96 protein-coding genes, 1 tRNA gene and 1 pseudogene (2 of these 98 only partly in view) are annotated in these 115,343 nt (G+C 58.7%); 47 read left to right on the top strand and 51 right to left on the bottom strand.

Annotated features, from left to right (window positions below):
* Window positions 1-1,536, bottom strand: partial view of a dihydroxyacetone kinase operon transcriptional regulator DhaR gene (gene dhaR / locus ACOWVD_RS14645; RefSeq protein WP_049241511.1) — the 5' portion only. 414 nt of this gene lie to the left of the window's left edge; 1,536 of the gene's 1,950 nt are visible here — the first part of the coding sequence; the start codon lies at window positions 1,534-1,536; its stop codon lies off the left edge, out of view.
* 150 nt (window positions 1,537-1,686) lie between these two features.
* Window positions 1,687-3,186, bottom strand: coding sequence for a multidrug efflux transporter outer membrane subunit HasF (gene hasF, locus ACOWVD_RS14640; RefSeq protein WP_049241513.1), 1,500 nt, complete (start codon window positions 3,184-3,186; stop codon window positions 1,687-1,689).
* A gap of 347 nt (window positions 3,187-3,533) precedes the next feature.
* On the opposite strand from hasF, the gene nudF reads away from it, so the two are divergent.
* The 6 genes from nudF (at window position 3,534) to ACOWVD_RS14610 (ending at window position 8,951) form a co-directional block, all read left to right on the top strand.
* Window positions 3,534-4,166, top strand: coding sequence for an ADP-ribose diphosphatase (gene nudF / locus ACOWVD_RS14635; protein ID WP_004937242.1), 633 nt, complete (start codon window positions 3,534-3,536; stop codon window positions 4,164-4,166).
* The gene (locus ACOWVD_RS14630; RefSeq protein ID WP_004937244.1) at window positions 4,166-4,591 is read left to right on the top strand and encodes a DUF1249 family protein; all 426 of its coding nucleotides are present in this window, start codon (window positions 4,166-4,168) and stop codon (window positions 4,589-4,591) included. The genes nudF and ACOWVD_RS14630 overlap by 1 nt, the downstream gene beginning before the upstream one ends.
* A gap of 27 nt (window positions 4,592-4,618) precedes the next feature.
* Window positions 4,619-5,446: a 3',5'-cyclic-AMP phosphodiesterase gene (gene cpdA, locus ACOWVD_RS14625; RefSeq protein ID WP_004937250.1), complete on the top strand. Its 828-nt coding sequence runs from the start codon at window positions 4,619-4,621 to the stop codon at window positions 5,444-5,446.
* Window positions 5,446-6,030 (top strand): esterase YqiA, encoded by a 585-nt coding sequence (gene yqiA, locus ACOWVD_RS14620; protein ID WP_015379081.1) that lies wholly within the window; start codon window positions 5,446-5,448, stop codon window positions 6,028-6,030. Before cpdA ends, yqiA begins: the two co-directional genes overlap by 1 nt.
* Before the next feature lie 46 nt (window positions 6,031-6,076).
* Complete coding sequence (parE, locus tag ACOWVD_RS14615; RefSeq protein WP_004937254.1) at window positions 6,077-7,972, top strand: DNA topoisomerase IV subunit B; 1,896 nt, start codon at window positions 6,077-6,079, stop codon at window positions 7,970-7,972.
* A gap of 82 nt (window positions 7,973-8,054) precedes the next feature.
* Window positions 8,055-8,951 carry a LysR substrate-binding domain-containing protein gene (locus ACOWVD_RS14610; RefSeq protein ID WP_015379080.1) on the top strand — a complete coding sequence of 299 codons (897 nt, stop codon included), beginning with the start codon at window positions 8,055-8,057 and terminating at the stop codon, window positions 8,949-8,951.
* Between the two features lie 8 nt (window positions 8,952-8,959).
* Here ACOWVD_RS14610 and ACOWVD_RS14605 read toward each other — a convergent pair whose 3' ends face one another.
* Window positions 8,960-9,268, bottom strand: coding sequence for a putative quinol monooxygenase (locus tag ACOWVD_RS14605; protein ID WP_004937258.1), 309 nt, complete (start codon window positions 9,266-9,268; stop codon window positions 8,960-8,962).
* Between the two features lie 33 nt (window positions 9,269-9,301).
* Window positions 9,302-9,883, bottom strand: coding sequence for an NAD(P)H-dependent oxidoreductase (locus tag ACOWVD_RS14600; RefSeq protein ID WP_197798895.1), 582 nt, complete (start codon window positions 9,881-9,883; stop codon window positions 9,302-9,304).
* Between the two features lie 325 nt (window positions 9,884-10,208).
* Here ACOWVD_RS14600 and parC point away from each other — a divergent pair, with 325 nt between their 5' ends.
* From parC to ftsP, 3 genes are all read left to right on the top strand, one after another.
* Window positions 10,209-12,482: a DNA topoisomerase IV subunit A gene (gene parC / locus ACOWVD_RS14595; protein WP_004937261.1), complete on the top strand. Its 2,274-nt coding sequence runs from the start codon at window positions 10,209-10,211 to the stop codon at window positions 12,480-12,482.
* A 246-nt stretch (window positions 12,483-12,728) separates the two neighbouring features.
* Window positions 12,729-13,463, top strand: a complete 735-nt coding sequence (locus ACOWVD_RS14590) for a 1-acylglycerol-3-phosphate O-acyltransferase (protein WP_004937266.1) — start codon at window positions 12,729-12,731, stop codon at window positions 13,461-13,463.
* Window positions 13,464-13,595: 132 nt separating this feature from the next.
* Window positions 13,596-15,011 carry a cell division protein FtsP gene (gene ftsP, locus ACOWVD_RS14585; protein WP_049241517.1) on the top strand — a complete coding sequence of 472 codons (1,416 nt, stop codon included), beginning with the start codon at window positions 13,596-13,598 and terminating at the stop codon, window positions 15,009-15,011.
* Window positions 15,012-15,028: 17 nt separating this feature from the next.
* Here ftsP and ACOWVD_RS14580 read toward each other — a convergent pair whose 3' ends face one another.
* On the bottom strand, window positions 15,029-15,940 hold the full coding sequence (locus ACOWVD_RS14580; protein ID WP_197763836.1) for a LysR family transcriptional regulator: 912 nt from the start codon (window positions 15,938-15,940) through the stop codon (window positions 15,029-15,031).
* Window positions 15,941-16,077: 137 nt separating this feature from the next.
* Here ACOWVD_RS14580 and xapA point away from each other — a divergent pair, with 137 nt between their 5' ends.
* Window positions 16,078-16,899 carry a xanthosine phosphorylase gene (gene xapA, locus ACOWVD_RS14575; RefSeq protein ID WP_197763837.1) on the top strand — a complete coding sequence of 274 codons (822 nt, stop codon included), beginning with the start codon at window positions 16,078-16,080 and terminating at the stop codon, window positions 16,897-16,899.
* An 81-nt stretch (window positions 16,900-16,980) separates the two neighbouring features.
* The gene (locus ACOWVD_RS14570) at window positions 16,981-18,231 is read left to right on the top strand and encodes a nucleoside permease (protein WP_049241560.1); all 1,251 of its coding nucleotides are present in this window, start codon (window positions 16,981-16,983) and stop codon (window positions 18,229-18,231) included.
* A gap of 34 nt (window positions 18,232-18,265) precedes the next feature.
* Here ACOWVD_RS14570 and ACOWVD_RS14565 read toward each other — a convergent pair whose 3' ends face one another.
* Together ACOWVD_RS14565 and ACOWVD_RS14560 are read right to left on the bottom strand one after the other, a co-directional pair.
* A complete protein-coding gene (locus ACOWVD_RS14565; protein ID WP_049241521.1) occupies window positions 18,266-19,198 on the bottom strand; it encodes a PfkB family carbohydrate kinase in 933 nt (310 codons plus the stop codon).
* A complete protein-coding gene (locus ACOWVD_RS14560; protein WP_421105640.1) occupies window positions 19,195-20,592 on the bottom strand; it encodes a purine-cytosine permease family protein in 1,398 nt (465 codons plus the stop codon). Before ACOWVD_RS14560 ends, ACOWVD_RS14565 begins: the two co-directional genes overlap by 4 nt.
* A 658-nt stretch (window positions 20,593-21,250) precedes the next feature.
* On the opposite strand from ACOWVD_RS14560, the gene ACOWVD_RS14555 reads away from it, so the two are divergent.
* Together ACOWVD_RS14555 and ACOWVD_RS14550 are read left to right on the top strand one after the other, a co-directional pair.
* Window positions 21,251-21,985 carry a GntR family transcriptional regulator gene (locus tag ACOWVD_RS14555; protein ID WP_004937283.1) on the top strand — a complete coding sequence of 245 codons (735 nt, stop codon included), beginning with the start codon at window positions 21,251-21,253 and terminating at the stop codon, window positions 21,983-21,985.
* 80 nt (window positions 21,986-22,065) lie between these two features.
* Window positions 22,066-24,234, top strand: coding sequence for a YgiQ family radical SAM protein (locus tag ACOWVD_RS14550; protein WP_004937285.1), 2,169 nt, complete (start codon window positions 22,066-22,068; stop codon window positions 24,232-24,234).
* A gap of 63 nt (window positions 24,235-24,297) precedes the next feature.
* On the opposite strand, the gene ACOWVD_RS14545 is transcribed toward ACOWVD_RS14550, so the two are convergent.
* The 3 genes from ACOWVD_RS14545 to yqhD form a co-directional block, all read right to left on the bottom strand.
* Window positions 24,298-24,903: a transglycosylase SLT domain-containing protein gene (locus ACOWVD_RS14545; RefSeq protein WP_049241526.1), complete on the bottom strand. Its 606-nt coding sequence runs from the start codon at window positions 24,901-24,903 to the stop codon at window positions 24,298-24,300.
* Between the two features lie 141 nt (window positions 24,904-25,044).
* Complete coding sequence (gene dkgA, locus ACOWVD_RS14540; RefSeq protein WP_004937289.1) at window positions 25,045-25,869, bottom strand: 2,5-didehydrogluconate reductase DkgA; 825 nt, start codon at window positions 25,867-25,869, stop codon at window positions 25,045-25,047.
* 284 nt (window positions 25,870-26,153) lie between these two features.
* Window positions 26,154-27,317 carry an alcohol dehydrogenase gene (gene yqhD / locus ACOWVD_RS14535; protein WP_306377681.1) on the bottom strand — a complete coding sequence of 388 codons (1,164 nt, stop codon included), beginning with the start codon at window positions 27,315-27,317 and terminating at the stop codon, window positions 26,154-26,156.
* A 226-nt stretch (window positions 27,318-27,543) separates the two neighbouring features.
* On the opposite strand from yqhD, the gene ACOWVD_RS14530 reads away from it, so the two are divergent.
* Window positions 27,544-28,431, top strand: a complete 888-nt coding sequence (locus ACOWVD_RS14530) for an AraC family transcriptional regulator (RefSeq protein WP_370531160.1) — start codon at window positions 27,544-27,546, stop codon at window positions 28,429-28,431.
* A gap of 7 nt (window positions 28,432-28,438) precedes the next feature.
* On the opposite strand, the gene ACOWVD_RS14525 is transcribed toward ACOWVD_RS14530, so the two are convergent.
* The gene (locus ACOWVD_RS14525; RefSeq protein WP_015379071.1) at window positions 28,439-29,467 is read right to left on the bottom strand and encodes a zinc-dependent alcohol dehydrogenase family protein; all 1,029 of its coding nucleotides are present in this window, start codon (window positions 29,465-29,467) and stop codon (window positions 28,439-28,441) included.
* A 108-nt stretch (window positions 29,468-29,575) separates the two neighbouring features.
* On the opposite strand from ACOWVD_RS14525, the gene ACOWVD_RS14520 reads away from it, so the two are divergent.
* Complete coding sequence (locus ACOWVD_RS14520) at window positions 29,576-30,496, top strand: LysR family transcriptional regulator (RefSeq protein ID WP_075685036.1); 921 nt, start codon at window positions 29,576-29,578, stop codon at window positions 30,494-30,496.
* A gap of 10 nt (window positions 30,497-30,506) precedes the next feature.
* Here ACOWVD_RS14520 and ACOWVD_RS14515 read toward each other — a convergent pair whose 3' ends face one another.
* Window positions 30,507-31,169, bottom strand: a complete 663-nt coding sequence (locus ACOWVD_RS14515; RefSeq protein ID WP_004937300.1) for a DedA family protein — start codon at window positions 31,167-31,169, stop codon at window positions 30,507-30,509.
* A 145-nt stretch (window positions 31,170-31,314) separates the two neighbouring features.
* Window positions 31,315-32,511, bottom strand: coding sequence for a cystathionine beta-lyase (gene metC, locus ACOWVD_RS14510; RefSeq protein WP_033632075.1), 1,197 nt, complete (start codon window positions 32,509-32,511; stop codon window positions 31,315-31,317).
* Window positions 32,512-32,942: 431 nt separating this feature from the next.
* Between metC and exbB the strand changes: the two genes are divergently transcribed.
* Window positions 32,943-33,923 carry a tol-pal system-associated acyl-CoA thioesterase gene (exbB, locus tag ACOWVD_RS14505; protein WP_004937304.1) on the top strand — a complete coding sequence of 327 codons (981 nt, stop codon included), beginning with the start codon at window positions 32,943-32,945 and terminating at the stop codon, window positions 33,921-33,923.
* Between the two features lie 3 nt (window positions 33,924-33,926).
* Window positions 33,927-34,349 (top strand): TonB system transport protein ExbD, encoded by a 423-nt coding sequence (gene exbD / locus ACOWVD_RS14500; RefSeq protein ID WP_004937307.1) that lies wholly within the window; start codon window positions 33,927-33,929, stop codon window positions 34,347-34,349.
* Between the two features lie 57 nt (window positions 34,350-34,406).
* Here the strand turns inward: exbD and ACOWVD_RS14495 are convergent, their stop codons facing one another.
* The 8 genes from ACOWVD_RS14495 to ACOWVD_RS14460 form a co-directional block, all read right to left on the bottom strand.
* Entirely contained in the window at window positions 34,407-35,450 is a 1,044-nt protein-coding gene (locus tag ACOWVD_RS14495) for a LacI family DNA-binding transcriptional regulator (protein ID WP_015379068.1), read from the bottom strand.
* A 21-nt stretch (window positions 35,451-35,471) separates the two neighbouring features.
* On the bottom strand, window positions 35,472-36,881 hold the full coding sequence (locus ACOWVD_RS14490; RefSeq protein ID WP_031300223.1) for a sucrose-6-phosphate hydrolase: 1,410 nt from the start codon (window positions 36,879-36,881) through the stop codon (window positions 35,472-35,474).
* On the bottom strand, window positions 36,881-38,251 hold the full coding sequence (locus tag ACOWVD_RS14485) for a sucrose-specific PTS transporter subunit IIBC (RefSeq protein ID WP_048325463.1): 1,371 nt from the start codon (window positions 38,249-38,251) through the stop codon (window positions 36,881-36,883). Before ACOWVD_RS14485 ends, ACOWVD_RS14490 begins: the two co-directional genes overlap by 1 nt.
* 63 nt (window positions 38,252-38,314) lie before the next feature.
* Window positions 38,315-39,724 carry a carbohydrate porin gene (locus ACOWVD_RS14480; RefSeq protein ID WP_160125806.1) on the bottom strand — a complete coding sequence of 470 codons (1,410 nt, stop codon included), beginning with the start codon at window positions 39,722-39,724 and terminating at the stop codon, window positions 38,315-38,317.
* 194 nt (window positions 39,725-39,918) lie between these two features.
* A complete protein-coding gene (locus ACOWVD_RS14475) occupies window positions 39,919-40,845 on the bottom strand; it encodes an aminoimidazole riboside kinase (RefSeq protein WP_015379064.1) in 927 nt (308 codons plus the stop codon).
* A 178-nt stretch (window positions 40,846-41,023) separates the two neighbouring features.
* Entirely contained in the window at window positions 41,024-42,550 is a 1,527-nt protein-coding gene (gene abgT, locus ACOWVD_RS14470) for a p-aminobenzoyl-glutamate transporter (protein WP_197798889.1), read from the bottom strand.
* A 100-nt stretch (window positions 42,551-42,650) separates the two neighbouring features.
* Window positions 42,651-44,102, bottom strand: coding sequence for a M20 family metallopeptidase (locus tag ACOWVD_RS14465; protein ID WP_164095649.1), 1,452 nt, complete (start codon window positions 44,100-44,102; stop codon window positions 42,651-42,653).
* Window positions 44,099-45,415 carry a M20 family metallo-hydrolase gene (locus ACOWVD_RS14460; RefSeq protein WP_164095648.1) on the bottom strand — a complete coding sequence of 439 codons (1,317 nt, stop codon included), beginning with the start codon at window positions 45,413-45,415 and terminating at the stop codon, window positions 44,099-44,101. The genes ACOWVD_RS14465 and ACOWVD_RS14460 overlap by 4 nt, the downstream gene beginning before the upstream one ends.
* Window positions 45,416-45,687: 272 nt before the next feature.
* Between ACOWVD_RS14460 and ACOWVD_RS14455 the strand changes: the two genes are divergently transcribed.
* Window positions 45,688-46,584 (top strand): LysR family transcriptional regulator, encoded by an 897-nt coding sequence (locus ACOWVD_RS14455; RefSeq protein ID WP_015379061.1) that lies wholly within the window; start codon window positions 45,688-45,690, stop codon window positions 46,582-46,584.
* 26 nt (window positions 46,585-46,610) lie between these two features.
* Here ACOWVD_RS14455 and ACOWVD_RS14450 read toward each other — a convergent pair whose 3' ends face one another.
* The 9 genes from ACOWVD_RS14450 to ACOWVD_RS14410 form a co-directional block, all read right to left on the bottom strand.
* The gene (locus ACOWVD_RS14450) at window positions 46,611-48,734 is read right to left on the bottom strand and encodes a TonB-dependent receptor family protein (protein ID WP_033645775.1); all 2,124 of its coding nucleotides are present in this window, start codon (window positions 48,732-48,734) and stop codon (window positions 46,611-46,613) included.
* Window positions 48,735-48,894: 160 nt separating this feature from the next.
* Window positions 48,895-50,031: an ABC transporter substrate-binding protein gene (locus tag ACOWVD_RS14445; RefSeq protein ID WP_421105639.1), complete on the bottom strand. Its 1,137-nt coding sequence runs from the start codon at window positions 50,029-50,031 to the stop codon at window positions 48,895-48,897.
* A 132-nt stretch (window positions 50,032-50,163) separates the two neighbouring features.
* The gene (locus ACOWVD_RS14440; RefSeq protein WP_274851958.1) at window positions 50,164-50,292 is read right to left on the bottom strand and encodes a hypothetical protein; all 129 of its coding nucleotides are present in this window, start codon (window positions 50,290-50,292) and stop codon (window positions 50,164-50,166) included.
* Between the two features lie 123 nt (window positions 50,293-50,415).
* The gene (gene queF / locus ACOWVD_RS14435) at window positions 50,416-51,255 is read right to left on the bottom strand and encodes an NADPH-dependent 7-cyano-7-deazaguanine reductase QueF (protein WP_049241565.1); all 840 of its coding nucleotides are present in this window, start codon (window positions 51,253-51,255) and stop codon (window positions 50,416-50,418) included.
* Window positions 51,233-52,129 (bottom strand): queuosine precursor transporter, encoded by an 897-nt coding sequence (locus ACOWVD_RS14430; RefSeq protein ID WP_004937338.1) that lies wholly within the window; start codon window positions 52,127-52,129, stop codon window positions 51,233-51,235. The genes queF and ACOWVD_RS14430 overlap by 23 nt, the downstream gene beginning before the upstream one ends.
* Complete coding sequence (locus ACOWVD_RS14425; RefSeq protein ID WP_004937341.1) at window positions 52,130-52,744, bottom strand: helix-turn-helix domain-containing protein; 615 nt, start codon at window positions 52,742-52,744, stop codon at window positions 52,130-52,132.
* A gap of 529 nt (window positions 52,745-53,273) precedes the next feature.
* Window positions 53,274-54,575 carry a cytosine permease gene (locus ACOWVD_RS14420; RefSeq protein WP_049241566.1) on the bottom strand — a complete coding sequence of 434 codons (1,302 nt, stop codon included), beginning with the start codon at window positions 54,573-54,575 and terminating at the stop codon, window positions 53,274-53,276.
* Window positions 54,576-54,595: 20 nt separating this feature from the next.
* Complete coding sequence (locus tag ACOWVD_RS14415; protein WP_004937346.1) at window positions 54,596-55,285, bottom strand: helix-turn-helix transcriptional regulator; 690 nt, start codon at window positions 55,283-55,285, stop codon at window positions 54,596-54,598.
* A 27-nt stretch (window positions 55,286-55,312) separates the two neighbouring features.
* Window positions 55,313-55,723, bottom strand: coding sequence for a GNAT family N-acetyltransferase (locus ACOWVD_RS14410; RefSeq protein ID WP_004937348.1), 411 nt, complete (start codon window positions 55,721-55,723; stop codon window positions 55,313-55,315).
* Between the two features lie 1,930 nt (window positions 55,724-57,653).
* On the opposite strand from ACOWVD_RS14410, the gene ACOWVD_RS14405 reads away from it, so the two are divergent.
* From ACOWVD_RS14405 to ACOWVD_RS14385, 5 genes are all read left to right on the top strand, one after another.
* Window positions 57,654-60,680, top strand: coding sequence for a beta strand repeat-containing protein (locus ACOWVD_RS14405; RefSeq protein ID WP_049241539.1), 3,027 nt, complete (start codon window positions 57,654-57,656; stop codon window positions 60,678-60,680).
* Between the two features lie 236 nt (window positions 60,681-60,916).
* Complete coding sequence (locus ACOWVD_RS14400; RefSeq protein WP_370531153.1) at window positions 60,917-62,587, top strand: type I secretion system permease/ATPase; 1,671 nt, start codon at window positions 60,917-60,919, stop codon at window positions 62,585-62,587.
* Between the two features lie 48 nt (window positions 62,588-62,635).
* Window positions 62,636-63,967: an HlyD family type I secretion periplasmic adaptor subunit gene (locus ACOWVD_RS14395; protein ID WP_049241543.1), complete on the top strand. Its 1,332-nt coding sequence runs from the start codon at window positions 62,636-62,638 to the stop codon at window positions 63,965-63,967.
* A gap of 2 nt (window positions 63,968-63,969) precedes the next feature.
* Window positions 63,970-65,343, top strand: coding sequence for a TolC family outer membrane protein (locus ACOWVD_RS14390; RefSeq protein ID WP_049241567.1), 1,374 nt, complete (start codon window positions 63,970-63,972; stop codon window positions 65,341-65,343).
* A gap of 93 nt (window positions 65,344-65,436) precedes the next feature.
* A complete protein-coding gene (locus ACOWVD_RS14385; protein ID WP_049241544.1) occupies window positions 65,437-66,105 on the top strand; it encodes a LuxR C-terminal-related transcriptional regulator in 669 nt (222 codons plus the stop codon).
* Between the two features lie 519 nt (window positions 66,106-66,624).
* On the opposite strand, the gene ACOWVD_RS14380 is transcribed toward ACOWVD_RS14385, so the two are convergent.
* Both ACOWVD_RS14380 and ACOWVD_RS14375 read right to left on the bottom strand, forming a co-directional pair.
* Window positions 66,625-67,107 carry a hypothetical protein gene (locus ACOWVD_RS14380; RefSeq protein WP_049241545.1) on the bottom strand — a complete coding sequence of 161 codons (483 nt, stop codon included), beginning with the start codon at window positions 67,105-67,107 and terminating at the stop codon, window positions 66,625-66,627.
* Window positions 67,104-67,919 (bottom strand): winged helix-turn-helix domain-containing protein, encoded by an 816-nt coding sequence (locus ACOWVD_RS14375; protein ID WP_420286436.1) that lies wholly within the window; start codon window positions 67,917-67,919, stop codon window positions 67,104-67,106. The genes ACOWVD_RS14380 and ACOWVD_RS14375 overlap by 4 nt, the downstream gene beginning before the upstream one ends.
* A gap of 628 nt (window positions 67,920-68,547) precedes the next feature.
* Here ACOWVD_RS14375 and ACOWVD_RS14370 point away from each other — a divergent pair.
* The 7 genes and pseudogenes from ACOWVD_RS14370 to ACOWVD_RS14340 all read left to right on the top strand — a co-directional run.
* A complete protein-coding gene (locus ACOWVD_RS14370; RefSeq protein WP_049241569.1) occupies window positions 68,548-69,132 on the top strand; it encodes a fimbrial protein in 585 nt (194 codons plus the stop codon).
* Window positions 69,133-69,181: 49 nt separating this feature from the next.
* Entirely contained in the window at window positions 69,182-69,877 is a 696-nt protein-coding gene (locus tag ACOWVD_RS14365; RefSeq protein ID WP_049241570.1) for a fimbrial biogenesis chaperone, read from the top strand.
* Window positions 69,878-69,892: 15 nt separating this feature from the next.
* The gene (locus ACOWVD_RS14360) at window positions 69,893-72,391 is read left to right on the top strand and encodes a fimbria/pilus outer membrane usher protein (RefSeq protein ID WP_277496603.1); all 2,499 of its coding nucleotides are present in this window, start codon (window positions 69,893-69,895) and stop codon (window positions 72,389-72,391) included.
* Between the two features lie 15 nt (window positions 72,392-72,406).
* Window positions 72,407-73,483 (top strand): fimbrial protein, encoded by a 1,077-nt coding sequence (locus ACOWVD_RS14355; RefSeq protein WP_049241550.1) that lies wholly within the window; start codon window positions 72,407-72,409, stop codon window positions 73,481-73,483.
* An 80-nt stretch (window positions 73,484-73,563) separates the two neighbouring features.
* Window positions 73,564-74,070 carry a response regulator transcription factor gene (locus tag ACOWVD_RS14350; protein WP_164095645.1) on the top strand — a complete coding sequence of 169 codons (507 nt, stop codon included), beginning with the start codon at window positions 73,564-73,566 and terminating at the stop codon, window positions 74,068-74,070.
* A 1,008-nt stretch (window positions 74,071-75,078) separates the two neighbouring features.
* Window positions 75,079-78,105, top strand: coding sequence for a DUF4214 domain-containing protein (locus ACOWVD_RS14345; RefSeq protein WP_164095644.1), 3,027 nt, complete (start codon window positions 75,079-75,081; stop codon window positions 78,103-78,105).
* 581 nt (window positions 78,106-78,686) lie between these two features.
* Window positions 78,687-79,081 (top strand): annotated as a pseudogene (locus ACOWVD_RS14340) (integrase core domain-containing protein); the annotation flags it as partial.
* Window positions 79,082-79,377: 296 nt separating this feature from the next.
* Here ACOWVD_RS14340 and ACOWVD_RS14335 read toward each other — a convergent pair.
* A tRNA-Phe gene (locus tag ACOWVD_RS14335) sits at window positions 79,378-79,453 on the bottom strand.
* 705 nt (window positions 79,454-80,158) lie between these two features.
* Between ACOWVD_RS14335 and speF the strand changes: the two genes are divergently transcribed.
* The gene (gene speF / locus ACOWVD_RS14330) at window positions 80,159-82,324 is read left to right on the top strand and encodes an ornithine decarboxylase SpeF (RefSeq protein ID WP_041922371.1); all 2,166 of its coding nucleotides are present in this window, start codon (window positions 80,159-80,161) and stop codon (window positions 82,322-82,324) included.
* A 48-nt stretch (window positions 82,325-82,372) separates the two neighbouring features.
* Here the strand turns inward: speF and mltC are convergent, their stop codons facing one another.
* The 3 genes from mltC to mutY all read right to left on the bottom strand — a co-directional run bounded on the left by mltC (window position 82,373) and on the right by mutY (window position 84,882).
* The gene (gene mltC, locus ACOWVD_RS14325; protein ID WP_421105638.1) at window positions 82,373-83,449 is read right to left on the bottom strand and encodes a membrane-bound lytic murein transglycosylase MltC; all 1,077 of its coding nucleotides are present in this window, start codon (window positions 83,447-83,449) and stop codon (window positions 82,373-82,375) included.
* Between the two features lie 63 nt (window positions 83,450-83,512).
* The gene (locus ACOWVD_RS14320; protein WP_004937404.1) at window positions 83,513-83,785 is read right to left on the bottom strand and encodes an oxidative damage protection protein; all 273 of its coding nucleotides are present in this window, start codon (window positions 83,783-83,785) and stop codon (window positions 83,513-83,515) included.
* Complete coding sequence (mutY, locus tag ACOWVD_RS14315; protein ID WP_274852139.1) at window positions 83,782-84,882, bottom strand: A/G-specific adenine glycosylase; 1,101 nt, start codon at window positions 84,880-84,882, stop codon at window positions 83,782-83,784. The genes ACOWVD_RS14320 and mutY overlap by 4 nt, the downstream gene beginning before the upstream one ends.
* Window positions 84,883-85,059: 177 nt before the next feature.
* Between mutY and trmB the strand changes: the two genes are divergently transcribed.
* The 6 genes from trmB to ACOWVD_RS14285 all read left to right on the top strand — a co-directional run bounded on the left by trmB (window position 85,060) and on the right by ACOWVD_RS14285 (window position 88,446).
* A complete protein-coding gene (gene trmB, locus ACOWVD_RS14310; RefSeq protein ID WP_004937410.1) occupies window positions 85,060-85,779 on the top strand; it encodes a tRNA (guanosine(46)-N7)-methyltransferase TrmB in 720 nt (239 codons plus the stop codon).
* Complete coding sequence (locus ACOWVD_RS14305; RefSeq protein WP_004937412.1) at window positions 85,779-86,105, top strand: YggL family protein; 327 nt, start codon at window positions 85,779-85,781, stop codon at window positions 86,103-86,105. Before trmB ends, ACOWVD_RS14305 begins: the two co-directional genes overlap by 1 nt.
* A 95-nt stretch (window positions 86,106-86,200) precedes the next feature.
* A complete protein-coding gene (gene glsB / locus ACOWVD_RS14300; protein ID WP_004937414.1) occupies window positions 86,201-87,124 on the top strand; it encodes a glutaminase B in 924 nt (307 codons plus the stop codon).
* A 30-nt stretch (window positions 87,125-87,154) separates the two neighbouring features.
* Window positions 87,155-87,877 carry a DUF2884 domain-containing protein gene (locus tag ACOWVD_RS14295; RefSeq protein ID WP_015379052.1) on the top strand — a complete coding sequence of 241 codons (723 nt, stop codon included), beginning with the start codon at window positions 87,155-87,157 and terminating at the stop codon, window positions 87,875-87,877.
* Between the two features lie 94 nt (window positions 87,878-87,971).
* Window positions 87,972-88,214 carry a DUF4160 domain-containing protein gene (locus ACOWVD_RS14290; RefSeq protein ID WP_004937418.1) on the top strand — a complete coding sequence of 81 codons (243 nt, stop codon included), beginning with the start codon at window positions 87,972-87,974 and terminating at the stop codon, window positions 88,212-88,214.
* Window positions 88,198-88,446 carry a DUF2442 domain-containing protein gene (locus ACOWVD_RS14285; protein WP_004937422.1) on the top strand — a complete coding sequence of 83 codons (249 nt, stop codon included), beginning with the start codon at window positions 88,198-88,200 and terminating at the stop codon, window positions 88,444-88,446. Before ACOWVD_RS14290 ends, ACOWVD_RS14285 begins: the two co-directional genes overlap by 17 nt.
* Before the next feature lie 36 nt (window positions 88,447-88,482).
* Here ACOWVD_RS14285 and hemW read toward each other — a convergent pair whose 3' ends face one another.
* From hemW to ACOWVD_RS14255, 6 genes are read right to left on the bottom strand one after another with little or no spacing between them, the layout of a single operon-like run.
* Entirely contained in the window at window positions 88,483-89,625 is a 1,143-nt protein-coding gene (gene hemW / locus ACOWVD_RS14280; protein WP_048796774.1) for a radical SAM family heme chaperone HemW, read from the bottom strand.
* A complete protein-coding gene (locus ACOWVD_RS14275; protein ID WP_049239920.1) occupies window positions 89,618-90,211 on the bottom strand; it encodes an XTP/dITP diphosphatase in 594 nt (197 codons plus the stop codon). The genes hemW and ACOWVD_RS14275 overlap by 8 nt, the downstream gene beginning before the upstream one ends.
* Before the next feature lie 18 nt (window positions 90,212-90,229).
* Window positions 90,230-90,520: a DUF167 family protein YggU gene (yggU, locus tag ACOWVD_RS14270; protein WP_004948014.1), complete on the bottom strand. Its 291-nt coding sequence runs from the start codon at window positions 90,518-90,520 to the stop codon at window positions 90,230-90,232.
* On the bottom strand, window positions 90,517-91,071 hold the full coding sequence (locus tag ACOWVD_RS14265; RefSeq protein ID WP_049189057.1) for a YggT family protein: 555 nt from the start codon (window positions 91,069-91,071) through the stop codon (window positions 90,517-90,519). The genes yggU and ACOWVD_RS14265 overlap by 4 nt, the downstream gene beginning before the upstream one ends.
* A gap of 31 nt (window positions 91,072-91,102) precedes the next feature.
* Window positions 91,103-91,924 carry a pyrroline-5-carboxylate reductase gene (gene proC, locus ACOWVD_RS14260; protein WP_265261072.1) on the bottom strand — a complete coding sequence of 274 codons (822 nt, stop codon included), beginning with the start codon at window positions 91,922-91,924 and terminating at the stop codon, window positions 91,103-91,105.
* A 19-nt stretch (window positions 91,925-91,943) separates the two neighbouring features.
* A complete protein-coding gene (locus tag ACOWVD_RS14255; RefSeq protein WP_049239919.1) occupies window positions 91,944-92,651 on the bottom strand; it encodes a YggS family pyridoxal phosphate-dependent enzyme in 708 nt (235 codons plus the stop codon).
* A 20-nt stretch (window positions 92,652-92,671) separates the two neighbouring features.
* Here ACOWVD_RS14255 and ACOWVD_RS14250 point away from each other — a divergent pair, with 20 nt between their 5' ends.
* Window positions 92,672-93,694 (top strand): type IV pilus twitching motility protein PilT, encoded by a 1,023-nt coding sequence (locus ACOWVD_RS14250; protein WP_197763848.1) that lies wholly within the window; start codon window positions 92,672-92,674, stop codon window positions 93,692-93,694.
* On the opposite strand, the gene ruvX is transcribed toward ACOWVD_RS14250, so the two are convergent.
* The 6 genes from ruvX to ACOWVD_RS14220 form a co-directional block, all read right to left on the bottom strand.
* A complete protein-coding gene (gene ruvX / locus ACOWVD_RS14245; RefSeq protein ID WP_015379046.1) occupies window positions 93,691-94,113 on the bottom strand; it encodes a Holliday junction resolvase RuvX in 423 nt (140 codons plus the stop codon). The genes ACOWVD_RS14250 and ruvX overlap by 4 nt on opposite strands.
* A complete protein-coding gene (locus tag ACOWVD_RS14240; protein WP_004937452.1) occupies window positions 94,113-94,676 on the bottom strand; it encodes a YqgE/AlgH family protein in 564 nt (187 codons plus the stop codon). The genes ruvX and ACOWVD_RS14240 overlap by 1 nt, the downstream gene beginning before the upstream one ends.
* Window positions 94,677-94,821: 145 nt before the next feature.
* Complete coding sequence (gene gshB / locus ACOWVD_RS14235) at window positions 94,822-95,772, bottom strand: glutathione synthase (RefSeq protein WP_016930084.1); 951 nt, start codon at window positions 95,770-95,772, stop codon at window positions 94,822-94,824.
* Window positions 95,773-95,782: 10 nt separating this feature from the next.
* Window positions 95,783-96,514 carry a 16S rRNA (uracil(1498)-N(3))-methyltransferase gene (gene rsmE / locus ACOWVD_RS14230; protein ID WP_004937458.1) on the bottom strand — a complete coding sequence of 244 codons (732 nt, stop codon included), beginning with the start codon at window positions 96,512-96,514 and terminating at the stop codon, window positions 95,783-95,785.
* Between the two features lie 69 nt (window positions 96,515-96,583).
* Window positions 96,584-97,279, bottom strand: a complete 696-nt coding sequence (endA, locus tag ACOWVD_RS14225) for a deoxyribonuclease I (protein ID WP_421105637.1) — start codon at window positions 97,277-97,279, stop codon at window positions 96,584-96,586.
* Between the two features lie 101 nt (window positions 97,280-97,380).
* Window positions 97,381-97,893 carry a SprT family zinc-dependent metalloprotease gene (locus ACOWVD_RS14220; protein WP_004937462.1) on the bottom strand — a complete coding sequence of 171 codons (513 nt, stop codon included), beginning with the start codon at window positions 97,891-97,893 and terminating at the stop codon, window positions 97,381-97,383.
* A 350-nt stretch (window positions 97,894-98,243) separates the two neighbouring features.
* Between ACOWVD_RS14220 and fumA the strand changes: the two genes are divergently transcribed.
* Together fumA and ACOWVD_RS14210 are read left to right on the top strand one after the other, a co-directional pair.
* Window positions 98,244-99,890, top strand: coding sequence for a class I fumarate hydratase FumA (gene fumA, locus ACOWVD_RS14215; protein ID WP_004937467.1), 1,647 nt, complete (start codon window positions 98,244-98,246; stop codon window positions 99,888-99,890).
* Between the two features lie 152 nt (window positions 99,891-100,042).
* Window positions 100,043-100,909 carry a helix-turn-helix domain-containing protein gene (locus ACOWVD_RS14210; protein ID WP_049239918.1) on the top strand — a complete coding sequence of 289 codons (867 nt, stop codon included), beginning with the start codon at window positions 100,043-100,045 and terminating at the stop codon, window positions 100,907-100,909.
* Here the strand turns inward: ACOWVD_RS14210 and ACOWVD_RS14205 are convergent.
* Both ACOWVD_RS14205 and ACOWVD_RS14200 read right to left on the bottom strand, forming a co-directional pair.
* Window positions 100,833-101,885: an XdhC family protein gene (locus ACOWVD_RS14205; protein ID WP_049239917.1), complete on the bottom strand. Its 1,053-nt coding sequence runs from the start codon at window positions 101,883-101,885 to the stop codon at window positions 100,833-100,835. The two genes, ACOWVD_RS14210 and ACOWVD_RS14205, sit on opposite strands and share 77 nt — an antisense overlap.
* Before the next feature lie 8 nt (window positions 101,886-101,893).
* Window positions 101,894-102,478, bottom strand: coding sequence for a nucleotidyltransferase family protein (locus tag ACOWVD_RS14200; RefSeq protein ID WP_049239916.1), 585 nt, complete (start codon window positions 102,476-102,478; stop codon window positions 101,894-101,896).
* A gap of 208 nt (window positions 102,479-102,686) precedes the next feature.
* On the opposite strand from ACOWVD_RS14200, the gene ACOWVD_RS14195 reads away from it, so the two are divergent.
* The 3 genes from ACOWVD_RS14195 to ACOWVD_RS14185 are packed head-to-tail and all read left to right on the top strand — an operon-like array spanning window position 102,687 to window position 107,259.
* Window positions 102,687-105,476 carry a xanthine dehydrogenase family protein molybdopterin-binding subunit gene (locus tag ACOWVD_RS14195; protein WP_015379039.1) on the top strand — a complete coding sequence of 930 codons (2,790 nt, stop codon included), beginning with the start codon at window positions 102,687-102,689 and terminating at the stop codon, window positions 105,474-105,476.
* The gene (locus tag ACOWVD_RS14190) at window positions 105,473-106,027 is read left to right on the top strand and encodes a (2Fe-2S)-binding protein (protein WP_063919685.1); all 555 of its coding nucleotides are present in this window, start codon (window positions 105,473-105,475) and stop codon (window positions 106,025-106,027) included. The genes ACOWVD_RS14195 and ACOWVD_RS14190 overlap by 4 nt, the downstream gene beginning before the upstream one ends.
* Window positions 106,024-107,259 (top strand): cytochrome c, encoded by a 1,236-nt coding sequence (locus ACOWVD_RS14185; protein ID WP_019456079.1) that lies wholly within the window; start codon window positions 106,024-106,026, stop codon window positions 107,257-107,259. The genes ACOWVD_RS14190 and ACOWVD_RS14185 overlap by 4 nt, the downstream gene beginning before the upstream one ends.
* A gap of 66 nt (window positions 107,260-107,325) precedes the next feature.
* Here ACOWVD_RS14185 and ACOWVD_RS14180 read toward each other — a convergent pair whose 3' ends face one another.
* Window positions 107,326-108,702: an amino acid permease gene (locus tag ACOWVD_RS14180; RefSeq protein WP_004937488.1), complete on the bottom strand. Its 1,377-nt coding sequence runs from the start codon at window positions 108,700-108,702 to the stop codon at window positions 107,326-107,328.
* 631 nt (window positions 108,703-109,333) lie between these two features.
* Between ACOWVD_RS14180 and pdhR the strand changes: the two genes are divergently transcribed.
* From pdhR to lpdA, 4 genes are all read left to right on the top strand, one after another.
* Complete coding sequence (pdhR, locus tag ACOWVD_RS14175) at window positions 109,334-110,098, top strand: pyruvate dehydrogenase complex transcriptional repressor PdhR (protein ID WP_004937490.1); 765 nt, start codon at window positions 109,334-109,336, stop codon at window positions 110,096-110,098.
* A gap of 165 nt (window positions 110,099-110,263) precedes the next feature.
* Window positions 110,264-112,927, top strand: coding sequence for a pyruvate dehydrogenase (acetyl-transferring), homodimeric type (aceE, locus tag ACOWVD_RS14170; protein ID WP_049239913.1), 2,664 nt, complete (start codon window positions 110,264-110,266; stop codon window positions 112,925-112,927).
* A gap of 13 nt (window positions 112,928-112,940) precedes the next feature.
* Window positions 112,941-114,824 carry a pyruvate dehydrogenase complex dihydrolipoyllysine-residue acetyltransferase gene (aceF, locus tag ACOWVD_RS14165; protein WP_004937497.1) on the top strand — a complete coding sequence of 628 codons (1,884 nt, stop codon included), beginning with the start codon at window positions 112,941-112,943 and terminating at the stop codon, window positions 114,822-114,824.
* Between the two features lie 233 nt (window positions 114,825-115,057).
* Window positions 115,058-115,343, top strand: the beginning of a protein-coding gene (lpdA, locus tag ACOWVD_RS14160) for a dihydrolipoyl dehydrogenase (RefSeq protein ID WP_004937500.1). It continues 1,139 nt past the right edge of the window; only the first 286 of its 1,425 coding nucleotides appear in the window; the start codon lies at window positions 115,058-115,060; its stop codon lies beyond the right edge, outside the window.

Below are 115,343 nucleotides of genomic sequence, written 5' to 3'. Positions count from 1 at the left end.
AATATCGCTCAGCCGCTGGCGCAGCGGCGGGATCTGGATCTCGAATGCCTGCAGGCTGTAAAACAGCTGGCGGCGGAAGCGGTTTTGCTGCACCAGCAGCGGCAGATCGGCGGCGCTGCCGGCGATCACCCGCACATCGACCGGGATCACCCGGCTGGAATTGAGGCGGATCACCACGCCGGTTTTCAGCACCTGCAGCAGCGCCGATTGCATCTCCGCCGGCAGGTATTCGATCTGTTCGAGGTACAGCGTGCCGCCGTTGGCCAATTCGAATTTGCTGAGCTGGCCCGCCTCTTCTTCGCTGGCGTCGCTGCCCAGCAGCTCACGCAGCCCCTGCGCCTGCGGCAGCAGTTGACAGTTGAGGGCGATATACGGCCCGGCGGCGCGTTCACCGGCGTTGTGGATGGCCTGGCTGAGTAGCTCTTTGCCGACGCCTTCCTCCCCGCGCAGCAGGATCGGATGCTGGCCTTTGGCCGCCTGCTGGCCATAACGGATCAGCCGCCGCATCTCCAACGAGGCGGAGGGCATTTGCTCGAAGCTGTGGCTGACGCGCCCCAACTGGCTGCTGACATACTGGCGCAGCCGCTCGAGCGGGTGCAGCAGGGCGATGAAACTGCAGCGTTCGCCGTCGAAAATCGGCTTTAGCGTCAGCAAGGCGGCAATAAACTGCCGCTGGCTTTCGAAGGTGACTTCGACGTGTTGCAGCGGCTGCCGGTCGGCGATGGCGCGCTTGAGCAGAGCGGGCAGCGTCAGCAACTGCGCCAGCGGTTTGCCCTGGCTCTGCTGCTCGTCCAGCTTTAGCAGGGCGGCGGCGCGCTGGTTGATGTATTGCAGGTAGCCGCGATGATCCCAGGCCATAACGCCGTCGTCCACGCCGTCCAGCAGGCCGTAAAGCTGGTTCAGATGGCGGTTGGATTCCGCCAGCAGGCCGTCGGCGTTCAGCGAATTGCCTATTTCGCGGGCGATGGCCAGCGTCAGCGACAGATCGCCGGCGGCGCAGTCGGCCAGCAGGCAGCCCAGTGCGATCGAGCCGCGCTGGCGGCCGCTGTTGTCGTAGACCGGCGTCGCGCAGAATGACCAACCGTGCAGCGCCCGGCGCACGTGCTCTTCACCGCTCACTCGTACCGGGTGGCCTTCCGCCGCCGCCAGCGCCGGGGCGTTGGTGCCGATCTGCCCCTCGGCCCAATAAGCGCCGGGGGCGAACCCCAATTGCTGCAGATGCTCCCAGGTTTGGGCGTCGCCGCAGCGCCACAGCATGCAGCCGCTCTCGTCGAGGATCATCAACAGACAGCGACGCGGCTCCATGTATTCGCAGGCGTCTTCCAGCGCCGCCTGGCCGAGCGTCAGCAGATCGTTCTTGCGGCGGCAAATCGATTCGAAGGTGGCGCCCTGCGCGCGGTGCGGCGCTTGCCAGACATCGGGCTGCATCAGGCTGCGGCAGCGCAGCCAGGAGGCGTAAACCGCCTGTGCCGGGCGCAGCGGCGGCGGCAATTCGCCGTCGTTAATCAGACGCTGCCAGCGTGAATCGTTGTCCATCGAACCTCATCCATACTGCGAAAACGAGAGTGACGATGATACCACCTGACGCGGCGGCGGCTGTGAGGCGGCGGGCAGAAGTGGTGAAATCGAGGCAAAAAAAACGGGGCGCGGCGCAGGCCGAACCCCGTGTTTATCCGCGTGCGCGCATCAGTTGCGGAATGGGTTGCCGCTGTTGCGAGCCGGTTGGCTGGTGGTAACGGCCGGCGCGGATGCGCGAGTGGCCGCCGGTACCGGCGCCGCGGTCTGTTGCATCGGCGCATTGTCCTGATAGCCGTCTGCATAGGCGTCCTGCGCGCGATTCTGCGGTGCGACGGCGTCAGGCGCGGTCGATACCGGTTTGCCCAACGCGCCGTTCAACAGCAGCAGATCGTTCTGGTTCAGCGTGCCGAGCGCCGACTTGATGTTCAGTTGGTTGATCAGATAGGTATAACGCGCGTCGGACAGCTGACGTTTGGCGTTATACAGCGTGGTGGTGGCGTCCAGCACGTCGACGATGGTGCGGGTACCGACCTGATAACCGGCTTCCATCGCGTCCAGGGAGCTTTGCGCGGAGATCACCGCCTGTTTGTAGGCGTTGATGCTGCTGATCGAGGCGTTAACGTTGTTGAACGACGAACGCACGGTCTGCACCACGCTGCGGTGGGAGCTTTCCAACTGCTCGCTGGCGCCGACGAAGCCGTACTGCGCTTGTTTCACCTGCGAATTGGTCGCGCCGCCGCTGTACAGCGGCAGGTTGAAGCTCAGACCCACTTTGTTTTCACCGAGGTCTGCGTCGCGCGTGGTGTTGCGTGAGCCGCCGTAATTATTGTTGGAGATCGCCGTTGAGGCGCTGAAGTCCACTGTCGGCATATAGCCGGTCTGCGCGGCGCGGATCTGTTCGCGCGCCAGATCCTGGCTCAGGCGGGCAGACAGCAGGCTCAGGTTGCGCGCTTCCGCTTCTTTCAGCAGGTTGTTCACCGCTTCCGGGCGCTGGGTGCTGAAGCGATCGGTGTTCAGCGAGGCCAGTTCGGGGTAGAAGGTGCCGGTGACCTGACGCAGCGTTTCCAGCGCGTTGTCCAGATCGTTGCGGGCGGAGACTTCCGCCGCCAGCACGGTGTCGTAGTTCGAGCGGGCGTTCTGTACGTCGGTGATCGCCACCAGGCCCACGTTGAAGCGCTGGGTGGTTTGATCCAGCGTGCGATACACCGCGTCTTTCTGCGCCTGGGTATAGGACAGCGTATCGATCGCTTTCAGCACGTTGAAGTAAGCGGTCGCCGTGTTGAGAATAAGCTGTTGCTCAGCGGTCTGGAAGGTGACGTCGGAGATGCCGGCGGTCTTTTCCTGCAGCGTCAGCTGGCGCCATTTCGACATGTCGAAGATGGTTTGCGTCAGCGCCAGCGAGCCGCTTGTGCTATCGCTATGGGTATCGCGGCTGTCTCGATATCCGCTGGTGTAGTTGTAACCGGCGGTCAGGCCGAGCTGCGGCAGCAACGGGCTGCGCGCTTCATTGATCTTTTCGAATGCGGCGTCGCGGTCAGCTGCACTTTTGCGCAGATCCGGGTTACTTTCCCTAGCCTGTTTGTAGACCTGCAGCAGGTTCTCTGCCTGGCTCATTGCACTGAAGCCGCCCAGGCTCAGTCCGATAAGAAGGGGGAGCAGTTTCTTCATTTGCATTCCTTGTTGTGCAGCAATATTGCTATGTTAGCGCTGACGATAGACGAAATAGTTGCCGATTCTAGCAGAGTCTGAGGTACGCATCAGGTGGCTGAATGTGCCATCTCACGTAACTTTTACCTTTCAGACCGCCCATTTACCTTGGCGTACTGCCCGGGCCGACTGCAGCTGATATTATGGCTGACAATCCGGATTGTTTCCCGCTATTACCTGCGAGCGCACAAACGTGCCGCATCCGGCGGCGAAAAACAGCCTAACATAAAGTCGCGGCGGAGAGTCCCGCTGTTTCTGTCATCAAAACCGTTTATTTTATCGGCATACTCAAGCAGGAGAATTCGTGCATGAACCGTTCGCAGCCGTCGCCCGTTACTTTCGATAAAAAAGATGTAGAAATTATTGCACGCGAGACGCTGTACCGTGGTTTTTTTTCACTCAATTTATACCGGTTTCGCCATCGGTTGTTCAATGGCGAAATGAGCCCTGAAATCACGCGTGAAATTTTCGAACGCGGCCATGCGGCGGTGCTGCTGCCCTACGATCCGGTGCGCGACGAGGTTGTGCTGATTGAACAACTGCGCATCGCCGCGGTCGATACCAGTAATTCGCCCTGGCTGCTGGAAATGGTGGCGGGTATGATCGAAACCGGTGAAAGCGTCGAGGACGTGTGCCGCCGCGAAGCGCAGGAAGAGGCCGGCGTGGTGGTCGGGCGTTGCAAACCGGTGCTGAGCTATCTGGCCAGCCCCGGCGGCACCAGCGAACGTTTGTCGATCATGGTCGGAGAAGTGGACGCCGGCACCGCCGAGGGCATCCACGGCCTGGCGGAAGAACATGAAGATATCCGCGTTCATGTGGTCAGCCGCGAACAGGCTTACCGCTGGGTTGAGGAAGGCGCGATCGATAACGCCGCATCAGTGATTGCATTGCAATGGCTGGCGTTGCACCATGAATCGTTGAGAAAAGAGTGGGCCAACTAATGAAACAGCGCTATACCCCTGATTTCCCCGAAATGATGAGATTGTGCGAAACCAACTTCGCGCAATTGCGCCGCTTGCTGCCGCGCAACGATGAAGCGGGCGAAACGGTGACTTATCAGGTGAACGGCGCCGGCTATCGTTTGACCATCGTTGAGTCCACGCGTTACACGTCGCTGGTGGAGATCGAGCAGATCTTTCCGGCGGTCAGCTACTGGAGCCTGCCCGCGATGACGGTGCGGTTATACCATGACGCCATGGTTGCGGAAGTGTGTTCCAGTCAGCAGATCTACCGCTTTAAAGCGCGTTATGATTATCCTAATAAAAAGTTGCATCAACGCGACGAAAAGCATCAAATTAACCAGTTTCTTGCTGATTGGCTGCGCTACTGTTTGGCGCATGGAGCGATGGCGGTTCCGGTTTGTTAGACAGACTGAAATAACAAAGGACACCATTTGGAAAGCCTGTTTAAACTGCCCGTGGCGAGTGGGGCCGCGGTCAGGATTCTACAAATAACAGATACCCACCTTTTTGCCGGCGAACACGAGACGTTGCTCGGCATCAATACCTATCGCAGCTATCACGCGGTGCTGGACGCCATCCAGGCGCAGCGCCGCGACGTCGATTTGATCGTCGCCACGGGAGATTTGGCGCAGGATCATTCGCAAGAGGCGTACCGCCACTTCGCCGCCGGCATCGCGCAACTGCCGGCCCCCTGCGTGTGGCTGCCGGGCAACCACGATTTTCAACCGGCGATGGTCGACGCATTGGCCGCCGCGGGCATCGCGCCTTCCAAACAGGTGCTGCTGGGCGATAACTGGCAAGTGCTGATGCTGGACAGCCAGGTGTTCGGCGTGCCGCACGGCGAATTGAGCGAATATCAGCTGGAGTGGATGGAGCGCTGCCTGCAGGCTCACCCCGAGCGCTATACGCTGTTGCTGTTGCACCATCATCCGCTGCCTTCCGGCTGTACCTGGCTCGATCAGCACAGCCTGCGCAACCCGCATATGCTGGGCGCGATCCTGCTGCGTTATCCGAAAGTGAATACCGTGGTGTGCGGGCACATTCACCAGGATCTGGATCTGGAATGGCAGGGGCGGCGCCTGTTGGCGACGCCGTCTACCTGCGTGCAATTCAAGCCGCACTGCACGAACTTCACCATCGACGACGTTTCCCCCGGCTGGCGCTACCTCGATCTGCTGCCGGACGGTCGCGTCGAGACGCAGGTGTTCCGCCTGGAAAACGACGACTTCCGCCCCGATATGGACTCGGATGGATACTGATGCCTTCGACACTGCTCTACCTGCACGGTTTCAACAGCTCGCCGCAGTCTGCCAAGGCGGTGGCCTTCAAGGCCTGGCTGGCCGAACACCATCCCGATATCGAGATGTTGGTGCCGCAGCTGCCGGCCTTTCCGGCGGAGGCCGCCGAGATGCTGGAAAATCTGGTGCTGGAACGCGCCGGGCAAACGCTCGGGCTGGTCGGCTCATCGCTGGGCGGCTATTACGCCACCTGGCTGTCGCAGTGTTTTTCCCTGCCGGCGGTGGTGGTCAACCCGGCGGTCAAGCCGTTTGAGCTGCTGGTCGACTACCTCGGCGCCAACGAGAACCCCTACACCGGCCAGCAATATGTGTTAGAGTCTCGGCACGTTTACGATCTGAAAGTGATGCAGATCGATCCTTTGGAGTCGCCGGATTTAATCTGGCTGCTGCAGCAAACGGGCGATGAAATTCTCGATTACGGCCAGGCAGTGGCGTATTACACCGCGTGTCGGCAAACGGTGGAGTCGGGTGGAAACCACGCCTTCGTCGGTTTCGAGCACTACTTCCCCCAGATTGTGGATTTTTTAGGGCTAAACGCGGTCTGACGGGCCGTTCCGGCACCTCCCTTTAACCACGAAAAAATAATCAACGATGACTCAATCCAGCTATAACGCTGATGCCATTGAAGTACTCAGCGGTCTAGAACCAGTGCGCCGTCGTCCCGGCATGTATACCGACACGACGCGCCCAAACCACCTCGGCCAAGAGGTGATCGATAACAGCGTCGACGAAGCGTTGGCCGGCCACGCCAAGCGCATCGACGTGATCCTGCACGCCGATCAGTCGCTGGAAGTGATCGACGACGGCCGCGGCATGCCGGTGGACATCCACCCGGAAGAGGGCGTGCCGGCGGTTGAGTTGATCCTGTGTCGGCTGCACGCCGGCGGTAAATTCTCGAATAAAAACTACCAGTTCTCCGGCGGCCTGCACGGCGTGGGCATCTCGGTGGTCAACGCCCTGTCGAAGCGGGTGGAAGTCAACGTGCGCCGCGACGGCAACGTTTACAGCATCGCCTTCGAAAACGGCGACAAAGTGCAAGATCTGACGGTGACCGGCACCTGCGGCAAACGCAACACCGGCACCAGCGTGCACTTCTGGCCCGACGAACAGTTCTTCGACAGCCCGCGTTTCTCGGTATCGCGCCTGACTCACCTGCTGAAAGCCAAAGCAGTGCTGTGCCCCGGCGTCGAGATCTATTTCATCGATAAGGTGAACAACACCGAGCAGCGCTGGTGTTACCAGGACGGCCTGACCGACTACCTGATGGAAGCGGTTAACGGCCTGATCACCCTGCCGGAAGCGCCGTTCGTCGGCAACTTCGCCGGTGACACCGAAGCGGTGGACTGGGCGCTGCTGTGGCTGCCGGAAGGCGGCGAGCTGCTGACCGAAAGCTACGTCAACCTGATCCCGACCATGCAGGGCGGCACCCACGTCAACGGCCTGCGTCAGGGGCTGCTGGACGCGATGCGTGAGTTCTGCGAATTCCGCAATATTCTGCCGCGCGGCGTGAAACTGTCGGCGGAGGATATCTGGGATCGCTGCGCCTACGTGCTGTCGGTGAAGATGCAGGATCCGCAGTTCGCCGGGCAGACCAAAGAGCGTCTCTCCTCGCGTCAGTGCGCGGCCTTCGTTTCCGGCGTGGTGAAAGACGCCTTCAGCCTGTGGCTGAACCAGAACGTTCAGGCGGCGGAACAGCTGGCCGAGCTGGCGATCTCCAGCGCCCAGCGCCGCCTGCGCGCCGCCAAGAAAGTGGTGCGCAAGAAGCTGACCAGCGGTCCGGCGCTGCCGGGCAAGCTGGCGGACTGCACCTCGCAGGATCTGGCCATGACCGAATTGTTCCTGGTGGAAGGGGATTCGGCGGGCGGATCGGCCAAGCAGGCACGCGATCGTGAATATCAGGCGATCATGCCGCTGAAGGGCAAGATCCTGAATACCTGGGAAGTGTCCTCGGACGAAGTGCTGGCCTCGCAGGAAGTGCACGACATTTCCGTGGCGATCGGCATCGATCCGGACAGCGAAGATCTCAGCCAATTGCGCTACGGCAAAATCTGCATCCTTGCGGATGCGGACTCCGATGGCCTGCATATCGCCACGCTGCTGTGCGCGCTGTTCGTGCGCCACTTCCGTTCGCTGGTGAAAGGTGGCCACGTCTATGTCGCTATGCCGCCGCTGTATCGCATCGATCTCGGTAAAGAAGTGTTCTACGCGCTGGATGAAGAAGAGAAAGCCGGCGTGCTGGAACAGCTGAAGCGCAAGAAGGGCAAGCCGAACGTGCAGCGCTTTAAAGGGCTGGGCGAGATGAACCCGCTGCAGCTGCGCGAAACCACCCTCGATCCGAACACCCGCCGTCTGGTGCAACTGACGGTGGCGGAGGATGACGTCGATCAGACGCTGGCGGTGATGGACATGCTGTTGGCCAAGAAGCGTTCGGAAGATCGCCGCAACTGGCTGCAAGACAAGGGCGACATGGCCGAATTGGCGGTCTGAGCCTGACCCTGGCCCGGCGAAACGCCGGGCCGGCTTTCCCGCAGGGCGTTCATGCGGCGCCCGATAACCTGGGCCGGAATGCATGAAGATCACGCTCGAAGAATTGCTGGCGTTCACCTCGGTGGTCGACAGCGGTTCTATCACCGCCGCCGCCGATCGGCTCGGCCAGACAACATCCGGCATCAGCCGCGCGCTCAGCCGCCTGGAGAATAAGCTCGATACCACCCTGATGCGCCGCACGACGCGTCGTTTGGAGCTGACCGAAGAGGGGCTGAGCTTCCTGAACCATGCGCGTACGATCATCAGCTCGGTGGAAAATGCCGAAGAGCAAATGGCGGTGCGCCGGCAAATGCCCGCCGGGCGGCTGCGGATCAATGCGGCCGCACCTTTTATGGAGCACGTCATCGTGCCGCTGGTGGCGGGATTCAGAGAACGTTATCCGCAAATTTCGCTCGAGCTGAACACCGACAACCTGATTATCGATCTGCTGGAAAAACGCACGGATATCGCCATTCGCATCGGGGCGTTGCGTGATTCGACCATTCATGCGCGCGCGCTGGGAGCCAGCCGGCTGCGCATCCTCGCCAGCCCGGCTTATCTGCAGCAGCACGGCACGCCACAGAGCGTGGAGGAGTTGCATCGGCATTGTCTGCTCGGTTTTACCCAGCCGGAGTCGCTGAACCAGTGGCCGTTGCGCTATCGCCAGGCGCCGCATTTCGCCATCACGCCGACGATCTCTGCGTCCAGCGGTGAAACGCTGCGGCAATTGGCGCTGCAGGGCGAGGGGATCGTACAGCTGGCAGACTTTATGACCCGTCGCGATCGGGAAGCCGGCAAGTTGGTGACGTTGCTGGAGCAGGAGACGCTGGACGTGCGCCAGCCGATCAACGCGGTGTATTACCGCAATACGCAATTGGCGGCACGCATCACCTGTTTTCTTGACTACGTCAGCGCGCACATCGACGCGCAGACGTTATAAGGCGGAGCTTACAGGGCGTTTTCCAGGATGTAGATCTCGGTGTCCAGCACGCTGTCCTTGATGGTCTCGCGGTGTTTGAGCATGTGCTCAATGGCCAGGTGTTTTTCCAGATGCGCCATGCTTTCCCATTTCTCCAGCATGAACACCGAATCCGGCGACCGTTTCTGCCAGGGGGCCTGGGTATTGCTGTCGACCATCGGCGTATATTCGCCGCAGCCGTCTTCCGCCAGCACCAGCGGCACCAGTTTTTCAATGGCTTGCAGTACGGTGGCGCGGTGGCCGGGTTTCACTTTGATTTCTGCGATTACGGTGATCATGTCTGCCTCGTTGATGAGAATTTTCCGCGTCAGTTAAGCAAAAATTTTCGCCAAATGCTCGCGATAACGTGCGATGTCCGCTTCGATATCCGGTTGTTTTATCACGTTATTGCAGATAAAGGTCGGCAGCGTTTCCATTCCCAGGAACTGGTTGGCCTTGTGGAAGTGCAGGTAAACGCCGTCGACGCCGACGCCGTGGAAGAACTGATCGGGATCGGTGAAGGCCTCCATCGGGGCGTTCCAGGTCAAGCTCAGCAGGTATTTTTTGCCCTGGATCAGGCCGCCGGAGCCATATTTTTTGCTTTCGTCAGAACGAGAGCGACCGTCGTTGGCATACAGGCTGCCGTGACCGGCGGTGAACACTTCATCGATGTATTTTTTCAGGATCCAAGGTTCGCCCATCCACCAGCCCGGCATCTGATAGATGACCGCGTCGGCCCACAGGTATTTCTGTACTTCGGCTTCGATGTCATAGCCGTCGTCGACCACGGTGACCTGCACATCGTGCTGCAGATCGCGCAGGAAGCTTTCCGCCACGTCGCTCAGGGTTTGGTTGAGTTCGCCGTTGGAATGGCCGAATTGTTTTTTAGCGTTGATAATCAGGATATTGCTCATCTTTCGCGGCTCCCGTCAGTGTTAAGATATGGCATGCTTCCCGCGGAAAAGGCGGAAACCATCTCGCTGGTGACGAGTGTAATCGTGAGTCAGGCAAGTAAAAATGCGATCCAGCGCACAACAGTGTTGACTGCCAGTCAATAAAGAGGCCGCCAGGTAGCGAAATTTTGCATAAACCGCATCGCGCAATCGGCCGTCGCCGGCGATCCTTGCGCCAACTGTGACAGCTACCCCGCAGATGGGTTACTATCGCGGGCAGAATCGACAAGCGATGCCTTTTGTCGTCCAAGGGATTGCCAAGCCACGGTCTGAGGATAATTGAGTAATGAGTGATCTGACTCATGACGGTGTAGAGCGTTTACCGCTGCACACATTCACTGAAAACGCCTATCTGAACTATTCCATGTACGTCATCATGGATCGGGCGTTGCCGTACATTGGCGACGGTTTGAAGCCGGTACAACGCCGCATCATCTACGCCATGTCTGAGCTGGGGCTGACCAACAGCGCCAAATTCAAGAAATCCGCCCGCACCGTGGGCGACGTGCTGGGTAAGTATCACCCGCACGGCGACAGCGCGTGTTATGAAGCCATGGTGCTGATGGCGCAGCCGTTCTCGTATCGCTATCCGCTGGTGGACGGCCAGGGGAACTGGGGTGCGCCGGACGATCCCAAGTCGTTCGCGGCGATGCGTTATACCGAATCGCGCCTGTCCAAATACGCCGAGGTCTTGCTGGCCGAACTGGGCCAGGGCACGGTCGACTGGATCCCGAACTTTGACGGCACGCTGCAAGAGCCGAAGATGCTGCCGGCGCGTCTGCCGAACATCCTGCTGAACGGCACCACCGGCATCGCGGTCGGCATGGCGACCGACATTCCGCCGCACAACGTGCGCGAGGTCGCCGCTGCGGCGGTGGCGCTGCTCGACAAGCCGGGCGCCTCGCTCGATGACCTGCTCGAGTTCGTGCAGGGGCCGGACTTCCCGACCGAAGCCGAGATCATTACCCCGCGCGATGAAATTCGCAAAATTTACCAGAGCGGCCGCGGCTCGGTGCGCATGCGCGCCGTGTGGAAGAAAGAGGACGGCAGCGCGGTGATTACCGCCTTGCCGCATCAGGTCTCCGGCGCCAAGGTGCTGGAGCAGATCGCCAGCCAGATGCGCGCCAAGAAGCTGCCGATGGTCGAGGATCTGCGCGATGAATCCGACCACGAAAACCCGACGCGTCTGGTGATCGTGCCGCGTTCCAACCGCATCGATCTGGAGCAGGTGATGAATCACCTGTTCGCCACCACCGATCTGGAACGCAGCTACCGCATCAACATGAACATGATCGGTCTGGACAACCGCCCGCAGGTGAAAGGGCTGGTGGAGATCCTCACCGAGTGGCTGGCCTATCGTCGCGATACGGTGCGCCGCCGCCTGAACTACCGCCTCGAGAAGGTGCTCAAGCGTTTGCATATCCTCGAAGGTTTGCTGGTGGCGTTCCTCAATATCGACGAGGTGATCCACATCATCCGCAGCGAGGATGAGCCGAAGCCGGTGCTGATGCAGCGTTTCGGCATCTCCGATACCCAGGCGGAAGCGATCCTCGAGCTGAAACTGCGTCATCTGGCCAAGCTGGAAGAGGTCAAGATCCGCGGTGAGCAGGACGAGCTGGCGAAAGAACGCGATCAACTGCAGGCGCTGCTGGCGTCCGAGCGCAAGCTGAATACGCTGATTAAGAAAGAGATCCAGGCCGACGCGCAAACCTACGGCGACGATCGCCGTTCGCCGCTGACCGAGCGTGCGGAAGCCAAGGCGATGAGCGAGCACGACTTCGTGCCGTCCGAGCCGGTGACCATCGTGCTGTCGGAAATGGGCTGGGTGCGCAGCGCCAAGGGCCACGACATCGATCCGACAGGGTTGAGCTACAAGGCCGGCGACAGCTTCCGCGGCGCGGCGCGCGGCAAGAGCAACCAGCCGGTGGTGTTCATCGACTCTACCGGGCGCAGCTATGCGCTCGATCCGATGACGCTGCCTTCGGCGCGCGGGCAGGGCGAGCCGCTGACCGGCAAGCTGACGCCGCCGCCGGGCGCCACCATCGAGCAGGTGCTGATGGCGGCCGACGATCAGAAACTGCTGATGGCTTCCGACGCCGGTTACGGTTTCGTTTGCACCTTCAACGATCTGGTGGCGCGCAACCGCGCCGGCAAGGTGATGATCACGCTGCCGGACAACGCCAGAGCGCTGCCGCCGATGGAGATCCACGGCGCAGACGATATGCTGCTGTCGATTACCGCCGCCGGGCGCATGCTGATGTTCCCGGTCGCCGATCTGCCGCAGCTGTCGAAGGGCAAGGGCAACAAGATCGTCTCCATTCCGGCGGCGCAGGCCGCCGCCGGTGAAGACAAGCTGGCCTGGCTGTTCGTGCTGCCGCCGCAGGCCTCCGTCACGCTGCACGTCGGCAAACGCAAGCTGACGCTGCGTCCGGAAGATCTGCAGAAGTTCCGTGCGGAGCGCGGCCGTAAGGGCACCCAGTTGCCGCGCGGCCTGCAGCGCATCGATCGCGTGGAAGTGGATGCGCCGGTGCGGGCGTCGGGCGGCGACAGCGAAGAGTAAGCGTTGGCGCCGGCGTTAACGGGCGGTCGCAGCGAGCTGTGGCCGCCTTATTTATTTTTGCTGGCGTTTATTTTCCAAATAGTTAACATTTCTGCGCATAAAATTATTGTGCGTACTGCCGCCTGGCAGGAAAATAGCGAGAAATGCAGGCGACATCGGCGTGCTTACCGCCTGGCCGGCAAATAATGAGTAAAGGAATCTGCGCAGCGAAGTAAACTGCGTTGGCAGTGTGCTAATGAGGTTGTTATGTTATTGATTTTGCGTGCCGTTCTCGCCACTCTTTTCTGTATTCTGGTGTGTATTTTCGGTTCTGTTTATTGCTTGTTCAGTCCGCGCAACCCTCGCCATGTGGCGACCTTCGGCCATCTTTTCGGCCGCCTGTCGACGCTGTTCGGCATCAAGGTTGAAACCCGCGTGCCGGCCGATGCGGCCAACAATGGCAACTGCATCTATATCGCCAACCACCAAAATAACTACGACATGGTGACGGCCTCCAATATCGTGCAGCCGCGCACCGTGACCGTCGGTAAAAAAAGTCTGGTGTGGATCCCGTTTTTCGGCCCGCTGTATTGGCTGACCGGTAATCTGCTGATAGATCGTGATAATCGCGCCAAGGCGCACGGCACCATCGCCCAGGTGGCGGAGCAGTTCAAAAAGAAAGATATTTCGATCTGGATGTTCCCGGAAGGGACCCGCAGCCGCGGTCGTGGGCTGATGCCGTTTAAAACCGGCGCGTTCCACGCGGCCATCGCCGCCGGCGTGCCGATTGTGCCGATCTGCGTATCGACCACCAGCGGTAATATAAATCTTAATCGCTGGAATAACGGTCATGTGATCGTCGAGATGTTGGCGCCGGTGGATACCAGCAAATACGGCAAAGAAAACGTGCGTGAGCTGGCGGCCCATTGCCGCGAGCTGATGGAGGCGAAAATCGCCGAATTGGACGCCGAAGTCGCCCAGCGCAACGCCGCCAAAAAATAAGAGTCTACCGGCTTCAAAGAATAGGATTTTAATTGGCGTTCAGCGCCGTTAACGCCTGAACGCCTGCTAATCTTGATTGGCGGGCGTTTGGGTTTTGCACACGGTTTAGTTATTGCTTTTCATGGAGAAAATATGTCACTCAGTCGACGTCAGTTTTTACAGGCATCGGGCCTGGCGCTGTGCGCGGGCGCCGTGCCGCTGAGGGCTGAGGCGAGCGGAACGCAGACCCCGTTACCCATTCCCCCGCTGCTGGAGTCTCGCCGCGGTCAGCCGCTGTTCCTGACCTTGCAGCGCGCCCATTGGGCGTTTATGGATAACCGCAAAGCGGCGGTGTGGGGCATCAACGGCATGTACCTGGGGCCGACGGTGCGGGTTTACAGCGGTGACGACGTCAAACTGATCTACAGCAACCGCCTGCAGGAGCCGGTAGCGATGACCGTCAGCGGTCTGCAGGTGCCAGGCACGCTGATGGGCGGCGCGCCGCGCATGATGTCGCCTAACGTCGACTGGTCGCCGGTGCTGCCCATTCGTCAGGCGGCGGCCACCTGCTGGTACCACGCCAACACGCCGAACCGTATGGCGCCGCACGTTTACAACGGGCTGGCCGGGCTGTGGCTGGTGGAAGATGCCGTCAGCAAAGCGCTGCCGCTGCCCAACCACTATGGCGTCGACGATTTCCCGCTGATCATTCAGGACAAACGCTTCGATAACTTCGGCACACCGCAATACGATGCACCGTCGCAGGGCGGTTTCGTCGGCGATACGCTGTTGGTCAACGGCGTGCAAAACCCGTATGTCGACGTGTCGCGCGGCTGGGTGCGTCTGCGCCTGCTTAACGCCTCCAACGCGCGCCGCTATACCCTGCAGCTCAGCGACGGGCGGCCGTTCAACGTGATTGCCAGCGATCAGGGCTTCCTGCCTGCGCCGGTCGCGGTGCAGCAGCTGTCGTTGGCGCCTGGCGAACGCCGGGAAGTGCTGATCGACATGTCGAAGGGCGAGGAGGTGACCATCACCGCCGGTGAAGCGGCGGGCATCATGGATCGCCTGCGCGGCCTGTTCGAGCCGTCGAGCATTCTGGTGTCCACCCAGGTGCTGACGCTGCGCCCGACCGGCCTGCTGCCGCTGGTGACCGACAACCTGCCGATGCGCCTGCTGGCGGATCAGCTGTTGGACGGCAGCGCCAGCCGCACCCGCGATTTCCGCCTGGGCGACGGCGGCGTCGGCATCAACGGCGCGATTTGGGACATGAACCGCATCGACGTACAGGCGCAGCAAGGCACCTGGGAACGCTGGAACATTCACGCGGATACGCCGCAGGCGTTCCATATTCAGGGCGTGCAGTTCCTGATCAAACGCGTCAACGGCGCGCAGCCGATGGCGGAAGATCGCGGCTGGAAGGACACCGTCTGGGTCGATGGCGACGTCGAGCTGCTGGTGTATTTCAACCAACCTACCTCCGAACACTTCCCGTTCCTGTATTACAGCCAGACGCTGGAGATGGCCGATCGCGGCACCGCCGGCCAGCTGATGGTGCAGCAGACGATGTAATCTGCGCTGTGGGCCGCTTACGGCGCCCGCAGCATTTCCAGGAAGGCCTGCACCACCGGCGTGACGCTGTCGGTGCGATACACCGCGTACAGATCCGCCGGCGGCGCCTGTTGCAGCGAGCAAAAGCGTACGCCGGGCCACGGGATGCGGCCGTAGCTGTCCGGCAGCAGCGTGATGCCGCAGCCTTCCGCCACCAGCGCCAGCAGGGTCTGCGGTTCGTTGACCTGATAAGCGACGTCCGGCAAAAATCCCTGCTGCAGACACAGATTGTGCAGATACAGCCCCAGGCTGGCCTCATGCGGCGGCAGCACGATGAAGCTGTCGTTCTGCAGCGCCGCCAGCGGGATGTTTTCCTGCCGCGCCAGCGGATGATCGAGCGGCAGCACCACGGCGATGCTCTCGCTTGCCAACCGTTGGCAGGTTAACCCCGGCAGCGTCTGCTGCTGCGCCTCTCGCCAGACCCCGATGTCGATATGCCGCTTTTGCAGCGCGGCGATTTGCTGGCTGGGCGTCAGCTCGTTCAACGACCAGGTGACGCCGGCGCTCCGCTCGCTGAACCGCCGCAGCGCCGCGATCAGGCCGCCCCAGGCCGAGGTGCCGACCATGCCGACCACCATGTGGCCGCCTTCGCCACGCCCCATCTGTTGCACCTGATGCAATGCGCTGTCGGCCTGATCCAGCAGCCGCTCGACGTTGCGCAGCAGCGTGCGGCCGGCCGGCGTCAGCGTCATGGAGCGGGTAGTGCGTTTGAACAGCACCACCCCGAGCTGGCTCTCCAGCTCCTTGATGTGCTTGCTGAGCGGCGGCTGTGACATATTCAGCCGCCGCGCCGCCTGGGTGAAGTTCATCTCTTCCGCCACCACGCGGAAATAGTGCAGCAGGCGGAAGTTAATCCGGCCGGGATCGGGCAGGGCATGGGGCGGATTCATACGGGGTATCGCCTCCTTGTGACGCAGCTCAACTTATAGGTAAATGGAATAAATCGGCCGCCAAGAATGTATTGGTCTCGGCCGCGCCTCGCTCTCTACTATGGGGCTTATTATCCCCCGCTGAAAGAGAGAATACGATGTTTAATCAAGAAGATGCTTTTATCTGCGCCGATGTCGTCCGCGCACGCCTGCCGGGTTTCCAGCCGAAAGCGGCCTTGATTCTCGGCTCCGGGCTCGGCGCCCTGGCGGAGGTGATGACCGAAACCGTCACCCTCGATTACGCGGAGCTGCCGGGCTTCCCGGTGAGCGGCGTCGCCGGCCACGCCGGGCAACTGGTCGCCGGCAAGCTGGAGGGCGTGCCGGTATTGTGCATGAAAGGGCGCGGTCATTTCTATGAAGGGCGTGGCATGCAGGTGATGACCACCGCAGTGCGCACCTTCAAACTGCTGGGCTGCGAATTCCTGCTGGCGACCAACGCCGCCGGTTCGCTGCGCCGTTCGGTGGCGCCGGGCAGCCTGGTGGCCATTACCGATCACATCAATTTCATGCCGGAATCACCGCTGGTCGGCGCCAACGACGATCGCTTCGGGCCGCGCTTCTTCAGCCTGGCGAACGCCTACGATCGCGATCTGCGCGCCCGGCTGGCGGCGGTGGCCGAAAGCGCGGGCATCCCGCTGGCGGAAGGGGTATTCGCCGCCTACACCGGGCCGAACTTCGAAACGCCGGCGGAGATCCGCATGATGCAGACCCTGGGCTGCGACGTAGTGGGGATGTCGATCGTGCCGGAGGTCCTGACGGCGCGCCACTGTGGCCTCAAGGTGCTGGTGGTGTCCGCGATGACCAACTACGCCGAAGGGCTGTCGGATACGCCTCTTTCTCACGAACAAACGCTCAGCTGCGCGGCGCTGGCGGCGGACGATTTCATGCGCCTGATCCGCGAGCTGTTCAAAACGCTGTAACACCGCAAGCAAACCGGCGGCGGGCTGCAGGGGGCCCGCCGCACCAATCATCGTTGAAAGCATAATAACAAGGTGATGGCGATGGCGATAAAAACACGATTGAAGGTAATGATTTTCCTGCAGTTCTTTATCTGGGGCGCCTGGCTGGTGACGCTGGGCTCCTACATGATCAACACGCTGCATTTCAGCGGCATGCAGGTGGGGATGGTCTACAGCGCCAAGGGCATTGCGGCGCTGATCATGCCGGGCCTGGCGGGCATCATCGCCGACCGGTGGATGAAGGCCAACTATCTGTATGCGCTTTGCCACCTGCTCGGGGCGCTGGCGCTGTACTGCGCGGCGCAGGTCGAGCAACCGATGCTGATGTTCTGGGTGATGCTGTTCAATGCCATGGTCTATATGCCGACCATCGCGCTCTCCAACGCCATTTCCTATTTTTGCCTCGAAAAGCACGGCTTTGACACGGTGAGGGACTTTCCGCCGGTGCGGGTGTACGGCACCGTGGGGTTCATTCTGGCGATGTGGTTGGTCGGTTTCAGCCGCATCGAGCTCAGCAATCTGCAGCTGTATCTGGCATCTGCGGCGTCACTGCTGCTGTCCGCCTATTCGCTGACGCTGCCGCGCTGCCCGACCAACCGCGCGGCCGAGTCGAAGAGCTGGGTGAGCGTGTTGGGGCTGGATGCGCTGGTGTTGTTCCGCCAGCGGCGCATGGCGCTGTTTTTCCTGTTCGCCATGTTGCTTGGTGCGGCGCTGCAGATAACCAATACCTTCGGCAACCCGTTCCTGCACGATCTGTCGCTCAATCCGCTGTATCAGGACAGCCTCAGCGTCCGGTATCCGGCGGTGCTGCTGTCGCTCTCGCAGATCTCTGAAGTGTTCTTTATCCTCACCATACCCTTCTTCCTGCGCCGTTACGGCATCAAGCAGGTGATGCTGATCAGCATGGCGGCCTGGACGCTGCGCTTTCTGTTCCTGGCGTACGGCACGCCGGTCGGCTTTGGTTTCGTGCTGCTGTTGCTGTCGATGATTGTCTACGGCTGTGCGTTCGACTTCTTTAATATCTCCGGCGCCATCTTCGTCGAGAAGGAGGCCGATCACCGCATCCGCGCCAGCGCGCAGGGGCTGTTCATGACCATGGTGAACGGTTTGGGCGCCTATCTGGGGGCGCTCGCCAGCGGTGAGGTGGTGGACTTCTTCAGCCATGACGGCGTGAAAGACTGGCAGAGCATCTGGCTGGTGTTTGCGCTGTATACGCTGGTGCTGGGGATTGTGTTCGCGCTGAGCTTCAACTATCGCCACCGGCCGCAGGAGAACGCGGCGGCGGCGCAGTGAGGCAGAGGGCGCGGCTTTGCTGCGCCCTGAAACGTCAGGCCTGCGGGAAGCGCTGTTGCAGCTGCTGCCGGTCCGGCGGATTGGCGGCACCGAGGCTGGCCACCACGCAAGCGGCGACCCGGTTGGCCAGATCGACCGCCCGCGGCAGCGGCCAGCCGGCGGACAGGCCTGCCAGCAAACCGGCGCAGTGGGCATCGCCCGCGCCGATGGTGTCAACGACCTCTACCGGATAGGCCGGAACGTGCAGCGGCGGTGTGCGGCCGTCGCAGATCCATGCGCCGTCGCGATCCAGGCGGCAAATCAGCGTCAGATTACGCGCGGCGGCATAGCGCTGTGCGGCCTCCACGGCGTCGCCGGCGCCGCACAGCGTGGCCACTTCGTCGCGGTTAAGCGTCAGCAGGGTGTGGCTGTCGCTGAGCATGGCGAAGAAATCTTCGCTGAGCTGGGCGATGCGCGGGCCGGGATCGATCAGGCGCGGTTGGTCGAACGGCATGCGCGTCAGCCACTCGCGCAGCGCTTCGCCGTTTTCGCCGGCCAGCTCGTAGCCGCTGGCGTAGATCAGCGTGTGTTCCGTCAGCGGCAGGGTCGCCAGCTGCGCTTTATTCCATTGGCTTTCGCAACCGGAAACCGTGATAAAGGTGCGTTCGCCGTCCGGTTCCACCAGCGCTAGGCACCAGCCGTTGTCCATCTGACCGTGGCGCAACAGCACCTCCAGCCCCAGTTCGCCCATGGCGGCTTCGATCGCCGCGCCCCATTCGCCGTTGCCGACCGGCATACCGTTGATCACCGGAACTTCAAGGCGCGTCAGCGCGCGCGCTACGTTGAACGCGCAGCCGCCGATTTGCCGCGCCTGCGGCTGGGCTTCGATATCTTCGCCGCTGGTCGGCAGGCGGGGCAGCGTCATCACCAGATCGCCGACCGCGCCCCCCATCACCAGGACAGGTGTTACAGCTTCCCACTCATTCATTGATGTTCTCTGCGTTGGGTCAGGTACAGACCGTAAGCGATCAGACTAACCGCAAACGACACAAACAGCCCCAGGCTGGAGTCGGCGAACAAGCCTTTGGCCAGCGGGCCGTCGATAAAACCGGTTTTGGTGACCAGCAGGCCGCACAGGGCGCCGAGGAACCAGCAGAACAGCGGGGCTTTGCGCACGCCGCGGTTCTGGCCATGCAGGCCGTACAAAGCGTTGCCATCATACCCGTGGCGGCGGCGCAGGCACAGGTAATCGAGCAGGAAAATCGCCTCCCAGGCCGCCAGGAACACCCCGCAGAACACCAGGAAGGAGATGAACGGCCCCATGAAATCCCCGGAGATGAACAGGACATACAGGGCGATGCCCAGCACCACCACGGCGTCGATCGATACCGCCAGCCACTGTTTGACCTGCACGCCGATGGTCAGCAGGTTAAGGCTGGCGGAATACAGGCTGAGCACTGCGATGGTGACGATGCCGGCGGTGGCGGCCAGCAGATAAGGGATGGCCATCCAGGCGGGCAGCACCGAGCCTATCAGCGCGATGGGGTTGGCGGCGCTGGCCAGATCGGGGAGCTGCACGGAAAGCAGAATACCGGCCAGCATCAGCAGCATCAGCGGCAAACAGGCACCGCCCATCACCGCGGCGAAAATGCCTTTGCTCGACGAGCTCGGGCTTTGATAGCGGCTGTAATCGGCGCCGGCGATTGCCCAGCTGATGCCGGTGCCGGCGGCGATCACCGATACCGCCGGCAGGAAACCGGTCAGCCAGCTGCCGGATGGCAGCGCCAGCACCTGGCTCCACTCGGTATTGAACAGGATATAGAGCACCACGATCAGCGTCATGGTGCCAAAGATGCGGCTGAACCAGCTTTGCATCCAGATCACGGTATTTTGCCCCAGCAGGCTGACGACGACAGTGAGCCCGCCGAACAGCAGCAGGCTGAGCGCGGTCAGCAGGTGGCTGGTTCCCAGTCCGAAGGCCTCGAACAGCGCCGCCAGCGTCAGGGTGCCGGTGATCACGTTGACCGCTTCCCAGCCCATCAGGTTGATCCAACTGAACAGGGTGGGCGCCACGTTGCCCTTCAGCCCGAAAATCACTCGCGAGAGCGTCAGCGTAGAGGTACGCCCACGCTTGCCGGCGAAGCTGGTGAGGCCGACCAGCACGAAGCTGGCGACGCCGACCAGCGCGGCGAGTACCGATTGCAGAAAGGATAAGCCGAAGCCGACGATGATGGCGCCGTACACCACGCCGAGAATACCGATATTGGCCGCCGACCAGATCCAAAACAGCTCGATGGGCTTACCGGTCTGTTCCGCGTCCGGCACCCGGTCGATACCGGTGCTTTCTACCTTCCATGCTTCATTGCGATTGATATCGGTCATAGCAAATGATCCCTGTTGCGCAGGGCCGCGAGGGCCGCCGCAGTTGACTGAAAATCGATTCCGTTGGCGCGGTTGAGGCCGGCTATCCCGTTGTCGGTGAAGACGCCGATTCCGCGCAGTGTGTAGCGGCTGATGCCGCCGGGTCTGTCAAAATGAGGGCGGTATCCGCCTTATCGGGTGAGGCACGTCGGCCGCACGGCGCCAATGAGTGTAGTCAAAGAGTGGGTCTGCAGCGGGGTTTGGCGAAGCGGGAACCTTTCTATTTGCCGACATCGATCCGGTTCGCCCACCGCGAGGGGATCCTGTGATGTGGCGATGAGCAGTGAGCAGGCTATCCATTAGCTACGTTGCTTATTCTCGGCCGTTTGTGCTGACAGTATAGACCCGCTACCGGCCATCAAGGGTATCCTTTAGGGCTGGCAGCGGGTTTTTTATTGTTTTTAAAGTGGGTCCCTGGTGTTGGTGCGATTGATGTATCAACATCAATAAGCACAGATTACGCGCGATCTAGATCCAATGAAAGTCCATTAGGCAAAAATTGTGATGCCACACTGAAAACATTAGCGATATTTTAGTTAAGGTGAGGGGCTTATCGCCGGATCGGCGATAGGATAAAAAACGAAATCCAGACAAATGGCATAGGTAAGAGGGCGGGCGAATGACGGATTTTATGGCCTGGCTGCGTGGCCATCTGGCCCAGGGGGCGGTAGCGCCGCGTTATATTCAGCTGGCGACGGCGATAGAAACCGCGATCAGGCAGCAGGTGTTGGCGGCGGAGGCATTTCTGCCGCCGGAACGGCAGATGGCGGAAGGTTTGGCGCTGTCGCGTGTCACCGTCAGCAAGGCGATGAAGCTGCTGGAGGAGAAGGGGCTGATTTCGCGGCAGCAGGGCGTTGGCACCCGCGTGGCGATGCGCATCGGCTATTCCCTCGATAAGGACAGCGGGTTTACCGCTCAGGCGCTGCGTCATGGCAGCCGCGTCAGCAATCGATGGCTGCTGCGCACCCGAGTCGGCGCGCCGGCCAAGGCCGCGGCGGCGTTGGGGCTGGCGGAGGGGGATGAAGTGATCAAACTGCGGCGGTTACGCTTGCTGAACGGCAGCCCGGTCTCGCTGGAAACCACCTATATACCACCGCGCTTCTTGCCCGAACCGGCGCAGCTGGAACACTCGCTGTATGCGTTATGGCAATCGCGCGGCATCGTGCCGGAGGATAAACACTTTCTGTTGAAGGCGGTGTCCTGCAGCGACGAGGTCGCCGAACTGCTCAACGTGCCGTGCGGCGCACCGTTGTTGCACATCATCCAAACCAGCCGCAACGCTCAGGGTGAGGCGCTGGAGTTCAGCGATATCTTGTGCCGCAGCGACGTTTATGAATTCGAAGTGAACGGTTAGCGAAATAACCATGCTCTTTTTGCCACTAGTGCGTATAATCGCCGCCCGGCGATTAATTAACCTGTAAAAAGAGCAGCAGAATGAGCACCACCAGCCTGATCCAACCCGATCGTGAACTGTTTTCCTATAAGCCTTATTGGGCCGAATGTTTTGGCACCGCGCCGTTTTTACCGATGTCGCGGGCAGAGATGGATCAACTGGGCTGGGACAGCTGCGACGTGATCATCATCAGCGGCGACGCCTACGTCGATCACCCAAGCTTCGGCATGGCGATCATCGGCCGCATGCTGGAAGCGCAAGGCTTTCGCGTCGGCATCATCGCGCAGCCGGACTGGAGCAATAAAGAAGACTTCATGCGGTTGGGGAAACCGAACCTGTTCTTCGGCATCACCGCCGGCAACATGGACTCGATGATCAACCGCTACACCGCCGATCGCAAACTGCGCCACGACGATGCCTATACCGCCGGCAACGTCGGCGGCAAGCGCCCGGATCGCGCTACCCTGGTCTACAGCCAGCGCTGCAAAGAAGCCTATAAAGACGTGCCGATCGTGCTGGGCGGCATTGAAGCCAGTCTGCGTCGCATCGCCCACTACGATTACTGGTCTGATACCGTGCGCCGCTCGGTGCTGGTGGACTCCAAAGCCGACATGCTGATCTACGGCAACGGCGAGCGTCCGCTGGTGGAAGTGGCGCACCGTCTGGCCGCCGGTGAGAAGATCGGCGATATCCACGATATCCGCAATACTGCGGTGATGCGCAAAGAAGCGCTACCGGGCTGGAGCGGCGTGGATTCCACCCGCCTCGACAAACCGGGCCGCATCGAACCTATCCCGAACCCGTACGGCGAGGATCTGCCGTGCGCCGACGGCGCCAAGCCGAAAGAGCCGGAAGCCAAGCCTGTCACGGTGCGCGCCGCCAAACCGAAGCCGTGGGAGAAGACCTACGTGCTGCTGCCGTCCTTCGAGAAAGTGAAGGGCGACAAGGTGCTGTATGCGCACACCTCGCGCATTTTGCACCATGAAACCAACCCAGGCTGCGCCCGCGCGCTGATGCAGAAACATGGTGACCGTTATGTGTGGATCAACCCGCCGGCGATCCCGCTGACCACGCCGGAGATGGACAGCGTCTTCGCCCTGCCTTATCAACGCGTACCGCACCCGTCCTACGGCCAGGATCGCATTCCGGCCTATGACATGATCCGTTTCTCGGTGAACATCATGCGCGGCTGCTACGGCGGCTGTTCGTTCTGTTCGATCACCGAGCATGAAGGGCGCATCATCCAGAGCCGTTCGGAGGATTCGATCGTTCGCGAAATCGAAGAGATCCGTGACAAGGTGCCGGGCTTTACCGGCGTGATCTCCGATCTGGGCGGCCCGACCGCCAACATGTATATGCTGCGTTGCACCAACCCGCGCGCTGAGCAGACCTGCCGCCGCGCCTCGTGCGTGTATCCGGAGATCTGCACCTATATGGATACCAACCACGAGCCGACCATCAAGCTGTACCGCCGCGCGCGTTCTCTGGAGGGCATCAAGAAGATCCTGATCGCTTCCGGGGTACGTTACGATCTGGCGGTGGAAGATCCGCGCTATATCAAGGAACTGGCGACCCACCACGTTGGCGGCTACCTGAAGATCGCGCCGGAGCACACCGAAGAAGGCCCGTTGTCGAAGATGATGAAACCGGGCATGGGCAGTTACGATCGCTTCAAGCAGCTGTTTGATCACTATTCGAAGCTGGCGGGCAAAGAGCAGTATCTGATCCCATACTTTATCTCGTCGCACCCGGGCACCCGTGATGAAGACATGGTGAACCTGGCGCTGTGGCTGAAGAAGAACCGTTTCCGCCTCGATCAGGTGCAGAACTTCTATCCTTCGCCGATGGCCAACTCCACCACCATGTATTACAGCGGCAAAAACCCGCTGAGCAAGGTGGGGTACAAGAGTGAAGACGTGGTGGTGCCGCGCGGCGATCGCCAGCGCCGCCTGCATAAGGCGCTGCTGCGTTACCACGATCCGGCCAACTGGGCGCTGATCCGCGCCGCGCTGGAAGAGATGGGCCTGAAGCACCTGATCGGCAGCCGCCGCGATTGTCTGGTGCCAGCGCCGAGCATCGACGAGCAGCGCGAAGCGAAACGGCTGCAGCGCCATACCCGGCCGGCGCTGACCAAACATACCGATATCAATCGGCAGCGCACGCCATCCAACCGGCCGCCGCGCAAACCGATTCGCAAAGCCAAGCCGTAACGGCCGCACCGCGTGCGTAAACAAAAAGGAGAACCCCCGGGTTCTCCTTTTTACTTTTGAGCGTCACAGCTGCTCGTAGGCGGCCTCCACTTTCATCAAATGGCGCGGCGCCTGCGGCGCGGGATGGTATTTGCGCACGTGCCAGTTAAAGGCCTCCGGCGACAGATTGTTGATCATCGCGATGGCCTGCTGACGGTTGCTGGAGAAGGTGCGCAGCAGCGCGCCGGTGCCGTTGACGTAGGCGATGATGGTGGCGTAGCGCAGCGTGACGGGATTGGCGATCCCTTTAAGCTGTTGTTTTTGCAAGGTGGCCAGATAGGCGGCGCCAAGATCGATATTGGTGTCGGGATCCCGCAGGTCATCGTCGTCCGGGCAGCCGCGTTTGCCTTTGTAGCGATAGGCATCGCAGCCGGCGGTATCGGCTTTCAGCTGCATCAGGCCGATCGCATTGGATCTGCTCACTGCGGCGGGGTTGAAACCGGACTCCACCTGGATCATGGCGGTGATCAGCTTGGCGTCCACGCCGTATTCGCTGGCGGCGTCTTTAATGGCGCTGTCGAAGGCGTGGCGATCGTAGCTGACGCGCTGTTTCTTGCCGGCGCAACCCGCCAGCACCAGCATGATGCAAAGCATGCCCAGCCGTGACCCGTGTGAGAAAGAAAATTTCATGGTGCTCCGTGCTTGTCTGTTTTTTTAACGGCGTGAACCGGCGGGCGGAGCCTCCGGCGTCGTCATCATAACGTCAGGCGGCGCAAGGGAGCAATGTGCGGGAAGGAAAAGCCCCCTCCGGCCGGAGAGGGCTTGAGGGGGTTACAGGGTATCCGGATCAGGCCCCAGGCGGTTGCCGACGTCCAGCTTGGCGATCTCGCCCAGCTCGTCCTTATCGAGTTTGAAATCAAATACCTCGAAGTTTTCGCGGATACGCGACGGCGTGACCGATTTCGGGATGACGATAAGACCGCTGTCCAGGTGCCAGCGCACCACAATCTGCGCCGGGGTTTTCTCGTATTTCTCGGCCAGCGCCTTGATCAGCGGCTGGTCGAACACGCCTTCACCGCCTTGCGCCAGCGGGCTCCAGGATTCGGTGGCGATATGGTGCGTGGCGTTCCAGGCGCGCAGCTGGCGCTGTTGCAGCAGCGGGTGCAGCTCGATCTGATTGACCACCGGCGCCACGTTGGTTTCATCCAGCAGGCGCTGCAGGTGCGGCGTATGGAAGTTGCATACGCCGATGCTTTTCACCAGGCCTTGCTCGCGCAGTTTGATCAGCTCGCGCCAGGCGGAGACGTATTGATCCTGCTGCGGGCGCGGCCAGTGGATAAGATACAGATCCACATAGTCCAGCTTGAGTTTTTCCAGGCTGGTTTCCAGCGCCGCCAGCGGATCGCCCTGATCGTCGTTCCACAGCTTGGTGGTGATGAACAGGTCGCTGCGCGGCAGCGAGCTGGACTGCAGCGCGGCGCCGACGCCTTCCTCGTTCTTGTAGATCGCGGCGGTGTCGATGGAGCGGTAACCGATCTCCAGCGCTTTGCTCACCGCGCGGGTGGTCTCTTCAATACTCGCCTGCCAAACGCCGAGACCCAACTGCGGCATCAGATTACCATCGTGGAGTTTGATGATGGGTTGTTGCGTTGTCATGCGCATCTCCTTGTGTACGGATTGCGGCGCCTGCGGCGCCGAAACGGCTATAGATAAATTCTAGTTGGCAAAATGGGCGGTTGCCGTGTTTGCCAGCCTAATTTCAGCGGTGGCGGGAGGGCTATTTTCTCCCCGCTCTCCCTGCGAATGAGCGGTAAGACGAGTGGTGCGAAACGATCGGCGGCGCTGAAGCGCCCGACTGCGCCCGGTGATCGGCCGGGCGCAGGATGCGGCGAAAATGGCTGGCGGAGACTAAAGCCTAGCAAAAAATCGCCGTTTTGCGATTAACGCGCCGCTTCATAAATGCGGCGGCTGACGTCCAGGGTGATGTCCTGATGCTCCCCCAGGGCGGTCATACCATGCTGATGGAGCTTGTCGAGCAGCGCCGGAATGCTGCTGCCGTCGAGCTGATAATCCGCCATGCGGGTCGGCACGCCCATCTGCTCGAAGAAGGCGCGGGTGGCGGCGATGGCGCCGTCGATGCGGCTGTCTTCGCTGCCTTCGCGCAGGCCCCAGACGCGGTCAGCGTACTGCAGCAGTTTTTCGCGCTTCTGCGCTTTCTTCTCGTGCAGCAGCGCCGGCAGCACGATGGCCAGCGTTTGCGCGTGGTCGAGATCGTGCATGGCGGTCAGCTCATGGCCCAGCATGTGGGTCGCCCAGTCCTGCGGCACGCCGGCGCCGATCAGGCCGTTCAGCGCCATGGTGGCGCTCCACATCACGTTGGCGCGCACCGCATAGTTCTCCGGCTCGGCCAGCGCGCGCGGGCCGTCTTCCAGCAGGGTCAACAGCAGGCCTTCGGCGAAGCGATCCTGCACCTTGGCGTCGACCGGATAGGTCAGATACTGCTCCAGGGTGTGCACGAAGGCGTCGATCACGCCGTTGGCGATCTGGCGCGGCGGCAGCGAGTAGGTCACCACCGGATCCAGCACGGCGAAGCGCGGCTGCACCAGCGGTGAGAAGAAGTGCTGCTTGTCGCCGCTGCTTTTGCGGGTGATCACCGCGCCGCTGTTGGACTCGGAGCCGGTGGCCGGCAGCGTCAGCACGCAGCCCATCGGCACCGCGTCGGCGATGTGGCTGCCAACGGTCTGCAGAATGTGCCAGGCGTCGCTGCTGGCGGTATAACGGGCGGCGGCGGCGATGAACTTGGTGCCGTCAACTACCGAACCGCCGCCGACCGCCAGCAGGAAATCGATGTTTTCTGCTTTCACCACCTCGACCGCTTTCATCAGCGTTTCGTAGGTCGGGTTCGGCTCGATGCCGGAGAACTCCCGCACGTCGCGGCCGGCCAGCGCGCTATGCACCTGATCCAGCACGCCGTTTTTCTTCACGCTGCCGCCACCGTAGGTGATCAGGATGCGCGCGTCCGCCGGGATTTGGCTGGCCACTTCGGCAATTTGCTCCTTGCCGAACAGGATTTTGGTTGGGGTATGCAAAATGAAGTTGTGCATGGTTGATTTCTCTCTTTCTGTCAGGCGGGCGCCAAAGCGGCGCAAAGGTGTCTGGCCCGTATTGTCAGGAACCGGGCGGCAACGCACAATGCACATTCCTGTTTGGTTCTTGCCTATTCCTACAAGTCACTGTAGAAATGGCGAGTTTTAAATTATGATTTATGCCGAATCGTTCTGACTGTAAGAGGGTGTTTCCGTGATTGAAATCGATGCGCTGCGCAGCCGCATGGCGCACCAGGCGATGGCTATCGCCAGCGGCAACGGCTACACGCCGTCGCCGGTGCCGCGGGTGAAGATTTTGTATGTCGATCGCCACAGCCCGCGTCAGCCGGTGATGTATGAACCGGGGATCGTCATCGTTTTTCAGGGGCACAAGGTCGGTTATTGCGGCAATAAGAAGTTCCAATACGATCCGCGCAACTACCTGCTGATGACGGTGCCGCTGCCGTTTGAATGCGAAACCTTCGCCAGCCCGGAACTGCCGCTGGTTGGGTTGGCGGTCAATATCGATACCCAAATGCTGCAGGACTTGCTGATCGACATCGGCGATGACGACTACCTGATGCAACCGCGGGCTGAGAGCAACGGGGTGAACCTGGCGGAAATGACGGAAGAGTTGCTGTGCGCCACCGAGCGTCTGCTGGACGTGATGGCCAATCCGCTCGACGCCCGGGTGCTTGGGCCGCAGATCGTACGGGAGATTCTCTATTATGTGCTGCGCGGCGCCTGCGGCGCGTCGCTGCAGGAGTTGGTCAATCGGCATACCCACTTCAGCCAGATCGCCAAGGCACTGCGGCGTATCGAACATCAGTATGCCGACAGCATCAACGTCGAGCAGTTGGCCAGCGAGGTCAACATGAGCGTCTCGGCGTTCCATCACAACTTCAAGGCGGTGACCAACACTTCGCCGCTGCAGTACGTGAAGTCGTACCGGCTGCATAAGGCGCGCCTGTTGATGGTGCATGACGGTCTGAAGGCCAGCACGGCGGCGATCCGCGTCGGCTACGAAAGCGCGTCGCAGTTCAGCCGCGAGTTCAAACGGCTGTTCGGCATGACGCCGAGCGATGAAGTCGCCCGGCTGCGCGAGGCCAACCCGCTGCTGCTGGAGGGCTGAGCCGCGTTTATGGGGTTAAGACGATCTTGCCGAATGGCCCGCGATCGAGGTGATCCAACGCCTGCGACAGCTGATCGAAGCGGTATACCTGGTCGATCACCGGCTGCAGGTTGACGGCGTCCACGGCGCGCACCAGGTCTTCCAGCGCGCGGCGGTGGCCGACGCCGATGCCCTGAATCACTGCGGATTTTAATAGCAGTGGGCCGGCGGGAGCGGAAATCTCGTTGCCTTCCAGGATGCCGATTACCGAGATGCGTCCTCCCACCGCCACGGCGCGCACCGAGTTGCCGAGGTTGGTACCGCCGACGGTGTCGATCACATGGTCGATGCCGCGATCCTGCGTCAGCGCATAAATCGCCTCCACCCAATCGCCGTCCAGCCGGTTGATGCCATGATTGGCGCCCAATGCCAGGGCTCGCGCCAGCTTTTCATCGCTGCCGGAGGTGACATAGACCTCCGCGCCGTGGGCTTTGGCGATCTGCAGCGCGAACAGCGCCACGCCGCCGGTGCCTTGCACCAGCACCGTATCGCCGGCATGCAGTTTGCCTTGTTCCACCAGCGCGAACCAGGCGGTCAGCCCGGCGCACGGCAGGGTGCTGGCCTGGACGTCGTCCAGCGACGCCGGCGCCGCTACCAGCCAGTCTTCATGCAAAATCACGTATTCCGCCAGCACGCCCTGATAAAAACCGCCGAGGGTGTGGTAAGGCACCCGGCGCGCATCGCCGTAGGGTTTTTGCTCGCCGTCGAGCCAACCGGGGCTGAAGGTGGAAATGACGCGCGCGCCGGGCTGAAAGCGGCTGACGCCGGGGCCGATGGCATCGACCTCGCCGGCCATGTCCGAGGCGGGCGTGAACGGCTGCGGCAGCGTGAGCCCCATGCCGCTTTCTATCATCAGTTTGTCACGGTAATTGAGTGAGATAGCCTTCACTTTCACTCTGATTTCGTGCGGCCCCGGCTGTGGGATGGCGCTTGCGCTCAGCTGCAGGTGCTCACGCCCCAGGGCGCTCATCGTCCAGCGTTGCATTGTATTGGTCATGATGTTCTCCAAAGTCAGCGATTAACAGACCTGCCGATAATATCGTTGATGAAGGTTCGCCAGTGGCGATAAGATTTCCGCAGATTGTTTCTTTCAGAGCGACAAATCATGAGCGATCGGTTGAGCGGCATTTCGGTATTCGTTACCGCCGTGGAGGCGGGCAGTTTTGCAGTGGCGGCCAGTCGGCTGCATCTTTCGCGTTCGGCGGTCGGCAAAACTATCGCCCGGTTGGAGCAGCGGCTGGGGGTGCGGCTGTTTCATCGCACCACGCGCAGCCAGAGCCTGACCGACGACGGTGCGCTGTTCTACGAGCGCTGCCTGCGGGCGCTGGAGGAGATCCGTGGCGCGGAAACGCTGCTGGAGTCGGGCAAGCGGCAGGTCAGCGGTCGGCTGCGGGTGTCGATGCCGGTGCTGTTTGGCCGCATGTGCATTGCGCCGCTGCTGACCGAACTGACGCGCGAGCATCCTGGGTTGGAGTTGGAGCTGTCGTTCAGCGATCGGGTGGTGGATCTGATTGAGGACGGCTTCGATATGGCGATCCGCAACGGTACGCTGGCCAACAGCAGCGGCTTGGTGGCGCGCCGCATCGGCGATCACCGTATGACGCTGTGCGCCTCGCCGGCCTATCTGCAGCGGTGCGGCGAACCGCACAGCATCGAGCAACTGGCGCAGCATGAGGCGGTGACCTATATGCGCGCCGGCGCGCGGCGCAGCTGGCTGGTATTGGATAGCGACGGCAAGCCGCAGGAGGTGATGCCGAATAACCGGCTGCAAATGGACGACCTGCAGGCGATTGCGGATGCGGCGACGGCGGGTTTCGGCATCGCCTGGCTGCCGTGCTGGCTGGTGCGTGAGCAGTTGTTGAGCGGGGCACTGGTGCGCTTGCTGCGCGATCGGCCGGGCGCCGCCTTTGAAGCGCATGCGGTGTGGCCGCACACGCCTCACCTGCCGCTGAAGGTGCGGCTGGCGGTGGATACGCTGGTGAGCAAACTGCCTGCCAGTCTGGCGTTGGTCGAGAAGGCGCTGTAGCGCGCCCGATTCAGGAAGAGGCGGCGCGTTTTTTACGCCAGATCACCAGCATGGCGCCCAGCAGGCCGACAAACAGCAGCAGCAGCGGCAGCAGCATCAGGCCGGTCATCACCTGGCTTTCGTAGCGTTTCACCAGCGGGATTTGGCTGAACGCGTAGCCGAGGCCGACCAGCGCGCAGACCCAGATCGCCGCGCTCAGCCAGTTGAACACCTGGAAACGAGAGCTGTTGAGCCCGGAAATGCCGGCCATGGTCGGCAGCAGGGTGCGCACGAAACCGAGGAAGCGGCCGATCAGCAGCGCCGTCAGCCCGTGGCGGTTGAACAGGTTGTGCGCGCGCTGGTGGTACTGTGCCGGCAGTTGCAGCAGCCAGCTCTTCACCAGGCCGGTGTGGCCCAGCCAGCGGCCCTGGATATAGCTCAGCCAGCAGCCGAGACCGGCGGCGGCGGTCAGAATCAGCAGGGTGGGGGCAAAGCCCATCACGCCTTTGGCGATCAGCGCGCCCGACAGCAGCAGCAGGCTGTCACCGGGAAGGAAGGAGGCGGGCAGCAGTCCGTTTTCCAAAAACAGAGTGGTGAAAAGTACGGCGTAAACCACCCAAATTACGCTTGGATCGGCGAGGGCGATAAAGTCCTGCTGCCAAAGCGCATGAATAATCTCTCGTAATACATCCATTTTATGTCCTGTTGCATGCCGGTTGCGCCCGGGGTCACATTCTCCAGGATGCGGCGGTTACCGTATCTGACAGTTACCCGGTTAGTGTACCGCTAATAGCTTAAGCCGACATTAAACGAGACGAAGAAAATTACCGGAATCCGCCTTAGCGCACGCCGTTGAGGCGATCGAAACCGGCCGCCAGATCGGCGATCAGGTCTTCGACGTTCTCCAGGCCGATATGCAACCGCACCAGCGTGCCGGAAAAATCGACGCCGCCCGCCGGGCGGATCGCTTCCAGTTCTTCCGGCTGGTTGGCCAGGATCAGCGACTCGAAGCCGCCCCAGGAGTAGGCCATGCTGAAGTGGCTGAAGTTATCCAGGTAAGCGGCCAACTGCGTATCGTCCAGCCGTTCCTTCAGCACGAAAGAGAACAGCCCGTTGCAGCCGCTGAAGTCGCGGCGGTAGAACTCGTGGCCCTTGCAGCTCGGCAGGGCCGGATGATTGACCGTCGCCACCTCCGGCCGCGCCGCCAGCCAGTTGGCGACCTCGATGCTGCTGCGTTCGTGCTGCTTCAGCCGCACGCTCAGGGTACGCAGGCCGCGGCTCGCCATGTAGGCGGTGTCGGCATCCACCATCTGCCCCATCAGATAGGAGTACTCGCGCAGTTGATCCCAACAGCGCGCGTTGGCGACGGCGGTGCCAAGCATGTAATCGGAATGGCCGATCAGGTATTTGGTGCCGGCCTGAATAGAAATGTCGATGTCGAAATCCAGCGCCTTGAACAGCACCCCCGCCGCCCAGGTGTTGTCGATCATGATCACCACGTCTGGCGCCACGGCGCGAATGGCCTGCACCATCGCCGGAATGTCCTGCACTTCCAGGGTGATGGAACCGGGGGATTCCAGGAACACCACGCGGGTATTGGGCTGGATCAGTTTGGCGATATCGGCGCCGATCAGCGGATCGAAATAGGTGGTGCTGACGTTCATGCGGCCGAGGATATGGGTGCAGAAATCCTGGGTCGGTTCGTACGCAGAGCCGGTGACCAGCAGGTGATCGCCGGCGCCGACGAACGACAGGATCGCATTGGCCACCGCCGCCGCGCCGCAGGGGTACAGCACGCAGCCGGCGCCGCCCTCCAGCTCCACCATCGCATCCTGCAGGGCGAAGTGGGTCAGGGTGCCGCGTCGGCCGTAAAACAGCTCGCCGTGGGCGCGTTGCGCGGTGGCGTGTTTTTTGGCGGCGACGGAGTCGAAGACCAAAGAAGAGGCGCGTTGCGTGACGGGATTGACGGAGCCCTGGGTGTAGCGTTTGCCGCGGCCGGCGCCGATCAGCGCGGTTTCGATATGTTTTGACGTCATGGTACCTGGCTCACCTCTGGTTGCTCTGCACGTGCCCGTTTACGATAGCCCTTACGTTAACATGAGTTAATATAGCCATCCAGACGTTTTAACTTCCAGATATAGAAACGGCTATAATTGGCTGCCGGTCACGCATTTCTCGCGTAATCCTTCTGCCGAGTGGGAACAGAGAAGTCCATTCCTCGGCTGAGGCGCCGTTCGGCAGCGTGGTCTTGTTGCGCCGTTGTGGGATAAAAGTAACGAAATAACCCTATAAAAGGGGCATTTGGCGGTGAACGGACACAGATTGGCGCTTTGTGGCGATGCTGGCTAAAATTTTCTCGTTTATTTGGTAAATAATAATGAGAACCACTATCAATCCCCGGTTGGTTTGATATGATCGCACGCTGAATTATTCCTTAATTTTGATCGGTAATGGGTGGAGGCACAGCGTGAAAACGGCTGGCAAGAATTTAAATCAAGGATCGTTCGGCCAGGGCCGGGCGCAGTGGGGCAAGGCCTTCGGCCGCAGCCTGATGGCATCTATGGTGCTGGTCGTAGGGCTGGCCGGCAGCGCGCAGGCCGCGCCGGCGAGCAATCCGGCCGTTGCCGAAAGCGTTGCGCCGACCACCGCGCCTGCACCTGCTGCAGCCGCCGCGCCGGAGAGCATCACGCCGGTGAACCCGGCGCCAACGATCCAGCCACCGGAAACCCGCGGCATGGACCTGTCCGTTTGGGGCATGTACCAGCACGCCGACGCGGTGGTGAAAGCGGTAATGATCGGCCTGGTGCTGGCCTCGATCGTGACCTGGACCATTCTGTTCTCCAAAGGCAGCGAACTGCTGCGCGCCAAGCGCCGTCTGCGCCGCGAACAGCTGGCGCTGGCCGAAGCGCGCTCGCTGGATGAAGCCTCCGAACTGGCGCAAAACTTCGGTCCGGAGAGCGTCAGCGCGGTATTGCTGAACGACGCGCAAAATGAGCTGGAGTTGTCTGCGGAATCCAACGACAACAACGGCATCAAAGAGCGCACCGGCTTCCGCCTCGAGCGCCGCGTGGCGGCCTACAGTCGCAACATGGGCCGCGGCAACGGTTTCTTGGCCACCATCGGCGCCATCTCGCCGTTCGTCGGTCTGTTCGGCACCGTGTGGGGCATCATGAACAGCTTCATCGGCATCGCCCATTCGCAGACCACCAACCTGGCGGTTGTGGCGCCGGGCATCGCGGAAGCGCTGTTGGCGACCGCACTGGGTCTGGTCGCGGCGATCCCTGCCGTCGTTATCTACAACATCTTCGCTCGCGTCATCAGCGGCCACCGCGCGCAGGTGGGCGACGTGGCGGCGCAGGTCTTGCTGCTGCAGGGCCGTGATTTGGATCTGGCCGCGACGGCGGAAGCCAAGCGCTCACAGCACGCGCACCAACTGCGGGCGGGGTGAGACATGGCGATGCGCTTAAATGAAGATCTGGACGACAGCGGCGAACTGCATGAAATCAACGTGACGCCGTTTATCGACGTCATGTTGGTGCTGTTGATCATCTTTATGGTGGCCGCGCCGCTGGCAACGGTAGATATCCGCGTCGATCTGCCGGCCTCCTCCGCCAAGCCGCAGCCGCGGCCGGAAAAACCGGTGTTCCTGTCGGTGAAGGCCGACAAACAGCTCTACGTCGGCGATCAGCCGGTGAATGCCGATCAGTTGACTTCGGTGCTGGATCAACGCACCCAGGCTAACAAAGAAACCACCATCTTCTTCCAGGCGGACAAGAGCGTGGACTATGAAACGCTGATGAGCGTGATGGACACCCTGCGTAAAGCCGGCTACCTGAAAGTGGGGCTGGTGGGCATGGAAGGCGCCGCCAAATAGCGGGCTGATGAAACAGAAAAGGGCGCTTCGGCGCCCTTTTTTACTGGTTCAGAGATATCACTCTTCGGCCAACAAAGCCCGGGAACCGGCATGGCGCCAGCGGATACGGCCCGGCAGATAAAGCGCGTTCTGTTCCAGAGGCCGCTCGTCGATCAGTGCGGTGACTTGGTCGAAGCTATGTTGCGCCAACGCCCGGCAGTCCTGTGCGACCGTATCGATCTTCAGCGTCATGCAGTCGAACAGGTAGTGATCGTCGAAGCTGCACAGGTGGATGTCGCTCTCCATCAGCTGATGTTGAGTCAGATAACGCAATACCCCTTCCAACAGGCCGCAGGCGGCGGTAAACAGCGCTTTGGGCGGCCGCCCCAGCTGTGCGCAAAGCTGAGCGAACATCTCGTAACCTGAGCTGGGGTGATAGTTGCCGTTGATGATCCATTCCGGTTTGCACTCGATGCCGGCGCGCTGCAGGCCAAGCTGGAAACCGGCCAGCCGATCGCGGGTCGGCGAAATGCGCGGCTGCCCGCCGAGAAAATAGATCTCGTCCGGATGTTGGCGCGCGACCTTTTCCACCAGGTCGGCGGTCGAGTTGACCGAATCGGTGATCACCAGCGGCAGTTCGGAACCAGCGATCAGACGGTCCATCTGCACCACCGGCAGTCCGACATTGATCTTCTGGTATTCCGCGTCGTTTAGCTGGCTGGAGGCGACAATCAAGCCGTCCACCTGCCGCTGCACCAGACTGTTCACCGCCATCATCTCCTGCGCCGGGTTTTCATCGGTGCAGGCGATCAACAGCTGCAGGCCGGCTTCGCGGCACAGCGTTTCCAGCTCGCGCGAAATCACCGCAAAACCGTAGTTGGTCATCTCCGGCACCACCAACCCCAGCGTGTGGCTGCGGTTGGAGCGCAAAGAGCGGGCGTGGATGCTGGGCTGATAATGGTGTTCGTGCGCCAGCGCCAGAATGCGATCGCGGGTGTCGTCGGACACCCGGTATTCCTTGCTGCGGCCGTTCAGCACCAGGCTGGCGGTCGATTTCGACACCCCGGCCAGCGTGGCGATGTCACTGATGGTAATGCGTTTATTTTTTTTCACTGACGCCATCTGAAGTCATCGGAGGATGCGTCATTCTAGCATGCATGGCGTCAGCGGCCAGTATTCCAACGCCAGCGGCGCGCTCCCGCACAGCCGCAGTTGCGGCTCACCCGCCGGGAAGTAGCGTGCGCTCATCACCGCCTCGCCGTGGTTGATGAAAATCTCCACGCTGGAACGATCGAACAGCAGTTGCAGATGTGTGACCGGGCCGCGCCAGTAACGGTGCTCCGGCCGGCCGTCGGTCAGGGAAGCGCGCGTCAGCTGCAGCCTTTCGCCGTCCCATTTCAGCGTCATCGCGTCGCCAAAGGTTGCGTTGAACGGGCCCTGCGGCGTCAATTGCAGCTCCGCGGCCCCCAGCGCATAGGCGGGGGCGTTATCGGCGCGGCCTTGCCAGCCTGCTCGCTCACCGCGCAGCTGTTGCAGCTCGCGCGCCGGGCGCTGGTGGAGGCGGCCATGCCGCAGCGACAGTTCGCGCGGGCAGGTCATGGTGTGGATCCAGCCGTAACGGCGTGTCGGATGGGCTTCTTCATCTTGCTCGGGCACGCCCATCCAGCCGAACAGCAGGCGGCGGCCATCTTCCGCCAACGTCGTCTGCGGCGCGTAGAACTCGAAGCCGGCGTCCAGCTCGCGGAATTCGCCGTGGCTGAAGGCCGCCTGCCGGTAATCCAGCTTGCCGAGCAGATAACCGGCCTGATAACGGTTGAGATAGCGTTCCGGCTGCGGCGTCAGCCCCTGCGGACAGCAGATCAACACCTCGTCGCCGTCCAACGAGAACAGGTCCGGGCACTCCCACATGTAGCCGAATTCCTCTAAGCCGTTCAGTCCGGAACCGGCGATCTCTCCCAGCGCTTGCCAGTCGCGCAGATCGCTGGAACGAAACAGCAGCACCTTGCCGCGATCCTGCAGGTCACGCGCGCCGAGCACCATGTACCAGTCATTTTGATGACGCCACACTTTCGGATCGCGTACGTGACCGCTGTAGCCCTCCGGCAGCGGCAGCACCGGCCCGAGTTTGCGATATTCGCCCCGTTCGCTTTCCTGAGCCAGGCATTGGTAAGCGGTGCGTGAGCCGTCTGGGAATTTCACGTTGCCGGTGTAGATCAGCGTGATTTTGCCTTCCGCCACCACCGCCGAGCCGGAGTAACAGCCGTGGCTGTCGTAACAGGCGCCGGGCGCCAGGGCGATTGGCTGGTGCTCCCAACGCAGCAAATCAGCCGACTGCCAGTGTCCCCAGCATTTGTTGCGATGATCGCAACCCAGCGGATTCCACTGATAAAACAGATGATAAACGCCGTTGTGCTGGATAAAGCCGTTGGGATCGTTCAGCAGGCCAACGCTGGGTGCCAGATGCCAGTCCGGTCGGTGCGGATCGCGCAGCGCGAGCGGCTGGCCGTTCATTACCGCCCGCAGTGCCTGTTTGATTAAGCTGAGTTCTTCCATCATTGCGCGTCCGTTTTGTATTTCAGCAGTAGGGAGAGGACAAAGGCGCTGCCAAACGCGATCGCCAGACCGATGATATAGCTGACCAGAGAACTGGCCTGCACGATCGCCATGCCGGGGATCGCCGTCAGCCCGACCGCGTTCATGCCGACATGGTTGGCCACCACCCAGGCGCCGCCGAGCGCGCCGCCCGCCAGCGCCGCCAGAAACGGTTTCACGAAGCGCAGGTTGATGCCAAACAGCGCCGCCTCGGTGATGCCGAGCATGGCGGAAAAGGCCGAAGGCACCGCAATGGCTTTGATTTTGGCGTCGCGGGTTTTGAAATAGACCGCCAGGCAGGCGCCGCCTTGAGCGATGTTGGCCATCGACCAGATCGGCAGCAGGAAGTTGACGCCGATATTGGGGTTGCCGAGCAGCCCGGCTTCTACCGCGTGGAAACTGTGGTGGATGCCAGTGATGACGATAGCGGAATAGAGGCCGCCGAACAGCAGCCCGGCTAACCACCCCGCATGAGCAATCAGCGTGCTGAGCACGAAGGAGATGCCATCGCCCAGCGCGCGGCCGGCGGGGCCGATAAACAGCAGGGCGACAAAGCCTGAGATCACCACCGTCAGGAACGGCGTCAGGATCAAATCCAGCGCGTTGGGGATCACCTTGCGCAGCCGTTTTTCCAACAGGCTCATGAACCACACCGTCAGCAGCACCGGGAATACCGTGCCCTGGTAGCCGATCATGGCGATGTCCAGACCGAAGAAGTTCATGGTGTGGAACCCTCCGGCGACGCCCCAGGCATTGGTCAGCGCCGGATGCGTCAAAATGCCGCCGAGCGTGGCGCCCAGATAGGGATTGCCGCCGAATTCGCGTGCGGCGGTGAAGCCGATCAGAATCGGCAGAATAATGAACGCCGCCGAGCTGAACATATCCAACATGATGAACAACGCGCTGTTGGCATCGGCCCAGCCGTAGGTTTTCACCATGCCGAGCAGCCCCATCAACAGGCCGGAAGCGACGATCGCCGGAATGATAGGCACGAAGATGTTCGACAGCAGGCGGGCGATGCGCTGCAGCGGGTTGAGCTTTTTCGCCGCGATATCGGCGGCTTCGGCCTTGCTGGATTCGCTGACGCCCGCCGCCTTGATGAATTCCGCATGCACCTTGTTGACCAGCCCGGTGCCGAAGATCACCTGGATCTGGCCGGCGTTGCTGAAGCAGCCTTTAACGCCGTCCAGTTTGCCGATGGCCTCTTTGTCCACCTTGCTGTCGTCCACCAGCACCAGGCGCAGGCGCGTGGCGCAGTGGGCGGCGCTGGCGATGTTCTCTTTACCGCCGAGCAGCGGCAACAGCGCGTTGGCGGTTGCGGTAATGTCCATGTTGTCCCCTTGCTAAATAAAAATGCCGCCGCGCAGTTTGCGGCGCAGCGCCGTGAATCGATGTCAGAAGAAATACTTGAATCTGGCGCGCATGCCGTAACGTTGGTCGTTGTCGCCATTGGCGATCTTGCTGTCGGCGTTGGCTTCCAGCAGCGAGACATAGGCGCCTAAATACAGGTTGAAATTCTTCATATTCATAATGTTAGGTATCTGATACGACGCATGAACGGTGTGGATGTCGTAGTTGCCCGGTTCGCTGAGCGGGTTGTGGATATCGGCGGCGATCCCGGCGGTATTGAACTCTTTGATATTGTTGTGCGCATAGATATAACCCAGTTCGAAGCGTCGCCACAGCACGTTGACGCCGGCGGTCAAGTCTTGCTCGCCGGTGGCATCCAGGTAGGCGGCGCTCAGGTTGGCCACCACGCCGTTATCCGGATCGGCCGCGTTGGTGTTCCAGCTCATGGTCATGCCGTAGCCGTTGCGCTTGGATTGATCGACGAAGCGTCCCTGGCTGTCCTGATAGCCGTAGGCGTTATTCACCACGTTGCTTTCCATCGCCGCCGCGATGCTGAAGGCGTCTTTCTTCCAGGCGATCACCGGGCGCAAATAGGCGACGTTTTTCTTATTTTCCAGCGCATTGCCGTGGTAGCTGTTGTCCTGGAACAGCGAGGTGCCGTCTTCCACCAGCGTGTTCAGTTCGAAATAGACATCCCCGGCGTATTTGCTCAGCATCAGGTTGCCGCCGCTGCTGCTACGGCCGCGGCCTTCTTTCATCATGTAGATATAGCCGAAGCCGTCGGCGTACAGGTCGTTGGCGGTATTGCCGGAGTATTGAATGAAGGTATCCTGATTCAGCGGGAACATGTCGTAGGCTTCGAAGCGGCCGATTTTGGTTTGCCAGTTCTTTTCATTGCCGAAGAAGAAAGCGGCGTCGTCCAGGTTCATTTTGCCGCTCATGTCCGCCAGCGGCTGGACGCTGAAGCCGGAGAAGTTACCGTCCGGATTGCGGCGGTAGCCGTCCAGCCCGACCAGAATGCGGCCGTTGATGTCCCAGCGCTCTTTGTTGCCGGGTTTCCAGTCCTTGTGGTCGCTACCTTTCAACGACGTCAGCTGGCCGCTGCGGCTGGCGCCGTCCAGGTTGAACTCCACGTCGCCATACAGTTTCAGATCGTTGAAACCGTTCAGTTTCAGCGCGCTGGTCGGAGAGGATTGCGTTTCCAGCGTGGCGGCGCGCTGCGCGACCTGCGCGGTTTGCCTTTCGGTGCTGGCGGTGCGCTGTTCCAGCTGTTGCGCCCGGCGTTCCGCCGCCGTGGCGCGGGTTTCAGCCTGAGCGGCGCGCCGTTCCGCCTGCGCCAGGCGTTGTTCCAGCGCGTTGAGACGCACCTCGATACTGTCGCCGCCCGAGGTCGCTGCGGCAGACGTGGAGAGGAAAAGCCCTGTTGTTATCGCCAAATAGCTGAGTTTTTTCATCATCGTCTATCATCCGGGAAGGGTTGTTATTATTTTTTGCTAAATTGCTAAACCGGTTTTTCATGGCGAAAGATAGCGATCGAGAAGCGGACTGGCAATCAAGTTTGCTAACCCGATTCAGCTATTGTGATCGAGTACGCAAATCGCGGGTTAAAAGACCACGGCGCTCAGGGGGGCGCCGTGGATGCAGGGGATCAACGCAGGAAAGCAGCCAACTCGTCGGCGCGGGGCAGGGCGGTCATGGCGCCCTTGGCGGTGGTGGCCAGCGCGCCGCAGGCCTGAGCCTGAGCGATAACCGCCGGCCATTGCGCTTCCTGCGGCAATGCGTGAAGGCGCGCCAGCGCCGCTAACAGCCCGGCGACGAAGGCGTCGCCGGCGCCGGTGGTATCGACCGGCACGACAGGCGGCGCGCGGAAATGGCGCAGACGATGCCCGTCGTGTACGCAGACGCCGTCGCCGCCCAGCGTCACCAGCAGCAGGCGCAGCGGATAGGTTTGCATCATCCAGCGCATGGCGTTCTCCAGATCGTCAAGATGGCTGATGAAAGCCAGCTCTTCGCGCGACAGTTTCACCACGTCCGCCAGCAGCAGCGCCTTTTGCAGGCAGGGGCGCAGCGCTTCCGGTTGGCGCCAGACCTCTTCGCGGATGTTGGGATCGAAACTGACCCGGCCGCCGACTGCCCGCATGCGTTCCATCGCCGTAAAGGCCGCGCTGCGGCTGGGCTCCTGCGACAGCGCGATGGAGCAGAGGTGCAGCCACTCGCCCCGCTGGAAAGCCGGCAGATCGTCGGGCTGCAAAAACAGATCGGCGCTGGGCTGCACCATAAACGTGAATGAGCGCTCACCCTGAAGATCGAGATCCACCACCACCGTGGAGGTGTGGTGTTCGGGATCCGGCCGCATATGGCCGATATCCACCCCTTCATCGCTCAGCACCTGCTGTAGAAAGGCGCCGAAGCTGTCTTGCCCCACCCGGCCGATAAAGGCGCTGTCGCCGCCCAAGCGGGCGATACCCACCGCCACGTTCGCCGGCGCGCCGCCGGGGCATTTGAGATAACCGTTGGCATTTTCCGGCACCAGGTCGATCACGGCGTCGCCCAGTACCCATACGCGATTCATCATGCTTAATCCCTGTTTTTGTCGTTGTCAGATGGTGAGCTAAAATAGAAGAACCGGTTTAGCAAGGCAATGAAATAATCCTCAGAGCCGCTTGGTCAGTGAGGAAGATCAATCTTTCTGCTGGGCTTGGGGAGAAGGGGATCTGCCCCGCGAACCGGCGCGGGGAGAGATAGCGGTGCGTTTAGCCCAGCTTCGGATAGACGCCGGGACCGATTGGCAAGCCTAACGCATACCAGACCAGCAGCAGCAAAATCCACACGCTGAAGAACACCAAAGGATAGGGCAGGATCAGCACGTAATAGGTGCCGAGCTGCGCGTCTTTGCGGTAGCGCTGCAGGAAGCCGAGGAACAGCGGCAGGAACGGCGACATCGGCGCCAGCGGCAGCACCGCAGAGTCGGCGATGCGGAAGATCATCTGGGCGAACGCCGGGTGGAAACCGAGCAGCATAAACATCGGCACGAAGATCGGCGCCAAAATTGACCAGATCGCCGAGCCGCTGGCGATGAACATGCACAGGAGGGCGGAGAGGAACATCAGGCCGAGAAACGCCGGTGCGCCGCTCATGCCGGCGGCTTCCAGCATGTCGGTCAGGCCGACGGCCATAAACTTGCCCATGTTGCTCCAGTTAAAGAACGCCACGAACTGCGACAGCGGAAACACCATCACGATAAAACCCGCCATGCTTTTCATCGGATCGAGCAAGTGGTGGGGAATATCGTCCGGCCGCCGGATCTGTTTGGTGACCACGCCATAGGTAATGGCGACGGTGAAGAAGAACAGGATGATGATCGGCACAATACCCTTGATGAACGGGGAAGGGATCACCGAACCGGTGTTCGGGTCACGCAGCGGCGCGGCCTCCGGCACCACCAGAGCGGCGATGATGGCGATAAACACCAGCGCGGCGATGCCGCTCATCATCAGCCCCCGGTTCTGCAGCGGGGTCAGCGCTGCGATTTTGTCTTCGGCGCCGCCTTGCCACTTCGGCAGACGGGGCTCGATAAACTTGTCGGTGAGCAGCGCGCCGGCGATGGTCAGCACGATCACGGAGGTGGCCATAAAGTACCAGTTGTCGATCACGCTGACGTGAACCGCGCCATCCACCGCTTTGGTGGCTTCGGTGCTGATGCCGGAAAGCAATACGTCGGTGGTGACGATCAACAGGTTGGCGGTAAAGCCGGAGGCGACGCCGGCGATCGCCGCCAGCAGTCCGGCTATCGGGTGGCGACCCACCGCGATAAACATCAGCGCGCCGAGCGGCGGCATCACCACCAGCGCAGCGTCCGATGATATATGGCTGAAGAAGGCGATAAACAGCACCATATAGCTGGCGTAGCGGGCGCTGACGCGCGAGGCCATTTTGTACATCAGCGCCTGCAGCAGGCCGACCTTTTCCGCCAGGCCGGCACCTATCACCAGCGCCAAAATAGCCCCCAGCGGCGCAAAGCTGCTGAAGTTATGGATGATATTGGGAAATATCCACTGCATGCCCGCCACGCTCATCAGGTTATTCACCTTGATGAGCTCGCCGGTGGCCGGATTTTTCACCGCCACATCGAGCCAGGAAAACAGCGCGGTGGCCAGCATAAGCACCAGGATCAAATAGACGAACAGTAAAAACGGATTGGGGATCTTATTGCCGATGCGTTCCACCCAGTAAAAAACGCGTCCGGGGCTTTTATTGATTGGCGTTGTGGCCTCACTCATGATTTTACCCTCTGTGTTTGCTCTGTTGTGTGATTGTTATTATTTGATTTATTTATAATTATACTTAGTGGCCCGGTTGTCCGGGCCCTGTCTGTTCATGCTATTTCAATGGCGATGGTTGCACCCCCTGCGGGATTGGGCAGCGGTACGGCTGTTCGGCGCGCCGGCGCTCGAACTCGCTGCGGCAGCGCGCCAGCAGGGCGCTGTCGCTCAGCAGATCGATGGCGGTCGCCGCCATCACCTTGCCGGCCAGGCACATGCCCTTATGGGCGATAGCGGTGCGGCCCTGCGCCACCAGTTGCCAGGTGTGCAGCGGAGTGCCGAGTGCGAAACAGGGACTGAAGCATTGGGCGGTCGGCGCCACCCAGCTCACGTCGCCAACGTCGGTAGAGCCGTACAGCAGATCGTCGGATTCCACATAAGGCGCGACCTCATCCATCAGCACCTTATCTCCCAACTGCTGCACCCATTCGCGCCCGGCCGCGCCGCCGGTGCGGGCAATATTGAGTTTGGCGTTGCGCAGATCGTCGCGGCTCAGGGTTTGGCGGATTTCCTCGGCGAAGCGGCGCTCGGCGTCGCTGTACTCGGGCAGACCGAAATCGCACAGGTTTTGATACATCGCGCGTTCCAGGCTGCGGTTCGGCACATAGTTGGAGCAGGCTTTGTCGAAGCGCACCTCCATCTGGGTGTCAGTCATCAGCGCTGCGCCCTTGGCGATGTTGATCACCCGTTGGTAAATGTCCTGCGCCTGATCGAGCTGCGGCGCGCGGATCAGGTACAACACTTCGGCATCGGCCTGCACCACGTTGGGGGAGCTGCCGCCGGTGTTGGTAACCGCGTAGTGCAGCCGCGCTTCCTGCACGATATGTTCGCGCAGGAAGTTGGCGCCGGTATTCATCAGCGTCACCGCGTCCAGCGCGCTGCGCCCCAGGTGCGGCGAGTTGGCGGCATGGGCGGCGACGCCCTTGAAGTGAAACGCCGCCTGGATGTTGGCCAGCGTGCTGGTATTGAACATGCCGCTGAAGCCTTCCGGGTGCCAGGTGAGGGCGGCGTCGACGTCATCGAACAGGCCTTCGCGCACCATGAAGGTCTTGCCGGAGCCGCCTTCTTCGCCGGGGCAGCCGTAGAAGCGCAGGGTGCCGCTCAGCCGGTTCTGCTGCATCCACGCCTTGGCGGCGAAGGCGCCCGCCAGCGCGGCGGTGCCCAGCAGGTTGTGGCCGCAGCCATGGCCGTTGCCGTTTTCCACCAGCGGCTGCGGCGTGGCGCAACCGGCCTGCTGGCTCAGCCCGGCCAGCGCGTCGTACTCGCCCAGCAGCGCGATAACCGGGTGGCCGCTGCCGTAGCTGGCGATGAACGCCGTCTCGATGTCGCCCACGCCGCGTTCAACCGAGAAGCCTTCCTGTTCCAGCGCATCGGCCAGCAACGTGGCGGAATAGGTCTCGTTAAAGCGCGTTTCCGGGTGGTCCCAAATCGCGTCGCTCAGCGTGCTGAAGCGGGGCCGGCGTTGGTCAATGTAGTCGTCGATAAAGGCCTGCAGTTCTGAGTTGCTCATGCTCCGCTCCCGAATGTCGGCAGGTTCAGCGCCAGCGACGCCAGCGTTTTCACCGCCACCGCCATCACCTGCTCGTTGAAGTCGAATTTCTCGTTATGGTGCCCGGCGCTCAGCTCGGTGCCGAAAATGACGTATGAGGCCTGGCCGCCGCGGGATTTCACCCGTTCCATCATGTAGGTGGCGTCCTCGGAACCCGCAGCCTGTTCGCGGCGATCGACCACCGAGGCCAGCTCGGTTATCTGCTGCGCCTGGCGGCGGATGTAATCCACCCACGGTTGGGTCGGTTTGCTGCTCTGCGCCGCGCCCATCAGCGCGATATCGCAGGCGACGCCGTGCATTTTGGCGGCGCCTTCGATGGCGTTCAGCGCCTGTTGATAAACAAACGCGTTGATCTCATTGGTGGCGCCGCGCGTCTCCACCTTCATAAACGCCCGATCGGCGATCACGTTGCGGCCGGTGCCGGCCTGCAGCACGCCGACATTGATGCGCGAGCTGCCTTCGCTGTGGCGCGGGATGGCGTAAAGCCCCAGCGCAGCCTGCGCCGCTGCCAGCAGCGCGTTGCGGCCGTCTTCCGGCTTGGCGCCGGCGTGGGAGGCGACGCCGCGGAAAGTAACGTCCAGCTTGCTGGTGGCCATAAAGCTGTCGCTGCCGCACACCAGCTCGCCGGCCGGCACGCCGGTGCCGATATGCACCGCGGTGAAGAAATCGACGTCGTCCACCACGCCGGCCTCCACCATCGATTTTGCGCCGCGTGTGCCTTCTTCCGCCGGCTGGAAGATCAGTTTGACGGTGCCGCAAAGCTGGGACTCCAGGCTTTTGAACACGTGCGCCAGCCCCAGGCCGATGGTGGTATGGCCGTCATGACCGCATGCATGCATCATGCCGCTGTTGCAAGAGGCGAACCCTTCGCGGAACGGCAGGTGTTCGGGTTCCAGCAATTCGTTGAGATCGAGGGCGTCCATATCCACGCGATAAGCGATAGTCGGGCCGGGGCGGCCGGTATCGAGCGTTGCGACGATGCCGGCGAAGCCGCCGGAAAAATGCGGCAGCCATTTCTCCAACGCCCCCTGATTGCGGGCGCGCTGTTCCTGCGCTTCCAGCTCGGCGGGCGAGGGCAGCCCCATGCGCGCCTCTGCCTTGATGACCTCGCGGCCTAGCTGCAGGCGATAGCCCAGCCGATCGAGTTCTTCCGCCACCAGGGTGGCGGTGCGGAACTCAAACCAGCCGGATTCGGCATAGCGGTGGAAGTCGCGGCGCCAGGCCTGCAATTGCGGGTACAAATCAGCCACCAACATCGAAAGCGAATTAGTCATAGTGATATCTCATAAGTTATCGCGCGCTGGATCGCTCCAGGCAGCAGTTATGCTCTGAACTGAAATCAGACGGTGAAGCTATTGCAAAGAAAAAGGTGCGTTTGGTTACTAACTGCCGTGAATGGCGCTTATTGGCGCAGAAAATGCGCTTAATTAAGCGAAATAAGAATTTGGTTATTTATTATGTTTTTTCCGAATGTACACAATGGAATCTGGCTAAATAAGATGCCAATATCTTGCTATTGATAAACAACGGTTATCGCCTTTCGCCTATGCCAGCCTCGATAAAATTGCACCAATTGCGTGCATTTGTGGACGTTAGCCGCCAGGGCAGCATCCGCGCCGCCAGCCGCACCTCTCGCCTTTCCCAGCCTGCGCTGACCAAGGCCATTCAGGAACTGGAAGAGGTGCTGGGCGCCAAGCTGTTTATTCGCCGCAGTCAGGGGGTGGTATTGACCGACTGCGGCGATAACTTTTTCCAGCATGCCAGCCTGATCCTCGAGGAGCTGCGGGTGGCGCAGGAAGACATTCAGCAGCGGCTGGGGTTGGCGGGCGGCACGGTGAATATCGGCGTTGGCGGCAGCATTGCGCGCACCGTGATGCCGCAGGTGGTCACCCAGTTTCACCGTGAGTATCCCAACGTGAAGGTGCGCATCGTCGAGGGGCAACTGGTGTCGATGATCCCAGAACTGCGCCAGGGCGAGCTGGATTTTACCGTCAATACCTATTATCCCAGCAGCCTCGACAACGAGCTGCAGTATGAACGGCTGATGGAAAAAGAGTATCGGGTGGTGGTGCGCAAAGGGCATCCGATGGAGGGGGCGACCTCGCTGAAACAGCTGCAGCACTGCGACTGGACCATGCCGACGCCGAAAGGCAGTTACTATCGGCTATTGCACGATCTGTTCGGGGACTTGGGCATGGCGCCGTCGATCAGCGTGACGTGCGAGACCTTTATGGCCTGTACCAGCCTGGTGGCGCAGAGCGATTTTGTCAGCATTCTTTCGGTGGACGTGATTTCGGATCCGATTTTGGGCAAGCATTTGGTGCCGCTCGAGCTGGAAGAGCGTCTGCCGAAAGCGACGTTTTATCTTATCCAACGCAAGGACACCACCCTGACGCCGATGGGCGCGCACCTGGCGCGCCTGTTTCGCCTTTACTGTCGGTGATACCGAGGCCCTGCCGGGCCCCGGCATTAGAAGGCGATTGACCCCTGCACGAAGAAGGTGCGCGGTTCGCCGACGTACTTGCCGAAGTTGTTGTCGTTGGAGCGGGTGAAGTAGCGCTGATCGAACAGGTTTTTCACCCCGGCACCCAGCGTCAGGTTCGACAGCTGCGGCCCGAAGTTATATTCCCCGCGCATATTCCACACCATGTAACCGGCGATATTGCCGAACTGGCCATCGGCGCTTTCCTGCGTGATGTACTCCGGCCCGGTGCCCGGCGAATGCTGTTTCGACTGCGCATAACCGTCCAGATTCCATACCCAGCTGCCGGTGGCGTAACGTGTACCGACGGTATAGACCTGGCGCGAGTAGAACGGCAGATCTTTACCGGCGAAGTCGCCCTTGTCGGTGCTGGCCTTGGTGTAGGTATAGCTGGTGTAGACGCTGGCGCCGTCGAGCGCGCGATTCAGTTCGCTGAGATCGTAGCTGAGTGCCAGCTCGATGCCTTTGTGCTTGGTGGCACCCATGTTGGTCCAGCCTACGTCGTTGCTGATGTACTGCAGCTGGTTATCGAAATCGATGTAGAACAGCGTGGCCTCGGCCTTGACTACGGTGTCGTCGTAGCGAGTGCCGAATTCATAGGTGTGCGCTTTTTCCGCCGTTAGCCCCGGCGCCGGCTGGTTGCCGTTGCCGCCTTTGGTCAGTTGGAAATACTGCATGCTGCCGAACGAAGTGTTGGCGTTGGCGAACAGTTTCCAGGCGTCGGACAGGTGGTACATCACGTTCAATGACGGCAGCGGCTCGCTGTAGCTTTTCTTGCGGCTGATATTGTTGAACGAATCGTCCACGTGGGTGCGGATGCTTTCATAACGCAGGCCCGGCGTGACCGTCCAGTTGCCGACGTTAATGGTGTCGTCGATATAGAACGCGTTGGCCGCGGTGCCGCCGGAGGTGTGCTGGTAATAATCCGGGGTCTCCGGCGTCGAGCCGATATTCGCCGGGTTATACCAGGCCGAACGCGACGCCTTTTCATCCATGGTTTCATTCAGGTAGCGGTAACCGAGGGTGATCTCGTGCGCCATATCCCAGAAACGGAAGACCTGCGAGTAACTTGGTTCGATAGCCCAGGTTGAATAGTGGCGCGGATAGGAGACCATGCGCCGCTGGCCCGCGTTTTTGCCGGTGCCTTCCGATTCGATGTTGCTGCCGCGGTAGCTGTCGGTGAAGTAGGTCAACACTTCGAATTGTTTGTCGTCTTCCTGATGTTTGTACTTGAACGACATATCCTTGCGGCGGCCTTCGAACTGGTCCCACGGCCGCGTGGATTGGAACGGGTTTTGCGCGTATTGCGCGGTGCTCAGCCCGCCCGGCATGCCGGCTTTGGCGTCGTAGTAGTGGAAATTGGCCAGCAGCTCGTCACGATCGGTGAACGCATAACGCGTTTTCAGCATGAAATCGTCGATGTCGGTGTTGTCGTTGTTGTCGCGGTAACCTTGGCCGTGCAGCCCGGAGTAGAGCAGTTCGGCGCCGAGGCCGTTGTCTGCGGTGCCGCCCACGGAGGCGCTGGTCAGGGTCTTCAGGCCGCCGTGGCTGGCGCCCTGGGTTTGTACGCTGGCGGTGCCGCCAAACGTTTTGGGAATGTCACGGGTAACGAAGTTGATCACGCCGCCGACGTTCTGCGGCCCGTAGCGCACCGCGCCGCCGCCGCGCACCACGTCCACCGATTGCAGATTACCGATAGACAGCGGGGCCATCGACAGCTGCGGCTGGCCGTAAGGCGCGACCGCCAGCGGGACGCCGTCCATCAGAATGGTGGAGCGTGGAGAAAGACGCGAAGTCAGGCCGCGTACGCCGACGTTAAGCGAGATGTCACTGCCGCCGGTGCCGTTGCTGTCGCGCACCTGCACGCCGGGTACGCCGCGCAGGCTATCGGCGATGGTTTGGTCGCCCTGTTCGTGCATTTGCTGCTGGGTGACGATGGAACGCGCGCCCGGATGGTTGAGCAGCACCGAACTGGTATCAGGGTTGTCCAGCCAGTTGCCGACGACGGTCACGGTGTCGGTATCGTTCTGAGATGAGTTATCAGTAGCAAGGACAGGGAATGCGATGGCGATGGAAGCCGTTAGCAGAGAAAGCCGAAAAAGGGGTGACATAATAATGCCTTAAGAGTTTCAGACCCGGATGTGTTTTTTTAGAAAAGACAATCTTAATGATAATTATTGGCAAGTAAATAGAATTGTTACGGGATAGTTAAGCGGGTAACTAAATAATGAATGCGGGAAACAGGGCCCGGCTGGCGGGCCCTGGCGGGGGCTATTGCGGCGTAAGCCAGAAGACGCCGCTGTAATCCAGCGCGGTGAATTTCTGGTGCACCATTTCGATATCCGCTTGCGGATCAATATCTTTAAACAGCGCCGGGTGCAGGAACTTGGCGATCGCCTCAACCGCGATAAAGTTGAGCGGCGTGTCGTAAAATTGATGGTAAATCGCCATCACGCGTTTTTCTTTCACCGCTTTCAGCACGTTAATGCCGGTGCGATCCAGCAGGTGCGCCAGTTTCTTTTGGCTGGTGGCCATATCGGTGGCGTAACCCAGCGGCACCGCCAGCGTGCCGCGATGCCCGCGGCTCCAGTCGGCGCCGGTCAGCAGATAGAAATCCGGGTTGCTGCTGATCACCTGTTCGACGTTCACTTCACCGCCCATGTCTGAAAACAGCGTGCTGCCGATATTATTGCCGCCGGCGGTCTCGATGAACTGCCCGAAGCTGCCTTTGCCGAAGGTGTTGCAGCACTGTTCGCCTTTGATGCCGGCGCTACGCTCGATGAAGACGCTGGGGCGCTGCTCCGGTTTCAGCGTGGCGACCCGCTGCCGCACCAGCTCGAGGCGCTGCTGATAGAGACGGATGAAGGTGTCGGCATTGGGCTGCTCGTCAAATACTTTACCCAACAGCGCCATGCTGGCGACGGTGTTGGTCAGCGGCTGTTGGCGAAAATCGATGATCAGCACCGGGATGCCGACTTTTTCCAACTGGGTCAGCACGCCGCTGTCTTTCAATTTGCTCAGCAGGCCAATGTCGAAAATGATCAGATCCGGTTGACGCACCACCGCGCTTTCCACGCTGAAATCACTGGTGTAGGGGTTGTCGAAGGTGGGGATCTGCATGACCTGTGGGAATTTTTTCGCGTAGGCTTCAACCAGATCCGGCGCTTTGACCTTCAGCGAGTTGTCCCAAGCGATGATGTTTTTCAGCGGCTCCTGCGGATGCAGAATATTCAGCGCCAGCAGCGCGCGGGCATCGGCCAGGATAACGCGTTTGGCCGGTTGCGGCAGGGTGACCTGGCGGCCGGCGACATCGGTGACGACGATCGGCGCGGCTTGAGTGGCGCCGGCCAACAGTAAAACGCAGGCGGCCAACCAGCGGCCGGCTTTGGCGATAAGAACAGCGGGCATGAAGATCCTTGGGTAATCGGCGAAGAACGAGAACGCAATGATAAGCGATATCCTTTCGCTTTTTGAACTCCCTTGAATCATCCCATGCCCATCAGCGGGTCGCTGACGCTGTGCTCACCGTCCTCCAGCCGCCTATGAGTGCGACGTGCCGGTGCGGTTATTGGCGGGAATGGCCAGCGCTTTGCGAATCGAGGCGGGCAACAGCGAGAACGTCGATCCGATGGCGGCAGCCCGCAGGATGTTTCTGCGAGAGTCAGGCATGCGTCGTTAATCTCCGTCAGTGTGCTTTGAAGATAGCCGCTGACGACGATAATGGCGAAAAATAACAGGGAGATGAAAGCGAGAGAAACAATGCTCCCTGGCGGGAGCATTGGGGGATGAGGCTTACTGTCTGATCAGGCGGCCGAGCGCCGGCGCCGTCTCGAAATCGCTGCGGAAGGGGTTGATGTCCAGGCCGCCGCGGCGGGTGTAACGCGCGAACACGCTGAGTTTTTCCGGGCGGCAGCTCTGCTTGATGTCGTTGAAAATGCGCTCGACGCACTGCTCGTGGAATTCGTTGTGCTGGCGGAAGGAGATCAGGTAGCGCAGCAGGCTTTCGCGATCGATTTGGCGGCCTTCATAGCGGATCACCACGCTGCCCCAGTCCGGCTGATTGGTGACCAGGCAGTTGGATTTCAGCAGATTGGAAGACAGCGTCTCCGCTACGTGCTCCCCTCTCTCGGCCGCGCCGCTCAGGTACTCCGGCTTGAAGGCGAAGTCGTCGATCGTGATATCCAGATCGTCGATATTGATGCCCGGCAGGCGATCGATTTGCGCCGGATAACCTTCCAGCCCCGGATAGAGTTTGACGGTGACCTGGCCGTTGGCCGCCTGCGACAGATCTTTTTGCATGGCGGCGCTCACCTGTTCCACGCTGTCGAAGCGCGTTTGGTTGAAGCTGTTGAGATACAGCTTGAACGATTTGGATTCGATCAGGTTCGACGAGGAATGCGGGAAGGTAAATTCGCCGATGCCCACCACCGGCTTGCCCTTTGCGTTGAGCCAGGACAGCTCGAAGGCGGTCCAGAGATCAAAGCCGCTGAACGGCAGTTGCCGCTCGTCCACGCCGATCAGATCGCGGCCGCGGGCACGCGGCAAGGCTTCGAGCAATGCGGGAGCATATTGATCCGGATAATCGGAGTTCGCGCCAAGATGGGTGATTTTATCTTGCTTTTGGATATGCATATTCATTGCCCTTTGCTTGTTCGGTATTGATGTAGCGATTAAACAGACTGCGGGTGGCGTAGATCGGCCCGACGCCCAGCAGGGCGTAAACCACCTTGATCAGGAACTGCGACAGGATCATGGTTTTGATGATGTCCCAGCTCAGCACGTTGTAGAACGCCAGCGTACAGAACACCACGCTGTCGATGGCCGAAGCCACTACGGTGCTGGTGATCACGCGCACAAACAGGTAGCGGGAATTGGTCAACTCTTTGATTTTGCAGAGCAGGTAGGAGTTGACGTTTTCGGAGATCAGATAGGCCGCCGACGAGGCCACCAGCACCGCCATGATGCTGTGCACGATGCCGTTGTAGGTCTCGCTGTACTCCCACTGCGGAATGCTCGGCACCAGCGTCGTTACCCAAACGCCCAGGACGAAGGTCAGATTGGCGATAAACGAGATGATGATGGTGCGCCTGGCCAGCCGTAAGCCATAGAATTCGTTGAGGATATCCACCAGAATGAACGTGAGCGGGTAAATGAAGATCGCCGGCGGCGTGATGAGATTCAGCACCGGGATTTGGATCGGCTTGACGCCGCACAGCGTTGAGAAAATATAAATCACGCTGAGCGCCACGGTAATAATCAGGTAGGCGTACCAGGATCGTTCATGGCGATCGCTGAGCTCGTAGGCGGTTTTTTGTTGGTTGTCACCATAGAGTTTACGGTACAGCGCCTGCAGCTCGTGCCGGCTCAGATCTTCTGATATTTCGCTGTCGGCCAGCTCATTCAGCCCCATGGTGATGGTTTTGCCGGTGGCCAATACCATAACATTGGCCGCGATGGTGCCATGCCGGGTGAAGCCCAACAGCTTGAACTTCTGATTCGGTTCCATTTATAGCCTTTCTCCAACGATGTAACCCAGGAATTGCACGGTGTCCTGAGGGCGTTTGTCCATGCTTTCGCTGTCTTTGTCGTCAACCACAAAGAAGCCGCTTTTTCCCGAGTGATACAGCAAAGGCGAATCGCAAATCAGTACCGGCGGGCGTTTGATGATGATGACTTCGCCGGGAATAAATGACCCTTTAATTTCGGTCTCTATTTTCATTGCCAACATGTTCGACTCATCGCCGAAGAAATAAGTCAAAGGGAACTCAGTGACCAGTTGCCCGATCTTGCGCTGCGAGACGGCCAGATAGCGCGACTGCGGGATCACCGGAATGGCGGAAGGGTTCTTGTTGCCTTCGGTGGACAGCGTTTCGTTAAGCAGCTCCAGCTTTTCCAGATCGTAATCTTCGATCTCTTCACAGGAGACACCGAAGAAATCGGAGATCCGATTCACGGTGGATTGCTGAACGTTGTTCACTCTTCCATCAAGAATTTTGTAGAGAGTCGTGCGCGTCAGGCCGCTGCGATTGGAAAAGGAAGCCTTGGTTTCACCGCGGGTACGCATCAGATATTCAATATTCTTAATGATGTTGATTTTGCGCTGTGCGTTGGTGGTTTTCATTGGCTGTCCTTACAAACATTACGCAGGCTTCACTATATCTTACGCAGTGGCGTTGTCCAGATAAAAAGGCGCAGGCGAGCAGGTAACGAACTGATTATTAGCAGTAATTATTGTTTTCCGTCAGCCGTTTAGCGCAATGATATCAGCGGAGGCGGTCTGCTTCCTCTGCGCGAAAGATAAAGCCGTGCAAATCAATTGATTAGGTTTTTCTTATGAAAAAGTGAACACAAAAGCCGGTTTTATGTTTACTTTTATGTTGACCAAAGCCGATTTCATGGGCTACTGTTCATTCAAGCTGAAGTTTCTCTTTACGATCAAAGCACGGAAGCCGACAGTTTTTATAATAAAAAGCTCAGAGGGGGCGTTGCCACACTCTGAGCATAATGGATAGCTTGCTACCGACACCAGGGACCCTAACCACCATGGCCGTTTGTCTGCGCGATCGGCTCATTCTTTTGCATTGAATCCCCTTTTCGAGCGTCTAACACTCCCCCGTTACCGGAGGAGTGCATTACCGCGTTCACGAAAATCAGAGCGATTTCTGTGATGCCAGCGGTTTTTGCGCCCGGCTGAAGACCAGTTTAAGCAGCCAATACAGCAGGCTGGCAGCGACCAGGGAATTGATGGTCGGTACGCCCCATTCGGTCGCCAGGCCAACGGCGCCGCCGGCGATGCTGGCGACGATCGCCGCCCAGCCGATAGTTGGCGTTTCGTTCGGCAACTGGCCGTTCCGGCGGCTCTCATCCAGGATCTTGCGATGGCTGCGCAGCAGATAATAGTCCACCAGCATGATGCCGATAATCGGCGGGAAGACCACGCCAAGCACCGTCAGGAAGTCGACAAAGCGGTCAAGAATGCCCAGCACCGACAGCGTGGTGCCCAGAATACCGATCACCAGCGTAGTGTAGGTGTACTTCAGCTTCTTGCCGGTGATGCCTTCCACCGCATTGACGATGCCCAGCGAAGAAGAGTACAGGTTGAGATCGTTGACGCGCAGGGTGGAGAACACCACCACCAGCAAACCGGCGCCGCCGGCCGCTTGCGACATGATGGTGACCACATCCGCGGTGCCCAGGGTTTTGGCGATCAGGATCGCCAGGCCGTTCACCACGAACTCGCCGGCGATAATGGTGAAGAGCGTGACGCCGAGCACGTGCTTGCCGTTTTTGGAGTAACGGGTCAGATCGGGGGTCATCAGGCTGGCCACGATGGCGCCGCCGACGACGATGGTGATGCCGGCGCTGATGGTCAGCGGTTCACCCGGCGGCGCCAGCTGGATGATCTCCTGCAGGTTATGGCCGGAAAGCGCGGTCACCGAAATATAGGCCACCAGCATGATGAACATCGGCACCGCGATACGGGCGGCGATGCGCAGCGCCTTGAAGCCGAATGCCACCAGGATGGTCAATAGCGTGCCCGAGAGCCCGGCGGCCAGGCCGAAGCCCAGCTTATTGCCGAGCGCGAAGTCGAGCGACTTGGCGAAAATGGCGTTCTGAATGCCGAACCAACCCAGCAGGCTGACGGCAACCACCACGCCTATCAGCACCGAGCCCAGACGGCCGAAGCCGCACCAGCGCGCCAGCAGGCTGCCGGAAATGCCTTCGCGCATGCCCGCCAGCCCCAGGCCGTAGGTCACCACGCCGAAGATCAGGCTGCCGACGAAGATGGCGGTGAAGGCGTCAATCAGCGTCATGGAATTGCCGAGTACGGCGCCGAGCATGAACTGGTCCAGTGCGGTCAGCATGCCCATATGCACGATGGCCACGCTTAAAAACGAAACTCGTTTATCCTGCGGCACCCGGGTGAGCGGATAATCTTCGATCTTTATCACGGTGAGATCTTCCTTGCGGTTCAAATAAACTGAATGCCTTTGGTTATCAGGCGATCGGGAATGTAGTTATCCAGATTGGCGTATTTGCAGTATTCCTCAAATTGCTGCTGAGTATGCACGTTGGCCTTTTGGTAAATGTTATAAATGCGGTTTTCGATGGTCTTATTGCTGACATTATAGATTTTGGCGATCTCTTTCACCGTAAATCGTTGCAGCATAAGGAAAATAACATCGAGTTCGGCACGGGTGAACAGCTCGTTATTGACTTCGGTGGTCAACACGCTGGGTTTTTGCTGATTGATGTACTTCAGCGGCGACAGGCTGTTCATCGGCTTGGCGTTCCAGATCACGCCAATCACCTGTTTGTCATCGTTGTACACCGGCAGCTTTTCGCTGATAAACGGCGTCAGGCTGTCTTTGCCGTACCAGTAGTGCGTTTCTATGACCGTGACCCGATCGCGCGCCGCTTCGGTCATCTTGTCATGCTCGATAAAGTCGGCGGCGGAGTCGGCCCAGTCGGCGGGGAACTCGTGGTCATATTTGCCGGCGACGTCGAAATTCAGCGGCGTATTGGTATAGAGATAAGCGGCGCGGTTCATATAGAGGTGGCGGGACAGGTGGTCTTTGATGCCCCAGGGTTCGCTCAGGTGCTCCATCATGGTGATGAGGCCCTTAAAATAAGATTCATTATTTTTATGTGATGAACCCATACCCACCTCTGTGCCGCTCAGGCCGCGTTACAGGCTTTTAGCCAGATAATGGCGGGTGTGGCGATGCGCATAGTCGCCCAGCTCGCCGTAGACCCGGTAGCCCAATTTTTCGTAGAAGCCTCTGGCCTGGAAATCGAAGGTATCGACATAGGCCATATGGCAACCGCGCTTGCGGGCTTCTTCTTCGGCCAACTCCATCAATTGGCGGCCATACCCGCTTTTGCGGCATTGATCGCCAACCCACAGATACTGCACTTCCAGGCCGCCCCACCAGGTGCGCGCGACCAGGCCGCCGACGATCTGCTGGTTGTCGTCGGTAACGGTCAGGAACAGCGGGTGAATGTCTACGGGCTGGGTTTTGTGATTGTGCGCCCAAAGGCTGTCGATAACGAACTCTTCATCCTGCGGGTTGGGTTTGTCGGTGATATTAATATTCATTTTTAATATAATCCCCTGATTTAATTATTCAAAATGTAACTATTCGCTTTTGCCCCAACCGCTTCTATTATCACTTTCATTAATGTATTTCAAGGGTGGTTTTCACCCTTTTCTACCAGGTGAGCGGGCGCTTATACTCAGCATAGCAGGGTGAAAAAACAGTGAAAAGACCGTATCCGAACGCTGAACGCTCTGCTGATGCAATCTTTTCTACTTGCGCCTCACCAGGGCCTTACCTTAATGGCGGCCCCCCTTAAAAGAGCAAAGTAATTTTGCCGAACAGGGGGCCGTCTCGTTTATTATCAGCGTCATATTGTTCACTCTCTTCCTTTACGCTTTCGCGCCGAATCCATCAGAAAATGTAGGGTATTACCGCGTAATGCTCTGCCATCTAATCTATTAATAATCTCTTACATATTTCGTGGTCTCCCCTTACACATTCTTTACGAAACGCTTTCTCATTTTTTATTTCGCGCCGATGAGTGAAGATGAAGTGCTAATTTCGTAGATGGGTCGTTTATGTTTCCTTCCGTTCGTGGTGATGACAACCTCCTGGTAATGCACGCTTTGATGGCAAGGAATGAACAAAGCGCAAAAACCCCCCAGTAAAGGGCTCTTCATCCTGATCCTCAGGTAAAAAATTCATACGCCAAAAATCGAAATAGCCAAAAAGAAACTCCGTTTACGTCTGCTCTTTTGCGTCACCAGCCTGAATGCATGCGCCATTTCTACGGGACTTCTCTCTCCCCGGTGAAATGGGGAGCACAATCTGAATGAAGAAAAGAGAACGGCAGCGTTGATATGAGTCGTGTCTGACGTGTTAGCGGTATATTACGCGGCGAAAGTCATTCGATTCCGCGTAATACATTGGTAAAAACGTTGATAATAATCGTCCTGTTAAGATAATTCTGCTGGAAAACTCCCGGCAGGGTAGCGTATCGCCTAAGCTTTGCTGATTTAGCCCAAGATATTAATTTTTATAACCTGATGGCCCGTCGCATCGCTGTTTTATGTCTAAACTAAATTTCACTTGATTTTCATTCTCATCCACTTTGGTTTTTTATCGGGAAAAACAAATAAAAAACAAATAGATGCGCCTAATTTATGGTTGTCTCTATCAAATGACATTAATGCAAAGGTAGAAGCAATCAATACATCATTTTTCACATGCCGCGTATTCCTCTTAGGGTAATTTAAGGTTTTTCCTTTGGTAAAATTCTCATTGAATAAGGTGATTCCTAGGTGAAAAACAGAATGTAACCGCTCTCATTTTAAAATGAGCGGATAATCATTCTCTTTACCGCTGAGATAAATCCTAATTCGGACTGTGAGTTCGGTTGTGATTTGGGTTTGCCTCAATCACTCATTAATAGGAATAATAAAACTATGTGTTGTTAAATTCTTGATGTTCTTTTATATGGCTATGTTTTTTATGTTTTTTTTGAATTTTAATTATTTCCTCAATAAATGGGAATAATAAAAATAAATTTAACTGGCTGTTTTTTGACTTTCACTGATTATTCTGTGTTAAAACGGAGTTATGTGTTTAATTTTATCGTTAAAATAGTTATTTATTCCGATTGTGTTTTGTTTTATTTGATTTTATTCTTATTTTTTATTTTTTTTCGATACTTATCTCTAGTGATGGTGCTTTTTTGATTGGTTTTTTCTTTTCGGATATATTTGGTTCGTGAAAGTGGCTTTCGGGAATTTTATGACTGGCATATTTGTCGGTAGGATTCTGTATGGATTAACTGCGCTTTCATTAGGTTATCATGGACTGATAGGCATATTTCCTAATCACTTTCTCTTTTGAGCCATGATTCTTTACACCATGGGCTTACGTATTCGTTATTAGTAACTTGAGCTGCCACTTGCAAGCTTTGCGGTGATTGGCACCTGTCATAAACTGTTTAAGGAAAGATTTCGTATGGCATCTTTAAATTATCAGAAAGAGGCTGCAGCACTGTTATATTCAGTGCTTGGTGAAAAAGCTGACGCTGCCACTTTCGACTCAGTCGGCAATAGCATTGAAAAAGGCCAGATTACAGCGGAAAGCTATGTAGATACCCTGCTGAACTCTGCTGCAGGTGTCAGCCTCTATGGCGGCAAAAGCGATCTGGATATTCTGAACAGCATTTATGCCTCCACTTACGGCAAAGCTGCGCCGGAGGGGTATCTGTCGGGCTTGCTGGCTAACTCCAGCCTGGAAACGTCGATCACCACCATCGTCAATGATCTGCTGAACTACAGCGGCTTTGATCAGGGCACGCTGGCTTCTCAGAACGCCTACGATCAGCAACTGAACACCATCCTGTATCCGTCCTATGACGCTGCAGGCGGCGCGCAGGGTGTTGCCGACGTAACGGCGCTGTATTATCTGGTCGGTATCGATCCGGTATCGGGCACCGTAAACTCGCTGGGCAGCCAAATTAACGCCGGTACGCTGACGTTTGAGCAGGCCGCCTCCAAGTTTGTCAACGATCGTCCGGCGTTGAAAGGGCTGTCTAACGACGCGTTCATTAAGCTGGTATTCACTGAAGGTTATGGCCGCGCGCCGACCAGCGCTGAGCTGAATACTTATACTTCCTTCCTGGCGAATGGCGGAGACCGCGGTCAGCTGTTGGTGAACGTGACTAACGATCTGCGCGGCACCGTCGGTTCGAACGATCTGGGCGCGCAACAGCAGTTCCTGCACGACACCACCCCGCATGCGCCGGGTCAGATCGCCGATCTGGCTTCTCAGGAGCAAGTCGCTTCCATCTTCCTGGCTATCCCGCAGCGTAACGTCGATGCGCAGGGCCTGGACGACTGGAGCAGCTACCTGGGCAAGGACGGGCACTCGCTGAACTCGTTGACGGCGAAGCTGATCACCTCCGCTGAGTTCCAGAAGAAAGGCGCGCAGCTGAGCGGCAACGACTACATCCAGCATGTGTTCACCGCAGTGCACGGCACGCCGGCCACCGCAGCTCAGCTGGCGCAGTACGCCAAACTGGGTTCCGATAAGGCGCTGATCACCACCGCCATCATCAACGATCTGCGTACCTCTACCGCAACGGATGCGGCGACGGTGACCCAGCAACACGCGTTTGAATACGATATCGGCACCAGCCTGACCTACAAAACTGCGGCGACCCTGTCCGCTTCCGCAGCGGGCGGCAACGCCACCGGCAGCGTCAACACCGGCACGAGCCATGTGCTGACCAACGCAGAGACCGCCGTGCTGGTCAACGCGGTGCTGAACGCCGATGCGGCCACCACGGTCAACCTGAAGTTCGCCGATCACCTGGCTGACCTGACCATCAACGGCAACAAGGCCGCTACGGTCAACCTGTCGGACAATGGCGTGAACACGGGCGTCGACATTACCGTAAACAACGGCAACGTGATCCTGAACGCCAGTTCTGGCAGCGATGACGTGCAGGTGACTTCCGCCGCCAACATCGCGACCGGCACCGCGCAGTTCAACCTGGGCAATGGCAACGATGCGCTGAAATGGGGCGGCAACGCCACCAACGGCTACAACGTGGTCAGCAGCAGCGTGCGCGCGAACGGTGGCAATGGTTCGGACTCCATCTCCGCCAACTTCATCACCAAGCAGCTGACGACCACCTCCAGCTCCTTCCTGGGGATCACGTCGTACAAAACGACCGTAGGCACCAACGCCGGTCAGTTCAGCAGCTTCGAGAAGATCGATCTGGGCGGCTACATCGGCGGCACGCAGGCGACGCTGAACGGCGCTGCCGTTAGCGTGAACAGCGGTCATCAGTTCGACTTCGGCGTGATCACCGGCAACGCGACCGCCAATGAGGTCGCCAAATCCGGCAGCCTGACCAACGGTCCGGCGTACTCTACGCTGGGGACGCAAGGTTTCGTGCTGTCCAGCTTTGCCAATGACGTGCATGTGATCAACATCTCCAACTTGAAAGGTGCTGACGCGGCGCAGTTGGAAGTGACCGGTGACGCTACCGCCAACAGCAGCCTGGACTTCACCTTCCTGCAGAATGCGAGCAGCAAGTTCGACATCAACTTCAATGCGGTGAGCAACAGTGATGTAAACGCGGGTTCCGTTTCGCTGAACAGCAGCAGCAGCGCGCTCTTTGGCACGGCGTTGTCCACGGTCAACATCAACTCCAACGGCAGCGGTGATTTCATCAACGTGCTGAATCTGGCCAGCAGCAGCCAGGTGACTAACGTGAACATTTCCGGCAACCACTATCTGGATCTGGATATCGGTTCCGGCAACGGCAGCGTGCGCACTATCGACGCTTCAAGCAACAGCGCCGGCGTTGACATCACCGCCAACGTCGCCGGTACCGGACAGGGCATCATCCTGAACTTCCTGGATCTGTTCCCGTTCAACGGCATCACCAAAGCGATCGCGTCGCTGTTCGGCTTCAAGAGCGATGACGTGCACATCACCGGCACCGCTCACGACGACGTCATCAGCGCGATGGGCAACAGCTATGTGACCGGTGGCGCCGGCGCGGACACCTTCAAACTGCTCAGCAGCACCCCGGATGCGGGCGTGACCATCAATGACTTTAACACCCACCAAGATACCCTGGTGGATGTGAAGTCTGGTCTGGCGCTGTCTGACAACGGTGTCATCAACGGCAACAACGGCACCCAGGTGGCCGATTACGGCTACAGCTCCAACGATGCTCTGCAGAGCATTCTGGGTGGCATTTTGACCGGCGGCATTACGTCGACCATCAGCTTCATCAACGCCATTTTGGGCATCAAAGACCAGCCGCTGTCGCACGTGGGCGTTGTGGGTTCAAGCGCAGGCAGCTATGTGCTGATCGACAACAACGGTGACGGCAAACTGGACAACGGCGATACCCTGGCCTTCCTGCAGGGCGTAAGCCACCAGGATGCGGCGCACATGTTCTACAACAACGACATCACCACCAACGGCGTGCAGTCTAACGTCGGCGATCTGGTTCACGCTTAACAGCAACAAAAGCAGTCGACCCCAGGCGGGGAGAAATCCTCGCCTGTTTTTGCCTCTCGAACTTTTACGCGGGCAAATAACTTTGGATTTACATTTTCTCTCTGTCGTCAATATTGAAAAAAGGTAGTACTAATTTGCGTCAGTATATTGGCAGTAATGAAATTGCGGATGTTATACGCACGCGCAGCAAAATATTCTGGACCGTCGGTATCTTTACCGCTTTTATCAATGTGTTGATGCTGGTTCCTTCCGTCTACATGTTGCAGGTTTACGATCGCGTACTGCCTTCGCGCAACGATATTACGCTCCTGATGTTGACCCTCATCATGTTGGCGATGTACGCCATGATGTCGCTGCTGGAATATGTGCGCAGCATGGTGGTGATCCGCATCGGCAGCCAACTGGACATGCGGCTGAACACGCGCGTCTATACCGCGGCCTACGAGGCCAACTTGAAGAACGGAACGTCGGATGCAGGGCAGATGCTGGGCGATCTCACCACGGTTCGCCAATTCCTGACCGGCAATGCGCTGTTCGCGTTTTTCGACGCCCCGTGGTTCCCGATTTATCTGTTGGTCATTTTCTTGTTCAACCCGTGGCTTGGGTTGTTCGCGCTGGTCGGCGCGCTGTTGCTCATCGCGCTGGCGATAGTCAACGAAATGGTCTCCAAACAGCCTCTGGGGGAGGCGAGCAAGCTTTCCCTGATGTCCGGCAGCCTGGCGAGCGCCAACCTGCGCAATGCGGAAGTGATCGAAGCGTTGGGCATGTTGCCGAACCTGAAACGCCGCTGGTTCCTGTTGCACAGCCGTTTTCTCAACAGCCAACGAGTGGCCAGCGAACGCGCCGCCACCGTCACCGCCATCACCAAATTCGTGCGTATCTCGCTGCAGTCTCTGGTGCTGGGGTTGGGCGGCTGGTTGGCCATCGACGGCCATATCACGCCCGGCATGATGATCGCCGGCTCCATCCTGATGGGGCGCACTCTGGCGCCGATTGAACAAGTGATCAACGTGTGGAAAAGCTGGAGCGCGGCCAAGCTGTCTTATCAGCGCCTGGTCAAGCTGCTCGATGAGCATCCGCAACGCGGCACCGGCATGTCGCTGCCCGCGCCGGTGGGCGCGCTGGCCGTCGAAGGCGTGACCGCCACGCCGCCGGGTTCCAAAGGCGAACCGGTCTTGCACAACGTCAGCTTCGCCCTGCAGCCGGGCGACGTGCTGGGCATCATCGGGCCGAGCGCTTCCGGCAAATCTACGCTGGCGCGTCTGTTGGTCGGTATCTGGCCGGTTTCAGAAGGCATCGTTCGTCTCGATACCGCGGATATCTACCAGTGGAATAAAGATGAACTGGGGCCGCATATCGGCTATCTGCCGCAGGATATCGAGCTGTTTGCCGGCACCATCGCGGAAAACATCGCCCGCTTTAACGATATCGACTCGGAAAAAGTGATTGAAGCCGCCAAATTGGCCGGCGTGCATGAGCTGATCCTGCGCTTCCCGCACGGTTACGATTCGATTATCGGCCACGGCGGCGCCGGACTTTCAGGTGGGCAGAAGCAGCGCATAGGTTTGGCGCGCGCACTGTACGGCGATCCGGCGCTGGTGGTGTTGGACGAACCCAATTCCAACCTCGATGACGCCGGCGAAAAGGCGCTAAATCAGGCGATTCAGCAGCTGCAGCAGCACAACAAGACGGTGATCCTGATCACCCACCGCACCAACCTGTTGTCGATGACCAGCAAATTGTTGTTGCTCGCCAACGGCGCTGTCAACGCGTTCGGCCCGACTCAGCAAGTCCTGCAGGCGCTTGCCAACGCTCAGAAACAGCAGCAACCGGCCAATCGCCAGGTCGCCGGTGCGGTGAATGCGCCAGCCGCCGCAGGCAGCTTCGCGCAAACGAAAACCCATTAATTACAGGCTAATCGGGCGGCTGGGCCGCCCGATGCCAGAGGTACCTGTATGTCTATGCCAGTTAGCGCACCGCAGACTTCTCTGGAAGTCGCGCTTCCTCAGGATGAGAAGAAATATACCCGTTTGGGGTGGTTGGTTTTGGCCCTTGGGCTGTTCGGATTTTTCATTTGGGCGGCGTTCGCCCCCTTGGATAAAGGCGTCGTGTCGGCAGGTTCGGTGATCGTTTCCGGCAACCGTAAAACGGTGCAGGCGCCGGCGAGCGGCATCATCAAGAGCATTAAGGTCAAGGAAGGCGATTCGGTTAAAGCAGGCGAAGTGCTGGTGCAGTTGAGCCAGGTACAGGCGCAGGCGCAGGTCGACTCCCTGAGCGATCAGTATTACACCACGCTGGCCAGCGAAGCGCGGCTGGTGGCCGAGCGTGACGGGCGCGATGCCATCACGTTTTCACCGGAGTTGGAAAAACTCGCCGGCGAAGCGCGCATCGCGGAAATCCTGACGCTGCAACAACAGCTGTTCAACTCGCGTCGGCAGGCGCTGAAAAGCGAAATCGACGGCTATCGCCAGTCGATCGAAGGCATGCGTTATCAGTTGAAAGGGCTGCAGGACTCGCGGGGCAATAAGGCGATCCAGCTGTCGAGCCTGCGGGAACAGATGAACAGCATGAAGCAGCTGGCCAGTGAAGGCTACCTGCCGCGCAACCGCTATTTGGAGATCCAGCGGCAGTTCGCCGAAGTGAACGGCAGCATTGATGAAACGGTGGGGCGCATCGGCCAATTGCAAAAACAGCTGCAGGAGTCACAGCAGCGCATCGATCAGCGCAATGCGGACTACCAGCGCGAGGTGCGTACCCAACTGGCGCAAACCCAGATGGACAGCAGCGAATACCGCAATCGTCTGGAGACGGCCTCGTTCGATCTGGATAACACCTCGATCACGGCGCCGGTCAACGGCACGGTCGTCGGGCTGAATATCTTTACCCAGGGCGGTGTGGTCGGCGCCGGCGACCATCTTATGGATGTGGTGCCGAGCCAGGCGTCGCTGGTGGTGGATGCGCGCCTGAAGGTGGAACTGGTGGACAAGGTGGCCCAGGGGCTGCCGGTCGATCTGATGTTCACGGCGTTCAATCAGAATAAAACACCGAAGATACCGGGCGAAGTCACGCTGATTTCGGCCGACCGCCTGGTGGATAAAGCCAATGGCGAGCCGTATTACCAGATGCAGGCGACGGTGACGCCGGAAGGCATGAAGATGCTGGCGGGACTGGATATTAAACCCGGCATGCCGGTGGAAGTGTTCGTCAGAACCGGCTCGCGCTCACTGTTGAGTTATCTGTTCAAACCGATTATGGATCGCGCGCGTACGTCGCTGTCGGAGGAATGATTGTGGCACGACTGACAAGGAATTTGGCCGGTGTCGCGTTGGCCGGAGCGGCGTTGTTCGCCTTCTCCGCGCCGGCGCAGGCTATAGGCGTGCTGGATGCGTACTCGCTGGCCATGCAAAAAGATCCGACTTTTTTGGCGGCGCTGAAGGAGAAGGAAGCCGGCGCTGAAAACGAAAACATCGGCCGGGCGGGGCTGCTGCCGAAAGTGTCGCTGAGCTATCAAAACTCGCCGAAGAACTGGCAGCAGGTCACCAGCCCGCAGCGGGTAAACATTTTCAGCAATGAGACCATCGACGTGACCACCCGGCAGCAATATCGCAGCTACTCCGGTTCGGTCACGCTGACCCAGCCGCTGATCGACTATGCGGCCTATGCGCGCTACCGCACCGGTGTGGCGCAGACGCTGATGTCCGACGAGCGTTTTCGCGGCAAGTTTATGGATCTGGCGGTGCGCGTCGTGAGCGCCTATGTCGATGTCGCCTACGCCCGGGATCAAATCGCGCTGGCGGAGGCGCAAAAAGCGGCCTACCAGGAGCAGTTGGCGCTCAACGATCGTCTCCTGAAGGCGGGAGAAGGCACGGTGACTGATGTCTCGGAAACGCAGGCGCGGTTCAGCCTGGCGGAGGCGCAGGCGATAGAGGCGCGCGACGCGTTGGACGCGGCTCAGCGAGAGTTGGAGGTGATCATCGGGCTGCCGCTGGATCAGCTGGAAACGCTGCGCGGGCTGCGGCCTGGCAAGTTCCAGGTGGCGCCGCTCACGCCGACGACCTTTGATGGGTGGCGTGAAAAAGCCATTGCGCACAACCCGACGTTGGCGGCGGCGCGGCACGGCGTGGAAGCAGCGGAGTACGAGGTGGAACGCAACCGGGCGGGATTTTTCCCACAGGTGCAGCTTTACGCTTCCCACTCGGAAAACGATTCCAGCAGCGACAACACGGTGAACCAGAAGTACCGCACCAACAGCATCGGCATCCAGGTCAGCATGCCGCTGTATTCGGGCGGTGGCGTGGCCGCATCGACCCGGCAAGCGGCGGCCAGCTACGGCCAGGCAAAATATGAAATGGATGCGCAGGTGGGGAGCACGCTGAACGATTTGCGTAAACAGTTCAACCTGTGCCTGAGCAGCCGCGCCAAGCTGGCGGCGTATGAGCTGGCGGTCAAGTCGGCGACGGAACAAGTGGATGCCACGCGCAAGAGCGTGCTGGCGGGGCAACGGGTGAACGTCGACGTACTGAACGCGGAGCAACAGCTTTACAGCGCGAAACGCGATTTGGCTTCGGCCAAGTACACCTATATCAAAGCCTGGGTCAGCCTGTTAAATGGCGCGGGCGCGTTGGATCAAGGACACATTCAACAAATAGCCAAATATTTCTGATGCTGCTGCATTCGGTTTCTGCTTTGGCCGGATGCACTGCGGTCAAGTAAGACGTAGAAGCGTTGCGTGGAACACCCACGGAGGGAGCGGTATATGAATAGGAGCTATCGGAGTCTTGTTTTAAAGAACAAAACTGTAGAAAGCATCGCCGTACTGGAACCTTTTCCTTATGTATCCAACGTGCTGGTGGATATGTTTCTGGGGATACCTGAAGTCACGGCCATCTTCGATACGCAACGAATAGAGACGTTGCAGGAGGTGGTGGATAGGAAAGGCATCAATATGGTGTTTATGGATTTGGTTGACAGCGATAACGACCCTATTGCGGGATTATCTTTCATTACCAAGAATGCCTTGCTTTGGCAACATATTGATTTGGTTATATTTACATCAATAACGAATTCTTACATCCTGGAGTTCGCAAGGAAAGTGGGCGCGGTCGCCATACTCTCCAAACGAGACGAGATGGATAAAATCAGGGAGAAGATCAAAACGATATTTTCACGGCGCTCTTTCTACTATCCGAAAGAATGGGCGTTTTATGGAGATGTCAATAATATGAACTTTACACGCAGCGAGTCGGCGATCATTTACTTTCTGTGCCATGGAAAAAGCATGAATGAGATATCTGAGATAATGGGGATATCTTATAAAACAGCACATACCCATAAAAGCAATATTATGAACAAGTTAGGCGTTAAAGGGTTGTTTAACCTACATAAGGTCATTCGTGCGATTAGATTTTCTGAAGGGCACGCCTAATCGTTTTTCGGTTTGATTAACTTAAATCACCGCCAATTTTTGCATAAAGACAAATTTTACCCCCATTTATACCGTTAAAGTGGTATGCAGTAGAAATGTAACGTGAGGAAACAATGGAAAAGATTTTATTAATCGCAGCTTGCGGTCTGCTGGTGACGGCTTTTTTCGCCTTGTATCGACACTTCAAAGGGCGACGTACTTTAGGCCGGCGGCGCCATTAAACCGGCCGGCACCCTCCGCGGCGATGTGATGGGGCGCCTTTCCAGAGCTTTAAGGATAATAAAATAAAAGCCTGGAAGGGTTAAAATATAGATTTACAAATGCGTATATAAACTTTCATTTATAACAAGAAAGCACGATGTGAGAGAAGCCATTGACCCCGCAAGCGCGGGGTTTTTTTTCGGCATCATGAACGGCCTGCCGCCGCTGCGGGAAAATACCCCTGCGATTCAACTGTTCAATGTCTTTCGATTGGCACACTATATTGCGGATTATTCCTCCGCGTGCCCAATATTGCCGTCAGTAACGTTTGCATATGAGAAATGGCGAAGAAATCATGGTGATGATATATTGATTCTTGAGTTTTCCAATTTCAATATATTGCTTGCTTTTACCGTCGATTTGCAGAACGTATTTTTCTTCTATCGATTTCGGCACGTTATCCAAGGCAGAAGGCTTGATATTCACATCATCGATAATGTAGATGCCTTTATTGTCTAAGTCCCACATCTGAAACTTGATCTCTCTGTCGATGCGATAAACTTTGTCCCCGAGCGTTAGCCCGCCTTTTTGCAATATCATTCCATGCCGGTTGTTATAGAGGTTAATCAGCAGGTTGGTGCGAATCGTCACGGATTCTTCGTTGTTAATGTTCTTTCTCGACAACAGTTCGCCCATGCATTGAAGTTTTATATCCGAGCGGCTGCTGATGAACCAGAGTACCGTCGCTGCAGTAGCTAATGAAAATAAAGCGGTTGAACAGATGAGCGCGAGCCTTTTCATTTTATTGTTCCTTGCACGCTTCTTATCGATTTACAGTTATTATAATTGCTATCATCGGCTACCTGGCAAATACCGATAAACGAAACGGGCGATACAAAAGTACTTACGTTGTCTTTGCTGTAAAGAATATCATAACGCGTCGTCTCACAATCCAGCGGTTCGTTACGAAGTTCGGCTTTTGCCTGGTCGATTATCGTATTTTTCACGTGAGGCGGGTTCACGCCTAAATAATAAACATTGCACTTTTTGTAATTGTACAATAAAGCAGGCGTTTCCGTATAAATAACCGGCTCTTTGTTCTGCGTGAGTACATAGAGAAATGACACGATAAACGCTAAGCAGGCAATAATGGCGCTGACGGCGAGAATAGGGGACGGCGCATCTTTGCCTGGTTCGTTATCGGTAATAGGCATCTCTGTAATCGGTAACGTTTCAGGAATGTTCTCCTCGAGAACGGGAGCTTCTTTTAAAATTGCTTCGACCCGAGCATTGAAAATAAAACCGACTTTAGGGATGGTAGTGATAAGTTGCGGATCGTGACCGAATGTCTCAAAGGCTTTGCGTAACTCACTGATCGCGACATTTAGACTATTATTTGAACCTGTAAAACCGTAATCAAACCACACCCGAGCAATCAGCTCGTTGCGTAACGCTGTTTCTTTATTGTGCTTTATCAACTCAAGCAACAGACGGGTGGCCTGGTTGGAAAGCTCCAAAACGCTTTCGTCTTTATCCTGGACTTTAAGATTTTTCTCATCCGGCGAGAAAACCATTCTTAACTCTATGATATACTTCATTTTTTGTGCTGTCATGATTCCGTTACGATAGCCTAAATATAGCTTTAACCATTATATATAGGGAGTCAACATTTCTATATCAATTCTTTTAAATATCTTATTTATTTGAGTTTAAACAGGATTTTATCCTGTTTTGTGTTTGTTTCCGCTTAATTATAAGAATTTATTCATTATTATTGCTTATTTTTTGGTTTTACTGTCTGTTGTTTTCTATAAATTATTATAAGGTTTTGCTTGGGTTCTCTCTGAGTATAATTTCTCTCCACTGAGGCGACACTTCTTGGTGGTGTTTTTTAAGTAATATGTGATTTGGCGGGGCGATTTGAAATTATTTTTAGTGTCGCTTTTATGCGCTATTTTTCTGAACGATGATTTTTTTATGACTCAGCGTGCGGAATGTGATAAGTGCGGATCATGAAAAGGAGTTTTTATAACAAGGACGTGTGCTTTTTTGCCTGTGGGTGAAAAATATGCCGGGGATGCATGATGATTCTCGGTAAAATTTTATATATATAAATACATATATTCATTGATGAATACATCTGATACCGCTCGCCGTTTAAGACGATTGCGGCCGGAGGGCATTATTGCATGTATGGGGTTATATATGTTTATTTGATTGAATAAAGTAATGGAGTTTTACATGAACAAGAAAATTATCTCTTTGGCGGTGCTGGCTGCTGCGATGACGTCTGCTGCGGCAATGGCTGAAGACAATTCCGCCGGTGGCGTTATTTCTTTCTCCGGTGCGATCACTGACACCACTTGTACTATCAACGGCGGCAAAAGCGCTGACTTCACCGTTGCGCTGAGCCCAATTTCTGTGAAAGACGCCGGCACGACTGTAGGCCCGATCACTAAAAACAAGAAATCATTCTCTCTGACTTTCTCCGGCTGTACGCCAGCTAGCGGCACCGCAGGCACCCCGCTGAAAATTTACTTCTCTTCTGCAGATAACATCTCTAACGATGGCAAATATTTGCTGAACAACTCCGTTAATGAAAATGACGCCGCCGTTGCTAAAAACGTAGGCTTCTCATTGGCTGAACCGGGTTCTTCTACCCCCATTCAGCTGAACGTGCCTTACAACACCAGCATTATCGGTGATAAAACTGCGCCAGAGTCTGAAACCCTGACACTGGATGCTTATTACTACAAGACCAATGCAGACGAAGCGAAAGTAGGTGCTCTGAGCTCTAACGTGACCTACACCATTTCTTATCTGTAATTGGAAAATCGCCAGGCCCGATATTTGGGTCTGGCGTTAAGGGTCGATGATGAAAAAGTATTTATTTCTGGCCGGTTTGCTGTTCAGCTCCACGTATTCTCATGCGAACGTGGTGATTAACGGGACCCGAGTCATATATCCGGAAAGCAATAAAGATGTTGTGGTGCAGCTGTTGAATAACGGCAAGGACCCGTCTTTGGTGCAGTCTTGGATCGATGATGGCGATCTCAATTCAACGCCTGAAACCGCTAACGTGCCTTTTTTGCTTTCACCACCCGTGGTGAAGGTTTCGGGGGATAGCGGCCAACAATTGCGCATTAAGAAAGTGGGGGTTGCGCTGCCGTCGGATCGCGAATCCGTGTTCTATCTCAACGTGCTGGATATTCCGCCGACGCCGGAAAACCTGAAAGGCACCAATACGCTGCAACTGGCGATCAAGTCGCGGATAAAGCTGTTCTATCGTCCCAGCGGTCTGAACGGCGGCGCCGGTGAAGCGCTTAAAAACGTCGACATTCAGGCCAACGGCAAAGGTTTCAAAATCATTAATAAAAGCCCTTACTACCTGACGGTGGCGAATATCGACAATAAAGATAAAAAGCACCTGCTGGTGGATTCCGTGATGGTTGCGCCATTCTCTGATGTCTTCGCTGCAACTAAAGAGGCGGTGATGAAAAACACCCCATATACCCTGATGTATATTGATGACCTGGGGGCTTATAAACTTCAAGCCGTCACCTCGCATTAATGTGAATTTGCAAAAATGAAGCTGAATAAAAAAGCCCTCTCTCTACTGACAGCCTCTTCATTCTTGATGTTGGAAAATGCGTCGGCAATAGAGTTTGATACTTCGCTATTGGCCGGCTCTTCGCGCGAGTCCGACCTTTCGCGTTTTTATATCAACAGCGATATGCCTGCGGGAACGCAGGAAGTTGATATTTATGTCAACAATAATTGGAAGGGGCGTTATTCACTGAATTTTGGTGAAACGAGAGATGACATAAACATCAGCTATCAAGATGCCGCGTTGCTGGGAATCGACATGGCGGATCTGCCCGCGCCTGACGATGAGCGCGCCATGCTGCCGATCGCGAGCCTGGTTCGAGGCGGGAGAACCGAGCTGGACGTCGGCAGCCTGAGCTTAAGGCTGACGGTGCCGCAATCCCATGTGTTGCGTTCGGAAGCCGGTTATGTCGATCCCAAATTTTGGGATCGTGGCGTATCAGCATTGATGCTGGGTTACAACACGACCTACTACCGCGTGAAATCAAAGCAGGGCGGCAAAGAGGCCACCGACGATTTTTATACCGGGCTGGAGTCCGGCGTCAACCTCGCAGGCTGGCAATTCAGGGACAACAGTTCGTATCGCAAAGCGTCGGGCCAGGACGGCAAGTGGCAAAACAATACCCGTTATGTGCAGAAGGGGTTTGCCGGCATCAAATCCAATTTTACCGCCGGTGACTTTTATTCGCCGGGCGAGCTGTTTGATTCAGTGCGGATGCGTGGCGTGTCATTGGCTTCCGACATCAATATGCGGCCAAACTCGCAGCAGGGTTTTTCGCCGGTGGTGCACGGCGTCGCGCAAACCAACGCCTTGGTGAAAGTCATACAGAGCGGCAACGTGGTCTATCAAGAAAACGTGCCGCCGGGCGCGTTCGTCCTCGACAATATTCAGCCCACGGGTTCCGCGGGCGATCTGTTGGTGGTGGTAAAAGAGGCTGATGGCAGAGAACAGTCTTTCACCGTGCCTTTTTCCGCCGTGCCAAACATGCTCAAACAGGGCGTGAACAAATACAGCCTGCTGGTTGGTGAAGTGAAGCAGTCCAATACCGATTATCAGCCAGGCTTTGTGCAGGGCACGCTGCAATACGGTTTCAATAATCTGGTCACCGGTTACGCCGGGGGCATTATCAGCGATGATTACCGTTCTTACCTGCTGGGCAGCGGCTGGAATCTGCCGATCGGCGCGGTGTCGCTGGACGTCACCCATGCCAATACTTCCCTGAAAGATCGCCGCGAAAGCGGGCAAAGTTTCCGCATTGCCTACAGCAAATTCCTCGATGCTACCGCCACCAACTTTACTCTCGCGGCGTATCGTTATTCGACCAAGGGTTATTACAGTTTCAGCGACGCGATTTATGCGCATGAGGGATATCGCCAGTTCGAGACGCGCTTTAATGAGCTGCGGGAAAATGAAGAGGGCGGCGAGAGCGCCGATCTGGATATGAATACCTGGGATGCGCTGCGTTCCGCTCGGCCTCGCAACACCTTTAACCTGAACCTGAATCAGCGGTTGGATGACGGCTGGGGCACGGTCTATTTTTCCGGCACACAGCGTGATTATTGGACGCAAAACGGCAAAAGCCGGGAATATCAGCTTGGTTATTCCAATGCCTACGGCAAGGTGAGCTACAACGTTTCCGCCAGCCGGGTTCGGAATGCTTCGCGACAGGAAGAGACGCGTTACTATTTTTCGGTCAGCTTGCCGTTGGCGATATTCGACACCCCGGCGTACCTCAGCAGCGGAATGACGGCGACCAACTCCCGTTATCAACAGAGCAATATTAGCCTGAGCGGCAATGCGTTGGAGTCGAATCGCTTAAGTTACGCCGTTGCCGCCAGCAATCAGCGCGGCGGCAACAATATGGGCAGCGCCAACGTGGCATATCGCACGAGTTTCTCTACCTTGGGCGCATCATACAGTGAGTCTTCCGGCTATCGGCAGGCGGGTTTGAGCGGCCGCGGCAGCCTGGTGGCGATTCCCTGGCACGTGCTGGCATCCAATGAGTTCGGCAACACCATGACGGTGGTGGAAGCGCCAAAGGCCGCCGGCCTGATGGTCAACGGCGATGAAAGCATCGTCACCAACAGCGCGGGGTTGGCGCTGGTACCGTACGCCACTCCATACCGGGAAAACTCGGTGACGCTGTCGGACACCGGCAACAGCAGCGGCGCGGAGATCATCGGCAATATCGCCAACAGCGTGCCTTACGCCGGTGCGGTTAACTACCTGCGGTTTGAAACCGACCAGCGTCAGTCCTATACGCTGCGCGCTTATAAACACGATGACAAGCCACTGCCGTTCGGCGCGGAAGTGCTGGATGACGCTGGGGAATCCATCGGCTATGTCGGCCAGGCCAGCATGCTGTACCTGCGCGCCGATCGCGAGCCGAAAGCGTTGACAGTGCGCTTGCGCAACGGCAGCTGCCGGATAGAGCGGCCTGCGCTGGCGCCGGATGCCGCACCTGGCGTATGCCAATAACACGGGATATGGACGATGAAATTCAGAAGCGTTGCTTTGTTGCTGCTGTCCGGGCTGTTTTGCAATTACGGCTATGCAGCTTGCTATGAAAAAACCAGCATGGGATACGGTACGCCGATATCTATCGACTTGTCGGACAAGCTGAGTGCAAAAAATCCGGTCTGGCAAGGCGAATACGCCACCCAATATGTCGGGAGCTTTAAGTGTTCGGGAGGCCTTTTCCAAAATTATGAGTTCGCCTATACCTCACTGTTGCCTACCGGCTCTAAAAACCCAGTGATTATCGGGTTTAACAATGGCAAGCAGTGGGTGCGCGCCGAAATTGTCAATGAGATAGACGGCGTAAAGTTAAAAGGGGCCGGAACTTATTCGGCCAGCGAGTTGAACCAGCCGATGACGTTGCGTTTCTCGTTGGTCGACAAGAAGGGCACCGCCGTGCCCGGCGACACCAAACAGTTTGATAGCGCACTGCTGGTTTCCGACGTGACCGGTATTGGTCCTTTGACCTGGATTATCAAAATGACGGGCAAGCTGCTCACTTGGATCCTGAGCGGGTTTCAGGATTGGCCCATTGATGAGCGCGATATGTATGCCCAACCGCTCATTCTGCGCTACGCGCCCAAAATGACCACCTGCAGTTTTGACAATGCCGGGCTGCAGGTCATGCTGCCAAAAACCGGCATCGCCCAATTGGGGAAAAATGCTCAGGCCGGCTATACCCCGTTTACGTTGAACATGAGCTGCGAGAACATGCATCAAGCGGGTATCGCCGATCGCGGCGTCGACATGTTTTTATCCAGCAACAACCTGTTGCCTGCCGATGGCACGGTGCTGACCGATAAGAATCCTGGCGCTGCGCAAGGGGTGGGTATTCGGCTGGTGCAGGCTGATAAGCCGGGCTCGCCGGTCATGCTTTCGACCTCTCCGAACGATCGCGGCAATGCAACGTCCTTATTTAATGTGGCGGTCGGCCAGGCATTGGCAAGCCATTTCTCTATTCGTATGGGCGCTTATTATTATCCTTATGATATTTCCGGCGCCACTCAAGGGGAAATTAATGCTTCGGCGACGCTGAACATTATTTACGACTGAAATGGAGACGCGCCGCTGCGCGCCTTCAGTGGTTGTTTCGATGATGCATTGTTAATGTGATGGTGAGCGGTAATAGTTGTATGCGTGTAACGGTTCTTAGCGATGACTATTTTTTTTCGTTGGGTATGAAAGTGATGTTGAGCCGTGAATACGGCAATGAGTTGTTTGTGCAGGGGCGGCATTTGCCGCGCTATGGACAGATTAGGCCCGCATATTTTCAAGCTGGCTTGTTTATACTCTCTTTCTCTTCGATAGGGCGAGTGTTGGAAATACTCTCTATCGCGCGGAATCCTGAATTTAAGGCGCTGATATTTACGCCGCTTCGTTGTGGCCAGCTGCTCAATGTTAATTGCATCGAGAAAAATGCCGGCATGGCGGAGATAGTGAAGGAGATCGATCGGGTTTTGGCTCGTAATTGGGGGACTTCGATGTCGCCAAGAGAGTTTCTTGTATTATCGCTGCTGTTGAAGGGGGCAACGATGGCGACGATTGCCAACGTGCTGGCGATCAGTGAAAAAACGGTGAGCCAGCATAAAATGAATGGGCTGCGCAAGCTGGGATTCGAACGGCTGGGGCAGCTTATTTAGGTGAAAGCCGCTACGGCCAGGCGGGAGAACGGCGCTGACGACATACGGTCTTTCGGCGGCGGGCACCGAGTGCATGATGTTTCTGGGTGGGGATTTTCCCGCCTTTTTTATTGCGGCCAATTGGGCGTCGCGCAGGACGATCAATCCTCCTCTGCTTTAAGCGCCCGGCGGCTATGCCCGTTAGGGCGCGTCGGCCTTTTCCACTGCGGCTTCCAGCCGTAATTTCATATCACCGCCGCCGTAACGGTGCGGCCTTTCACCGTATTTCATCGTGAAAAAACACGGTGTTCGGCGTTCTTTGCTGGTGAGTAAAATGGCGATCTTCCCGCTTCATAGGGGGATTTTGCCTGAAAATAAAGAATTTACATTCTACGGTTTTATAACTCATTGTATTTTATTGTTTATTTTATAGGGTGAATCTTAATTAACACGTGAGGCTAAGCTGGTCGATTATTGCTCTAAAAATGAGAATTTTTTAAGTTTCTCGACCTATTCTTTATTCTCGCGCTTATAAGTAATTTATCGCTATAGGAATTTTAAAATATATTTTATTCCTTTGTTTTATGTATTGTTTTGTCTTTTTGTGTAAATGGATTTATGTTCTGAAAAATAATCAACATATAGATTTTAAATCTTATAAATAGTTATATTTCAAATCAATATCTTATAATTTTGCTATTTTTGGTTTTAAAGTCTATTTGTGGGTGGTGTTTTTCAAGAGGTTGCGGTTGTTGCATTTATATATATATTTAGCCTCGTGAAAGGCTTTCATATCACTAGCGAACATAAATTTTTATTTGCTGTATATGCGCCGAATTCCTCATGGCAGAGAATTGGCGATGGTGCTTTCATTTCACAGCCGGGGCGATATGCGAAGGGGCAAGAATAAACCTTTGCAGTGCTTTGGTTTCGATCATATGCCAAATGTATTTTTGGATTCTATTCATTTGCTCTTTAGCCACTGGAGGCTATTGGCATATGTCATCAGTTATATAAGGAGAATCACCTATGGCATCTTTAAACTTTCAAAAAGAAGCCGTTGCCCTTACATACGCGGTGCTCGGCGTAAAACTCGATGCTGCGACTTATGACTCCGTCGGCAGCAGCATTGAGAAAAATCAACTGTCGGCCGAAGACTATGTCGGCGCATTGCTGAAATCTCCCGCTGGCGCCGAGAAGTACGCAGGCCAAAGTGATTTGGATATTTTGAGCAGCATTTACGCCGATACCTACGGTAAACCGGCGCCGGAAGGTTATCTGGACGACATGCTGGCGCAAAATGGCCTGGAAGGCGCGATCGCATCGGTCATCACCGATCTGCTGAACTACAATGGCGTCGACGCCGACATGTTGGCGACTCAGGAGCATTACGACCAGCAGCTGGATGAGATCCTTTATCCGTCTTATACCGTCGCCGGCGGCGCTGATGGCGTCTCCGACATTCTGGCGCTGTACTACCTGGTCGGCATCGACCCGGTGATGGGCACCGTTAATTCGCTGGGCAGCCAAATCAATAGTGGCGCCCTGACGTTTGAACAGGCGGCGTCCAAGTTCATCAACGATCGCCCGGCGCTGTCGTCGATGGCGAACGACGCGTTCGTCAACACACTGTTCGCCGAAGCCTACGGCCGCGAGCCGACTGCGGCAGAGTTTGAACAGTACACGACGTACCTGAACAACGGCGGCGATAAAGGCCAGGTGCTGGTCGATATGATCAACGATCTGCGCGGTACCGTCTCCTCTGACGACGCGGCGGCGCAGCAGCAGTTCCTGAACGACACCACCCCGCATGCGCCGGGCGAGATCGCCGATCTGGCGACGCTGGAAATCGTGGCGTCGATCTTCCTGGCGATCCCGCAGCGCAACGTTGACGCGCAGGGCCTGGACGACTGGAGCAGTTACCTGGAACGCGAAGGCAACTCGATGAGCTCGCTGACGGCGAAGCTGATCACCTCCGCCGAGTTCCAGAAAAAAGGCGCCTCGCTGAACGGCGACGAGTTCATTCAGCACGTGTACACTGCGGTGCACGGCGTGCCGGCCAATGCATCCCAGCTGCAGAAGTACGCGCAGTTCGGTTCCGACAAGACGAAAATCACCGTCTCTATCATCAACGATCTGCGCAACTCGACCGCGACCGATAACGCGACCGTGAGCCAGCAGCATGCGTTTGAGCACGATATCGGCACCAGCCTGGCGTATAAAACCTCGGCTCTGCTGTCCGCTTCTTCAACGGACGGCAACGCCACCGGCACCGTCAACACCGGCAAGGGCCACGTGCTGAGCAATGCGGAAACCGCGGTGCTGGTGAATGCGGTGTTGGACGCCAACGCGGACACCACCGTCAACCTGAAGTTCGCCGATCATCTGGCTAACCTGACCATCAACGGCGGCAACGCCACCACGGTCAACCTGTCGGACAACGGCGTCAATAAGGGTGTGGACATCATCGTCAACAACGGCAATGTGATCCTGAACGCCGGCTCAGGCGACGATCACGTGCTGGTGACCTCCGTGGCCAACATCGCCGAAGGCACCGGGAAATTCAACCTGGGCGCCGGCAACGACGTGCTGAAATGGGCCGGCAACGCCACCAATGGCGTAAACGTGGTCAGCAAAGACATTAGCGCCAACGGCGGCGACGGCGTGGACACCATCTCCGCCAACTTCATCACCAAACAGCTGACCACCACCTCCAGCTCCAACTGGCTGGGAACGTCTTACAAAACCACCATCACCACCAACGCCGGCCAGTTCAGCAACTTTGAGAAGATCGATCTGGGCGGCTATGTCGGCGGTACCGGCGCGACGCTGAACGGCGGTTATGTGGGCGTTGATACCGGCCACCAGTTCGATTTCGGCGTGATCAACGGCAAGGCGACGGCGGATGAGATCAAGAACGTTGGCAAGCTGACCAACGTTTCCGCTTCTTCATCACTAGGCACGCAGGGCTTCGTGCTGTCGAGCATGGCGGACAACGTCAGGGTGATTAACATCGCCAGCACCAAAGGCGGCAACGCGGCGCAGCTGGAAGTGACCGGCAACGCCACCGCCGCCAGCAGCCTGGGCTTTACGTTCCTGGAGAATGCGACCAGCAAGTTCGACATTAACTTCACCGCTAAAAGCGACAGCGATGTCAACGCCGGCTCCATCTCGCTGAACAGCAGCAGCAGCTTGCTGTTCGGCACGGCGCTGGAGACGGTGAACATTAACTCCAGCGGCACCGGCGATTTCAGCAACATCCTGAACCTGGCGAGCAGCAATCAGGTGAAGACGGTGAAAATTTCCGGCGATCACTATCTGGATCTGCACGTCAGCGCCGATAACGGCAGCTTGCGTAACATCGATGCGTCTTCCAACTCAGCTGGGGTGACCATCACCTCCGAAGTGGCGGGAACGGGCCAGGGCTTCATTCTGGACTTCCTGGATCTGCTGCCGTTCAGCTCGCTGACCAAGACGATCGCCGCGATGTTTGGCCTGAAGCGGGATGACGTGCATGTCACTGGCTCCAGTCAGGACGACGTGATCAGCGTGATGGGCAACACCAACGTGACCGGCGGCGCGGGGCATGACACCTTCAAACTGCTCAGCAGCACCACCGAGGCGGCGGTGACTATCAAGGACTTCAACATGTATGAAGATACCCTGGTGGATACGCAGTCCGGCATGACGATGTCCGGCAAGGGCGACATCAACGCCAACAACGGCACCCAGGTGGCGGATTACGGTTCCGTGTCCGGCGCGGCCAGCTGGATTGCCGGCATTCTGGGCGGCATCATTACCGGCGCCATTGTGGGCGTGACCAACATCATCAACCAGATCCTGGGGCTGGATAAGCAGCCGTTGTCAGAGGTCGGCATCGTCAGCGCGGACGGCGGCAGCTATGTGATCGTCGATAAGAATGGCGACGGCAAGCTGGATAAAGGCGATACCTTCGTCTTCCTGGATGGCGTTGATCATAATGAAGCGATGAAGCTGTACTACGCGAATGACATCAGCCTCAACGGCGTGGCATCTCAGTCAACCGAATTTGCCTGATAGTTCATTGCGTTATTCTACAAGGCAGGGATTTCCCTGCCTTTTTTCTTGTCCGCTAGTGAGCCCTGGATGATTGTTTGCTTACGCGAAGGGGCTATTACTTCTTACGTCCGCTATTAATGCGCGCCGCTGCGGCGTCTTATCGCTCCTTTCCACTATGATCTGACCTTTCTGCGACGTTTACGAGCTGGTGGCAATCCTACGACGATATTCATTAGTAACCGTTACTTTTCTACGCTGGGGATATCGGCGGGATAAAGGGTGGGGCAACGGCAGCTGCCGGGAAGGGGAGATAAAAAAGCCCTATATAGATAGGGCAAAGACACACAACAACACCAGGGAAACTTTCCAACATCTTATATTATAGCTGCCTATATATACAGACAATTTTGTCCTAAATGTGTAAGCGATTCTTATTATGCCGAATGGTTTTTCACTCTGCCGGCTCCGTCGGCCATCTGGTCCCCAGCCTGTTTTTCGCACCGGCGAGCACGCCGAATCTGCACGCGGCAGCCGGCAGCGTGGCGTTAATCATCGGCAGTGGTCTTCAGCTTCCTGAAGAGAGGGAAAGATAGTTGTAAAATGGGAATACAGCACTGATAGACAGCGCCCTGCGGATGGCATGTGAGGCGCGGGGCAACCACATGATGTCATGTTCCATAGCGATCAGTGAGGTCAGCATACAGGACTGAGATATCAACAACTTTTATGTCGTGACAGAATAAAACAAAGCGTCACTAGACGGGGAAACTGCTGGGGTAATAGCCCTATGAAACGCAGCTTCCGCAGTCTGAAAACAGAATGGGTTCCTACGAATGATTACGCAGAAAAGGGCGAGTCCCCGCAGCAAATTAATGATTATATATTGAACTACTGTAATAGAATCAGACCTCACCATGATAACGGTGGGCTGACACCGGAAGAGTCGGAGAACAGATGCCATTTTTACTGTAACACCGCGGCCAAGATGATTTGACCACTACATTCGCAAGGGACTTGATGTGGGGAGAGTTGAGTAGATTTGTGTTGAATGGAACGATTCGAGATGTGTGATTTTATGCGGGCTGATAATGCAAAAACGGACCTCCGTGGAGGTCCGTTGATATGAATAGGATGCCCGGACTCGGACAACCGGCGCTGGCGCCGCGTTGAACAGCGCTTTAGCGCTGGCCCGCAGGGTGAGGCCGTAAGATCGAATAATCGAACGCAGTTCGATGGAGAGTCCGTACCCCAGAAAGCGAAAAACCCGCCATAGGCGGGTTATTCTAAATATGGTGCCCGGACTCGGAATCGAACCAAGGACACGGGGATTTTCAATCCCCTGCTCTACCGACTGAGCTATCCGGGCAACGGGGCGCATTAAACCGTATTGGCCGGATGGCGTCAATCGCTTTCTGTCACAAAGCCGATCGGTTGCTCTATTTTCAGGCAGCAAGCCCGGAGGGGCGGGGGACGGGGGGATATCCGCATTCAATAAATATGCATATAAAACGTGTATTTATACCATCTTAAAACGCGCGATTTTTGGTTTTTCAATTAAATAACAATGAATTATGCTTTAATCAATGGACGTTCAATCAAGGCGGTTCTCGCTTGAACCCTGCAACGAATCATGCAATCATTGCGCAAATTTTAGCACTCGCCGTTCCCTGACGGTGTTTCCGCTTCTTATAAGCCAGAGGGTTATTGGCATGACTGGTTTTGTTGCTCAAGCGCTGCTGCGCACCAGACATCTGACACCGCCACCGTTCCGCCGTTGTTTCCTCCGCACGTCATCCGCCCGAATACGCCTGCCGGCCATGCGGTAAGGCCGCCTGACGCTCGCTGTTAGGCATGCGTAAAGCCAGCGCTGCGGCCCTGATTTTACTGATGCCTGTCGGACGCTGCCAAGACCAGTTCCCCCGATAGCCGCCTGATGATCCCCGATCATGAGCCGGTCACGCACGCCACTTATGCTGCCGTGCCCGGGTATCGCTTTTACCGGGATAACCGCGTTATCTCATTACCGTGCCGGTGGCACACCCTCATCCTTCACCGTTTGAGAGTCAGCATGATGAAAGAATTGAAAATCGCGACCAGCGCCAGCCTGGTCGCCACCATTGAGACGCTGCGCCAGATCGTGCGCGTAGAGCAGACGGACTACACTGACGTGGCGGCGGCGGTGGTGTCGGTCGCCGACGTGAACGCCGGCATTCTGGCGCGCTTGCAGGCGACGGGGTTCGACATTCCGACCTTCGTGGCGGTGGAAGGGGACGAGCATCTCTCGCCGGACTATCTGCCGTTTGTCAGTGGGGTTTTTGCGCTGCTGGCCGGCGCCAGCAAGCCGTTCTACATGGCGCAACTGGAGGCCGCCGCCGACGCCTACGAGCAGGCGCTGCTGCCGCCGTTCTTCAAAACGCTGAAGACCTACGTCGAGATGGAGAATTCGACCTTCGCCTGCCCAGGCCATCAGGGCGGCGAGTTCTTCCGCAAGCACCCGGCCGGCCGGCAGTTTTTCGATTTCTACGGTGAAACCCTGTTCCGTTCCGACATGTGCAACGCCGACGTCAAGCTGGGCGATTTGCTGATCCACGAAGGCTCGGCCAAGGATGCGCAAAAGCACGCGGCGCGGGTGTTCAACGCCGATAAAACCTACTTCGTGCTCAACGGCACCTCGGCGGCCAACAAGGTGGTGACCAACGCGCTGCTGACCCGCGGCGATCTGGTGCTGTTCGATCGCAACAACCACAAATCCAACCACCACGGGGCGCTGATCCAGGCCGGCGCCACGCCGATCTATCTGGAAACCGCCCGCAACCCGTTCGGCTTTATCGGCGGCATCGATGCGCACTGCTTCGACGAACGCTATCTGCGCGAGCAGATCCGCGAGGTGGCGCCGGAGAAAGCCGCGGCGGCGCGGCCGTTCCGGCTGGCGATCATTCAGCTCGGCACTTACGACGGCACGATTTACAACGCTCGCCAGGTGATCGACACCATCGGCCACCTGTGCGATTACATTCTGTTCGACTCCGCCTGGGTGGGTTACGAAGGCTTTATTCCGATGCTGAAAGAGTGCTCGCCGCTGCTGCTGGAGCTGGACGAGCACGATCCGGGCATTTTCGTCACCCAGTCGGTGCATAAACAGCAGGCGGGGTTCTCGCAGACCTCGCAGATCCATAAGAAAGACGACCATATCAAAGGGCAAAAGCGCCACTGCAACCACAAGCATCTGAACAATGCGTTCATGCTGCATGCGTCGACCAGCCCGTTCTATCCGCTGTTCGCCGCGCTGGACGTCAACGCCAAGATGCACGCCGGCCCCGCCGGGCGCCGCATGTGGATGGACTGCGTCAAGCTGGGCATCGAGACGCGCAAACAGCTGCTCACGCGCTGCTCGCAGCTGAAGCCGTTTATTCCGCAGCAGGTGGCGGGCAAGGACTGGCAGGATCACGATACCGATCTGATCGCCAACGACGCGCGCTTCTTCACCTTCGTGCCGGGGGAGACGTGGCACGGCTTCGAAGGCTATGCCCAGGATCAGTATCTGGTGGATCCGTGCAAGCTGCTGCTGACCACGCCGGGGATTGACGCCGCGACCGGCCAATACACCGAGTTCGGCGTGCCGGCCACCATTCTGGCCAACTTCCTGCGCGAGAACGGCATCGTGCCGGAGAAGTGCGATCTCAACTCGATCCTGTTCCTGCTGACCCCGGCGGAGAACCCGGCCAAGATGGAACAGCTGGTGGAGATGCTGGCGCAGTTCGAACGCTATGTCGAAGAGGATGCGCCGCTGAGCGTGGTGCTGCCGACGGTGTACCGCAAGAACGAGCAGCGTTACCGCGGCTACAGCATCCGCCGGCTGTGTCAGGAGATGCACGATCTGTACGTCAGCTTTGACGTCAAGCAGCTGCAAAAGGAGATGTTCCGTCAGGATCATTTCCCGCCGGTGGTGATGAACCCGCAGGACGCCAACGTGGAGTTTATCCGCGACAACGTCGAGCTGGTGCCGATCGGCCAGGCGGAAGGGCGCATCGCGGCGGAAGGGGCCCTGCCGTATCCGCCGGGCGTGCTGTGCGTGGTGCCGGGCGAAGTGTGGGGCGGCGCGGTGCAGCGCTACTTCCTGGCGCTCGAGGAGGGTATCAACCGCCTGCCGGGCTTCTCGCCGGAGCTGCAGGGGGTCTACATCGAGAAAAAAGATCACGGCTGGAAGCGCATCTTTGGCTATATGATCAAGCAGTAAAAAAAGGGCCGGTTCGCACCGGCCCTTCTCATTTCCACGCGGGAAGCGCTACTTTCTGCGGTAGCTCTTCTGCGCGGTATTCACTTTCACCAGATAGCGGCGCGACTCGGCGGCCGGGTGTTTGGTGGTCAGCGTTTGGTACACGTCGCCCGGCTGCATGCCGTTGATGATGCCCACCGCGCGCGTCCTGTCGCTGGAGAACACCCGCAGCACGCTGCCGGCGCCGCCGTTGTAGGCGGTGATCACCGCATAGCGGCGCGAGGTCGGGTTCTGAATGCCGCCCAGGTAGTTGTTCTGCAGGATCGCCAGGTAGGCGGTGCCGGTGTCGATGTTGTTCTCCGGATCGAACAGGTAGCTGCGGCTCGGGGTGCCCCATTTGCCGCGCATCTGGAACACATCCTTACCGGCGGTGTGTTGCACCACCTGCATCAGGCCCAGCGCGTCCGAACCGCTCACCGCATAGGGGTTGAAGCTCGATTCGGTCTGCATGATCGCCAGGATCAGCGATTCGTCTACGCCGTATTTTTCCGACGCCTTGCGCACCATCGGCAGGTATTTGTGCGCACGTTTGTCCAGGTGGTTTGGCACCAGCTGGATGGTGACCGAGTAGATGACGTGCAGGCCGGAGGTGCGTTTTTGCAGCTTGGTCTGCAGCAGGTAATCGGCGAAGTGCGCTGCGCGCCATTCCCAGCGGATCGGCGCGCCTTTGTTATCCAGCACCTGGCCGTACAGGAACGGCTCTTTGCTGATCTGGATATCGTTGGCGTCGGAATAGAGATCGATGGAACCCGGATCGTCACCCATCAGCAGCGTGCTGATGATCGCCTGGCGCAGGTGCGCGGCCGGACCGGTGGTGGCGATGGTTTCGATGGTGATGGCACCGGTGTCGAAGTTGATGTGGCTGCGGGTTTGGTATTGGTCGGTATATTTGACGTAGTCTTTCGGCCCGGCGATCAGAACTTCGTTCAGACCCCAGATGTTCTCGATGTTGTGAGCGAATTGCCCCATCAGAATGTCGAAGCCGTTGGTGTCTTTGATCCAGGCTTCGTTGATTTCTTCACTTTTTTTGCCGGAACAGGAGATCAGCAAAGGCGCTATTACGAGCAAAGCTAAAATTTTCTTCATCTTAAAGCCGTTTGGAAGAAGTATAAGAGGATTGAAGCGGGCCAGCGCCTGGCCCCAACAGCGTTATTCGCTCGGCGGCGTATAGCCTTCGATGTGCACGTCGTGCCCTTCGAACAGGAATTTGATCATTTCCTCTTCCAGCAGTTTGCGATCATCCACATTCATCATGTTCAGCTTCTTCTCGTTGATCAGCATGGTCTGCTTCTTCATCCACTCGCCCCAGGCTTCCTTGGAGATCTCGTTGTAGATGCGCTTGCCGACGTCGCCGGGATAAAGCTGGAAGTCCTGGCCCTCGGCGTCGCGCTGCAGGAAAGTACAAAAAATGGTGCGGCTCATGCTAATTCCTCGTCGATGGCGCTATCGCCATATAAGTTTTGTTGGATCGGGGGCTGCTTCGCCAGCTGTTGCAACAGGCGATCCACCGGCGCTGCCAGCCCGACCGACGGCGGCTGCGCTAAGTTATACCAGAGACCCGCGCCCTCATCCATGCCGCTGCCCGCCGCGTCGAGCGACAGCCACATCGGCACGATATCGAGATGGAAATGGCTGAACGTGTGGCGAAACGCGGTCAGCTGTTCCAGGCGCTTGCCTTTCAGACCGCGCTGCTGCAGCCAGAGTTCCAAATCCACGCGCGCGCTGAACTGTGGGAAGCAGAACAGGCCGCCCCACAGGCCCACCGCCGGGCGCTGCTCCAGCCACACGCGGTCGCCGTGCTGCAGCAATAAGAAGTAGGCGGTTTTTTCCGGCAGGGTCTGTTTGGGTTTCTTGCCGGGGTAGTTGGCCCAGCTGTGATTGGCGTAAGACAGGCAGCCGACGTTGAGCGGGCAGAGTTCACACTTGGGCTTGGAACGAGTGCAAACCATGGCGCCCAGATCCATCATCGCCTGGTTGAACTGGCCGACGCCCTGCGCCGGGGTGACCTCTTCGCTGATTTTCCACAGTCGGTTTTCGACTTCTTTCTTCCCCGGCCAGCCTTCCACCGCGTAGCAGCGAGCCAGCACGCGCTTCACGTTGCCGTCGAGGATCGGATAGTGTTGGCCCAGCGCCAACGACAGCACCGCGCCGGCGGTGGAGCGGCCGACGCCCGGTAAATCGGCGATTTCTGCGAAGGTTGTCGGGAACTCGCCGCCGTGCTGTGCGACAATGGTCTGCGCCGCCTTGTGCAGGTTGCGGGCGCGGGCGTAATAGCCGAGGCCGGTCCACAGATGCAGCACTTCGTCCAGCGGAGCCTCCGCCAGCGCGCGCACGTTGGGAAAACGGGTCATAAAGCGCTGAAAATAAGGAATGACGGTGGCAACCTGAGTCTGTTGCAACATCACCTCGGAGAGCCATACTTGATAGGCGGTTTTCTCCAGCTGCCACGGCAGGGTCTTGCGACCGTAGCGCTGGTACCAGTCAAGCACCACCTGTGCGAATTGTTGTGCTTGCATCATGAGCAGCGTCGTTATCCGGCAGAAAATGAAGCGAGATTGCAGCATAGAGTCATGATGCTGTAAACCGGAACTTTCCGACGCCGCACGGCGGGTACAGAAGATGAACACTTGCTAAACCAATGTATCTTTGCATAATGCGCGTTTCCCTAATTGGCAGCCAAACAGACAGAAAGCACTATGATTAATGACGTCATCTCCCCGGAATTTGATGAGAACGGCCGCGCGATGCGCCGTATCCGCAGTTTTGTCCGCCGCCAGGGGCGGCTGACCAAAGGCCAGCAGCACGCGCTGGAGAACTATTGGCCGGTGATGGGCGTGGAGTATCAGGCTGACGCTGTCGATCTCGCCGCGCTGTTCGGCCGCGAAGCGCCGACGGTACTGGAGATCGGTTTTGGCATGGGCGCCTCGCTGGTGACCATGGCGGGCAACAATCCGCAGCAGAACTTTTTAGGGATCGAAGTACACTCGCCGGGCGTGGGCGCCTGCCTGGCCGACGCCCACGAGGCGAAGCTGAGCAACCTGCGCGTGATGTGCCACGATGCGGTTGAAGTGCTGGAAAACATGATCCCGGACGGCTCGCTGGACATGGTGCAGCTGTTCTTCCCCGATCCGTGGCACAAGGCGCGCCACAACAAGCGCCGCATCGTGCAAACGCCGTTTGTCGAACTGGTGCTGCGCAAGCTGAAGACCGGCGGGGTCTTCCACATGGCTACCGATTGGCAACCCTATGCGGAACATATGTTAGAGGTTATGAACGGGGTCGCAGGCTACCGTAATCTTTCCAGCGATAATGATTACGTGCCGCGTCCGGATTCGCGCCCGCTGACGAAATTTGAATTACGCGGCCAGCGCCTGGGACATGGCGTTTGGGACTTGATGTTTGAGAGGAAAGAATAATGGCTAAGAACCGCAGTCGTCGTTTACGTAAAAAGTTGCACATTGAAGAATTTCAGGAACTGGGTTTCTCCGTAGCCTGGCGCTTTGCCGAAGGCACGTCGGTGGAAGACATCGACAGCACGCTGGATACCTTCATCGATGAAGTGATCGAGCCGAACGGCCTGGCGTTTGACGGCAGCGGCTACCTGCAGTGGGAAGGTCTGATCTGCCTGCAGAAGATCGGCCACTGCACCGACGAGCATCGCGAACTGGTGAAAAACTGGCTGGAAGCGCGCAAACTGACTGACGTTAAGGTCAGCGATCTGTTCGATATCTGGTGGGATTGATCGCGCTTGCCCGATGAGTGCGGCTTCGCGCCGCGCCGTTTTATTGATCTAAGGTGCCTTAACGGCGCCTTTGTTTTGCCCGGAGTGTGACCGAGGTGGTAACAACATTGGATAACGCGTTGCTGGAGGAGATCCTGCAACAGGTGCGCCCGCTGATTGGCCAGGGGAAAGTGGCCGACTACATCCCGGCGTTGGCGGAAGTGCCCGCCGACCGGTTGGCGATCGCCGTGTGCACGGTGGACGGCGAACTGTTCCAGGCCGGCGACGCCGCGGAGCGCTTCTCCATCCAGTCGATCTCCAAAGTGCTGAGCCTGACGCTGGCGCTGACGCGCTATCAGGAGCCTGAGATCTGGCGGCGCGTCGGCAAAGAGCCTTCTGGCCTGCCGTTCAATTCGCTGCTGCAGCTGGAGATGGAGCAGGGCAAACCGCGCAATCCGTTTATCAACCCCGGCGCGCTGGTGGTGTGCGACATGCTGCAAACCCGGCTCAGCGCCCCCAAACAGCGCATGCTGGAGGTGGTGCGTCAGCTGGCCGGCGAAGACGATCTGGCCTATGACCTGCGGGTGGCGCGTTCCGAATTCGAACACTCCGATCGCAATGCGGCCATCGCCTATCTGATGAAGTCGTTCGGCAACTTCGAAAACGACGTCATCACCGTGCTGCAAACCTATTTCCATTACTGCGCGCTGCGCATGAGCTGTGTGGAGCTGGCGCGCAGCTTCGTCTATCTGGCCAATCACGGCCGCGATCTCAGCGGCGAGGCGGTGATTAGCCCGCTACAGGCCCGGCAGATCAACGCCCTGATGATGACCAGCGGCATGTACGACGGCGCCGGCGAATTCGCCTATCGGGTGGGAATGCCGGGCAAGTCCGGCGTGGGCGGCGGCATCGTGGCCATCGTGCCGGACGAGCTGTCGATCGTCGTCTGGTCGCCGGAGCTGGATGCTTCCGGCAACTCGCTGGCGGGAACTGCGGCGCTGGAACTGTTGTCTCAACGTATCGGTCGTTCGATTTTTTAATCCCAGTCTGGATGGGAGTCAGGAGAAGCTATGTTGAAGAAAACCGGGTTAGCCTTACTGCTGCTGGCGGCGACTGCCGCGCAGGCCCACGCCGAGTACCAATGCAGCGTTAAACCCCAGGACGATGTGATCATCAGCCCGCAGAGCGTGCAGGTGAAAGGCGCCAGCGGCGACCTGCAAATTTCGCCGGATGGCGACGTGATCCGCAACGGCCAGGCGCTGAGCCTGAACGATAGTCAGCGGCAGAAAGCCTTCAGTTACCAGAGCGCCTTGCGCAAGCAACTGCCGTGGATCGACGACGGCGCGCAGAAACACCTGGAGAAAGCCCGCGCAGCGCTGGATAAAGTGATCGTCAAAGAGCTGGGCAGCAACAGCAACGTGCGCAACCGGCTGACCACCCTAAACGGCCAGCTGAAACAGCAGATGAACCGCATCATCGAGCACCGCAGCGACGGCCTGACCTTCCACCACAAGGCGATCGACCAGGTGGAACAGGATGGCCGCAACATCGTGCAGCAGAGCATGGGCGGCGTGCTGCAGGACAGCCTGAACGAAATGGGCGTCAAACAGGCCGCCAACAGCGGCGGTAACCCGCTGCAGGCGATCATGGGCAACCTGGGCGGCTTGCAGAAGGCGATCCAGAACGAATGGAACAACCAGGAGCAGGACTTCCAGAACTTCGGCCATGATGTGTGCAACCGCGTCACCGCACTGGAAACCCAGCGCAAGGATCTGCTGAAAGCGTTGAAGTAACGGATAGGCGTAGCCGCCGTGCGTTTTTGACCTCACGACGGCTATCTGACAAACTGGCTAAACTATAATCAATCGGCAAAAGGATTTTGCATTGATGCCAGTGATATTCCGTTATAAAGGCTACAGGTTCTTTTTTTATTCCAACGAGGGTGACCCGCTTGAGCCGCCGCATGTTCATATCAGAGACGCTGAGGCTGAAGCGAAATTCTGGTTGGTTCCTGGCGTGCAGTTGGCGCGTAATGACGGCTTTAACGCCAGAACGCTAAAAGAGCTGGCGGGTCTGGTTGATACCTATCAGGCATTGTTTTTGGAGGCTTGGCATGAGTATTTCGGCTAAACGCGTCAGCTTTGACGATGCGACGATGTGGGTCGAACTGAGCGACGCCCGAATTATTGGCGTGCCACTGGCCTGGTTTCCGCGTTTGTTGAATGCGACGCAAGAACAGCGGGCAGAGTATGAACTCAGCGCTCGCGGCATCCATTGGGATGCGTTGGACGAGGATGTTTCCGTTGAGGGATTGCTGAAGGGGCGTGGCGACGTGACGCATCGCCCTCATAATGCCGCCTGAACATGAAAAAAAGCGCTGATTATTCAGCGCTTTTTTTTACTCGTCGTCCGCCAGGAACAGTTCCAGCAGCGAGTTGAGGAACAGTTTGCCCTTCTCGGTGATCTGCCAGTGCTCTGCGGTTTCTTCCAGATAGCCTTTGGCCAGCGCCTCGTCCAACTGCGGGCGAATGACGCTTTCCGCCAGCCCGGTGTAGTTGACGAAGTCGGCGCGCGGCGCGGCTTCCAGCAAGCGGAAGCGGTTCATGAAGAACTCGAACGGCCGATCCGCCGCCGCCACCTCATGCTGCTTGTCCATGTAGTCGCCGCGCATAAAGCCGCGTGGGTGCTTGGTCTTGGCGGTGCGCAGGATGCGTCCGTCGCTGAAGGTCACCTTGCCGTGCGCGCCGCAGCCGATCCCCAGATAGTCGCCGAAGCGCCAGTAGTTGAGGTTGTGCTGGCATTGGTAGCCCGGCTTGGCGTAGGCCGAGGTTTCATACTGCTGATAGCCGGCGGCGCTCAGCAACTGGTGGCCGCGCTCGAAGATGTCCCACAGCGCATCGTCGTCCGGCAAAACCGGCGGGCGCGAACTGAACAGGGTGTTCGGTTCGATGGTCAGCTGATACCACGACAGGTGCGGCGGATTGAGGGCGATCGCCTGGCGCAAATCGTCCAGCGCCTCTTCCAGCGACTGATCCGGCAGGCCGTGCATCAGATCGAGGTTAAAGCTGCGCAGGCCAAGGCCGGTCGCCAGCGTCGCCGCGCGTTTGGCCTCTTCCGGGCCGTGGATGCGCCCCAGACGGTTCAGCTTCTCGGCGCTGAAGCTCTGCACCCCGATGGAGATGCGGTTGACGCCGGCGCGCTGGTAGCCGCTGAAGCGATCGGCCTCCACGGTGCCGGGATTGGCCTCCATGGTGATTTCGGCGTCGTCGGCGACGCGAATGCGCGCCCGCACCCCGTCCAGCAAGGCCTGCATCGCCTCGGCGCTCAGCAGGCTGGGGGTGCCGCCGCCGATAAAGATAGTGCTGATTTCCCGGCCGCCGGCCAGCGGCAGGTCGGCATCCAGATCCGCTAACAGATGATCGACATACTCCTGATGCGGCACGTCACCCTTCAGCGCATGGGAGTTGAAGTCGCAGTACGGGCATTTCTGCACGCACCACGGGATATGGATGTAGAGACTCAGCGGGGGCAGCTTAAGCATTGCGCATGGCTTCCAACATCAGCTTCAGCGCCTTGCCGCGGTGCGAAATCGCCCGCTTCTCGTCGCGGCTCAGCTCGGCGGCGGTGCGGCCCAGCTCCGGCACGTAGAAGACAGGATCGTAACCGAAGCCGCCTTCACCGGCGGCCTGCTCGGTGATTTCGCCGGCCCAACTGCCGTGGAACACCAGCGGCGTCGGGTCTGCCGCATGGCGCAGATAGACCAGCACGCAATGGAATTGCGCGCCGCGCTGGCCCGGCGCCACGTCTTTCAACGCCGCCAGCAGCTTGTCGAGGTTCTGCCGATCGTCGGCATCTTCACCGGCATAGCGCGCGGAGTAGATACCCGGCGCGCCGCCCAGCGCGTCCACTGCCAGGCCGGAGTCGTCGGCGATCGCCGGCAGGCCGGTGACCTGTGCCGCATGGCGCGCTTTCAGAATGGCGTTTTCGATAAACGTCAGGCCGGTCTCTTCGGCGGACTCCACGCCCAGATCGGTTTGTGCGACCACGTCCAGGCCGAAATCGGCCAACAGGTCGGCGAGTTCGCGCACTTTGCCCGGGTTACCGGTGGCAAGAACGACTTTTTGCATAAATGACTACCTTGAAAATTATTCGATGAGCGCCGCGACCACGGCGGGGATCTGTTGCGGATTCACGATGCGTAACTGTTTATGCCGCCCCAGTTCGCCTTTCTCGATGGTGACGTTGCTTTTCGCCACTTTGAACTGCTTGGCGATAAACTTGATCAAATGGGCGTTGGCTTGGCCGTCGACCGGCGGGGCGGTGATGGCGACTTTCAGTTCGTCGCCATGCAAGCCGATAATTTGGTCGCGGCTGGCTTTCGGCTGAATATATAGCCTGATCGCCAGCCCGTCCAGCACCGGAGTGACTGCACTCACAGCAGGAACCAGATCTCACCGAACAGATCCATGCCCAGGTAGTTGATCAGATAGAGGATCAGGATCACCACCATGGCGGAAAAGTCGATGCCGCCCATCGCCGGGATGATGCGACGGATCGGCGCCATCAAGGGTTCGGTCAGTTGGTACATCACGTAGTCGATCGGGCTGCGGCCCTGGCTTACCCAGCTCATCAGCGCACGAATGATCATCACCCAGAAGATCAGGTAGCCGGCGGACTTCACCAGCGAGATCAGGCCGAACAGCAGGTTATACGGGCTGAGCGACATCGCGCCGCCCTGAATCAGCAGCAGCAGCGGGTACTTGATGGTCATCAGCAGGAACGCCAGCAGCAGCGAAGCGCTGTCGATGGGCCCCAGTGACGGGATGATGCGGCGCAGTGGGCTGACCACCGGCTGGGTGATCTTCACCACAAACTGTGAGAACGGGTTGTAAAAATCGGTGCGCGCCCACTGCATCCAAATGCGCAGCAACAGCACCATCACGTACAGATCAATAACGGTCTTGACCAGGAAAGTCAGCGTTAGCATGAAGTGGTCCTTCTCCTTAACTCGCGGTTATTTAAAATAATTTTTCCATCTCTTGGGCACGGGAAACGGCGGCCTGCATCGCTTGCCCCACGGTTTCCGGCAGTTGGCGTTCGTTGAACACCCGCAGCGCTTCGGCGGTGGTGCCGCCTTTGGAGGTCACCTGCTCGCGCAGCGTGCCCAGCGGCGTATCCGGGTTGGCTTCAACCAGCGCGGCGGCGCCGGAAGCGGCCTGCTGCACCAGATCGCGCGCGGTCTGGCTGTCGAAGCCCATGCGCTCGGCTTCTTTTTGCATCGCTTCCATAAACAGGAAGAAATAGGCCGGGGCGCTGCCCGCGGCGGCGATCACGCCGTTGATGCCATTTTCGTCATCGACCCAGCAAACTTTACCGACCGACGCCATTAAATCGCCGGTGTAATCGCGATCCCGCTGGCTGACCTGCGCCGGCGCGTACAGCCCGCTCATGCCCTTGCCGACCAGCGACGGGGTGTTGGGCATGATGCGCACGATGTCCAGCTTGTCGCCGAGCAGCTGATAGAAACGGCTGACCTGAATACCGGCGGCGATCGACAGCACCAGCTTGCCGCTGAAGTCGACCTGTTCGCGCAGCGGCTGACACACGTCGGCCATCATCTGCGGTTTGACCGCCAGCACCACCACCTCGGCTTCACGCGCGCAGGCGACGTTGTCGCCGCTGCTGACGATGCCGTAGTCTGCAGCCAGCGCATCACGGTTTTTCGGCGAAGGGGCGCAGACGCTGATGGATTTGGCTGGATAGCCGCCCGCCACCAGGCCGGCGATGATTGCACGCGCCATGTTGCCGGCGCCGATAAAGGTAATCTTGCGATGTTGCATCAAATCCCTCGTCTGTGTGTCAGGCCTGCGAGTAGTCGCGGGCGCCAAAAATTGCGGTGCCGATGCGCACCAGGGTGCTGCCGGCGGCGATCGCCGCCGCCATATCGTCCGTCATGCCCATCGACAGCGTATCGGCCTGCGGATAACGCTGACGCAGGGCGAGAAATGCGTCGTTCATCCGGCTGAATACCGCCAGCTGCCGCTGATAATCCGCTTCCGGCGCCGGAATAGCCATCAGGCCGCGCAGCGTCAGGTTCGGCAGCGCGGCGATCGCTTCGGCCAACGCCGGCAGCTCGGCCAACGCAATGCCGGATTTGCTTTGCTCGTCGCTGATGTTGATTTGAATCAGCACGTTGAGCGGCGGCAGGTCGGCCGGGCGCTGATCGCTCAAGCGCTGGGCGATGCGCAGCCGATCCACGGTATGGCACCAGGCGAAGTGTTCCGCCACCAGCCGACTCTTATTGGATTGCAGCGGGCCGATAAAGTGCCACACCAACTCGCCGCTTTGCGGCGACTCGGCGAAATGCCGGATCTTGTCTACCCCTTCCTGCACGTAGTTCTCGCCGAAGGCGCGCTGGCCAGCGGCGATGGCTTCTTCGATCGCCGCCACAGGTTTGGTTTTGCTGACGGCAAGCAGGGCAACTTCTTCTGGCGCCCGCGCGCAATTTCGCGCGGCGGCCGCAATGCGGTTTCTGACATCCTGCAGGTTCTGTTGGATAGTGCTCATTATTGACCCGGGAGAGTGATATGGATATCGATGAATTCGTGGCCCTTAGTGTAAAGCATAATGCTTCCGATCTGCACCTTTGTGCCGGTCATCCGCCGATGTTGCGCATCGACGGTGAACTGCAGCCGCTGGCGGCGGCGCCAACGCTGACGGCGCAAGGCGTGCAGGCCCTTTGCAACGGATTGCTGAATGCGCAGCAGCGCGAGAGCCTGCGGCGGCTGGGGCAGGTCGATCTGGCGTTGCACCGGCCGAGCGGGGAGCGGCTGCGGGCCAACGTTTTTCAGCAAAGCGCGGGAATTTCTCTCGCGTTGCGGCGTATCGCCGGGCAGTCGCCTTCGCTTGCCGCGCTGGCGGCGCCGGCCATCGTCCCGGCGTTGCTGCGGCGCGCCGACGGATTGATCCTGGTCACCGGCGCCACCGGCAGCGGCAAGTCCACCACGCTGGCGGCGATGATCGACGAGATCAACCGGCACCAGTCGCGGCACGTTTTGACGCTGGAGGATCCGATCGAATTCCTGCACCGCAGCCGGCGATCGCTGATCCAGCAGCGGGAGATCGGCCGCGACAGCCACAGCTTCGATGCGGCGTTGCGCGCCGCGCTGCGCGAAGATCCGGATGTGATCCTGCTGGGCGAGCTGCGCGATACCGCCACCATCCGGCTGGCGCTCACTGCGGCGGAGACCGGCCACCTGGTGCTGACGACGCTGCACACCCGCAGCGCGCCGCAGGCGGTGGAACGGCTGGTGGACGTGTTTCCGGCGGAAGAAAAACCCTATGTGCGCGCCCAGCTGGCGGGCAGCCTGCAAGCGGTGATCGCGCAAAAGCTGATGAGGCGCCCTGGCGGCGGACGCGTGGCGATCTTTGAAGTGCTGACGGCGACGGCGGCGGTCAGCAACCTGATCCGCGAAGGGAAAACCCATCAGTTGGCGAGCGTGTTGCAAACCGGCGCACAGTCGGGCATGCAAACCTTTGAGCAGGGTTTGCAGCAGCGGATCGACGCCGGCGTGTTGGGGGAGTGCGCGGGGGAGGGAACGAGGGGTTAGCCCAGCTGCCGTTCGAACCAGCTTTCGAGGATCACCACCGCGGAGGCGGAGTCCACGCTGCCTTTATCAAGCGCGCGGAAGCCGCCGCGATCGAACAGGTTGGCGCGCGCTTCCACGGTGCTCAGGCGCTCGTCATGCAGATCGATCTGGATGCCGAAGCGGCCGTGCAGGCGGTTGGCGAACTTGCGCGCCTGGGCGGTAACGGGCTGTTCGGTGCCGTCCATGTTCAGCGGCAGGCCGACCACCACCAAATCCGGCTGCCACTCCTTCAGCAGTTTTTCGATTTTCAGCCAGTCCGGCGAACCGTCCTGCGCTTTGAAAGCCGGCAGGGCGCGGGCGCTGCCGGTCAACTCCTGGCCAACGGCCGCGCCGATGCTTTTGGTGCCAAAGTCGAAGGCGATAATGGTGCGGTTACTCATCAGGCGTGTCCTGCGTGGTTGGCGATGCTGCGAATGTCGATACCCAAAAGGTTCCCCGCCTCGCGCCAGCGGCTGGCGATCGGCGTGCGGAACAAAATATCGGTGTTGGCTTCGATGGTCAGCCAGGCGTTTTCCAACACTTCCTGCTCCAACTGACCCTTTTCCCAACCCGCATAACCCAGCGCCACCAGCACGTCGTCCGGTTGCTCCGGCGTGCCGAGCGTTTCCAGCACATCTTTCGAGGTGGTGATCATGGTGTTGGGGGAAATTTGAATGCTGGCGCCGAAGCCGTGGCGCGGCGTATGCAGGATAAACCCGCGATCGTCCGCCAGGGGGCCGCCGGCGAACACCGGCTTGTCCAGGCTGATGGCCGGATCGCGCGCAGGCGGCATGATCTTCAGCTTGCTCAGCACCGTGGCTACCGTGAACTGCTCCACCGGTTTATTGATCACCAAACCCATGGCGCCTTCTTCATTGTGCTCGCAAATGTAAATCACCGAGCGTTTGAAGCGAGGATCCTGCAGCGTTGGCATGGCGATCAGAAAATGGTGCTGTAAATTCATGGCGTTAGTATAAGGTAATCAATGGGTGAGAAAATAAACAGCCGCCAGTATGCGGCTATACCCGCCGCCTTTCAAGCCGCGCGCAAAGGCGAGCTTTGGCGGGCGCGATGCAGAACAGCGGGCGGCATGCCGCCCGCATTGCGCATTACTTCGCCGCCAGGCGCTTTTCAATCGCGTCCATCAGCATGCCGGTAATCGAAATCGGGAATGCCGCCTCGATCTCGCGCGCGCAGGTTGGGCTGGTGACGTTGATCTCGGTCAGGCGATCGCCGATCACGTCCAGGCCGACGAAGATCAGCCCTTTCTCTTTCAGCGTCGGGGCGACGGCGCGGGCGATTTTCCAGTCGCTTTCGCTCAGCGGGCGCGCTTCGCCGCGGCCGCCGGCCGCCAGGTTGCCGCGGGTCTCGCCCTGCGCCGGAATGCGCGCCAGGCAGTAAGGCACCGGCTCGCCGTCCACCACCAGGATGCGCTTGTCGCCGTCCTTGATCGCCGGCAGGAAGTTCTGCGCCATGCAGAAACGGCTGCCGTGTTCGGTCAGGGTTTCGATGATCACCGACAGGTTAGGATCGTCCTGCTTCACGCGGAAGATAGACGCGCCGCCCATGCCGTCCAGCGGTTTCAGGATGATGTCGCCGTGCTGCTGGTGGAATTTGCGGATGTGCGCGGCGCTGCGGCTGACCAGCGTATCCGGCGTCAGTTCCGAGAACCAGGCGGTGAACAGCTTCTCGTTGCAGTCGCGCAGGCTTTGCGGCTTGTTGACCACCAGCGTGCCTTTAACTTCGGCGCGTTCCAGAATGTAGGTCGCGTAGATATATTCGGTATCGAACGGCGGATCCTTGCGCATCAGGATCACGTCCAGCTCGTGCAGCGCCAGATCCTGCTCGGCGCCGAAGCTGAACCAGCTCTCCTTGTCTTCCTTCACGCTCAGCAGGCGGGTGCGTGCGCGCCCGTCGCCGGCATGCAGATAGAGATCGTTCATCTCCATGTAGTGCAATTCGTAACCGCGGCGCTGCGCTTCGAGCAGCATGGCGAAGCTGGTGTCTTTCTTGATGTTGATGGAATCGATAGGATCCATCACGATGCCGAGCTTAATCATCTTTTCTCCTTTAACCCAGGTCGCCGAAGCGGACCTGCAGAGCGGTAATGGCGGTGAGCGCTGTGGTTTCGGTACGCAGCACGCGTGGTCCCAGCAGAATATCAGTAAATCCGTGGTCGGTGGTCATGGCGATTTCGTCGGCGGATAAACCGCCTTCCGGGCCGATCAGCAGGCGAACATGATCCACCGGCTGCGGCAGCGTGTTGATGCTATGGCTGGCGCGCGGGTGCAGGTTGAGTTTCAGGCTGCCGTCCTGCTCGGCGCACCAGGCCTCCAGCGACATCGCCTCGCGGATTTCGGGAATGCGGTTGCGGCCGCACTGTTCGCAGGCGGCGATGGCGATCTTTTGCCATTGCTGGATTTTCTTCGCCAGACGCTCGCCGTCCAACTTGACGCCGCAGCGCTCGGAAAACAGCGGGGTGATGACGTTGACGCCCAGCTCGATGGATTTCTGGATGGTGAACTCCATCTTCTCGCCGCGCGAGATCACCTGGCCCAGGTGCAGGTTGAGCGGCGATTCGATGTCATCCACGCGGCCGTCGCCGAGGCGCACCAGCACGCTCTTTTTGTCCACCCGGATTATTTCGGCGTCGAACACCTGGTTGCTGCCATCGAACAGTTGCAGCGCCTGGCCGGCGCTCATGCGCAGCACGCGCCCGACGTGGTTGGCGGCGTCCTCGCTGAGGGCGATCTCCGCCCGGTCGGTCAACGGCTGCGGATGGTAAATGCGGGGTATGCGCATGGGTAGTCTGATCCTGACGAAACGGCGCCGCGGGTTGGCGGCGCCATGAAAGATAAAGGCTATAGTAGGTTAGCTTTTCCGCTGCTGACAAGCCTGTTGAATATAGGGGTTGTGGTTGCCCTGCACCTTGGCGATACGTGCTTCGCGCTGACATTCCCATTGGCTCACTGGATATTGCCGGTTCCACACTTCAAACAGCTGGGTTTGCTGGCGTGACAACCGCAGCTGGTAGCGATCGCGCATGTAGAAGTAGGTGCGGGCAATGGCGCCGCGGGCGCGGGCGGGCGGCTCCGCCTGTTTATTCTTGAAGTCCACCTTCATTGGGCACTGCCCGTACTGGCCTGCGCCGCCGTTCCATTGGCTGTACATGAAGTTGTTGCGGTCGCCGTTCACTTCGCCGATCGCCGGCTGCAGGTTGTGCAGATCGGTTTCTATCTGGCGATAGGTGGCGTCTTTGTTGCAGTTTTTGCGCCCGCCGTCTTGCCAGCACGGCAGCTGGTGGCCGAACTGCCAGGCCGGCACCACGTGTTCCCATTCAATGCGCTGCGCGCGTTGGGCGTTTTTACGCACCTGATAGCCGCAGCCGGCGAGATCGGGAATGCCCTTCTTGCCTTGCCACTCGATGCGGCAGCCGCAGTAAAAACTGCCCGGCGCATCCTGGTTAATCTTGGCCGCCGCCGTCTTGGCCTGAGAGAAGTTATTGATGCCGTGCGCCTGTGCGGCGCCTGCGGCGAAAACCGCCATAAACAAAATTCTGCGAAGCATATTCCAAAACAGCTCAAAATTGGAAAAGCAGGCAGGGTAACGGAACTTGTCGGCAGTGGCAAATGGCGATATTTACTTGTTTTAACGTATAAATCGTTTAACTAAAGGTTCTCGCTAGCAAGAAATTTCAGTTTTTCACCGCACCGGCGGCAGCGGTATTCGCTTTCGCCGCGCAGCACGCGGTTATGGCGGCGAATGGTGAGCTGGTGCTGCCCGCAGCCGCAGCGGTAGGGGAAGGTTTTGCTTTGCACCGAGGCGGTTTCGAAACGATGAGTGCGGCTGGCGGGCGTCAGCAGCACGCTTTCCATCATCCAGCGCCATTCGCGGCCGTGCGGCGCCACCCGGCCGAATTGGCGAAACACCAGCAGGTGCGCCAGTTCGTGCGGCACCACTTCATCGATAAACGGCTGTTGGTTTTCCAGCAGCAGCACCGGGTTCAGACGGATTTCCCAGCTTTGCAGCCAGGCGGTGCCCGCGCTGGTGCCGCGTTGCTGATAGACGATGCTGGGTTCGGGGAACTCGACGGCAAAATGCTGGCGGGCCAACTGCAGCTTTTCTCGCAGGCAGCGCATCACCGCTTGTTGCAGCGCGATGGGGATTCTCGGTTTGTTCATTGCGGCTAGCTTAAGCAATGGCGCGGCGGCTGACAATATGCCCCGGCGCAAATCCGCATCCGGCGCTTTTTCACCACATTGATAAGACGATCGCTGCCGATGGATTGTAATCAATGTGTTAACTGCGGGATAATAAAGCGTGCATGATGAGCCTGTACCCGCAGTTCTCACCGAGCAAGGTTGAAACGCCGCCTGTGGTAATTCCTTACGCAAAGAGCGGTTATTTTGCGATTTGGCGCAATAACTGACTGATTAAAAATACGTAAGGTGGAGGCAGTTTTTTGACAAGGCGCCGTGTCGCGCGCCGCAAGTGTGAATTTAACGCAGCTGATGTTGCAAGTGAGAGATCAATGTCGAATAAACCGTTCCACTATCAAGATCCGTTCCCGCTGAAGAAAGACGATACCGAATATTACCTGCTGAGCCGCGACCATGTTTCCGTGAGCGAATTTGAAGGCCAGGAAATTCTGAAAGTTGCCCCTGAAGCGTTAACCCTGCTTGCCCAGCATGCGTTCCACGACGCCTCGTTCATGCTGCGCCCGGCGCACCAACAGCAGGTGGCCGATATCCTCAAAGATCCGGACGCCAGCGAAAACGACAAGTACGTTGCGCTGCAATTTCTGCGTAACTCAGAAATCGCCGCCAAGGGTATTTTACCGACCTGCCAAGACACCGGCACGGCGATCATCGTCGGCAAAAAGGGCCAGCGCGTCTGGACCGGCGGCGGCGATGAAGAGGCGCTGTCGCGCGGGGTTTATAACACCTACATCGAAGAGAACCTGCGCTATTCGCAGAACGCCGCGCTGGATATGTACAAAGAGGTCAATACCGGCAGCAACCTGCCGGCGCAGATCGATCTCTACAGCGTGGACGGCGAAGAGTACAAATTCCTGTGCATCGCCAAGGGCGGCGGCTCCGCCAACAAAACCTATCTGTATCAGGAAACCAAGGCGCTGCTGTCGCCGGGCAAGCTGAAAAACTACCTGGTCGACAAGATGCGTACTCTGGGCACCGCGGCTTGCCCGCCGTACCATGTGGCGTTCGTCATCGGCGGCACCTCGGCGGAAGCGACGCTGAAAACCGTCAAACTGGCCTCGACCAAGTATTACGATGGCCTGCCGACGGAAGGTAACGAGCATGGCCAGGCGTTCCGCGATCTGGAACTCGAAGCGGAACTGCTGCAAGAAGCGCAGAACCTGGGGCTGGGCGCACAGTTCGGCGGCAAATACTTCGCACATGATATCCGCGTCGTGCGCCTGCCGCGCCACGGCGCCTCCTGCCCGGTCGGCATGGGCGTCTCCTGCTCGGCGGACCGCAACATCAAAGGCAAGATCAACCGCGACGGCATCTGGCTGGAAAAACTGGAGCACAATCCGGGTAAATTTATTCCTCAGGAGCTGCGCCAGGCCGGGGAGGGCGAGGCGATCAAGGTCGATCTCAACCGCCCGATGGCCGAGATCCTCAAACAGCTGTCGCAGTACCCGGTTTCCACCCGCCTGTCGCTGAGCGGCACCATCATCGTCGGCCGCGATATCGCGCACGCCAAGCTGAAAGAGCGTCTGGATCGCGGTGAAGGCCTGCCGCAGTACGTCAAGGACCACCCGATTTACTACGCCGGCCCGGCTAAAACGCCGGAAGGCTATGCATCCGGTTCCTTGGGGCCAACCACCGCCGGGCGTATGGATTCCTACGTCGACCTGCTGCAATCTCACGGCGGCAGCATGATCATGCTGGCGAAAGGCAACCGCAGCCAGCAGGTGACGGATGCCTGCCACAAGCACGGCGGCTTCTACCTCGGCAGCATCGGCGGCCCGGCGGCGGTGCTGGCGCAGCAGAGCATCAAGAGCCTGGAGTGCGTGGAGTACCCTGAACTGGGCATGGAAGCGATCTGGAAAATCGAAGTGGAAGATTTCCCGGCGTTTATCCTGGTGGATGACAAAGGCAATGACTTCTTCCAGAAGATCCAGGCCGGTCAGTGCTCCAGCTGCCTGAAATAATCGCTGCTCCCCCTCCACCGCTCGCGGGCGGTGGAGGGGATTGTGTAAAGTCCTGTAGCTTGCTGGACGTCGAGTTTTAACCTGTATACCCTACGCGAATAGCACTAAAATTCGACTAATGGAATATCGGCAACATAAGGTTCGGCAAGCACATGGGCACGCAGGAAAGTCACATCAGGGAGTTACTGGTCTGGATTGAAGATAACCTGACCAATCCGCTGTCGTTGGATATCGTTTCCGCCAAGTCAGGCTATACGAAATGGTACCTGCAGCGCATGTTCAAGAAGCAGACCGGATTATCGTTAGCTTCCTACATTCGCGCTCGCCGCCTCTACATCGCCGCCTTCGCCTTGCGTTTCACGCAGAAGAGCATCCTCGATATTTCGGTCGAATATCAATTCGATAACCAGCAGACGTTCTCGCGCTGTTTCAAGAAACATTTCGCCGAATCGCCCAGCGTGTATCGTCATGCCCGCAAACAGGACTTCAGCAATCTGGTGCGTTCGCTGGCGGCCAGCCAGCCCGGCGATATTCAGGTCGAACGCGTCAGCATCGCCAGAGGGCAATACGCCTTTCACGGCAAACAGTACGCTTATCACCTGGATATCGAAAAGTTGGATAAGTCGCATCTGCCGCAGCGCAGCGCGCTGCGGGCGCAGTTCTACACTTTGTTGGGCGAGCGTCCGGCGCAAATCTATTCGTTTACCCAACTGGTGCCGGACGGCGAGCGGGTCAGGGTCGACTATACCCTGGGCGTGACGGCGGACTACCCGCTGCGTGAAGGCGTGGCGCTGGAGCCGCTGCCGGAGATCCACGGCGAGTTTTGCCGTTTTCGCTATTCCGGCAAGCCGGTGGCGCTCAATGATCACATCATTCAAATCTACACGCAGGTGCTGCCCGAAATGGGGCTGGCCCGCGGCGACGGGCCGGACATGACGGTGTTCAGCTATTCGCTGAGCGGGAAAGAGGAGCTGCACCTGGAGCTGCAGCATCTGGTGCCGGTGGTGCCGCTGCACTGATCCCGTCGGCGGCCGGCAGCCGGTTTTTTTGCTGCACGATCGCCGCCATCACCGCCAGGGCGATTTCCGCCGGGGTTTTGCTGCCGAGCGGCAGGCCGATCGGCGCATGGATGCGTTCCAGCTCCTGCGGCGTGAACTCGGCGATCTGCTGCAACCGCTGGCGCCGGCGCGCGCTGTTTCTGAGCGAGCCCATGGCGCCGATATAAAACGCCGGGGTGTGGATCGCTTCCATCAGCGTCAGATCGTCCATGCGCGGATCGTGGGTCAGCGCCACGACGGCGGTATTGGCGTGGCAGCCCCCCTCTTCGATGAACTTGGCCGGAAACTGGCGCAGCAGCGTCACGCCGGGCTTCAGCTCGGCGGCGAAGTTGTCCAGCGCCTCCGGGCGGTTCTCGCACACCAGCACCTCAAACCCCAGCGCCACGGCGAAATCGGCGCAGTACAGCGCCACGCTGGACAGCCCGGCGATCAGCAGGCGCGGCGCGGCCGCGATGTGCAGGGTAATCTGCTCGAGCCGGCGTTCGACCTGAGTGGCGCTGGTGAAGTGGCTTTGCTCGAGGCTGTGGCAGGCGTGGGGCAGCGTCAGGCGTTTGAGCAACGCATGATGCCCTTCCAGCGCGCCGGCGATGCGCTGCAGGTAAGCGACGCTGGCTTCTCCCGCCGGCAGATACTCGATCAGCACGTCCAGCACGCCGCCGCACGGCAGCGCCACGTTGGGCGTCATGCCGCCTTCGCCGTAACGAATCACCTGGCTGGCCGCCTGATACTCCCCGGCGGCCACGCGCCGCAGAAAGTCCTCCTCCACGCACCCGCCCGACAATGAGCCGCTGTAGCGGCCGTCGCGGGTCGCCGCCATCAACGCGCCCGGCGAGCGCGGCGAAGAGCCATAGGTGCTGAGCACGGTGCATAACCAAACCGGCTGTTGTTGCAGCCAGCTTATCGCCTGGCTGACCACGGTGACATCAAGATGTTGCATAGGTGAATTTACTCGCTGGCCGGGAGTTGCGATGGAAGATCAATATCCCGCACGACGCCGGGGTGCTCAAGCGGCAGCAGGTGGACTGCCGCGCCTTGCAGCAGTTCACGCGCGCCATTATCGCCGCGCAGTTGGCAAAGTGGTTTGCGCAATCGGGCGGAAAAGCCGACCGGGTGACCGGGCTGTTGCGCATAACAGGGGCGCACGATCGGGTGCTGCCGTAAGGCATCCGCCACCCGTCGGAAAACGTCGGCGCCGACGAATGGCATATCGGCCAGGTGGATCAGCCAGCCCTGCCAGTGCGGCGTGGCCGCAACGCCTGCTGCGATCGAGTCGCCGAGGCCCGCGCTGGCGAGCAGGGTGACCGGCACCTGGTTGGCGGCGCAGGCTGCCAGTACCGGCAGATTATCCGGCCGGGTCACCACCTGTACCGGCAGGCCGGAGGCCAGCGCCTGGCATAGGGTGTGCTCGAACAGCGAACGCCGCTCGCCCGCCGCATCGGCAAACCCGGCGTTCAATTTGTTGCCCTGGCCGCCGGCCTGAATAAAGCGCTCTCCGCGTCCGGCGGCGGTAATGACAATGCCCGTGGTCATGGTTGAAGTCCGCGTTTGCGCAAATTATTTATTAGCCTACAAACTACCTGTGTTTTGTAAATGTTTTTTTGTTGAAAACAGCCTGTTAATCATCACATAATTTTAGTTATAAGCATATGCTTATGACGTCTACGGCAAGGTCGTCAGCGTTTGCGCAACAACACCGCGCACAAAAACCAATTACAAGAAAGACGTGAAGGACTTACTTATGAGCAATTTCAACCCGTCGCGGCGCCGCTTTATCAAAAGCGCCGTGATTGCGGGGGTCTCCGTGTACCTCGCCCCCCTGTACAGCCGCGCCTACGCCGCGCTGTTCGAGCAAAAAATCCTCCAGTCACCCAACTGGGATCCGCAGGCCAAGCGCGTCCGTTTCCGTATCGACGGCCGCGCCAAGGTCATGGGGCAGAAGGTGTTCGCACGCGATATTCGCGCGGTGGACATGCCGCACTGGCCGCAGAAACAGGCGCACGCCTTCATTCTGCGCGTGACCAAAGCCGACCGGCTGTTCGAAGGGGTCGATCTGTCGCTGCTGGGGGACGATCTGCAGCCCGATCGCCTGGTGACGGCGGAAGATCTGGCGCGCGATGGCCTGGCCTTTCCGGCGTTCTACGGTGACGACATGCTGCTGCCGAACGGCAAAACCCCTGCCTATCTCGGCCAGGCGGTGGCGATCCTGATCTATCACGACTTCGCCCGTTTCCGCTTCGCCAAGGACAAGCTGAAATTCCGTGAGGAAACCATCAAATACGGCGCGGTCACCGGCCCGCTGGAGCGCGATCCCTGGGGCAGTTTCCGTTACGTGCGGGTGGGGGGAGAACAGCCGTTCGACGACGATCGCTTCTCCAGCCTGAAGGATACGCCGATCTTCCCGGTATCGATGAAAAAACACCTGCCGGTGTGGCCGGAAGGGCGCGAGGGCGGCAAGCTGGATCAGGAAGGCATGCGCTATGCGGGCCTGATCGCCGACGAGTTGGCGAATCCGCCGGCCGACTGGCTGGTAATGTCGCGCCGCTACACCACGCAGTCGATCGACACCTCGGCGTTGGAGCCGGACAACGCCAACGGCTGGTTCGACGCGCAGACGCAAACCCTGCATCTGGTGGTGCCGACTCAGTCGCCGCAGGAAGTGGCCGACGAGATGCCGCGCATGCTGGCCAAGCGCAATCCGCCGGTGAAACAGCTGATCCTGCACCCGTGCTACACCGTGGGCTACGGCTCGAAAGATCACTATAACTTCCCGTATTACGGCGCGGTGGCGGCGATGTACGGCGACGGCCACCCGGTGCGCCTGGCCAATGATCGCTTCGAGCAGTTCCAGACGGCGCTGAAGCGTCATGCGTTCGACATGAACTACCGCATCGCGGTGAATAAGCAAACCGGCGTCATGCAGTCGTTCCTCGGTGACATGACCGCGGACGGCGGCGGCCGCAGCAACTTTACCCCTTCGGTGGTGATGGTCGGCGCAACCGCCGCCCAGTCGATTTACTACTTCCCGAAAAGCGATCTGTCGTCGGTCGGGCTGGCCTCACGCGCCATCGACGCCGGCTCGGCGCGCGGTTACGGCACGCTACAGAGCATGGCCGCCACCGAGATGATGGTGGATGAGCTGGCCGCCGAGCTGAAGATCGACCCGATCGAGTTTCGCCTGCGCAACGTGCTGAAATCCGGCATGAAAAACACCCAGGGGGCGATCCCGGCCGGTGCGATCCGCGCCGATGAAGTGCTGGAGAAGGCGGCGAAGCACGAGATGTGGCTCAAGCGCGCCGAACGCAAGGCCGAGTTTGAGAGCCGCCATCCCGGCAAGCGCTATGGCGTCGGCTTCGGCTGCGTGCAGAAAGACTTCGGCACCGGGGCGGAAACCTCGTTCGCCCGGGTGGAGCTGAGCGAAGATGGCCGCATCACGCTGCATCACAGCGGCGCGGAGATGGGCACCGGCATGTCGACCTCGCAGTCGGTATTGTGCGCGCAGTGGCTGGGCAAACCGGCCGACGAAGCCCACTTCTCGGTCACCGACTGGTCGGTATTGCCGATGGTCACCAGCGGCGATCCTTACCTGATGTCGCAGGAGGAGCAGGACAAGCTGCAAACCAACCCCAACTGGACGCCGAGCTACTGTTCGCCGTCGAGCGCCAGCAATTCGGCCTATTACTTCTCGCACAGCACCCGCGAAGCGGCGCGCCTGATCTTCGATCACGGCCTGTGGCCGGCGGCGATGGCGCTGTGGCAGGCCGGCATCGGCGGCGGCCAGGCGGCGCCGCTGGTGGTGCGGCGCGAAGATGCGCGTTGGGTCGAAGGCGGCCTGACGGCGGCGGGCATGTCGGTGCTGAGCCTCGAGCTGCTGGCCAAGACGGCTTATCAGATGGGCGGCGTCACCGGCGCGGCGGTGCACGTCTTCAACCGCTGGCAGTGGGCGGAGGCCGATTTCACGTTGAACGGCAAAAGCGAGCGCCTGCCGATCGACGGCATGGCGCTGCGCAATGCCAACGGTGAATTCAAGCCGCTGGCGCGCGGGCAGGTCTACTACCCGCCGACCCAGCGCAACAATGCGGCAGTGACCTACTACAGCGCCGTCGGCACGCTGGCGGAAGTGGCGGTGGATATCGCCACCGGCCAGGTGGAGTTGTTGAATCACCATTCGATCATGGAGTGCGGCAACCTGATCGTGCCGGAACTGGTTTCCGGCCAGCTGCAGGGCGGGCTGGCGATGGGCATCGGCCATGCGCTGCACGAATATTTACCGCTGTACGAAGACGGCCCGGGCAACGGTACCTGGAACTTCAACCGTTACCACCTGCCGCGCGCCAGCGACGTGGCGGTGTGGAAACAGAGCGGCGATATCCTGCCGGCGCTGTCGGAAACCGATCCGCCGAAAGGCATGGCGGAAGTGGTGATGATCCCGATCGTGGCCGCGCTGGTCAACGCCATCGCCGACGCCACCGGCCACCGTTTCCGTGATTTGCCCGTTCGTGCAGAAAATATTCGTGAGGTATTACAATGAGCATTAAAACCCAGCCGATCTCCCTGACTATCAACGAGAAACCGTACGGCCCGATCGAGGTGCCGGAAGGCTTGATGATGATCGATTTCCTGCACGAGTATCTCGATCTGACCGGTTCTCGCCTCGGTTGCGGGCAGGGCATTTGCCACGCCTGCGTGGCGATCGTCGATCACCCGAGCGGCACCAGCGAAGAGGTGCGTACCTGCATCACCGGCGCGCATTTCTTCAACGGCAAGAAAGTGCGCACCGTCGAGGGCCACGCCAAGGTGGACGAACAGGGCGAGGTGGTTGAGCTGTCGCCGATCCAGCAGGCGTTTCTGGAGCACTACAGCTTCCAGTGCGGCTACTGCACGCCGGGCTTCGTCAATGCCGCCACCATTTTCGTGGAAAAGCTCAAGCGTGAGCCGATTGCCCGCGATCAGCTGGAAAACGCCATCGAGCAGGCGCTGGACAGCCACATCTGCCGCTGCACCGGCTACGTGCGTTACTACGAAGCGGTGCGCGACGTGGTGCTGAAAACGCCGGGGCTGCTGAAGGAGACGGCACAATGAAAAAACGTCTCGCAGGGTTGATTTTGCTGGTGGCGATCGTGGTGATTGCGCTGTTGTGGTGGCGGGAAAACCGCCGTTACGACGGCCCGGTGCAGCAGGTGACTGCCAGCGCCGAACAGATCGCCCGCGGCCGCTATCTGGCGCAGGCCGCCGACTGTGCCGCCTGCCATACCGCCAGCGGCGGGGCGCCGTTGGCCGGCGGCTATCCGCTGGACACGCCGTTCGGCACGATTTACGGCAGCAACCTGACGCCGTCGGCCGATCACGGCATCGGGCGCTGGAGCAAGGACGACTTCTTCCTGGCGCTGACGCAGGGCGTGGCGCCGGGCGGGCGGCACCTGTACCCGGCGATGCCTTACACCTCGTACAAGGGCATTTCGCGTCAGGATGCCGATGACATCTATGCTTACCTGATGACGCGTCCGGCGGTAGACGTGGCCATTCCAGCCAACGAGATGCCGTTCCCGTTCAACCAGCGCATGGCGCTGATCGGCTGGAATCTGCTGTTCCGCAGCCAGGATCCGCTGCCGGCCAGTTCGCAGGGCAGCTCGCCGCAATGGCAGCGCGGCCGCTATCTGGCCGATGTGCTGGGCCACTGTGGTGAATGCCACACGCCACGCGGCGCGCTGGGGCAGATGGATCTCGGCAAGCCGATGCAGGGCGGCGATCTTGGCCGCTTCATGGCGCCGGACATTACGCCGCATGGCCTGGCGCAGCGCGGCTGGACGCCGCAGGACGTCAGCCGCTTCCTCAGCACCGGCCTTGCGCCGCAGGGTTCCGCCTTCAGTGAAATGCATATGGTGGTGGATCTCAGCACCCGTCATTTGACGCCGCAAGACCATCAGGCGCTGGCGCTGTATCTGATGGGCGAGCAGCCGCCGGCGGCAGTGCCGGTAACAGTGGGCCAGGGCAGCGATGCCGGGCGCATGACCTATCTGGATCAGTGCGCCGGCTGCCACGCGCGCGAAGGCGAGGGCAAACCGCACGTCGCGCCGGCGATGCGCGATAACGCCACGCTGCGCCAGGCGGACGGCAAGAATCTGATCGTGTCGGTGCTGGATGGCCTGCCGGCCCAGCAGTTCCCGAACGGTGAAAGCATGCAGAGCATGCCGGGCTTCGGTGAGCGGCTGAGCGATGCCGACGTGGCCGAGCTGGTGAATTACCTGCGTGTGACCTGGGGCGGTTTGCCGGCGGATATCACCGCCGAGCAGGTGAAAGCGCTGCGTAAGTAAGCGGCGTTCAGGCAAAAAAATGGCCCGCATCTGCGGGCCGTTTTATTTATTGCGCGGTCATGGGATTCAACGGCTGGTGACGCCGTCGACGCGTTGGCTGCGCTGTTTGATGGCGTAACCGACGGCCAGGATCGCCACCCACACCGGGATCAGCAGCACCGAGATTTGAATACCCGGCGTCAGGTACATGATCACCAGGATGCCGGCCATGAACAGCAGGCACAGGTAGTTGCTGAACGGGTACCAGAACGCTTTGAACTTCGGCACCACGCCTTCGCGGTTTTTGGCGGCGCGGAACTTCAGGTGCGCCAGGCTGATCATCGCCCAGTTGATCACCAGCGCCGACACCACCAGCGCCATCAGCAGTTCGAAGGCGCGGCCCGGGATCAGGTAGTTAATCAGCACGCACAGCGCGGTAGCGAGGGCGGAGATGCCGATGGCCACCACCGGCACGCCGCGGCCATCGACCTTCAGCAGGCTTTTCGGGCCGTTGCCCTGCTGCGCCAGGCCGTACAGCATGCGGCTGTTGCAGTAGACGCAGCTGTTGTAGACCGACAGCGCGGCGGTGAGCACCACGATGTTCAGCACGGTCGCCACCAGGTTGCTGTTCAGCGCGTGGAAGATCAGCACGAACGGGCTGCCGCCTTCGACCACTTTGCCCCACGGGTACAGCGACAGCAGAATGGCCAGTGAACCGATATAGAAGATCAGGATGCGGTAGATCACCTGATTGGTGGCTTTCGGAATGCTTTTTTGCGGGTTGTCGGCTTCGGCGGCGGTGATGCCGACCAGCTCGAGGCCGCCGAAGGAGAACATGATCACCGCCATCGCCATCACCAGGCCCATGACGCCGTTCGGGAAGAACCCGCCCTGCGCCCACAGGTTGGTGACGGTGGCTTCCGGGCCGCCCATGCCGCTGAACAGCAGGTAGGCGCCGAACACGATCATGCCGATAATCGCCACCACTTTGATGATGGCGAACCAGAACTCCATCTCGCCGTAAACTTTGACGTTGGCCAGGTTGATGGCGTTGATCGCCAGGAAGAATACCGCGGCGGAAACCCAGGTGGGGATCTCCGGCCACCAGTACTGCACGTAGATGCCGACCGCGGTCAGCTCCGCCATCGCCACCAGGACATACAGCACCCAGTAGTTCCAGCCGGAGGCGAAGCCGGCGAAGTTGCCCCAGTATTTGTAGGCGAAGTGGCTGAAGGAGCCGGCGACCGGCTCTTCCACCACCATTTCCCCCAGCTGGCGCATGATCAGAAACGCGATGAAGCCGCCGATGGCGTAGCCGAGGAGCACTGACGGGCCGGCCATTTTTATTGTTTGAGCGATACCGAGAAATAACCCGGTGCCGATTGCGCCACCTAAGGCGATGAGCTGAATATGGCGGTTTTTCAGGCCGCGCTTCAGCTGGTCACCATGCTGTTGACCATCCATCAATCTAACCCTCTGTCGTTGTGAATGCCCACCTGCCTGTAAAGCAGTGGTTACGATGTGTGTTTTGTTTTATTTACGGCGTTATAGCTATTAATTCCACGGCGCCGCTACCGTTTGGCAGAGAATAATGTTATGCGCGTCGGTTTGCACCTGCTTTGTCGTGTGAGTGATTAAGATTGCAGCAGTTTAGGAAACAAAATGCGGGTTGTGTGACGGCAGGGGGGATTCAGTGCATGAAATAAGCAACAAATCACATAATGCGCAAAAATAACGTAGATCTGAACGGTGGGTCGCGTTCAAATAATGAACGAATCGCCGTTGCGCTGCTCGCCAAATAGCCATTCATTAAAGCGTAATAACCATGCAATAAAACTCGGGCAAAAAGTTTGCACTCTGCCTTGCGTAAGGTTTGGTAAAAGTTAAATCCCCAACCCGCCGCGTAAATGGTAATACCATCACGGCGTTACCGGTTTGCAGCGGGGTTTTCAGCGGGGTGTTAAAATGTGCGGGTAACCTGATTTCGATCAAGGCCCGTATGGACAGGAGGTGAATACTTTGTTACTTTACCGTCACGTTTTTGAAATTGGTATTACCAATTGACTCCGCGCCATTCGCAGAGAAGAATTCACTCATGGCCTACAGCAAAATCCGCCAACCCAAGTTGTCAGATGTTATCGAGCAACAGCTCGAATACCTGATCCTCGAGGGGACACTGCGCCCAGGCGAAAAACTGCCTCCGGAGCGCGAGCTGGCGAAACAATTTGATGTCTCCCGTCCTTCTCTGAGAGAGGCCATTCAGCGCCTTGAAGCGAAAGGGCTGCTCCTGCGCCGTCAGGGCGGCGGCACCTTCGTGCAAACTAATCTGTGGCAGAGCTTCAGCGATCCGCTGGCCGAGCTGCTGGCCGACCATCCCGAATCACAGTTCGATCTGCTGGAAACCCGTCACGCGCTGGAAGGCATTGCCGCCTATTACGCGGCGCTGCGCGGCACCGATGAAGATCTGGCGCGCATCCGCGACTGCCACATCGTGATTCAACAGGCTCAAGACAGCGGCGATCTCGACGCCGAAGCCGATGCGGTCATGCAGTATCAAATCGCCGTGACCGAAGCCGCTCACAACGTTGTGTTACTTCACCTGCTACGCTGCATGGGGCCGATGCTGGAACAGAACGTGCGTCAGAACTTTGAATTGCTCTACTCGCGCCGTGAGATGTTGGCAAAAGTGAGCAGCCACCGCGCCGGAATTTTTGAGGCGATTGTGGCACGCGAGCCGGAAAAGGCCCGTGAAGCCTCGCATCGCCACTTGGCGTTTATCGAGGAAATCTTGCTGGATCTCAGCCGGGAGCATACTCGGCGCGAGAGATCGCTGCGGCGTCTCCAGCAACGCAAGGATTAAGAGCTGTCCTCTTCAGGGTACACCAGCCTGCGGGGGTTAAGTTCGAGGTACTTAGTTAAGTACTTAAGCGGCAACTAAACTGATGGGCCTGTCTTCGTGTGTTTTGGCACAGAACACAGGAAGACAGGCTCCAAACAAACCATTAGACAGATAAGGAATACCACCATGTCAGAACGTTTAAACAATGACGTGGATCCGATCGAAACCCGCGACTGGCTGCAGGCGATCGAATCGGTCATCCGTGAAGAGGGTGTTGAGCGAGCTCAGTTTCTGATTGATCAGGTATTGGGAGAAGCCCGCAAAGGCGGCGTTAACGTTGCGGCCGGTGCTGCAGCGCACAACTACGTCAACACCATCGCGGTAGAAGACGAACCGGCTTACCCAGGCAACCTGGATCTGGAACGCCGCATTCGCTCTGCGATCCGTTGGAACGCGATCATGACCGTTCTGCGCGCATCCAAGAAAGACCTGGAGCTGGGCGGCCACATGGCTTCCTTCCAGTCTTCCGCGACCTTCTATGAAGTCTGCTTTAACCACTTCTTCCGCGCACGCAACGAGAAAGACGGCGGCGACCTGGTCTACTTCCAGGGCCACATCTCTCCGGGCGTTTACGCGCGCGCCTTCCTTGAAGGCCGCCTGACCGAAGAACAGATGAACAACTTCCGTCAGGAAGTGCACGGCAACGGCCTGTCCTCTTACCCGCATCCTAAGCTGATGCCGGAATTCTGGCAGTTCCCGACCGTATCCATGGGCCTGGGCCCAATCAGCGCCATCTATCAGGCGAAGTTCCTGAAATACCTGGAACACCGCGGCCTGAAAGACACCTCTGAGCAGACCGTTTACGCCTTCCTGGGCGACGGCGAGATGGATGAGCCGGAATCCAAAGGCGCCATCACCATCGCCACCCGCGAGAAGCTGGACAACCTGGTGTTCGTCATCAACTGCAACCTGCAGCGCCTGGACGGCCCGGTCACCGGTAACGGCAAGATCATCAACGAACTGGAAGGCATCTTCTCCGGCGCAGGCTGGCAGGTGCTGAAAGTGATCTGGGGCGGCCGTTGGGACGAGCTGCTGCGCAAAGACACCAGCGGTAAACTGGTTCAGCTGATGAACGAGACCCTGGACGGCGACTACCAGACCTTCAAATCCAAAGACGGCGCTTACGTGCGCGAGCACTTCTTCGGCCGTTACCCGGAAACCGCGGCGCTGGTCAAAGACATGACCGACGACGAAATCTGGGCGCTGAACCGTGGTGGTCACGATCCGAAGAAAATCTTCGCTGCACTGAAAAAAGCGCAGGACACCAAAGGCAAACCGACCGTTATCCTGGCCCACACCATCAAAGGTTACGGCATGGGTGAAACCGCGGAAGGTAAAAACATCGCTCACCAGGTGAAGAAAATGAACATGGAAGGGGTTCACCACTTCCGCGATCGTTTCAACGTGCCGGTTGCCGATGCTGACATCGAAAAACTGCCGTACATCACCTTCGAGAAAGATTCCGAAGAGTACAAATACCTGCACGAACGTCGCCAGGCGCTGAAAGGCTACGTGCCTACCCGTCTGCCGGAGTTCACCCAGAAGCTGGAAATGCCGGCGCTGGAAGATTTCAGCTCGCTGCTGGAAGAGCAGAACAAAGAGATCTCCACCACTATCGCCTTCGTGCGTGCCCTGAACGTGATGCTGAAGAACAAGTCGATCAAAGATCGCCTGGTGCCAATCATCGCCGACGAAGCGCGTACCTTCGGTATGGAAGGTCTGTTCCGTCAGATCGGTATCTACAGCCCGAACGGCCAGCAGTACACCCCGCAGGACCGTGAGCAGGTTGCTTACTACAAAGAAGACGAGAAAGGCCAAATCCTGCAGGAAGGCATCAACGAACTGGGCGCAGCCTCTTCCTGGCTGGCCGCAGCGACCTCCTACAGCACCAACGATCTGCCGATGATTCCGTTCTACATCTACTACTCGATGTTCGGTTTCCAACGTATCGGCGACCTGTGCTGGGCAGCGGGCGACCAACAGGCGCGCGGCTTCCTGATCGGCGGGACCTCGGGCCGTACTACCCTGAACGGCGAAGGTCTGCAGCACGAAGATGGCCACAGCCACATTCAGTCTCTGACCATCCCTAACTGCATCTCTTACGATCCGGCTTACGCGTACGAAGTGGCGGTGATCATGCACGACGGTCTGGTGCGCATGTATGGCGACAACCCGGAAAACGTGTACTACTACCTGACCACGCTGAACGAAAACTACCACATGCCTGCGATGCCGCAGGGTGCGGAAGAAGGTATCCGCAAGGGTATCTACAAGCTGGAAACGCTGGAAGGCAGCAAAGGCAAGGTGCAGCTGCTGGGCTCCGGCGCCATCCTGCGCCACGTGCGCGAAGCTGCGCAAATCCTGGCGAAGGACTACGGCGTGGGTTCCGACACCTACAGCGTGACCTCGTTCACCGAACTGGCGCGCGACGGCCAGGATTGCGAGCGCTGGAACATGCTGCACCCAACCGAAACGCCACGCGTGCCTTACATCGCTCAGGTGATGAACGACGCGCCGGCGGTAGCCTCTACCGACTACATGAAACTGTTCGCCGAACAGGTTCGTACTTATGTGCCGGCCAGCGATTATCGCGTACTGGGCACCGACGGCTTCGGTCGTTCGGACAGCCGCGAAAACCTGCGTCACCACTTTGAAGTCGATGCGTCCTACGTGGTGGTTGCTGCTCTGGGTGAACTGGCTAAACGCGGTGAGATCGAAGCTTCTGTGGTTGCTGACGCAATCAAGAAATTCGACATCAACCCGGAAAAAGTTAACCCGCGTCTGGCCTAAGAGGTACTGAATAATGTCTATCGAAATCAACGTACCGGACATCGGTGCAGATGAAGTCGAAATCACCGAGATTCTGGTGAAGGTCGGCGATAAAGTTGAAGCGGAACAATCGCTGATCACCGTGGAAGGCGACAAGGCTTCCATGGAAGTGCCCTCCCCGCAGGCGGGCGTGGTGAAAGAGATCAAAGTGGCGGTCGGCGATAAAACCGAAACCGGCAAACTGATCATGATCTTCGAAGCGGCAGGCGCAGCGGAAGCTGCTCCGGCGGCGAAAGCGGAAGAAAAACCGGCGGCAGCAGCAGCTGCCCCGGCTGCCGCTGCGGCCAAAGACGTTGCCGTGCCGGACATCGGCGCCGACGAAGTCGAAGTGACCGAGATCCTGGTGAAAGTGGGCGACAAGGTGGAAGCCGAGCAGTCCCTGATCACTGTGGAAGGCGACAAGGCTTCCATGGAAGTCCCTGCGCCGTTCGCGGGTACCGTGAAAGAGATCAAGATCGCGACCGGCGACAAAGTGAAAACCGGYTCCCTGATCATGGTGTTCGAAGTGGCCGGCGCCGCTTCCGCTGCCGCCCCGGCTGCGGCTGAAGCACCGGCTGCCGCTGCAGCGCCTGCGGCCTCTGCGGCCAAAGACGTCGCCGTGCCGGACATCGGCGGTGACGAAGTCGAAGTGACCGAAGTGATGGTCAAGGTAGGCGACAAGGTTGCCGCCGAGCAGTCTCTGATCACCGTGGAAGGCGACAAGGCCTCTATGGAAGTGCCAGCGCCGTTCGCGGGCACCGTGAAAGAGATCAAGATCGCGACCGGCGACAAAGTGAAAACCGGCTCCCTGATCATGGTGTTCGAAGTGGAAGGCGCTGCGCCTGCCGCTGCCGCCGCGCCAGCCGCTAAAGCGGACGCTGCGCCGGCGCCGGCCGCCGCTAAAGCCGCCGCTCCGGCTGCGAAAGCTGAAGACAAAGGCGAGTTCGCCGAGAACGCGGCCTACGTGCACGCGACTCCGGTCATTCGTCGTCTGGCGCGTGAATTCGGCGTTAACCTGGCGAAAGTGAAAGGCACCGGTCGTAAAGGCCGCATCCTGCGCGAAGACGTTCAGGCTTACGTGAAAGACGCGGTGAAACGCGCTGAAGCGGCCCCGGCTGCTGCCGGCGGCGGTCTGCCGGGCATGCTGCCATGGCCGAAAGTGGACTTCAGCAAGTTCGGCGAGATCGAAGAAGTCGAAATGGGCCGCATCCAGAAGATCTCTGGCGCGAACCTGAGCCGCAACTGGGTGATGATCCCGCACGTGACTCACTTCGACAAAACCGACATCACCGATCTGGAAGCGTTCCGCAAGCAGCAGAACGAAGAAGCGGCCAAGCGCAAGCTGGACGTGAAGTTCACGCCTGTCGTGTTCATCATGAAAGCCGTTGCTGCCGCTCTGGAGCAGATGCCGCGCTTCAACAGCTCGCTGTCCGAAGATGGCCAGAAGCTGACGCTGAAGAAATACATCAACATCGGCGTGGCGGTAGATACCCCGAACGGCCTGGTGGTTCCGGTGTTCAAGGACGTGAACAAGAAGAGCATCACCGAGCTGTCTCGCGAGCTGATGACCATCTCCAAGAAAGCGCGCGACGGCAAGCTGACCGCGGGCGAGATGCAGGGCGGCTGCTTCACCATCTCCAGCCTGGGCGGTATCGGGACGACTCACTTCGCGCCGATCGTCAACGCGCCGGAAGTGGCTATCCTGGGCGTCTCCAAGTCTGCGATGGAGCCGGTCTGGAACGGTAAAGAGTTCATGCCGCGCCTGATGATGCCGATGTCGCTGTCCTTCGACCACCGCGTTATCGACGGTGCCGATGGTGCGCGCTTCATCACCATCATCAACAACATGTTGTCCGACATTCGCCGTCTGGTGATGTAATGCAAAAGGGGCGCAGCATGCTGCGCCCCTGACGATTCTGTAGCAGTTTTGTCGGATTTTGCATAACTCGACAAAATTGTTGAGACACGGGTCACTCGAACACGCTTTGCAGATTATTAACAATTCTGTAAACTGCTCGCGGTGTAAGCGTCCCGGTGGATGAAGGGCGTTATGAGATCGATTAGCAATAAAAATGACGTCTGACCCGCCGGACAATCAATTAAGAGGTCATGATGAGTACTGAAATTAAAACTCAGGTCGTGGTACTTGGGGCGGGCCCGGCAGGTTACTCTGCAGCCTTTCGTTGCGCTGACTTAGGTCTTGAAACCGTTCTGGTTGAACGTTATTCCACTCTGGGCGGGGTTTGCCTGAACGTGGGATGTATCCCTTCCAAAGCACTGCTGCACGTTGCCAAAGTGATCGAAGAAGCCAAAGCGCTGGCCGAACACGGCATCGTTTTCGGCGAGCCGAAAACCGACATCGACAAAGTGCGCGTCTGGAAAGAAAAAGTCATCACTC

It is taken from the genome of Serratia sp. SA088 (assembly GCF_049065515.1).
In the GTDB taxonomy this organism is placed as follows: domain Bacteria; phylum Pseudomonadota; class Gammaproteobacteria; order Enterobacterales; family Enterobacteriaceae; genus Serratia; species Serratia nematodiphila.
The sequence above is the reverse complement of the archived record's forward strand: the minus strand, read 5'-3'. Positions and strand labels throughout refer to the sequence as shown.

Bases quoted from the DNA above. Each gene is read 5' to 3' on its own strand.
- hasF (WP_049241513.1), bottom strand. From the start codon at position 3,186: ATGAAGAAACTGCTCCCCCTTCTTATCGGACTGAGCCTGGGCGGCTTC.
- nudF (WP_004937242.1), top strand. From the start codon at position 3,534: ATGAACCGTTCGCAGCCGTCGCCCGTTACTTTCGATAAAAAAGATGTA.
- ACOWVD_RS14630 (WP_004937244.1), top strand. From the start codon at position 4,166: ATGAAACAGCGCTATACCCCTGATTTCCCCGAAATGATGAGATTGTGC.
- yqiA (WP_015379081.1), top strand. From the start codon at position 5,446: ATGCCTTCGACACTGCTCTACCTGCACGGTTTCAACAGCTCGCCGCAG.
- parE (WP_004937254.1), top strand. From the start codon at position 6,077: ATGACTCAATCCAGCTATAACGCTGATGCCATTGAAGTACTCAGCGGT.
- ACOWVD_RS14610 (WP_015379080.1), top strand. From the start codon at position 8,055: ATGAAGATCACGCTCGAAGAATTGCTGGCGTTCACCTCGGTGGTCGAC.
- ACOWVD_RS14605 (WP_004937258.1), bottom strand. From the start codon at position 9,268: ATGATCACCGTAATCGCAGAAATCAAAGTGAAACCCGGCCACCGCGCC.
- ACOWVD_RS14600 (WP_197798895.1), bottom strand. From the start codon at position 9,883: ATGAGCAATATCCTGATTATCAACGCTAAAAAACAATTCGGCCATTCC.
- parC (WP_004937261.1), top strand. From the start codon at position 10,209: ATGAGTGATCTGACTCATGACGGTGTAGAGCGTTTACCGCTGCACACA.
- ACOWVD_RS14590 (WP_004937266.1), top strand. From the start codon at position 12,729: ATGTTATTGATTTTGCGTGCCGTTCTCGCCACTCTTTTCTGTATTCTG.
- ftsP (WP_049241517.1), top strand. From the start codon at position 13,596: ATGTCACTCAGTCGACGTCAGTTTTTACAGGCATCGGGCCTGGCGCTG.
- ACOWVD_RS14580 (WP_197763836.1), bottom strand. From the start codon at position 15,940: ATGAATCCGCCCCATGCCCTGCCCGATCCCGGCCGGATTAACTTCCGC.
- xapA (WP_197763837.1), top strand. From the start codon at position 16,078: ATGTTTAATCAAGAAGATGCTTTTATCTGCGCCGATGTCGTCCGCGCA.
- ACOWVD_RS14570 (WP_049241560.1), top strand. From the start codon at position 16,981: ATGGCGATAAAAACACGATTGAAGGTAATGATTTTCCTGCAGTTCTTT.
- ACOWVD_RS14565 (WP_049241521.1), bottom strand. From the start codon at position 19,198: ATGAATGAGTGGGAAGCTGTAACACCTGTCCTGGTGATGGGGGGCGCG.
- ACOWVD_RS14560 (WP_421105640.1), bottom strand. From the start codon at position 20,592: ATGACCGATATCAATCGCAATGAAGCATGGAAGGTAGAAAGCACCGGT.
- ACOWVD_RS14555 (WP_004937283.1), top strand. From the start codon at position 21,251: ATGACGGATTTTATGGCCTGGCTGCGTGGCCATCTGGCCCAGGGGGCG.
- ACOWVD_RS14550 (WP_004937285.1), top strand. From the start codon at position 22,066: ATGAGCACCACCAGCCTGATCCAACCCGATCGTGAACTGTTTTCCTAT.
- ACOWVD_RS14545 (WP_049241526.1), bottom strand. From the start codon at position 24,903: ATGAAATTTTCTTTCTCACACGGGTCACGGCTGGGCATGCTTTGCATC.
- dkgA (WP_004937289.1), bottom strand. From the start codon at position 25,869: ATGACAACGCAACAACCCATCATCAAACTCCACGATGGTAATCTGATG.
- yqhD (WP_306377681.1), bottom strand. From the start codon at position 27,317: ATGCACAACTTCATTTTGCATACCCCAACCAAAATCCTGTTCGGCAAG.
- ACOWVD_RS14530 (WP_370531160.1), top strand. From the start codon at position 27,544: ATGGCGCACCAGGCGATGGCTATCGCCAGCGGCAACGGCTACACGCCG.
- ACOWVD_RS14525 (WP_015379071.1), bottom strand. From the start codon at position 29,467: ATGACCAATACAATGCAACGCTGGACGATGAGCGCCCTGGGGCGTGAG.
- ACOWVD_RS14520 (WP_075685036.1), top strand. From the start codon at position 29,576: ATGAGCGATCGGTTGAGCGGCATTTCGGTATTCGTTACCGCCGTGGAG.
- ACOWVD_RS14515 (WP_004937300.1), bottom strand. From the start codon at position 31,169: ATGGATGTATTACGAGAGATTATTCATGCGCTTTGGCAGCAGGACTTT.
- metC (WP_033632075.1), bottom strand. From the start codon at position 32,511: ATGACGTCAAAACATATCGAAACCGCGCTGATCGGCGCCGGCCGCGGC.
- exbD (WP_004937307.1), top strand. From the start codon at position 33,927: ATGGCGATGCGCTTAAATGAAGATCTGGACGACAGCGGCGAACTGCAT.
- ACOWVD_RS14495 (WP_015379068.1), bottom strand. From the start codon at position 35,450: ATGGCGTCAGTGAAAAAAAATAAACGCATTACCATCAGTGACATCGCC.
- ACOWVD_RS14490 (WP_031300223.1), bottom strand. From the start codon at position 36,881: ATGGAAGAACTCAGCTTAATCAAACAGGCACTGCGGGCGGTAATGAAC.
- ACOWVD_RS14485 (WP_048325463.1), bottom strand. From the start codon at position 38,251: ATGGACATTACCGCAACCGCCAACGCGCTGTTGCCGCTGCTCGGCGGT.
- ACOWVD_RS14480 (WP_160125806.1), bottom strand. From the start codon at position 39,724: ATGAAAAAACTCAGCTATTTGGCGATAACAACAGGGCTTTTCCTCTCC.
- ACOWVD_RS14475 (WP_015379064.1), bottom strand. From the start codon at position 40,845: ATGATGAATCGCGTATGGGTACTGGGCGACGCCGTGATCGACCTGGTG.
- abgT (WP_197798889.1), bottom strand. From the start codon at position 42,550: ATGAGTGAGGCCACAACGCCAATCAATAAAAGCCCCGGACGCGTTTTT.
- ACOWVD_RS14465 (WP_164095649.1), bottom strand. From the start codon at position 44,102: ATGAGCAACTCAGAACTGCAGGCCTTTATCGACGACTACATTGACCAA.
- ACOWVD_RS14460 (WP_164095648.1), bottom strand. From the start codon at position 45,415: ATGACTAATTCGCTTTCGATGTTGGTGGCTGATTTGTACCCGCAATTG.
- ACOWVD_RS14455 (WP_015379061.1), top strand. From the start codon at position 45,688: ATGCCAGCCTCGATAAAATTGCACCAATTGCGTGCATTTGTGGACGTT.
- ACOWVD_RS14450 (WP_033645775.1), bottom strand. From the start codon at position 48,734: ATGTCACCCCTTTTTCGGCTTTCTCTGCTAACGGCTTCCATCGCCATC.
- ACOWVD_RS14445 (WP_421105639.1), bottom strand. From the start codon at position 50,031: ATGCCCGCTGTTCTTATCGCCAAAGCCGGCCGCTGGTTGGCCGCCTGC.
- ACOWVD_RS14440 (WP_274851958.1), bottom strand. From the start codon at position 50,292: ATGCCTGACTCTCGCAGAAACATCCTGCGGGCTGCCGCCATCGGATCG.
- queF (WP_049241565.1), bottom strand. From the start codon at position 51,255: ATGCATATCCAAAAGCAAGATAAAATCACCCATCTTGGCGCGAACTCC.
- ACOWVD_RS14430 (WP_004937338.1), bottom strand. From the start codon at position 52,129: ATGGAACCGAATCAGAAGTTCAAGCTGTTGGGCTTCACCCGGCATGGC.
- ACOWVD_RS14425 (WP_004937341.1), bottom strand. From the start codon at position 52,744: ATGAAAACCACCAACGCACAGCGCAAAATCAACATCATTAAGAATATT.
- ACOWVD_RS14415 (WP_004937346.1), bottom strand. From the start codon at position 55,285: ATGGGTTCATCACATAAAAATAATGAATCTTATTTTAAGGGCCTCATC.
- ACOWVD_RS14410 (WP_004937348.1), bottom strand. From the start codon at position 55,723: ATGAATATTAATATCACCGACAAACCCAACCCGCAGGATGAAGAGTTC.
- ACOWVD_RS14405 (WP_049241539.1), top strand. From the start codon at position 57,654: ATGGCATCTTTAAATTATCAGAAAGAGGCTGCAGCACTGTTATATTCA.
- ACOWVD_RS14400 (WP_370531153.1), top strand. From the start codon at position 60,917: ATGCTGGTTCCTTCCGTCTACATGTTGCAGGTTTACGATCGCGTACTG.
- ACOWVD_RS14395 (WP_049241543.1), top strand. From the start codon at position 62,636: ATGTCTATGCCAGTTAGCGCACCGCAGACTTCTCTGGAAGTCGCGCTT.
- ACOWVD_RS14385 (WP_049241544.1), top strand. From the start codon at position 65,437: ATGAATAGGAGCTATCGGAGTCTTGTTTTAAAGAACAAAACTGTAGAA.
- ACOWVD_RS14380 (WP_049241545.1), bottom strand. From the start codon at position 67,107: ATGAAAAGGCTCGCGCTCATCTGTTCAACCGCTTTATTTTCATTAGCT.
- ACOWVD_RS14375 (WP_420286436.1), bottom strand. From the start codon at position 67,919: ATGACAGCACAAAAAATGAAGTATATCATAGAGTTAAGAATGGTTTTC.
- ACOWVD_RS14370 (WP_049241569.1), top strand. From the start codon at position 68,548: ATGAACAAGAAAATTATCTCTTTGGCGGTGCTGGCTGCTGCGATGACG.
- ACOWVD_RS14365 (WP_049241570.1), top strand. From the start codon at position 69,182: ATGAAAAAGTATTTATTTCTGGCCGGTTTGCTGTTCAGCTCCACGTAT.
- ACOWVD_RS14360 (WP_277496603.1), top strand. From the start codon at position 69,893: ATGAAGCTGAATAAAAAAGCCCTCTCTCTACTGACAGCCTCTTCATTC.
- ACOWVD_RS14355 (WP_049241550.1), top strand. From the start codon at position 72,407: ATGAAATTCAGAAGCGTTGCTTTGTTGCTGCTGTCCGGGCTGTTTTGC.
- ACOWVD_RS14350 (WP_164095645.1), top strand. From the start codon at position 73,564: ATGCGTGTAACGGTTCTTAGCGATGACTATTTTTTTTCGTTGGGTATG.
- ACOWVD_RS14345 (WP_164095644.1), top strand. From the start codon at position 75,079: ATGGCATCTTTAAACTTTCAAAAAGAAGCCGTTGCCCTTACATACGCG.
- speF (WP_041922371.1), top strand. From the start codon at position 80,159: ATGAAAGAATTGAAAATCGCGACCAGCGCCAGCCTGGTCGCCACCATT.
- mltC (WP_421105638.1), bottom strand. From the start codon at position 83,449: ATGAAGAAAATTTTAGCTTTGCTCGTAATAGCGCCTTTGCTGATCTCC.
- ACOWVD_RS14320 (WP_004937404.1), bottom strand. From the start codon at position 83,785: ATGAGCCGCACCATTTTTTGTACTTTCCTGCAGCGCGACGCCGAGGGC.
- mutY (WP_274852139.1), bottom strand. From the start codon at position 84,882: ATGATGCAAGCACAACAATTCGCACAGGTGGTGCTTGACTGGTACCAG.
- trmB (WP_004937410.1), top strand. From the start codon at position 85,060: ATGATTAATGACGTCATCTCCCCGGAATTTGATGAGAACGGCCGCGCG.
- ACOWVD_RS14305 (WP_004937412.1), top strand. From the start codon at position 85,779: ATGGCTAAGAACCGCAGTCGTCGTTTACGTAAAAAGTTGCACATTGAA.
- ACOWVD_RS14295 (WP_015379052.1), top strand. From the start codon at position 87,155: ATGTTGAAGAAAACCGGGTTAGCCTTACTGCTGCTGGCGGCGACTGCC.
- ACOWVD_RS14290 (WP_004937418.1), top strand. From the start codon at position 87,972: ATGCCAGTGATATTCCGTTATAAAGGCTACAGGTTCTTTTTTTATTCC.
- ACOWVD_RS14285 (WP_004937422.1), top strand. From the start codon at position 88,198: ATGAGTATTTCGGCTAAACGCGTCAGCTTTGACGATGCGACGATGTGG.
- hemW (WP_048796774.1), bottom strand. From the start codon at position 89,625: ATGCTTAAGCTGCCCCCGCTGAGTCTCTACATCCATATCCCGTGGTGC.
- ACOWVD_RS14275 (WP_049239920.1), bottom strand. From the start codon at position 90,211: ATGCAAAAAGTCGTTCTTGCCACCGGTAACCCGGGCAAAGTGCGCGAA.
- ACOWVD_RS14265 (WP_049189057.1), bottom strand. From the start codon at position 91,071: ATGCTAACGCTGACTTTCCTGGTCAAGACCGTTATTGATCTGTACGTG.
- proC (WP_265261072.1), bottom strand. From the start codon at position 91,924: ATGCAACATCGCAAGATTACCTTTATCGGCGCCGGCAACATGGCGCGT.
- ACOWVD_RS14255 (WP_049239919.1), bottom strand. From the start codon at position 92,651: ATGAGCACTATCCAACAGAACCTGCAGGATGTCAGAAACCGCATTGCG.
- ACOWVD_RS14250 (WP_197763848.1), top strand. From the start codon at position 92,672: ATGGATATCGATGAATTCGTGGCCCTTAGTGTAAAGCATAATGCTTCC.
- ruvX (WP_015379046.1), bottom strand. From the start codon at position 94,113: ATGAGTAACCGCACCATTATCGCCTTCGACTTTGGCACCAAAAGCATC.
- ACOWVD_RS14240 (WP_004937452.1), bottom strand. From the start codon at position 94,676: ATGAATTTACAGCACCATTTTCTGATCGCCATGCCAACGCTGCAGGAT.
- gshB (WP_016930084.1), bottom strand. From the start codon at position 95,772: ATGATTAAGCTCGGCATCGTGATGGATCCTATCGATTCCATCAACATC.
- rsmE (WP_004937458.1), bottom strand. From the start codon at position 96,514: ATGCGCATACCCCGCATTTACCATCCGCAGCCGTTGACCGACCGGGCG.
- endA (WP_421105637.1), bottom strand. From the start codon at position 97,279: ATGCTTCGCAGAATTTTGTTTATGGCGGTTTTCGCCGCAGGCGCCGCA.
- ACOWVD_RS14220 (WP_004937462.1), bottom strand. From the start codon at position 97,893: ATGAACAAACCGAGAATCCCCATCGCGCTGCAACAAGCGGTGATGCGC.
- fumA (WP_004937467.1), top strand. From the start codon at position 98,244: ATGTCGAATAAACCGTTCCACTATCAAGATCCGTTCCCGCTGAAGAAA.
- ACOWVD_RS14210 (WP_049239918.1), top strand. From the start codon at position 100,043: ATGGGCACGCAGGAAAGTCACATCAGGGAGTTACTGGTCTGGATTGAA.
- ACOWVD_RS14205 (WP_049239917.1), bottom strand. From the start codon at position 101,885: ATGCAACATCTTGATGTCACCGTGGTCAGCCAGGCGATAAGCTGGCTG.
- ACOWVD_RS14200 (WP_049239916.1), bottom strand. From the start codon at position 102,478: ATGACCACGGGCATTGTCATTACCGCCGCCGGACGCGGAGAGCGCTTT.
- ACOWVD_RS14195 (WP_015379039.1), top strand. From the start codon at position 102,687: ATGAGCAATTTCAACCCGTCGCGGCGCCGCTTTATCAAAAGCGCCGTG.
- ACOWVD_RS14190 (WP_063919685.1), top strand. From the start codon at position 105,473: ATGAGCATTAAAACCCAGCCGATCTCCCTGACTATCAACGAGAAACCG.
- ACOWVD_RS14185 (WP_019456079.1), top strand. From the start codon at position 106,024: ATGAAAAAACGTCTCGCAGGGTTGATTTTGCTGGTGGCGATCGTGGTG.
- ACOWVD_RS14180 (WP_004937488.1), bottom strand. From the start codon at position 108,702: ATGGATGGTCAACAGCATGGTGACCAGCTGAAGCGCGGCCTGAAAAAC.
- pdhR (WP_004937490.1), top strand. From the start codon at position 109,334: ATGGCCTACAGCAAAATCCGCCAACCCAAGTTGTCAGATGTTATCGAG.
- aceE (WP_049239913.1), top strand. From the start codon at position 110,264: ATGTCAGAACGTTTAAACAATGACGTGGATCCGATCGAAACCCGCGAC.